Origin of the sequence: Haladaptatus sp. ZSTT2 (assembly GCF_037081775.1) — an archaeon.
GTDB lineage: Archaea > Halobacteriota > Halobacteria > Halobacteriales > Halococcaceae > QDMS2.
In genome coordinates this window covers 220,978-331,410 of record NZ_JBAMHQ010000001.1, presented here as the reverse complement: position 1 = coordinate 331,410, position 110,433 = coordinate 220,978, and the positions used below count along the sequence as shown (strand labels likewise).

At 60.0% G+C, this 110,433-nt stretch carries 118 protein-coding genes (2 of these 118 cut by a window edge); 49 read left to right on the top strand and 69 right to left on the bottom strand.

Going from position 1 to position 110,433, the window contains the following annotated elements; genetic code table 11:
* Together V5N13_RS01720 and V5N13_RS01715 are read left to right on the top strand one after the other, a co-directional pair.
* Nucleotides 1–348: the 3' portion of a hypothetical protein gene (locus V5N13_RS01720; protein ID WP_336359369.1), read on the top strand. 99 nt of this gene lie to the left of the window's left edge; the window shows 348 of its 447 coding nt (coding positions 100–447); its start codon lies beyond the left edge, outside the window; the stop codon is at nt 346–348.
* A 399-nt stretch (nt 349–747) separates the two neighbouring features.
* The gene (locus tag V5N13_RS01715; protein ID WP_336359368.1) at nt 748–1,353 is read left to right on the top strand and encodes a plastocyanin/azurin family copper-binding protein; all 606 of its coding nucleotides are present in this window, start codon (nt 748–750) and stop codon (nt 1,351–1,353) included.
* A gap of 244 nt (nt 1,354–1,597) precedes the next feature.
* Here V5N13_RS01715 and V5N13_RS01710 read toward each other — a convergent pair whose 3' ends face one another.
* The 11 genes from V5N13_RS01710 to V5N13_RS01660 all read right to left on the bottom strand — a co-directional run bounded on the left by V5N13_RS01710 (nt 1,598) and on the right by V5N13_RS01660 (nt 10,296).
* Entirely contained in the window at nt 1,598–2,002 is a 405-nt protein-coding gene (locus tag V5N13_RS01710; protein WP_336359367.1) for a hypothetical protein, read from the bottom strand.
* Between the two features lie 50 nt (nt 2,003–2,052).
* Nucleotides 2,053–3,180: an NAD(P)/FAD-dependent oxidoreductase gene (locus V5N13_RS01705; RefSeq protein ID WP_336359366.1), complete on the bottom strand. Its 1,128-nt coding sequence runs from the start codon at nt 3,178–3,180 to the stop codon at nt 2,053–2,055.
* 327 nt (nt 3,181–3,507) lie between these two features.
* A complete protein-coding gene (locus V5N13_RS01700; RefSeq protein ID WP_336359365.1) occupies nt 3,508–3,855 on the bottom strand; it encodes a hypothetical protein in 348 nt (115 codons plus the stop codon).
* A 198-nt stretch (nt 3,856–4,053) separates the two neighbouring features.
* Nucleotides 4,054–4,293, bottom strand: a complete 240-nt coding sequence (locus V5N13_RS01695) for a hypothetical protein (RefSeq protein ID WP_336359364.1) — start codon at nt 4,291–4,293, stop codon at nt 4,054–4,056.
* Nucleotides 4,294–4,401: 108 nt separating this feature from the next.
* Nucleotides 4,402–5,103 carry a ferritin-like domain-containing protein gene (locus V5N13_RS01690; RefSeq protein ID WP_336359363.1) on the bottom strand — a complete coding sequence of 234 codons (702 nt, stop codon included), beginning with the start codon at nt 5,101–5,103 and terminating at the stop codon, nt 4,402–4,404.
* Between the two features lie 277 nt (nt 5,104–5,380).
* On the bottom strand, nt 5,381–5,668 hold the full coding sequence (locus V5N13_RS01685) for a hypothetical protein (protein ID WP_336359362.1): 288 nt from the start codon (nt 5,666–5,668) through the stop codon (nt 5,381–5,383).
* Nucleotides 5,669–5,729: 61 nt separating this feature from the next.
* Nucleotides 5,730–6,407 (bottom strand): peroxiredoxin-like family protein, encoded by a 678-nt coding sequence (locus tag V5N13_RS01680; protein ID WP_336359361.1) that lies wholly within the window; start codon nt 6,405–6,407, stop codon nt 5,730–5,732.
* Nucleotides 6,408–6,820: 413 nt separating this feature from the next.
* A complete protein-coding gene (locus V5N13_RS01675; RefSeq protein WP_336359360.1) occupies nt 6,821–7,594 on the bottom strand; it encodes an ABC transporter permease in 774 nt (257 codons plus the stop codon).
* Nucleotides 7,591–8,562, bottom strand: a complete 972-nt coding sequence (locus V5N13_RS01670) for an ABC transporter ATP-binding protein (protein ID WP_336359359.1) — start codon at nt 8,560–8,562, stop codon at nt 7,591–7,593. Before V5N13_RS01670 ends, V5N13_RS01675 begins: the two co-directional genes overlap by 4 nt.
* Nucleotides 8,563–8,609: 47 nt before the next feature.
* A complete protein-coding gene (locus V5N13_RS01665) occupies nt 8,610–9,410 on the bottom strand; it encodes an ABC transporter permease subunit (protein ID WP_336359358.1) in 801 nt (266 codons plus the stop codon).
* Complete coding sequence (locus tag V5N13_RS01660) at nt 9,403–10,296, bottom strand: ABC transporter ATP-binding protein (protein WP_336359357.1); 894 nt, start codon at nt 10,294–10,296, stop codon at nt 9,403–9,405. Before V5N13_RS01660 ends, V5N13_RS01665 begins: the two co-directional genes overlap by 8 nt.
* A gap of 113 nt (nt 10,297–10,409) precedes the next feature.
* On the opposite strand from V5N13_RS01660, the gene V5N13_RS01655 reads away from it, so the two are divergent.
* Nucleotides 10,410–12,011, top strand: a complete 1,602-nt coding sequence (locus tag V5N13_RS01655) for a COG1361 S-layer family protein (protein ID WP_336359356.1) — start codon at nt 10,410–10,412, stop codon at nt 12,009–12,011.
* A gap of 36 nt (nt 12,012–12,047) precedes the next feature.
* On the opposite strand, the gene V5N13_RS01650 is transcribed toward V5N13_RS01655, so the two are convergent.
* Nucleotides 12,048–12,746: a mechanosensitive ion channel family protein gene (locus V5N13_RS01650; RefSeq protein ID WP_442904973.1), complete on the bottom strand. Its 699-nt coding sequence runs from the start codon at nt 12,744–12,746 to the stop codon at nt 12,048–12,050.
* A 457-nt stretch (nt 12,747–13,203) separates the two neighbouring features.
* On the opposite strand from V5N13_RS01650, the gene V5N13_RS01645 reads away from it, so the two are divergent.
* Together V5N13_RS01645 and dinB are read left to right on the top strand one after the other, a co-directional pair.
* Nucleotides 13,204–13,392, top strand: a complete 189-nt coding sequence (locus V5N13_RS01645; protein WP_332899100.1) for a DUF7563 family protein — start codon at nt 13,204–13,206, stop codon at nt 13,390–13,392.
* A gap of 135 nt (nt 13,393–13,527) precedes the next feature.
* Nucleotides 13,528–14,784: a DNA polymerase IV gene (gene dinB, locus V5N13_RS01640; RefSeq protein WP_336359354.1), complete on the top strand. Its 1,257-nt coding sequence runs from the start codon at nt 13,528–13,530 to the stop codon at nt 14,782–14,784.
* A 1-nt stretch (nt 14,785) separates the two neighbouring features.
* Here dinB and V5N13_RS01635 read toward each other — a convergent pair whose 3' ends face one another.
* The gene (locus V5N13_RS01635) at nt 14,786–15,604 is read right to left on the bottom strand and encodes an aldo/keto reductase (protein WP_336359353.1); all 819 of its coding nucleotides are present in this window, start codon (nt 15,602–15,604) and stop codon (nt 14,786–14,788) included.
* Between the two features lie 81 nt (nt 15,605–15,685).
* On the opposite strand from V5N13_RS01635, the gene V5N13_RS01630 reads away from it, so the two are divergent.
* Complete coding sequence (locus tag V5N13_RS01630) at nt 15,686–15,958, top strand: hypothetical protein (protein WP_336359352.1); 273 nt, start codon at nt 15,686–15,688, stop codon at nt 15,956–15,958.
* A 65-nt stretch (nt 15,959–16,023) separates the two neighbouring features.
* Nucleotides 16,024–17,541, top strand: coding sequence for an ATP-binding protein (locus V5N13_RS01625; protein WP_336359351.1), 1,518 nt, complete (start codon nt 16,024–16,026; stop codon nt 17,539–17,541).
* On the opposite strand, the gene tpiA is transcribed toward V5N13_RS01625, so the two are convergent.
* Genes tpiA through hisC form a run of 5 tightly spaced genes read right to left on the bottom strand, consistent with a single transcriptional unit; the run spans nt 17,538 to nt 21,006 of the window.
* Nucleotides 17,538–18,182, bottom strand: coding sequence for a triose-phosphate isomerase (gene tpiA, locus V5N13_RS01620; protein WP_336359350.1), 645 nt, complete (start codon nt 18,180–18,182; stop codon nt 17,538–17,540). The two genes, V5N13_RS01625 and tpiA, sit on opposite strands and share 4 nt — an antisense overlap.
* Nucleotides 18,183–18,234: 52 nt before the next feature.
* Nucleotides 18,235–18,765 carry a multiprotein bridging factor aMBF1 gene (locus V5N13_RS01615; protein ID WP_336359349.1) on the bottom strand — a complete coding sequence of 177 codons (531 nt, stop codon included), beginning with the start codon at nt 18,763–18,765 and terminating at the stop codon, nt 18,235–18,237.
* 59 nt (nt 18,766–18,824) lie between these two features.
* The gene (locus V5N13_RS01610; protein ID WP_336361406.1) at nt 18,825–19,430 is read right to left on the bottom strand and encodes a CDP-alcohol phosphatidyltransferase family protein; all 606 of its coding nucleotides are present in this window, start codon (nt 19,428–19,430) and stop codon (nt 18,825–18,827) included.
* The gene (locus V5N13_RS01605) at nt 19,427–19,936 is read right to left on the bottom strand and encodes an adenylate kinase family protein (protein ID WP_336359348.1); all 510 of its coding nucleotides are present in this window, start codon (nt 19,934–19,936) and stop codon (nt 19,427–19,429) included. The genes V5N13_RS01610 and V5N13_RS01605 overlap by 4 nt, the downstream gene beginning before the upstream one ends.
* Nucleotides 19,933–21,006, bottom strand: coding sequence for a histidinol-phosphate transaminase (hisC, locus tag V5N13_RS01600; RefSeq protein WP_336359347.1), 1,074 nt, complete (start codon nt 21,004–21,006; stop codon nt 19,933–19,935). The genes V5N13_RS01605 and hisC overlap by 4 nt, the downstream gene beginning before the upstream one ends.
* 163 nt (nt 21,007–21,169) lie before the next feature.
* On the opposite strand from hisC, the gene V5N13_RS01595 reads away from it, so the two are divergent.
* Nucleotides 21,170–21,757 carry a hypothetical protein gene (locus tag V5N13_RS01595; RefSeq protein ID WP_336359346.1) on the top strand — a complete coding sequence of 196 codons (588 nt, stop codon included), beginning with the start codon at nt 21,170–21,172 and terminating at the stop codon, nt 21,755–21,757.
* 211 nt (nt 21,758–21,968) lie between these two features.
* Nucleotides 21,969–22,568: a hypothetical protein gene (locus V5N13_RS01590; RefSeq protein WP_336359345.1), complete on the top strand. Its 600-nt coding sequence runs from the start codon at nt 21,969–21,971 to the stop codon at nt 22,566–22,568.
* 32 nt (nt 22,569–22,600) lie between these two features.
* Here V5N13_RS01590 and V5N13_RS01585 read toward each other — a convergent pair whose 3' ends face one another.
* Nucleotides 22,601–24,193: a GMC family oxidoreductase gene (locus tag V5N13_RS01585; protein ID WP_336359344.1), complete on the bottom strand. Its 1,593-nt coding sequence runs from the start codon at nt 24,191–24,193 to the stop codon at nt 22,601–22,603.
* The gene (locus V5N13_RS01580) at nt 24,190–24,714 is read right to left on the bottom strand and encodes a gluconate 2-dehydrogenase subunit 3 family protein (protein ID WP_336359343.1); all 525 of its coding nucleotides are present in this window, start codon (nt 24,712–24,714) and stop codon (nt 24,190–24,192) included. Before V5N13_RS01580 ends, V5N13_RS01585 begins: the two co-directional genes overlap by 4 nt.
* Nucleotides 24,715–24,807: 93 nt before the next feature.
* Here V5N13_RS01580 and V5N13_RS01575 point away from each other — a divergent pair, with 93 nt between their 5' ends.
* On the top strand, nt 24,808–25,728 hold the full coding sequence (locus V5N13_RS01575) for an alpha/beta fold hydrolase (RefSeq protein ID WP_336359342.1): 921 nt from the start codon (nt 24,808–24,810) through the stop codon (nt 25,726–25,728).
* Here the strand turns inward: V5N13_RS01575 and V5N13_RS01570 are convergent, their stop codons facing one another.
* Nucleotides 25,729–26,463 carry a fumarylacetoacetate hydrolase family protein gene (locus tag V5N13_RS01570; RefSeq protein WP_336359341.1) on the bottom strand — a complete coding sequence of 245 codons (735 nt, stop codon included), beginning with the start codon at nt 26,461–26,463 and terminating at the stop codon, nt 25,729–25,731.
* A gap of 137 nt (nt 26,464–26,600) precedes the next feature.
* On the opposite strand from V5N13_RS01570, the gene V5N13_RS01565 reads away from it, so the two are divergent.
* Nucleotides 26,601–27,173 (top strand): DoxX family protein, encoded by a 573-nt coding sequence (locus V5N13_RS01565; protein WP_336359340.1) that lies wholly within the window; start codon nt 26,601–26,603, stop codon nt 27,171–27,173.
* 23 nt (nt 27,174–27,196) lie between these two features.
* On the opposite strand, the gene V5N13_RS01560 is transcribed toward V5N13_RS01565, so the two are convergent.
* The gene (locus tag V5N13_RS01560; protein ID WP_332899084.1) at nt 27,197–27,472 is read right to left on the bottom strand and encodes a DUF7521 family protein; all 276 of its coding nucleotides are present in this window, start codon (nt 27,470–27,472) and stop codon (nt 27,197–27,199) included.
* Nucleotides 27,469–27,843 carry an ArsR/SmtB family transcription factor gene (locus V5N13_RS01555; protein WP_336359339.1) on the bottom strand — a complete coding sequence of 125 codons (375 nt, stop codon included), beginning with the start codon at nt 27,841–27,843 and terminating at the stop codon, nt 27,469–27,471. The genes V5N13_RS01560 and V5N13_RS01555 overlap by 4 nt, the downstream gene beginning before the upstream one ends.
* An 82-nt stretch (nt 27,844–27,925) precedes the next feature.
* Between V5N13_RS01555 and V5N13_RS01550 the strand changes: the two genes are divergently transcribed.
* From V5N13_RS01550 to V5N13_RS01535, 4 genes are all read left to right on the top strand, one after another.
* Nucleotides 27,926–28,120, top strand: a complete 195-nt coding sequence (locus V5N13_RS01550; protein ID WP_336359338.1) for a hypothetical protein — start codon at nt 27,926–27,928, stop codon at nt 28,118–28,120.
* A gap of 53 nt (nt 28,121–28,173) precedes the next feature.
* Nucleotides 28,174–28,896 carry a metal-dependent hydrolase gene (locus V5N13_RS01545; protein WP_336359337.1) on the top strand — a complete coding sequence of 241 codons (723 nt, stop codon included), beginning with the start codon at nt 28,174–28,176 and terminating at the stop codon, nt 28,894–28,896.
* Between the two features lie 73 nt (nt 28,897–28,969).
* Complete coding sequence (locus V5N13_RS01540; protein WP_336359336.1) at nt 28,970–29,395, top strand: OsmC family peroxiredoxin; 426 nt, start codon at nt 28,970–28,972, stop codon at nt 29,393–29,395.
* 41 nt (nt 29,396–29,436) lie between these two features.
* On the top strand, nt 29,437–29,883 hold the full coding sequence (locus V5N13_RS01535) for a DUF5799 family protein (protein ID WP_336359335.1): 447 nt from the start codon (nt 29,437–29,439) through the stop codon (nt 29,881–29,883).
* Here V5N13_RS01535 and V5N13_RS01530 read toward each other — a convergent pair.
* The 9 genes from V5N13_RS01530 to V5N13_RS01490 all read right to left on the bottom strand — a co-directional run bounded on the left by V5N13_RS01530 (nt 29,880) and on the right by V5N13_RS01490 (nt 38,310).
* Entirely contained in the window at nt 29,880–30,029 is a 150-nt protein-coding gene (locus V5N13_RS01530; protein ID WP_332899078.1) for a DUF7557 family protein, read from the bottom strand. The two genes, V5N13_RS01535 and V5N13_RS01530, sit on opposite strands and share 4 nt — an antisense overlap.
* A 41-nt stretch (nt 30,030–30,070) precedes the next feature.
* Complete coding sequence (locus V5N13_RS01525) at nt 30,071–31,051, bottom strand: isocitrate/isopropylmalate dehydrogenase family protein (RefSeq protein ID WP_336359334.1); 981 nt, start codon at nt 31,049–31,051, stop codon at nt 30,071–30,073.
* Nucleotides 31,044–31,655, bottom strand: coding sequence for a 3-isopropylmalate dehydratase small subunit (gene leuD, locus V5N13_RS01520; protein WP_336359333.1), 612 nt, complete (start codon nt 31,653–31,655; stop codon nt 31,044–31,046). The genes V5N13_RS01525 and leuD overlap by 8 nt, the downstream gene beginning before the upstream one ends.
* Nucleotides 31,652–33,073 (bottom strand): 3-isopropylmalate dehydratase large subunit, encoded by a 1,422-nt coding sequence (gene leuC / locus V5N13_RS01515; protein ID WP_336359332.1) that lies wholly within the window; start codon nt 33,071–33,073, stop codon nt 31,652–31,654. Before leuC ends, leuD begins: the two co-directional genes overlap by 4 nt.
* Nucleotides 33,066–33,296 (bottom strand): hypothetical protein, encoded by a 231-nt coding sequence (locus V5N13_RS01510; protein ID WP_332899074.1) that lies wholly within the window; start codon nt 33,294–33,296, stop codon nt 33,066–33,068. Before V5N13_RS01510 ends, leuC begins: the two co-directional genes overlap by 8 nt.
* Nucleotides 33,289–34,338, bottom strand: coding sequence for a ketol-acid reductoisomerase (gene ilvC, locus V5N13_RS01505; RefSeq protein WP_332899073.1), 1,050 nt, complete (start codon nt 34,336–34,338; stop codon nt 33,289–33,291). Before ilvC ends, V5N13_RS01510 begins: the two co-directional genes overlap by 8 nt.
* Nucleotides 34,335–34,997, bottom strand: a complete 663-nt coding sequence (ilvN, locus tag V5N13_RS01500) for an acetolactate synthase small subunit (protein WP_336359331.1) — start codon at nt 34,995–34,997, stop codon at nt 34,335–34,337. Before ilvN ends, ilvC begins: the two co-directional genes overlap by 4 nt.
* The gene (ilvB, locus tag V5N13_RS01495; protein WP_336359330.1) at nt 34,994–36,754 is read right to left on the bottom strand and encodes a biosynthetic-type acetolactate synthase large subunit; all 1,761 of its coding nucleotides are present in this window, start codon (nt 36,752–36,754) and stop codon (nt 34,994–34,996) included. Before ilvB ends, ilvN begins: the two co-directional genes overlap by 4 nt.
* Before the next feature lie 320 nt (nt 36,755–37,074).
* On the bottom strand, nt 37,075–38,310 hold the full coding sequence (locus V5N13_RS01490; protein ID WP_332900090.1) for a LeuA family protein: 1,236 nt from the start codon (nt 38,308–38,310) through the stop codon (nt 37,075–37,077).
* A 351-nt stretch (nt 38,311–38,661) separates the two neighbouring features.
* On the opposite strand from V5N13_RS01490, the gene V5N13_RS01485 reads away from it, so the two are divergent.
* Both V5N13_RS01485 and V5N13_RS01480 read left to right on the top strand, forming a co-directional pair.
* Nucleotides 38,662–39,114: a ferritin-like domain-containing protein gene (locus V5N13_RS01485; RefSeq protein ID WP_442905055.1), complete on the top strand. Its 453-nt coding sequence runs from the start codon at nt 38,662–38,664 to the stop codon at nt 39,112–39,114.
* Between the two features lie 101 nt (nt 39,115–39,215).
* Complete coding sequence (locus V5N13_RS01480) at nt 39,216–39,506, top strand: DUF5779 family protein (RefSeq protein ID WP_332899069.1); 291 nt, start codon at nt 39,216–39,218, stop codon at nt 39,504–39,506.
* 3 nt (nt 39,507–39,509) lie between these two features.
* Here V5N13_RS01480 and V5N13_RS01475 read toward each other — a convergent pair whose 3' ends face one another.
* Nucleotides 39,510–40,190: a VOC family protein gene (locus tag V5N13_RS01475; protein WP_336359328.1), complete on the bottom strand. Its 681-nt coding sequence runs from the start codon at nt 40,188–40,190 to the stop codon at nt 39,510–39,512.
* Nucleotides 40,191–40,277: 87 nt separating this feature from the next.
* Between V5N13_RS01475 and V5N13_RS01470 the strand changes: the two genes are divergently transcribed.
* Together V5N13_RS01470 and V5N13_RS01465 are read left to right on the top strand one after the other, a co-directional pair.
* Nucleotides 40,278–40,961 carry a hypothetical protein gene (locus V5N13_RS01470; RefSeq protein WP_336359327.1) on the top strand — a complete coding sequence of 228 codons (684 nt, stop codon included), beginning with the start codon at nt 40,278–40,280 and terminating at the stop codon, nt 40,959–40,961.
* A gap of 409 nt (nt 40,962–41,370) precedes the next feature.
* Nucleotides 41,371–43,212, top strand: a complete 1,842-nt coding sequence (locus V5N13_RS01465; RefSeq protein ID WP_336359326.1) for a hypothetical protein — start codon at nt 41,371–41,373, stop codon at nt 43,210–43,212.
* 50 nt (nt 43,213–43,262) lie between these two features.
* Here V5N13_RS01465 and V5N13_RS01460 read toward each other — a convergent pair whose 3' ends face one another.
* On the bottom strand, nt 43,263–43,397 hold the full coding sequence (locus V5N13_RS01460; RefSeq protein ID WP_336359325.1) for a DUF7503 family protein: 135 nt from the start codon (nt 43,395–43,397) through the stop codon (nt 43,263–43,265).
* 194 nt (nt 43,398–43,591) lie between these two features.
* Between V5N13_RS01460 and V5N13_RS01455 the strand changes: the two genes are divergently transcribed.
* A complete protein-coding gene (locus tag V5N13_RS01455) occupies nt 43,592–44,002 on the top strand; it encodes a hypothetical protein (RefSeq protein ID WP_336359324.1) in 411 nt (136 codons plus the stop codon).
* Between the two features lie 4 nt (nt 44,003–44,006).
* Here the strand turns inward: V5N13_RS01455 and V5N13_RS01450 are convergent, their stop codons facing one another.
* The 6 genes from V5N13_RS01450 to aglG all read right to left on the bottom strand — a co-directional run bounded on the left by V5N13_RS01450 (nt 44,007) and on the right by aglG (nt 49,758).
* Nucleotides 44,007–44,216, bottom strand: coding sequence for a CopG family transcriptional regulator (locus V5N13_RS01450; protein WP_276247388.1), 210 nt, complete (start codon nt 44,214–44,216; stop codon nt 44,007–44,009).
* Between the two features lie 32 nt (nt 44,217–44,248).
* Nucleotides 44,249–45,238 (bottom strand): S-layer glycoprotein N-glycosyltransferase AglJ, encoded by a 990-nt coding sequence (gene aglJ / locus V5N13_RS01445; RefSeq protein ID WP_336359323.1) that lies wholly within the window; start codon nt 45,236–45,238, stop codon nt 44,249–44,251.
* 96 nt (nt 45,239–45,334) lie between these two features.
* Nucleotides 45,335–46,867, bottom strand: a complete 1,533-nt coding sequence (locus V5N13_RS01440) for a flippase (protein WP_336359322.1) — start codon at nt 46,865–46,867, stop codon at nt 45,335–45,337.
* A gap of 70 nt (nt 46,868–46,937) precedes the next feature.
* Nucleotides 46,938–47,822 carry a glycosyltransferase gene (locus V5N13_RS01435; protein ID WP_336359321.1) on the bottom strand — a complete coding sequence of 295 codons (885 nt, stop codon included), beginning with the start codon at nt 47,820–47,822 and terminating at the stop codon, nt 46,938–46,940.
* Nucleotides 47,819–48,841 (bottom strand): glycosyltransferase, encoded by a 1,023-nt coding sequence (locus tag V5N13_RS01430; RefSeq protein ID WP_336359320.1) that lies wholly within the window; start codon nt 48,839–48,841, stop codon nt 47,819–47,821. The genes V5N13_RS01435 and V5N13_RS01430 overlap by 4 nt, the downstream gene beginning before the upstream one ends.
* The gene (aglG, locus tag V5N13_RS01425; protein WP_336359319.1) at nt 48,838–49,758 is read right to left on the bottom strand and encodes a glucosyl-dolichyl phosphate glucuronosyltransferase; all 921 of its coding nucleotides are present in this window, start codon (nt 49,756–49,758) and stop codon (nt 48,838–48,840) included. Before aglG ends, V5N13_RS01430 begins: the two co-directional genes overlap by 4 nt.
* A 108-nt stretch (nt 49,759–49,866) precedes the next feature.
* Here aglG and V5N13_RS01420 point away from each other — a divergent pair, with 108 nt between their 5' ends.
* The 3 genes from V5N13_RS01420 to V5N13_RS01410 all read left to right on the top strand — a co-directional run bounded on the left by V5N13_RS01420 (nt 49,867) and on the right by V5N13_RS01410 (nt 54,426).
* Nucleotides 49,867–52,881 carry an oligosaccharyl transferase, archaeosortase A system-associated gene (locus tag V5N13_RS01420; RefSeq protein WP_336359318.1) on the top strand — a complete coding sequence of 1,005 codons (3,015 nt, stop codon included), beginning with the start codon at nt 49,867–49,869 and terminating at the stop codon, nt 52,879–52,881.
* Nucleotides 52,881–53,834 carry a DUF368 domain-containing protein gene (locus tag V5N13_RS01415; RefSeq protein ID WP_336359317.1) on the top strand — a complete coding sequence of 318 codons (954 nt, stop codon included), beginning with the start codon at nt 52,881–52,883 and terminating at the stop codon, nt 53,832–53,834. The genes V5N13_RS01420 and V5N13_RS01415 overlap by 1 nt, the downstream gene beginning before the upstream one ends.
* 85 nt (nt 53,835–53,919) lie before the next feature.
* Entirely contained in the window at nt 53,920–54,426 is a 507-nt protein-coding gene (locus tag V5N13_RS01410; protein ID WP_336359316.1) for a DUF4330 domain-containing protein, read from the top strand.
* On the opposite strand, the gene V5N13_RS01405 is transcribed toward V5N13_RS01410, so the two are convergent.
* Nucleotides 54,423–54,800, bottom strand: a complete 378-nt coding sequence (locus tag V5N13_RS01405) for a DUF393 domain-containing protein (protein WP_442905086.1) — start codon at nt 54,798–54,800, stop codon at nt 54,423–54,425. The genes V5N13_RS01410 and V5N13_RS01405 overlap by 4 nt on opposite strands.
* Nucleotides 54,801–54,958: 158 nt before the next feature.
* Here V5N13_RS01405 and trxA point away from each other — a divergent pair, with 158 nt between their 5' ends.
* Together trxA and V5N13_RS01395 are read left to right on the top strand one after the other, a co-directional pair.
* Nucleotides 54,959–55,366 carry a thioredoxin gene (gene trxA, locus V5N13_RS01400; RefSeq protein WP_332899053.1) on the top strand — a complete coding sequence of 136 codons (408 nt, stop codon included), beginning with the start codon at nt 54,959–54,961 and terminating at the stop codon, nt 55,364–55,366.
* A 43-nt stretch (nt 55,367–55,409) separates the two neighbouring features.
* A complete protein-coding gene (locus tag V5N13_RS01395; protein ID WP_336359314.1) occupies nt 55,410–56,513 on the top strand; it encodes a CNNM domain-containing protein in 1,104 nt (367 codons plus the stop codon).
* Here the strand turns inward: V5N13_RS01395 and V5N13_RS01390 are convergent.
* The gene (locus V5N13_RS01390; protein WP_336359313.1) at nt 56,503–56,922 is read right to left on the bottom strand and encodes a universal stress protein; all 420 of its coding nucleotides are present in this window, start codon (nt 56,920–56,922) and stop codon (nt 56,503–56,505) included. The two genes, V5N13_RS01395 and V5N13_RS01390, sit on opposite strands and share 11 nt — an antisense overlap.
* Nucleotides 56,923–57,045: 123 nt before the next feature.
* Between V5N13_RS01390 and V5N13_RS01385 the strand changes: the two genes are divergently transcribed.
* Nucleotides 57,046–57,486, top strand: coding sequence for a universal stress protein (locus tag V5N13_RS01385; protein ID WP_336359312.1), 441 nt, complete (start codon nt 57,046–57,048; stop codon nt 57,484–57,486).
* Between the two features lie 6 nt (nt 57,487–57,492).
* Here the strand turns inward: V5N13_RS01385 and V5N13_RS01380 are convergent, their stop codons facing one another.
* Genes V5N13_RS01380 through V5N13_RS01370 form a run of 3 tightly spaced genes read right to left on the bottom strand, consistent with a single transcriptional unit; the run spans nt 57,493 to nt 61,165 of the window.
* Entirely contained in the window at nt 57,493–58,551 is a 1,059-nt protein-coding gene (locus V5N13_RS01380) for a phosphotransacetylase family protein (RefSeq protein ID WP_336359311.1), read from the bottom strand.
* Entirely contained in the window at nt 58,548–60,641 is a 2,094-nt protein-coding gene (locus tag V5N13_RS01375) for an acetate--CoA ligase family protein (protein ID WP_336359310.1), read from the bottom strand. Before V5N13_RS01375 ends, V5N13_RS01380 begins: the two co-directional genes overlap by 4 nt.
* Nucleotides 60,642–60,688: 47 nt before the next feature.
* Nucleotides 60,689–61,165: a YbaK/EbsC family protein gene (locus tag V5N13_RS01370; protein WP_336359309.1), complete on the bottom strand. Its 477-nt coding sequence runs from the start codon at nt 61,163–61,165 to the stop codon at nt 60,689–60,691.
* 199 nt (nt 61,166–61,364) lie between these two features.
* Between V5N13_RS01370 and V5N13_RS01365 the strand changes: the two genes are divergently transcribed.
* Both V5N13_RS01365 and V5N13_RS01360 read left to right on the top strand, forming a co-directional pair.
* Nucleotides 61,365–62,678, top strand: a complete 1,314-nt coding sequence (locus V5N13_RS01365) for an MFS transporter (protein WP_336359308.1) — start codon at nt 61,365–61,367, stop codon at nt 62,676–62,678.
* A 120-nt stretch (nt 62,679–62,798) separates the two neighbouring features.
* Complete coding sequence (locus tag V5N13_RS01360; protein ID WP_332899045.1) at nt 62,799–63,251, top strand: bifunctional nuclease family protein; 453 nt, start codon at nt 62,799–62,801, stop codon at nt 63,249–63,251.
* Between the two features lie 80 nt (nt 63,252–63,331).
* On the opposite strand, the gene V5N13_RS01355 is transcribed toward V5N13_RS01360, so the two are convergent.
* On the bottom strand, nt 63,332–64,024 hold the full coding sequence (locus V5N13_RS01355) for a DUF7504 family protein (protein WP_336359307.1): 693 nt from the start codon (nt 64,022–64,024) through the stop codon (nt 63,332–63,334).
* Nucleotides 64,025–64,129: 105 nt separating this feature from the next.
* On the opposite strand from V5N13_RS01355, the gene V5N13_RS01350 reads away from it, so the two are divergent.
* Together V5N13_RS01350 and V5N13_RS01345 are read left to right on the top strand one after the other, a co-directional pair.
* On the top strand, nt 64,130–64,780 hold the full coding sequence (locus V5N13_RS01350) for a DUF7547 family protein (protein ID WP_336359306.1): 651 nt from the start codon (nt 64,130–64,132) through the stop codon (nt 64,778–64,780).
* Between the two features lie 104 nt (nt 64,781–64,884).
* Nucleotides 64,885–65,352: an HTH domain-containing protein gene (locus V5N13_RS01345; protein WP_336359305.1), complete on the top strand. Its 468-nt coding sequence runs from the start codon at nt 64,885–64,887 to the stop codon at nt 65,350–65,352.
* A 1-nt stretch (nt 65,353) separates the two neighbouring features.
* On the opposite strand, the gene V5N13_RS01340 is transcribed toward V5N13_RS01345, so the two are convergent.
* The 6 genes from V5N13_RS01340 to V5N13_RS01315 all read right to left on the bottom strand — a co-directional run bounded on the left by V5N13_RS01340 (nt 65,354) and on the right by V5N13_RS01315 (nt 70,150).
* Nucleotides 65,354–65,758 (bottom strand): VOC family protein, encoded by a 405-nt coding sequence (locus V5N13_RS01340; protein WP_336359304.1) that lies wholly within the window; start codon nt 65,756–65,758, stop codon nt 65,354–65,356.
* A 172-nt stretch (nt 65,759–65,930) separates the two neighbouring features.
* Nucleotides 65,931–66,296 (bottom strand): Zn-ribbon domain-containing OB-fold protein, encoded by a 366-nt coding sequence (locus V5N13_RS01335; protein ID WP_332899040.1) that lies wholly within the window; start codon nt 66,294–66,296, stop codon nt 65,931–65,933.
* Entirely contained in the window at nt 66,293–67,444 is a 1,152-nt protein-coding gene (locus V5N13_RS01330; protein ID WP_336359303.1) for a thiolase family protein, read from the bottom strand. The genes V5N13_RS01335 and V5N13_RS01330 overlap by 4 nt, the downstream gene beginning before the upstream one ends.
* 46 nt (nt 67,445–67,490) lie before the next feature.
* A complete protein-coding gene (locus tag V5N13_RS01325) occupies nt 67,491–67,850 on the bottom strand; it encodes a hypothetical protein (RefSeq protein WP_336359302.1) in 360 nt (119 codons plus the stop codon).
* Nucleotides 67,847–69,403 (bottom strand): acyl-CoA carboxylase subunit beta, encoded by a 1,557-nt coding sequence (locus V5N13_RS01320; RefSeq protein ID WP_336359301.1) that lies wholly within the window; start codon nt 69,401–69,403, stop codon nt 67,847–67,849. Before V5N13_RS01320 ends, V5N13_RS01325 begins: the two co-directional genes overlap by 4 nt.
* Before the next feature lie 3 nt (nt 69,404–69,406).
* Complete coding sequence (locus V5N13_RS01315) at nt 69,407–70,150, bottom strand: beta-ketoacyl-ACP reductase (RefSeq protein ID WP_336359300.1); 744 nt, start codon at nt 70,148–70,150, stop codon at nt 69,407–69,409.
* Between the two features lie 307 nt (nt 70,151–70,457).
* Between V5N13_RS01315 and V5N13_RS01310 the strand changes: the two genes are divergently transcribed.
* The 5 genes from V5N13_RS01310 to V5N13_RS01290 are packed head-to-tail and all read left to right on the top strand — an operon-like array spanning nt 70,458 to nt 77,838.
* Nucleotides 70,458–71,627 carry an alpha-1 4-glucan-protein synthase gene (locus tag V5N13_RS01310; RefSeq protein ID WP_336359299.1) on the top strand — a complete coding sequence of 390 codons (1,170 nt, stop codon included), beginning with the start codon at nt 70,458–70,460 and terminating at the stop codon, nt 71,625–71,627.
* A gap of 49 nt (nt 71,628–71,676) precedes the next feature.
* Complete coding sequence (locus tag V5N13_RS01305) at nt 71,677–72,864, top strand: extracellular solute-binding protein (RefSeq protein WP_336359298.1); 1,188 nt, start codon at nt 71,677–71,679, stop codon at nt 72,862–72,864.
* Between the two features lie 7 nt (nt 72,865–72,871).
* A complete protein-coding gene (locus V5N13_RS01300; protein WP_336359297.1) occupies nt 72,872–74,506 on the top strand; it encodes an ABC transporter permease in 1,635 nt (544 codons plus the stop codon).
* A complete protein-coding gene (locus V5N13_RS01295; protein WP_336359296.1) occupies nt 74,496–75,653 on the top strand; it encodes an ABC transporter ATP-binding protein in 1,158 nt (385 codons plus the stop codon). Before V5N13_RS01300 ends, V5N13_RS01295 begins: the two co-directional genes overlap by 11 nt.
* On the top strand, nt 75,646–77,838 hold the full coding sequence (locus tag V5N13_RS01290) for an ArnT family glycosyltransferase (RefSeq protein ID WP_336359295.1): 2,193 nt from the start codon (nt 75,646–75,648) through the stop codon (nt 77,836–77,838). Before V5N13_RS01295 ends, V5N13_RS01290 begins: the two co-directional genes overlap by 8 nt.
* Here V5N13_RS01290 and V5N13_RS01285 read toward each other — a convergent pair whose 3' ends face one another.
* The 7 genes from V5N13_RS01285 to V5N13_RS01255 form a co-directional block, all read right to left on the bottom strand.
* Nucleotides 77,839–78,537: a dolichyl-phosphate hexose transferase gene (locus V5N13_RS01285; RefSeq protein WP_336359294.1), complete on the bottom strand. Its 699-nt coding sequence runs from the start codon at nt 78,535–78,537 to the stop codon at nt 77,839–77,841. It lies immediately after the preceding gene.
* Between the two features lie 87 nt (nt 78,538–78,624).
* Nucleotides 78,625–80,103 (bottom strand): AMP phosphorylase, encoded by a 1,479-nt coding sequence (locus V5N13_RS01280; protein ID WP_336359293.1) that lies wholly within the window; start codon nt 80,101–80,103, stop codon nt 78,625–78,627.
* Nucleotides 80,104–80,154: 51 nt separating this feature from the next.
* On the bottom strand, nt 80,155–81,126 hold the full coding sequence (locus tag V5N13_RS01275; protein ID WP_336359292.1) for a transcription initiation factor IIB: 972 nt from the start codon (nt 81,124–81,126) through the stop codon (nt 80,155–80,157).
* Nucleotides 81,127–81,257: 131 nt separating this feature from the next.
* Complete coding sequence (locus V5N13_RS01270; protein WP_336359291.1) at nt 81,258–82,256, bottom strand: TatD family hydrolase; 999 nt, start codon at nt 82,254–82,256, stop codon at nt 81,258–81,260.
* A 95-nt stretch (nt 82,257–82,351) separates the two neighbouring features.
* Complete coding sequence (locus tag V5N13_RS01265; RefSeq protein ID WP_336359290.1) at nt 82,352–82,831, bottom strand: hypothetical protein; 480 nt, start codon at nt 82,829–82,831, stop codon at nt 82,352–82,354.
* Between the two features lie 229 nt (nt 82,832–83,060).
* Complete coding sequence (locus V5N13_RS01260; protein WP_336359289.1) at nt 83,061–84,116, bottom strand: tyrosine-type recombinase/integrase; 1,056 nt, start codon at nt 84,114–84,116, stop codon at nt 83,061–83,063.
* The gene (locus V5N13_RS01255) at nt 84,103–84,504 is read right to left on the bottom strand and encodes a DUF5805 domain-containing protein (RefSeq protein WP_336359288.1); all 402 of its coding nucleotides are present in this window, start codon (nt 84,502–84,504) and stop codon (nt 84,103–84,105) included. The genes V5N13_RS01260 and V5N13_RS01255 overlap by 14 nt, the downstream gene beginning before the upstream one ends.
* Nucleotides 84,505–86,128: 1,624 nt before the next feature.
* Between V5N13_RS01255 and V5N13_RS01250 the strand changes: the two genes are divergently transcribed.
* Nucleotides 86,129–86,917: an HpcH/HpaI aldolase family protein gene (locus tag V5N13_RS01250; protein ID WP_336359287.1), complete on the top strand. Its 789-nt coding sequence runs from the start codon at nt 86,129–86,131 to the stop codon at nt 86,915–86,917.
* Here the strand turns inward: V5N13_RS01250 and V5N13_RS01245 are convergent, their stop codons facing one another.
* Both V5N13_RS01245 and V5N13_RS01240 read right to left on the bottom strand, forming a co-directional pair.
* Nucleotides 86,918–87,283, bottom strand: coding sequence for a hypothetical protein (locus V5N13_RS01245; protein WP_336359286.1), 366 nt, complete (start codon nt 87,281–87,283; stop codon nt 86,918–86,920). It lies immediately after the preceding gene.
* A 40-nt stretch (nt 87,284–87,323) separates the two neighbouring features.
* Nucleotides 87,324–88,994, bottom strand: coding sequence for an aldehyde ferredoxin oxidoreductase family protein (locus tag V5N13_RS01240; RefSeq protein WP_336359285.1), 1,671 nt, complete (start codon nt 88,992–88,994; stop codon nt 87,324–87,326).
* A 113-nt stretch (nt 88,995–89,107) separates the two neighbouring features.
* On the opposite strand from V5N13_RS01240, the gene V5N13_RS01235 reads away from it, so the two are divergent.
* Nucleotides 89,108–89,773 (top strand): hypothetical protein, encoded by a 666-nt coding sequence (locus V5N13_RS01235; protein WP_336359284.1) that lies wholly within the window; start codon nt 89,108–89,110, stop codon nt 89,771–89,773.
* Between the two features lie 165 nt (nt 89,774–89,938).
* Here the strand turns inward: V5N13_RS01235 and V5N13_RS01230 are convergent, their stop codons facing one another.
* Together V5N13_RS01230 and V5N13_RS01225 are read right to left on the bottom strand one after the other, a co-directional pair.
* Nucleotides 89,939–91,165: a CaiB/BaiF CoA transferase family protein gene (locus tag V5N13_RS01230; RefSeq protein WP_336359283.1), complete on the bottom strand. Its 1,227-nt coding sequence runs from the start codon at nt 91,163–91,165 to the stop codon at nt 89,939–89,941.
* Between the two features lie 6 nt (nt 91,166–91,171).
* Nucleotides 91,172–92,335, bottom strand: a complete 1,164-nt coding sequence (locus V5N13_RS01225) for an acyl-CoA dehydrogenase family protein (RefSeq protein WP_336359282.1) — start codon at nt 92,333–92,335, stop codon at nt 91,172–91,174.
* A gap of 191 nt (nt 92,336–92,526) precedes the next feature.
* On the opposite strand from V5N13_RS01225, the gene V5N13_RS01220 reads away from it, so the two are divergent.
* From V5N13_RS01220 to V5N13_RS01195, 6 genes are all read left to right on the top strand, one after another.
* Nucleotides 92,527–93,318 carry an SDR family oxidoreductase gene (locus V5N13_RS01220; RefSeq protein WP_336359281.1) on the top strand — a complete coding sequence of 264 codons (792 nt, stop codon included), beginning with the start codon at nt 92,527–92,529 and terminating at the stop codon, nt 93,316–93,318.
* A gap of 81 nt (nt 93,319–93,399) precedes the next feature.
* The gene (locus V5N13_RS01215) at nt 93,400–93,747 is read left to right on the top strand and encodes a cupin domain-containing protein (protein WP_332899017.1); all 348 of its coding nucleotides are present in this window, start codon (nt 93,400–93,402) and stop codon (nt 93,745–93,747) included.
* Nucleotides 93,748–94,566, top strand: coding sequence for a fumarylacetoacetate hydrolase family protein (locus tag V5N13_RS01210; protein ID WP_336359280.1), 819 nt, complete (start codon nt 93,748–93,750; stop codon nt 94,564–94,566).
* A gap of 268 nt (nt 94,567–94,834) precedes the next feature.
* Nucleotides 94,835–95,845: a TAXI family TRAP transporter solute-binding subunit gene (locus V5N13_RS01205; protein ID WP_336359279.1), complete on the top strand. Its 1,011-nt coding sequence runs from the start codon at nt 94,835–94,837 to the stop codon at nt 95,843–95,845.
* A gap of 79 nt (nt 95,846–95,924) precedes the next feature.
* Nucleotides 95,925–96,350: a DUF1850 domain-containing protein gene (locus tag V5N13_RS01200; protein ID WP_336359278.1), complete on the top strand. Its 426-nt coding sequence runs from the start codon at nt 95,925–95,927 to the stop codon at nt 96,348–96,350.
* Nucleotides 96,347–98,341, top strand: a complete 1,995-nt coding sequence (locus V5N13_RS01195; RefSeq protein ID WP_336359277.1) for a TRAP transporter permease — start codon at nt 96,347–96,349, stop codon at nt 98,339–98,341. Before V5N13_RS01200 ends, V5N13_RS01195 begins: the two co-directional genes overlap by 4 nt.
* Nucleotides 98,342–98,388: 47 nt before the next feature.
* On the opposite strand, the gene V5N13_RS01190 is transcribed toward V5N13_RS01195, so the two are convergent.
* A complete protein-coding gene (locus V5N13_RS01190) occupies nt 98,389–98,814 on the bottom strand; it encodes a hypothetical protein (RefSeq protein ID WP_336359276.1) in 426 nt (141 codons plus the stop codon).
* A gap of 108 nt (nt 98,815–98,922) precedes the next feature.
* Entirely contained in the window at nt 98,923–100,125 is a 1,203-nt protein-coding gene (gene lhgO, locus V5N13_RS01185; RefSeq protein WP_336359275.1) for an L-2-hydroxyglutarate oxidase, read from the bottom strand.
* A 163-nt stretch (nt 100,126–100,288) separates the two neighbouring features.
* On the opposite strand from lhgO, the gene V5N13_RS01180 reads away from it, so the two are divergent.
* The 3 genes from V5N13_RS01180 to V5N13_RS01170 all read left to right on the top strand — a co-directional run bounded on the left by V5N13_RS01180 (nt 100,289) and on the right by V5N13_RS01170 (nt 104,153).
* Nucleotides 100,289–102,175 (top strand): ABC transporter ATP-binding protein, encoded by a 1,887-nt coding sequence (locus tag V5N13_RS01180; RefSeq protein WP_336361405.1) that lies wholly within the window; start codon nt 100,289–100,291, stop codon nt 102,173–102,175.
* A gap of 38 nt (nt 102,176–102,213) precedes the next feature.
* Nucleotides 102,214–102,594, top strand: coding sequence for a hypothetical protein (locus tag V5N13_RS01175; RefSeq protein ID WP_336359274.1), 381 nt, complete (start codon nt 102,214–102,216; stop codon nt 102,592–102,594).
* 197 nt (nt 102,595–102,791) lie between these two features.
* Nucleotides 102,792–104,153: a GntP family permease gene (locus tag V5N13_RS01170; protein ID WP_336359273.1), complete on the top strand. Its 1,362-nt coding sequence runs from the start codon at nt 102,792–102,794 to the stop codon at nt 104,151–104,153.
* Here V5N13_RS01170 and V5N13_RS01165 read toward each other — a convergent pair.
* On the bottom strand, nt 104,150–105,475 hold the full coding sequence (locus tag V5N13_RS01165; protein ID WP_336359272.1) for a glycerate kinase type-2 family protein: 1,326 nt from the start codon (nt 105,473–105,475) through the stop codon (nt 104,150–104,152). The genes V5N13_RS01170 and V5N13_RS01165 overlap by 4 nt on opposite strands.
* Before the next feature lie 125 nt (nt 105,476–105,600).
* Here V5N13_RS01165 and V5N13_RS01160 point away from each other — a divergent pair, with 125 nt between their 5' ends.
* Nucleotides 105,601–106,992 (top strand): lamin tail domain-containing protein, encoded by a 1,392-nt coding sequence (locus V5N13_RS01160; protein WP_336359271.1) that lies wholly within the window; start codon nt 105,601–105,603, stop codon nt 106,990–106,992.
* Nucleotides 106,992–107,276 carry a DUF3006 domain-containing protein gene (locus V5N13_RS01155; protein ID WP_336359270.1) on the top strand — a complete coding sequence of 95 codons (285 nt, stop codon included), beginning with the start codon at nt 106,992–106,994 and terminating at the stop codon, nt 107,274–107,276. Before V5N13_RS01160 ends, V5N13_RS01155 begins: the two co-directional genes overlap by 1 nt.
* A gap of 2 nt (nt 107,277–107,278) precedes the next feature.
* On the opposite strand, the gene V5N13_RS01150 is transcribed toward V5N13_RS01155, so the two are convergent.
* The 3 genes from V5N13_RS01150 to V5N13_RS01140 are packed head-to-tail and all read right to left on the bottom strand — an operon-like array spanning nt 107,279 to nt 109,290.
* The gene (locus tag V5N13_RS01150) at nt 107,279–107,650 is read right to left on the bottom strand and encodes a VOC family protein (RefSeq protein WP_336359269.1); all 372 of its coding nucleotides are present in this window, start codon (nt 107,648–107,650) and stop codon (nt 107,279–107,281) included.
* Nucleotides 107,651–107,693: 43 nt separating this feature from the next.
* The gene (locus V5N13_RS01145; RefSeq protein WP_336359268.1) at nt 107,694–108,176 is read right to left on the bottom strand and encodes a DUF4112 domain-containing protein; all 483 of its coding nucleotides are present in this window, start codon (nt 108,174–108,176) and stop codon (nt 107,694–107,696) included.
* A gap of 40 nt (nt 108,177–108,216) precedes the next feature.
* Nucleotides 108,217–109,290: an NADH:flavin oxidoreductase/NADH oxidase gene (locus V5N13_RS01140; RefSeq protein WP_336359267.1), complete on the bottom strand. Its 1,074-nt coding sequence runs from the start codon at nt 109,288–109,290 to the stop codon at nt 108,217–108,219.
* A 181-nt stretch (nt 109,291–109,471) separates the two neighbouring features.
* Here V5N13_RS01140 and V5N13_RS01135 point away from each other — a divergent pair, with 181 nt between their 5' ends.
* On the top strand, nt 109,472–110,433 hold the 5' portion of the coding sequence (locus V5N13_RS01135; RefSeq protein ID WP_442905085.1) for an MFS transporter. The gene runs 169 nt beyond the window's last position; the window shows 962 of its 1,131 coding nt (coding positions 1–962); it begins with the start codon at nt 109,472–109,474; its stop codon lies beyond the right edge, outside the window.

The window sequence follows — 110,433 nt, the reverse complement described above, 5'->3', positions numbered from 1 at the left end:
ACGCTCGAAGTCATCCGGGTGGTGAACGAGCGCGAGGAATCACACACAGTTCACCTGATTGTCGAACACAACGGCGAGATCGCGTACTGGTCATCGCTCGATTTAGCCCCTGCAACGACCAGAGAAGATGGTGTAAGCGAATCAACCGGGGTCGCTATCGAGAACGAGTGGCCCGCTACGCCCGAACAACTCACTGTTTACGCAAGACTTGACAACCAGTCTGGCTGGAACACCCTCGCACTTCACGAACAAGGCAACAGATGCCATATGGTACGGGCACACGTCGAACTCTCCGACCAACCACCAACTGCTGTCTCGCTTCTCACTTCGAACGACTGTCGAAACTAGCTACGCGTGTAGTTTCCGGGGAGCTTCCATCAATTGTTTGTGCGCGATACACCCTCTGGATCTCGCACGGCACTTCTGACAGGGACTGGCGAGGTTTCTACGACCGTGCTGCATAGAGCGCTTGAGTCGGTCACGAAGGATGAGTGGGAGTGTCCCGACGAGCCGTTCGATACAGAAAATGTAGCACAAATCTGGTCACAGGTCTCTGTCTACGTTTTCAACAAGATCGCGTGATTACGAATTTAAGCGGCCAATATTCGACAGATTGAGTCTATAACTATGCCTATCCCCGAGAACCAAGAGGTGTCAAAAAGGACTGAGACGGACCTTTGGCATCTCCACCGAGGCGTTAGAACGTTGGTTATCGAACGGTGGTTACAAGACTCACGCAATAAATATATGAACAACGTAGCGCGGACAACTCGACGGAAGGTATTGAAAGTACTCGGGGCAGGTGCCGTAGGGAGTGTTCTCTTGAGCGGCTCTGCGAGTGCTGAGAAATCGTTCGGTAATGGAAACGGTATCGGAGCGTTCCTCAACGACAAAGCCGAATTAAAAAAGCCCCCAATCTGGGATGACGGCATCTCTGACCAGAGGGGTGAAGGAACAGTCGAGGTAGAGGTCGGGACGTTGACGTCGATGGTTCCTCCGTTTGAAGAGGGGCCCTTTGCATTTGCCCCTCGTGTGGTCAAGGTCTCGCCCGGGACGACTGTTAAGTGGGTCTGGACTGGTAACCCGTGGGAATCTGCTCCCCCGGGAATCCCGGTTCCCCCTGGTGCTCCATGGCCGCACGATGTCGCATCCCTCGAAAAAATAGGAGGTACCTACAAGTTCGCCAGCGATATGTTCCTGGCAGGAAATGACAAATCTTTTGAATATACGTTCGAAGAGGTGGGGACGAACCTCTACTTCTGCCACCCACATGGCTACCCGTTCCACGACAATAGCGGGTTCGACTACAACCTCGTGGGAATGCGCGGAGCGGTGCTGGTGAGAGACGACTGAACTCCGGTTCAGTTTCTCTGAGAAACATACTGGACCGAAGCTACCTCTCGCTCTGAAACAGACTTCTCTAACCGACTCGCAATACAACGGCGGGTAGTTCACCCAAGTCAAGGTGAAACCAACCAGCACCTGGTGCTGCATACACGCTCTGTAGGTTGCACGCCGTACGCATCAAATTCTGAGGATTTCGACAGTGCCAACTTTTCGGATTTCGGATAATGAATACCGTAGGTGTGCCATGGTGTTACTCTCGTTCGGGATTCTTATTCTGAGTGAATTTCTTCACTGTATCACTAATTCGGTGATACGTATTCATGTAAGGGTATAGAATGGAATGTGGATTCGATAATCCCACCCGACTGAATACAACTGGCAAACCAAACGTCAGGAGGGAAATTGCAAGAACACAAAGAGCAATTTGGTTAAGAATCTGACCAATATCTGGAATCAACAAGGCAATTATCAGAGTAAAACCTGCAAAAAGAAGATATCCAAATGTTAGTCTAATTGCATGGTAATTTGCCGCAATGCCATCGTCCATTTGAGACAGGTCATGTCTGGAAGAGGGAATTTCCAGATATATGGCGACAGCAGGTAATACCAATGCAACTAATTCTAAAAGCGCGAATGTTGTTTGTTCATCAGCCATATCATCCTTTCAATCTGTCAATATAAAACCTAAATGAAGGTGGTTGAGGTTCACAATCCCTCTGAACCCATTTTTTCCACCCGACCCGGACGCAGATACTCCTCAATTTCCGAATTAACCGAGCCACTGCCAACCATCTCCGCAAGCACCTCTCCAATCGCTGGAGCAAGTGTAACTCCAAGCCCATTCATGCCACAGGCGACGTAGAAACCTGTAACTGCAGTTTCACCGACGAACGGGACGCCATCCGGTGTCAGCGTGCGCATCCCGACCCACTCGTTTACGAGTTCAACCCCTGAGAGTCGGGGAATCGCGTCCTCGATTCGGGCGTCGATGTCAAGATAGAAGTCGTGGGCAACGGAGCGTGCCTCGTCCGGCTGTAACTCGTCTGCTTCATCGTAGCTCGCGCCGAACTGGCCGGCGAACGCCTGCCGGTCGCCTTCGCCCCGGACGTACAGGCCGTCTTCGAATTCGATGAACGGGAGCGTGAACGGCGCGTCTTTCTGGAGGACTACGACCGGGCCGAGGTTGTGCCGAAGCGGGAGCGAGATGCCCACCATTCGGTTGACCGCCGGCGCCCACGGGCCAGCGGCGTTTATCACCGCGTGGGCTGGCTGAAACCCGGCTTCCGTTTCGACGCCGGTTACGCCATCGGCGTCGATCCGAATTGCGGTGACGGCCGTCTTCGTCTCGACAGTGACGTCCTGTGAACTGGCTTCCTTGAGGAAGTGTTGGATAATCTCCGAGGGGTCGAGATAGCCGTCGTCGGGCGTGTAAAGCGCGCCTGCGACGGCTGCTGGTTCGAGTCCGTGTGCGGCCAGCGATTCGGGTTCCAGAAATGACGCGGAAACGCCGAACGAGTCGAGCGTCGCGGCGACTTCTTTGCGCATCGTTGCGCCTTCGGCTCCGAATGCGACGTCGAGCGTGCCAATCTGCTCGAAGCTGAGCGTCCCGTCGCGGATGAGCGGTTCGTAGGTGTCCCACGCTCGTGCTCTGAGTCGGTGGCTCAGCGGGTCGGGCGTCGATTGGTGCCAGACGAAGACTGCAACCGAGTCGCCGGACGTTCCAGAGCCGACGGTGTCCTGTTCGTAGACCACCACCGGGCGCTCGTCGTCTTTGAGGTGAGAGGCAATGCTGGCTCCAATGATGCCTCCACCGACGATGACTATCGGCTCCATCGTCATCATTCACGCGTATTTCGACTTAAAATCTTGTCCCGCGGTATCGCTGTAAACCCGAACTGCTCTCGATTCCCCATGATTTCTCCGTGCCTGACGGCGACGATTGTGGACATTCATTGACGTGACTCAAACGTAGATAAGGGGGTTGCTTCTTTGAGTCACAGCATCACCACTCGTGGGTTGTGAGAAGTATCGGTGGAGAAATCCACCATACTTAGCGAATCTGCGTATCATTGCAGACTGCAATTCTTCGGTGATGAAGCCGAAGCATCTGTTCTACCCGTCGTGTCGGGATAAGGGTTCGCAATCGGCCGTTCACTCCTCTCACCTTCTGAGAGACGCAAGCAACTGCGTTCCACCCCGCCACAGGTAGGGCGATGCAACCAGCCCTACCCCACCGAGTGCGGTCGAAATCCCCATATACATGAGCACGAGTCCCTCGGCTTCGCAATCATGAGCGGTGAGCCCGCTTGTCTCGTATCGCCCACCTTGGTAGGTGACGACTTTCCGCTCAATGCCGGTGAGTGCAGAGACATTCTGATACACTGGCGGCTCGTCGGCAGCCACAAGCTCCTCGAAGACACGCTGGTCTGCACCAGATAAATTCTTGAAGTCAACCTCTTGCTTGGTGAATCGGGGCTCTTCGTTCGGTCCCAACTGCGTGATTCGCACTTGATACCCAGATTCACACTGGTTCTTTTAATGTTGGTCGTAGCTCAAAACTGCACCCACGCCACCGCTGAGAATGAGAATAACGCCAAGTACTGTTAGAAAACGTGAGAGCGCGGCCATTGGCGTTCCCACTCAGAAAATTGGCATAAGCCTTCTGCGAACAGCCGCTATTCATCTGACTGGAGAACTGTCGGTCGGCTATTCTGGCGGAACCCCATACGGTACGCGCCGTCTCGGCTTTCGCTTCTGGAAATAGAACACGAGAACGACGACCGCGCCGATAAGCGGCGGGATGAAGAATCCGACGAAGAAGCCAACGGCCCACATGTCGGCGGTGTCCATCCCACGCTTCTTTCCGTCTCGGTAGATCAGGATGGCTCCGATGAGCGCAATAGCGAGCGCAAACGGCCCCGAGATGTGGATACTGAATCCGGCCATGGGGGTAGTTTTGGAACTATCTGGAAATAATTTTTCATTCAGCTAACAGTATCGGTCCGGTAAATCGCACGACACAGCCGAAATATGGAACGGAGGGTGAACGCCGCGTTATTCCTGAACGATGAAGCCACCGGCGGCTTCGAGAATTGCCTCTTGGGATTTCGCCTCGTCGAAGGCGGCAGGGAAGGGGTCTGCCCCGTTGAGGAGGTTCAGGTACGAAGCGTGGCGGGCTTCCACGGTTGCGATGGTTGCGCCAGCGGTGACCAGTTCTTTGTTCTCGATGCGGTTTATTGCGCCGTCGTAGGCGGATACGCCGGTGTTTTCGAGGACTTGGGCGATACCGAGGAACTCGGCTGGCGTCTCAAAGCCGAATTCGTAGTCGAGTTCGGGAACTGGGTCGCCACCGAGGTCGGTGATGACCTGGGTGAGGACATCGGTGTGCGTCGATTCGTGGTCGCCGATGTCCACGATGTTGTCGTACACGTCGCCGCGGACGCGTGCACTGAAGCCGTTCAGCGTTTTGCAGCTGTTGAAGTCCTTGCTGCAGAACGTCTCGATGCCCTCGCGGTAGAAGGCGTCCTCTAAGTGTTCGAGCGTGAGTGCGTAGTTGAGCACGTCCACGTCGGTTGGTTCGTCGTCTTCTTGGGCACCGGCTGCGCTGACTGCGCCCCCACCCATGCCGAGTAAGACCACACCGGCTGCGGTCCCCTTTGTGATGAAGTCACGCCGGGAGGCAAAGCGGTCGTTCACCGCGGAGATTGCTTGTTGCAGCGCGGACACGGAGTCGTTTTCGGGCGATTTGGTAGTCATTGTCTCTAACTCCACTCGAAGCGTTGGCGAATTGCTTGAAAGGGATTTGCCAGACTCTCACCCAAATTCCACACAAATGTCGCAAAGTGTTCCGATATAGTGTGCAAAAGAAGCCAAATTGCCATAAAATTATGGTAAATTCTACTGGGTGTTTTGTCGCTGCCAGCACAGGCACCTCTCTGTGCGAACTCAGCACTCATCTTGAAAAACTCCTCAAAGTCTCGAAAATCGGCCTCATAGAATCCGCGCTGGGAAATTGCGCAAAATCGGTACTCGGTTACGCGGCCGGAATCGGCTCGCGTTTTTGCTTCTCTGCGGTTCGTTCCGGCTTCGCGTGGATGACGACTTTCGCGTCGGTACCGTTTCGCTCCGCCGGGTGCACCGAAATCGGCTCTGGAATCAGTTTTTCGAGTTCCTCGATAGAATCGACGGTGATGACCCAGATATTTCGGTACACGGTTGTCACGAGATGCGAGCGACACGACATAGTCGCGCCGGGCACGAGTGGTTCGTCACCGGCAACCGGTGAGCGCGTCGCGTCGTCTCGTTCGAGTTCTACGTACATGGCTGGCTTCGCTGGTGGCGCGTGCGCCACCGGAATAATGGAAGATAGGCGCGCGGAGGGCTTAGACTTCGCTCTCCGTGTTGGTGAGCGAGTGAAGCGTCGTCTCGAGGATGCGCGGGTCGGGGAAGTCCTCGCAGTACTGATAGCGGTAGGCCAGTTGAATGATGCCAGCTTCGTCGACGATGAACTCCCCGGGCAGTTGCCACGGGTTGTCCACGAACGGGCGACCCTCGCGTCTCCGTTCTGCAACGAGTGTGTCTGTGGCCGCCGGGTCGCGGTTGCGAACCTGTTCGTCTAAGCCGTAGAGAATTTGCGATGGGAGGCCTTCGAGCAGGCCATATTCGCTGTACGCGCGCATCGAGGTATCACAGAGAATCGGACAGACGATGTCGTGGTCACGGGCGTAGGCGGCGGCTCGCTCGGGGTCGCCTTGCCCCACGATGACGACGGTTCCGCCCGCCTCATCATAACTCGCCAGTTCGTCTTTCAGGCGGGCGGCCCGAGCCATGCTACACCGACAGCCAAAGTGCCGGAAAAAGAGGATAAGTGCGGGGCCACCGGTCCAAAACTCGCTCAGCGTGCGCTCGTTTCCCTGGTGGTCAGAGAGGGTGAAATCGGGGGCCAGGTCGCCAATCTGAACCGGAAGGATGGTCCATCTGGTTCGGGTTGGCCCCTGGTCGAAGCTGGCTCGCCACTCGTGTTCTGCGTCGTCTACGATTCGTTGATACTCACTGTTCATTTGCCTCACTGTCGGGGTGCAACGGACTCTAGAACGCGCGCTGAGCGGAAAATGATGCCTCTACTGGTTGAAAACTGAGACTGTTCAGAACTACTGGTAGCTGCTTAGTCGCTTGGCTCTGGTTCCGGCTTCCGTCCTCGATTCCACACGTTCGTCACGGACTCGCCTGCTGGCGGTGTGTGGTCAACATCTTTCATTGTCGGTCGTCGGCTTCGTTTTGACATGGTGTTACTCAGTAACATAGGTCCGTTACTTAACCATTTCGTTGGTGTGGTAATAACACTTATTAGCATATGCATGACCTTATATATGGTGAAATCGAGGGTTTCGAGTTGTCTCGCTGCAGAATTGTCGATGTGGAGGCAAGAGTGCGTGGACGAGTTGCCGCACTTTGGCGTGAAAATCAGACAATCTCAGTAGTGGCCTAAAACGCCCCTCTCGCGCGCTTTCTTGCTAATGTACTGGAAAATCGCGTAGCCAAGCACGACGTAGCCCACGGCGTTGGCGGTGAGCAACAGCAGGTCGCCGGTCGGCAGGTCCCACAGGCGCACGTCTCCGGCCATCGCCGCGCCGAGCAGGTCGCCACCAAGCGCGAGCGGCAGGAATTTCAAGAACGGGTAGGTGTCGACGGGGGCCGCGAGCAGGCCAATGAACGTAAACTGGATGATGGCAAACAGATTCTCGATGCGCTTGTACAAGAGCGCGAGTCCGCCGGTGACGAAGCCAACCCCCACAGCAGACGCGAGTGTGAGGATGAGTAGTGGGACGATGGTCACGAGATCGAGGGCGAGCGTTTCCCCGGTCGTGAGCAACATGAGCGCGAGCATCGCGCCGCCCCACAGGAAGCTGATGAGGACGTTCACGCAGACTTTGACGGTCGTTACCCGTCCGAAGCCAAACGGCGACATATAGAGCTGTTCGAGCGTTCCCCACTGCGCCTCGCGAATGATGTCCCACGACACAGAGGAGTAGGCACCGACCGCAATCGTGAACACGAAAAAGCCGACGATGATGCCTTCGAGCGAGTCGGTGAACGCCGTCCCGATGAACGCCTGCCCGCCGAAGAAGATGAGCGCGAAAAACAGGTAGATTGTGACGAGTTCGCTCACCGTGTTGAACGCATACCGAGTCAGGAGGATAATCGATTTCAGGAAGATGCCCCGAAAAAGGACGAGCGTTGGCCTCATTGCATCCCCCCGTTTTCGGTGACGGTGAGGAACACGTCTTCTAAATCCGGCTCGATTGCTGTGACCGAGTCGAGGCGTACCCCTCCTTCCCGGAGCGTGTCCATCAGGTCGTAAAATCGGTCGCCGTCTCTGAGCACCACGTCGAACTCGATGCGACCGTCACGCACTGCCCAGTTGGTCACTTCGAACTCGTGGAGATGGGTTCTGAGCGCGGCTTCGTCGTGGGACACTGCGATGCGGTAGGTCTGTGAGCGAAACAGGGCAATCAGGTCGTCGATGCGCTCGTCTGCGACGACGCGCCCCTCGTTCATGATGATGACGCGGTCGCACACGTCTTGGACCACGTCCATGTCGTGACTGGAGATGAGGATGGTCTTTCCGTCGTGTTCGGCCAAGCGCCTGAGTTCGCGCCGCAAGTCGAGTGAGGTTTCGACATCGAGGCCGAGCGTCGGTTCGTCGAGAAACAGCACGTCCGTGTCCCGCGCAATCGCACAGGCGAGGGCCGTCTTCTGTTTCATCCCGCGCGAGAGGTTCGTGACTGGGTCGTCCACCTTGTCCGTAAGGCCGAGCCAGTCGAACACCTCGTCGTGGTCCTCCCGGACGGTTTTCGGGTGAATCCCCTGTAAACTGGTGAAAAATTCGACGTTCTGTCGTGGCGAGAGTCGCCAGTAGATGTTGCGCGAGCCTTCGAGGACGGCGCTCACGTTTCGGTACACCCCCCGTGGGTTGGTTTGTACGTCAACGCCACCCACCTGAATGTTCCCGGCAGTCGGCGTCAAGAGGCCAAGGATGGCTTTGATGGTGGTCGTTTTGCCCGCGCCGTTCGGCCCGAGCAGCCCGACGACACTCCCGCGCTCGACAGAAAACGATACGTCATCGACGGCCGTGACGGGTGGGTTCCCCCGCCGTCCGAACACCTTCGAGAGTCCTGACACGGTAACTGCAGGCCCCTCGTCGTGTGTCGCCATTTCCTGTAAGTAGTCTCGGCGCAGATGTAATTGTTCCGAGGAGTGGGTCAGCCGTTGATGTCCTTTCGCTCGAACAGCTCTGCGGCGAGTATCACGAGACCGATGGTGACTGCGAGGAGAATCGCCGTGCCGAGCCAGTCGATTTCCCCGAGGGAGAGCACGTCTGCAGGATCGAGATATCGGGCAAACGAGAACTGGCCCGCCCACTCGTAATCCGTCCCGCGGGTGAGCGAGTCGAGGAAGTAGGTCGCAAACAGCAGGCCAATGCCGACGCCCTGTGCCCTGCGCACGTCGTCGAATATCACGGAAGCGACGAGACCGAGACCCGAACACGCCGCGAGGTAGATGACGAACAGCGCGTGGAGTGCAATGAGGTCTGCGAGCGGTAGCGACTCACCCACGAACTGGACGCCGAAGTAAACGGTAACGAGCGCGATTCCGTTGACCGCGATGTTCACCGGGAGGAGCGCCAGGAATTTTTCGACAATGAATCTGGTCCGCGAGATGGGATTGACGAGCAGCAAGTCGATAGAGCGGTGTTCGATTTCCGCGGAGACGAGCGACGCGGAAGCGTAGGCGAAGTAGATGCCGAGGATGAGCAACCACACGAGCACGTACAACTGCGAGACGAGGTAGCCGTCGATGGTGGTGAGCGAGGTAACGCTGCCGACGAAGCTTTGGCGGAGTTCCGGCGAGAGGGTGTCTAAGTACGCGTCTAAATCGACGCCCGTGTCGGAAATCGAGGGGTACAGCCCAATCGTGAGCGCGATGAGCGCGAGGATGAGAATCGTCAGCGCCGCGGCGCTCCGTGTTCGTCGCCTTGCTTCGAAACGCGCAATCTCAAGCATCCACATCACCGTCGTAAAAGTGCATGAACACGTCCTCGATGGAGGTTTCGCGTATGTCCACATCTTGGACGGTGTACGCTGCGAGTGCGTCGATGAGCCCATCGAAATTTTCGGTGACGATGAGTCGCAGGTAGCCGTCGTCGTCTCTCTCGGTGCGGGCGATGCCGGGCATTTTGAACGTCTCCGGGGCAACGTCCTCTGCGAGCGAGACGCGGACGACCTTCCCACTTTTTTCGAGCAGCGTGTCGATGTCTTCGAGCGCGACGAGTTTGCCGTCGCGGATGATGGCCACGCGCTCACAGATTTTGCGCACCTCGCTCAGGATGTGCGTCGAAAAGAACGTCGTGACGCCCTGGTCCTGTTCTGCGAGCAGAAAGTCGTAGAACGTTTCTTGGACGAGTGGGTCGAGGCCGGACGTTGGCTCGTCCATGATGACAAGTCGCGGGTTGTGCATGAACGCCTGGACGATGGCGAGTTTTTGGCGATTCCCCCGCGAGTAGGCTTTCACCTTGCGGTCTTCGGGCACGGGAAACAGTTCGAGCAGTTCTTCGCGGCGCTCGTCGCCACGGAGTCGGGCGAAGTAATCGAGCACCTTCTCGCCGGTCGTGTTTCGATAAAAGTGGAAGTCGCCGGGGATGTGGCCGATTTCCTGTTTGGCCTCCGTGAGCGCGGTCGTGTCGGTCACGTCGCAGCCAAGGAGACGCGCCTCCCCGCCCGTCGGGTGCAAGAGGCCAAGGAGCGTCCTGATGGTCGTGCTCTTTCCGGCCCCGTTCGGCCCGAGAAAGCCGAATATCGCCCCTTCTTCTACGGAGAAGGTCAAATCCTCGATGCCCCGGACCTCGCCGTAGAACTTGGTGAGCCCATCGGTTTCGATAAGCGCAGTCACATATGACGGTAAGCTATCCGAACATATAGCATCGCTGGGGAGTTCTCACGACGCGACGATTCGAGCTGAGAATAGTAAAAGCAGTTATCTATATTCTTAACTTACATGTAGATATGGACGTTTTGCGGGTTATCGGTGTTTTTTGCTTGCTCCTTGCCTGTAGTGTTGGCCCCGTTGCGGGGCTCCAAGAGGATACGAGCGTCGCCGGCCGCCCTGATTTTACGGCGTTTATCCCAGAAAACACCCTCGCGCCGGGAATGACCGGAACCGTGTCGCTGTACCTCGTCAACAACGGGAAGGTGCAGATAACTGGTGACGACGAGTTCGAACAGCTAGTACAGACGGCACGCCAGACCACGGTGTCTGTCTCCGCGCCGGAGGACAGCCCTATCACCGTGAAAACTGCGACCACACCGGTCGGCATGCTTCCCGAGGGCGTCGCGGGGCCGTATCCGATTCGACTCACCGTGGCTGAGGATGCCGCGCCGGGAACCTACCGCCTCGCGGTTGATGTGGAATACGAGTACACTTCGAAGGTTATCACCCGTGCAGACGGGTCACATCGGTTCGTAGAGCGCAGCCGTACGCAGGAACTCATGGTGACTGTGGTCATCGAAAACCAGTCACGCTTCACCGTTCTCGACGTGGAATCAGATGTCGCGGTCGGTGAAACGGGCATGGTCACGCTCACCCTCAGAAACGACGGCACTGCCACCGCGAGAGACGCCACCCTGCTCGTGAAGTCTTCGGACAGCGAACTCAACTTCGGAAGCGGTGCACAGAGTGCAGAAAGCTTCATCGGGACGTGGCAACCGGGGGAGACAAAGCGGGTGACCACCCGCGTCGGCATCACTTCCGATGCGCTCGTGCGTGACTACGCCGCAGAAGTGGAAGTGGCGTATAAAGATAAAGACGGGCTGAGCAGGCTCTCCAGCCCGCTTTCGATTGGGGTTCGCCCGCAGACGGGCCAGCAGTTCACCATCGACAACGTGTCGAGCACGCTCAGCGTCGGCGACCTTGGGACGGTTACGGGGACGGTGACGAACACCGGCCTGACGACGGCAAACGACGTGGTGGTCGTCCTCCAACCCGTCTCGCCGCCGTTTATCGCCCACTCCCTTGCGGTGCCGGTCGGTTCGCTCGAACCCGGCGAAAGCACCCAGTTCGAGTTCCCGATTACGGTGACGGGGAACGCCACGACTGGGATGAGACGACTTTCGGCGACGGTCGAATATGAGTTGCTTACTGGGAGACAAACCTCCGACCCGTTCTCGCTTTCGGTCGCGGTGGCCGAGAAACAAGACCGCTTCAACATCGAACCCGTGAACGCGACGTTCGAAGTCGATTCAGACGGCATCCTCGTGGTCCGCCTCACGAACGACGGGATGGAGGCGGTCACGAACGTCAACGTTAGACTGCTCGCAGAAGAACCCGTTTCGAGTGCCGACGCTTCGACATTCGTCTCCCGCCTCAACGCCGGTGAATCGACCACCATGTCGTTCGACCTCGAGGTGTCAGACGACGCGATTCCGAAAACCAAGGCGGTGACGCTCGCTATCGACTACGAACAAGCAGACGGCACGATGCGCACCGAAACCCAGCAGGTTCCGGTGGAAGTTGTCGAAGGTGCTCCACAGCAGATTCCGATGGAGGCGATTGGCCTCGCAGTGGTCGTCGTCGCGGCGGCAGCCGTGTGGTGGTATCGCCGTCGCTAGTCGGTAGTTTTCTAAAAACGCGAAAATTGTTCGTACTTAGTCGTCGTCAGCCGGGGTTTCGCCACCGGTCATTGGGCCGTCAGAGCGGGGCGTGATGCCACCGCGTGCGGCGCTCATCCAGCTTGCGATGTTCTGAGCGACGTAGTCTTTGCCACCCCAGCCAACCGCGATACCAACACCGAGGGCGAGCGCGATTGCCACCCCGCCGGCGAAGGCGGTTGCGAGGATGTAGAGCAGTTCTACGTCGACGCCCATCGTGTCGAGTCCGATGACGACGACGGTGAAGTAGAGGAACAGGCGAACGCCCGTCGCAAACCAGCTCGTGTACATCGTCTCGGTCGCCGCGCGGGTGCGCTGGATGGCGTCGCCGATGAAGTCAGCGACGACGAAGCCGAGGACGATGATGAGCAAGCCGGCGATCAGCGACGGCAGGTAGGACACGGCCTCTGAAATCCACAGCGACAGGAGTGGAATGGCGAGTGCCTCTGCGGCCGCGAGGACGGCGAGCGCGAAAACGAATGCGTAGGCGAGTAGCCCAAACGAATGGGAGACTGCTTTCTCTGTCCCACCAAGGATGTCGCCAAGCGGCGTGGCGAGGACGACGCGGTCGAGTTCGATGCGGTCTGAGACGTACTCGACCAACCGCATTGCCCCTCGGGCGACGAGCCAACCGATGAGCAAGATGAGAATTGCGCCGACCAAGTTCGGCACGAACGCAATCATCTCGTTTAGCATGTTTGTCAGCGTATCCCCGATGGTTCCCACTTGAAGGATGAACAAGTCACTCACAGTTTTACACCAACGAGTATAATGTTTCTATCACCGCATATTTGTTTCGTAAGTTAGGAACAGCTTACCGGACTACAGCATAGCGATTATTGGTCACGTTTTTGATTTGCTTCTCCAAAATTGTAAAAATAAATAAATAATTCTCCACTCCGCGAGTGTCAAGCAATCTACTGTCAGTCAAAGCATACTGTCGGTATTTTTGATTGATAATCGACGGACGACCCCACGGGGGTGGGAAAACGGAATTCTACAAAGAGAAGAATGGCTGAACGTCATGGATTTGGGCCAAAAAATAACGTTTCATACATTTCTATCGAGTAGTCGCCCAATAACGAAAGTAAACGATAGATACACTTAATAGTCAGTCCAACCATCAGTTCAAAGTTGTAAGGGGGAAGTTAACATGAAACAATGTTCAAACTGTGGGGGATTCGTTACGCCAGACTTTGTCAGAGTGTTCGGGACCAACAATGATGAAGTGTTTGCGTGCTTGAACTGTACGACGATTACCGACTTAGAGAAGTACGCGGGGACGACGTACGGCCACACCGAACACGCGAGCAGCGTCCGGTGGAAAGACGTCGGCCTGTAATCGAGAACACCTTTTGAAACTGGCTCAAGCGGCTCGCCCGTCGGTCTGGGTGAACCGCTGAGTCAACCACCAATTCCACAGAGCGTCTGCGCTCGCTTCAGGAACCTTAACACGCCTCCACTGAGTACTGTTCGTATGGCCAATCGAGATGGTGCCCGGCTGCCGGGGGTTCCCGACGAAGACGGCCCTGCGCGCATCATCTTGCACGTCGATATGGACTGTTTTTATGCCGCCTGTGAGCGCCTGCGCGAGCCCGAGCTGGTCGGCAAGCCCGTCATCGTCGGCATGGGCTACGAACCCGGTGAGACGATTGGCGCGGTGGCGACGGCGAGCTACGAGGCGCGCGCGTTCGGCATCGAGAGCGCCCAAGCCATCTCGAAAGCCCTCGACACGCTCCCGCGCATCGAAGCCGTAGCCGACGGCGAGGCAGGCGGCTACTACCGGTCTGTCGACCTCGACTTCTACAAGTCCGTGAGCGCGGAGGTCAAAGCCATCCTCCGCGACTGCGCGGACACCCTCCGGGAGGTGAGCATCGACGAAGCCTATCTCGACGTGACCGAGCGCACCGCGTGGGACAAAACCGCAGATGGGAGCCGGACGCTCGCAGAAGGCTACGCCCGCTACATCAAACAGCGCATCGAACGCGAGGTGGGCGTGACCGCGAGCATCGGCGTCGCGCCGAACATGAGCGCGGCGAAGGTCGCAAGCGATTTCGACAAACCCGACGGGCTGACCGTGGTTGAGCCGGGAACTGTCCGCGAATTTTTCGCGCCACTCTCCATCGAGGCCGTCCACGGAATCGGCCCGGTCACGGCCCGTTCGCTGCGCGACCTCGGTATCGAAACTGCGGGCGACCTCGCTGCCGCAGACCGCGACGACCTCGTAGACCAGTTTGGCGAACGCGGCCGCGAACTCTACGAGCGAGCGAACGGCAGGGACACGCGGGTCGTAGAGCCGGTTGGCAAGCCAAAGAGTTTCTCACGGGAATCGGCCTTTCCCCCGACGGCAGACGTAAGCGAGCACCAAACCACGGTTTCGCGGCTTGCGGAAGCAGTCGCCGCGCGCGCAGACCGCGAAGGCGCGCTCTACCAGACCATTGGCATCAAGGTGGTGACCCCGCCGTTCGACGTCCACACGCGTGCCCGGTCGCTGCCCGGCCCCGTTCAAGACCCGGCCCTCGTCGAGTCGGTGGCGCTCTCGTTGCTCACCGAGTTCGAGGGCGAAACGGCGCGCAAACTCGGCGTTCGCGTCTCCAAACTCTCGTTCGCCGCAGAAGACCAGGCCAGCCTCGATAGCTGGAGTGGGGCGACGTCAAGCGAACCACGAGAAAAATCGAGCCAGCCCGTGAGTGAACAATCTCGGGAAGGCCAACAGTCGCTGACTGATTTCTAACTCACCACGGCGCGAACGCCGGGTTGCCAAGCCGCTTTTCCTCTGAGATTCCGTCGATGTGCGCGATGTCCTCGTCGTCCAACGCCAAAAACTGACTCTCCCAATTGGCTCGGATGTGGGCGCGACTCGTCGCTTTCGGGATGGGAACCACGCCTTTGTCGAGGAGCCACGCGAGCGTGACCTGTTCGGGCGTCGTCTCGTGTTTTTCTGTCACCTCGCACACTTCGCGCACGTCGCCTACGTTGCCGTGCATGAGTGGCGAGTAGGCGACGAGCGCGATATCGTGGCGCTCTGCGTAGGCGCGCAACTCGTCTTGTTGGAGCAAGGGGTGCATCTCGACTTGATTCGCTTTGATGGGGGCGTCACACTGTTCGCGTGCTTCGGTGAGCAGTTCCGGGGTGAAGTTGCTCACGCCGATATTGTCGATTAGACCGTCCCGTTTGAGGTCGCTGAAGGCTGTGAGCGTGGCTTCCGGGTCGTAGCTTTCGGCTGGCCAGTGGACGTACAGCATGTCGAGTGAGTCGACGCCCAACCGGTCAAGACTCTCTCGCGCCGTCCGAACCACGTCGTCGTAGGCGAGGTCATCGAACCACACTTTCGACGCGAGGAAGACCGCTTCCCGCGAAACGGGAGACGTCCTGATACCCTCGCCAACCGCGGCCTCGTTCTCGTAGTACTGGGCGGTGTCGATGTGGCGAAACCCAATATCGAGGGCGTTTCTGACGCTTGCCACGCACGAACCGAAGTTGGTGTTTTTGTACGTTCCAAGTCCGAGCGCGGGAATCCCGTTGACTGGCGAACGGTTCACAGCGTCATCCATGCACGCAACAATATATCCGAACAAAATAATGTTTGTGGAACTGAGAGTGGTGATTTATCTGCGCGCACACGAACTCTCGGCATGAACAAGCTCGCGGGCGCAGGAGACGGGCGCTGGGAACTCGCACCGCACGCGTACATCATCGTCTACGAGTCACCAGCCGGTGACGAACTGCTCACCATTTACGACTGTGGCGCAGCGCAGAAACCACCGTCTGCCCAGTTAATCGGGCACCTCGTGCGGGTGGACGCAGACTGCAACGTGAGCCAGACCCAGACGGGCTACATTGTCAGAATGCTGGAGTCTGCGACGCTCGAAGACCAAGGGAATAGTCACTTCGTTATCCGCGCCTGAATTTTCGCAGGAATCGACAGCCAACAGTATATAGGGCAGGCCTGCGACCAGTGTGATACGCGCACATGGCAGACGTAGAAACTATCACAGTCGCGGACGTGAGCGAGGGTCCGGGGGGCGAGGGTACCGTTGGGGAGGAAGTCTCTCTGCCCGTCGTCGAGGTGCTCACCGGTCGTGGCTTCATCACGGGTAAATCAGGGTCGGGAAAATCGAATACGGCGAGCGTCGTCGCAGAGAAACTGCTCTCGAATAACTTTCCCATCCTCATCGTCGATACCGACGGCGAGTACTACGGGCTAAAGGAGAAATTCGAGCTGCTCCACGTCGGCGCAGACGAGGAGTGTGACATCATGGTCGGCCCGGAGCACGCAGAGAAAATCGCGTCGCTCGCCCTCGAAGGCAACGTCCCCATCATTCTCGACGTGTCTGGCTATCTCGATGAGGACGAAGCCAAAGACCTCCTGACCGCGGTCACGAAACAACTGTTCGCCAAGGAAAAGAAGCTGAAAAAGCCCTTCTTGATGCTCGTAGAGGAAGTCCACGAGTATCTCCCCGAAGGCCCCGGCCTCGACGAGTGTGGGCGCATGCTCATCAAAATCGGAAAACGCGGGCGGAAACACGGCCTCGGTATCACCGGCATCAGCCAGCGCCCGGCTGACGTGAAAAAGGACTTCATCACCCAGTGTGACTGGCTCGTCTGGCATCGCCTGACGTGGGGCAACGACACCAAAGTCGTCCAGCGCGTCATCGGCACGGAGTACGCGAACGCCATCGAGAACATGGGCGACGGCGAGGCGTTCTTGATGACCGACTGGGCAGAGAGCATTCGTCGCGTCCAGTTCCAGCGAAAAACGACGTTCGACGCGGGCGCAACCCCCGGCTTGGACGACTTCGAGCGTCCCGACCTCAAATCGGTGAGCGACTCGCTCGTCTCCGAGTTGAAACAAATTACCGACAAGCGCGCCCAACACGACGACGAGGTCGAACGCCTCACGGCCCAACTGGAAAAAAAGGACGAACACATCGCCCAGCTCGAAGCCGAACTCGCAGACGCCCGCGACATGAGCCGCATGGCAGACCAGTTCGCCCAGGCGATGCTCGACACCACCCAACCCTCGCGGATGCGCGAGGCAGAACAGTCCGGGCTCGATAACTACGAGCGCGACGCGCCGGAGCCGGAATCTGAGCCTGAACCGGAACCCGAAACCCCGCTCTCGGAACCAGACTTCGACGAACTCCAGATTGGCGGGAATCGCCCGCTCGTCAAACAGCTCTGTCGCTCGATAGCCGGCCTCGACACTATCGAACGCGGGATGCTCGCCTACTACTGCGAGCACGGTCCGGCAGAGCCGATGGACGCCTACGTCGCCGCGGGTGGAGATGCAGACCGAACGATTGCGTACAACTGCAACGCGACGCTCAAAGAGGTGGGCGTCGTCACCCACCTCGGGCGAGGTCACTACGACTACAGCGTTCCGCAGTTCATCGAAGCCGCCCACGACGGCCGGCTCAGCGACGCAGAGTTCGAAGAAATTATTGACGTCATCGAATCGCAGTTCCTCCCTGACCTCCAGCGCGCTTAAAGTCCGGAGACGAGGTCTTTGAGGGCGGCGCGCGGGTCGTCTGCTTTTGCCACGCCACTTGCGAGGAGGACGCCCTCCGCGCCGAGTTTTTGCGAGGCAACGACGTCTTCGCCCGTCGAGATGCCCGCGCCACAGAGGACGGAGACCGACTCGTCAACCGCAGCCGCGGCTTCGACTGCACCTGTCACGATGTCGGGGTCGGCTTTGCTCACGGGCGTTCCCGTCCCGATGAGTTCCGGTGGTTCGACGGCCACGGAATCGGGGCCGAGGGCGGCCGCGGCACCGACCTGTGCGGGGTTGTTCGCACAGACGATGGTTTCTAACCCAGCGCGCTCTGCGGCACGGACGCTCGCGTCGATGTCCGCAAGTTTGAGGCGTTTTTCTGAGTGGTTGATGAGCGTCCCTTGCGCACCGGCCTCTGCGACAGCTTCTGCGAGCGTGCTGCCGGTGGCGCTGCCGTATTCGACGGGACTCACGTGCTGTGCCCACGTCTCGACGCCGGTTTCTGCGACCGCAGAGAGGTGTGCGGCCTGCGGTGCAACGGCGATACGGGCGTCTGTGTCTGTGGCAACGGCTGCTGCGGCCTCTGCGACGGCGACCGGGTCACAGGGGTAGGCTTTCAGGTTTACGAGAACGAACATACCGGGAGGCGATTCCCCGGCGACAAATAGATTGCGAGACGAAGTAGTCGCGTTACTTGTCTTTGCGTTTTACCACGTCACCGAGCGTGGTGGTCGTGGAGGCGCTTCCTTCCCACTCTGAGTCCGTATCGGCGCTCTCAGAGAGGCTGATGTTGAGCGCGCGTTCGAGTTTCTTCTGGACGGAGTCGTTTGGCAGGATGTCGCCGCGTTCGAGTTTGCGGATTAAACTCGCCTTCTCGTTGAGACTCTTTGCGAGTTCTTCCTGACTCAATCCCTTGTCCTCGCGCGCCTCGCGGATGCGGTCGTCGTAATCAGATGCCACCTCGTCCATGTCGTCGAACATGTCCCGACGACGGCGCGTCGAGGAGCCGCTACTCGACGAGCTCGACGTGCTGCTACTCGAAGACGACTTCCCAGAGGAGCTGCTGGTCGAGTACTTGGTGGACGAACTGGAAGAAGATTTTTGCGTCCGAACCTCCGTCCCGAACTGCGAACAGCTGTCGCAAAGCTGGAGTTCAGCTCCCTCGACCTTGACGGTCTTGAGCGAACCAGACTCGGCTCCGCACATCTCACATTGAGCCATAGCCCCACTTAGCAAGGGGCGTGTATAAATGGCACGCCGGATGGCCGCCCGCAGGCGGTTTAGGCGAGCGCCCGCATTGAGTAGTAAAAGCGTTGGAGCGCCGTCACGTGGCCGATGATCGCGAAGAACACGAGGAGCGCGACGACCAGCGACACGCCACCGACCTGCTGGACGAACGTTGCCACGACGGTTGTGAGACCGATAAGCGCGAGGCGGTCTGCCCGCCCGACGAGACCGCCGTACACGCGGTCTAAGCCGACTGCTTGGGCTTGCGTTCCGAGATACGAGGTCATGAGCACGCCCGTGATGGCGGCAAAGCCAATGGCGTATTCGCCAATCCCTGCCATCAACCCGGCAATCACGACGATGTCGGCGTAGCGGTCGAGGACGTGGTCGAGGAGGTCACCGGAGCGTGAGGCCACGTTCAACTCGCGGGCGAGCGCCCCGTCGACGAGGTCGAACCAGCCGTTCAAGAAGACAAGTATCGCGCCAACGAGATAGTAGCTGGGCGTCTGCCCGGCGAGGTAGTACACGCCACCGGCGGCGACCGCAAGCACGAACGCCACGACGCTCACGCTGTCGGGGGTGAGATTGAGTCGGGCGGCGAGGGTGACGAAGGGGGCGAGCAGCCGGTCTGCGACGGGTCTGAATTTGTCGAGCATTATAGATAGTCGATGAAGGACACTTCGCCCGCAGACGGTGCGCGGTCACCAACGATGGCGGCTTCGATGGCCGCGGCAACCGCCTCGGGGGTTCGGTCAGTCGTGTCGATTTCGTAGACGGCTTCGAGACCGTGTTCGTTGACGGCTTCCGAGAGGATTACGTCAAGCGCCTCGCTCTCTGCATTTTCGCGCGCTTTTTGGGCGGTTTCGCCGCGCTCAAGCAGGCGCTGTTCGAGCTGGTCTGGGTGACAGCGAAGCACGATGACTTTGTCCGCCGTCAGGTGATGAGCGAGGTGGGAATCGACGAGCACGTCGTCGCGGTCACCGAGCCACTCGCGGACGGCATCCAAGTCGGCAACGAGGCTGTCGCGCTCCTCGTCAACTTCGCTATAGAGGCCGTCTTCGTCTCGAATCACGTGGTTCAGGTGAATCACGTCGAGGTCGGTATCGATGAGGGTTGTGGCCGTCGTCTTGCCCGTTCCGGGCGTGCCGGTGACGACGACTCTCACGACGTGAGCACCTCGTTCAACACGGACACCGCGCGCTTCGTCGTCTCCTCAGTGCCACAGGTGATGCGGATGGACTCGGGCAGCCCAAAGCTCGAACAGTCGCGGACGATGATGCCTTCGCGCTGGGCGGCTTTCGTGACCGCAGAGCCGTCACCGACGTCCGCGAGAACGAAGTTTCCGGCGCTCTCCCACGTCTTTGCCTCGAGATTCTCGGAGATGTACTCGCGCGCCCACGCGGCGGTTGCGACGGATTTCTCGACGTGCTCGTCGTCAGAGAGCGCGGCGAGTCCGGCCCGACAGGCCAGTTCGCTCGCGGCGAAGGGCGTGTTCACTCGGGCGTAGGCGTCGGCCCACACTTCGGGGACAACGGCGTATCCGAGTCGAAGCCCTGCGATGCCGTAGGCCTTCGAGAACGTGCGGAGAACGGCGATATCGTCGCGGTCAGAGAGCAGTGAGATTGCGCTGTCCATCTCCGCGAACTCGCCGTAAGCCTCATCGACGACGACGAGGGTTTCCTCGGCTGTTTCGTCTGCTACCGTCACGACCTCGTCGAGTGCCATGACTGACCCCGTCGGGTTGTGCGGGCTCGTGAGGAAGATGATGCGCTCGCCGTCGTAGTGGTCGAGCACGCCCGCTGCGGTTTGGGCGAAGTCGTCTGCTTTCTGCAGCGGATACTCGTTCACCTCTCCGTGGTGGTAGCGGGCGCTCATCGCGTAGTAGGCGAAGCCGGGTTTCGTGACGAGCACTTCGTCGCCGGGTTCGAGCATCGCTCGACAGAGGTAGTCGAGTGCACCGTCGCCGCCGTTTGCGAGCCAGATTTGTTCGCCGGTGACGCTCCACTTTGTTGCGAGGGCGTCAGTCAGGTCCGCGGCCGACGTTTTCGGGTAGGTATGGATGGTCGGCGCGGCGGCTTCGACGGCCGCTGCGGCCTTCGGACTCGGCCCGTGTGGGTTCTCGTTAGAAGAGAGTTTTACCAGATTCGCTGGGTCGAGGCCCAATTCGCGTGCGACCTCCTCGATGCCACGCCCCGCTCGGTAGGCGGTGTGCGAGGAGAGGTCCCGTGGTTGCATATCTGTCTGCTATCGGCGTGCGCCCTTAAACGCACCCACCTCGGGCGAGTGGTGAGTTGGTTTAAGCCCACCATTCCGGTTTCCGGTAAAATGAGCTTTCACAAAGATTGTTTGTTGATAACAATATCCCCAACCCTCATCTTTCCCTTCGGGGAAACCCATTATGACAGAAATGCAAACATCACGGCGCACATTACTCAAGCGCGGTGCGCTCATCGCGGGGGCGGCGGCAATTGGTATTCCGGGAACCGTTTCCGCAGCAGGCTGTGGAACGGTTGTGTGTGCTCGCTCGCCAGGCTACTGGAAGAACCACCCCGAAGCCTGGCCAGTCGAGACCGTCAAGATTGGTGGCCTCGAGATGGACAAAGACTACTGGATCGAAAATCTCCTGAAACAACCCGTCGAAGGCGATAAAAACCGTATCCTTGCGAAATCGCTGCTCGCGGCCAAACTCAACCAGTACGCGGGTGCAGAGGACTCGTGTATCCGGTATCGCGGCACCGCAGACAAGTGTATCGGCGGCGGTCGCTGCTACTTCGGCGTGACCGGCGTAGCGGACAAGTGGCTCATCACCTCTGGCTTCCCAGAATTCGCAAACGGCTACACGCCACAGACCACCTGGAAGCTCCCCGTGATGCTCCACAACGAGTGCACTGGCGAGCGCGACACCGTTAAGGTGAACGCCGAATGTCTGTACGACATCTTAGACGCCTACAACAACGGCATGCTCTGTGCGTGCAAGGCCGACTAAGCTCACGTTTTCTTTTCTGCCCACGAGATTCACGACAGGCTAACCACTGTTCCACGAATAACGCCTTTCTCGGCTCACGGTTTGCTCTGGTTGCTAAGTTGAACGTTCACGCTGAAATGGCCTCCATACCGACTGGTAGTTCAACCAAAACTGAGGTAACAGACTTGTAACAAAGTCAATTGATAGAGATTTTTCGTACGAGTGAGAACTCATGACTGACATACGTACTTCACGACGAACACTCCTTAAACGCGGTGCGCTCATCGCGGGAGCGGCGTCACTCGGCATTCCCGGCACAGCCGCGGCCCGAGGTGACAGAGACCGACGGAAAGTCTGTGCGCGGTCGCCGGGCTACTGGAAGAACCATCCCGAAGCGTGGCCGGTTGACGTGCTGCAAATCGCCAACAAGCGTGCCCGCAAGGAGTTCTGGATTCACTACCTCCTGAAACAACCCGTCCGCGGTGACAAAAACCGCATCCTCGCAAAGGCGCTCGTCGCGGCCAAACTCAACCAGTACGCGGGTGCAGAGGACTCGTGTATCCGGTATCGCGGCACCGCAGACAAGTGTATCGGCGGCGGTCGCTGTTACTACGGTGTACCGGGCGTAGCCGTGCGCTGGCTCTACGCCGCTGGCTTCGCTGACTTCGGGACGGCGAAGTACACACCCATGCGAACTTGGGATGCCGAGATAACGCTTCCAAACAGATGCACAGGTGAGTGGGACAAACTCGAAGCAAACGGTGAATGTCTCTACAACATCCTAGACGCCTACAACAACGGTGAGATGTGTGCATGCGGCAAAGACGACTGAGACGAGGATTGGTCGCTAACCTAGCCTTCCCCTTACGTTTGTTTTAGCGATTCAGAGACGAAGTCAGCTGCGCGAAGTGTCAACGCTGCGATGGTGAGCGTCGGGTTCATCGCCCCCGCCGTGACGAACACGCTGCTTGACGCAATCGTGAGATTCGCCACGTCGTGCGTGCGCATGCGCGCATCGACGACGCTCGTTTCGGGGTTCGTTCCCATTCGCGTGGTTCCCATGTGATGATACGTCGGCCCGGTGTTTTCCGGCCCGACCGTCCACCGGATGTCCACGCCAAGTTCGTCCATGACGGCGCGTTGAATCTCGTTTGCGCGGGCGAGAGTTCGTCGTTCTCTCTCGCCAACCCGCCAGTGAACGTCCGGGACGGGTTTGCCGTGGTCGTCGGTTTTCGCCGTGTCGAGGCCGATATAGTTCTCTTTGCGCGGCGCTTGGCCAACGAGCGCCCCGATTCCGAGTTCGTGGCCGTACGAGTCCTGGAGCGTTTCGAGCAGTTCGTCGCCGTACTCGGCTGCATCCATCGCCATCTCGACGGGCGAGGGCCCGGCATAGTTTAAAAATTCGAGTTTGATAGGGGCGATATCGGGGTCGTCGGTGTCGTAAAACTGGTGACTTTCGGTCGTGTTGAACCCGATGTGGTTCTGCCGTGTCTCGCGGCGGGGAAGTACGCCACCCATGCCCGCAAATAGGTGTTCCATGAAGTAGCGACCGACTACGCCACTCGAATTTGCGAGGCCGTCCGGGTGGTCGTCCGAAGCGGACAGCAAGAGCAGTCGCGGGATTTCAACGCCGCCAGCCGCGAGGATGAACTGACGGGCTTCCTGTCGGTACGTCCGCCCGTTTTTCGCGTACACAGCCGCTTCGACCCGCTCACCGGATGCGGTGGTTTCGAGGCGTTGGACGGGGGCTTCAGCAATGACGCGAACGCCCTTTGCCTCTGCTTTCTCGATGGTGGTGTCGGCTGAGTACTTCGCGCCCGACGGACACACGGGATTGCACGTCCCGTAGCCTACGCATTGAGAGCGCCCGTCGTACGCCTCTGAGTTGCGTGCGTTCCCCACCGAATGGGTGGTGATTTCGAGTGCCTCACACGCCTCTGCGAAAATCGAATCCGAGTGCGAGGGCGCGAACGCAGGCATCGGATACGGCTCGTCTCGTGGCGGGGCGAACGGGTTGTCGACCGAGCCAGCGACTCCCAACTCCTTCTCTGCGCTCGCGTAGTAGGGTCGCAACTCGTCGTAATCGATGGGCCACTCGCCGCCGTCCGGGCCGGTGGCGGCGAAGTCTGACTCGTGGAGGCGCATTACCATCCCCTGCCAGTGGAGCGTACTCCCGCCAACGCCTTTCACGCGAGCGTGATTGAGCGGGTAGAAGTTCTCGCCAGAAGACGTGTACGCGTCGCGTGGACCACCCATCTCCCACACGCCGTGGTCGCTGTCGCCCGGTCGAATCGAGCGTTCCATCTGCGCGATGCGGTCTTCAGGGTCGAATCGCGGCCCGGCTTCGAGCACCACCACGTCGTGGCCAGCCGCTGCAAGCGTGTCTGCGAGCAAGGCTCCGGCAGGCCCCGCGCCGACGATGCACACGTCAGTGCGGGAGGCGGTGGTGTGGGTCATGGCTGGTCTGTGTAGCTCAAGCCGCCGGGATGGCCCTGTGGATTCTCGATGCCCACGAGACGCCCGCCCGTTGGCGACGCGTAGAGCGCGTACTGGAGATCGTTCCAGATGTAGTAGCGAAGTCGCCGCGCCGTCGTCGCGTCCGGGTCGGAACTTGGGTCGGCTTCGGGAAGCCCCATCTCTTTGAGGAGTTGTTCTCGGACTTCGACCGGCAACGCCGAAACCGGGGCGTCGTACCACTCGACTGCCGTCTCGTTCAGTTCGGCCACCGCACGTCCGAGGTGGCTTCTGTACGCCGGTCGGGCGGCTGCTTTCTCCGTCAAATACGTCTCAACAAATGCGTGAATCCCACTCACGTCCGTTGGATAGATAACTTCTGCAACGGCAGCCATCGTTTCGACAAGCTGCGTCCGTGACACGTCGGTGCCGTCGGTGTCACTCGCGAGGAACGCCGCACCCCCACCGACGACGATTCCCACGCTCGCAAGCGATGCAAGCGCGTCTCGTCGCGTCAGCTTCATCTTGGCGCAGAATTAGGCCACCCTAAATTTATGCGTTGTCATCCACATCACTTGTGTCGGAAACGTTATATGTAATTGCTCCTACAACCGACTATGACTGTCGAGACTCATGTGGTCACACTGCCGAGCGGCGATCAACTCGCCTATCGTGAGCGCATGGGCGAGACAGACCCTGTGGTGTTCATCCATACGAACTGCTCGTCTTCGATTCACTGGGAGCTCGTTTTTGATGAACTGGATCCGCGTTATCACCTCATCGCGGTCGACCTCAGAGGCTGTGGCGGCTCGTCGTACCTCGAACCAGTCGATTCGATTGCGGATTTTGCGAACGATGTTGCGGCGTTTCTCGCGGCGTTGGACGTCGGCCCCGTCCACGTCGTCGGGTGGTCAAGCGGTGCGGCGATTGGCTTACAGGTAGAACTCAAAGCGCCGTCGCTCGTGCGCTCACAAACCCTCATCTCTCCGGTGAGCGCGCGCGGATACCCCATCCTGAAAAAAGACAACGCGGGCAACGTCATCTCACAACAACCGCTCGCCACTCGTGCCGAACTCGCCGCAGACACCCTCCAGATTGCACCTGTCCTCGAAGCCATCGAGACGAACGACGCCGAGTTCCTCACAGCCTACCTGCAAACGCTCGTGTTCAACGAGCAACTCCCGGACGCCCTCGACTTAGCCGACCACGTTGCAGAGATGCTCACCCAAGAGGGGTTTCTCGACTTCGTCTACGCGACAGCCCATTTCAACATCTCGTCGGTCGATAACGGTGTCGAACAAGGCACCGGCGAGGGGATGCACCTCCGTGCGCCAATGCTCGTCCTGTACGGTACCGAAGACAGCGTCATTCTCCGGCAAATGATAGACCACACCCTTTCTGACGTCGGTTCGGACGCCGCACTCGTCGTCCTAGAAGGGGTGGGACATGCGCCCGCAATCGAAGCCCCGGCACGCGTTGCCACTGAACTCGAAGCGTTTTTCGGAAAATTCGATGCGGTCAGCAATTCCGTATCGTAACTATTCGGGAATCCGGACGGCGTGTTCGAGCACGCCAACGCCCTCGACTTCGACTTCGACCACGTCGCCGTCTGCGAGCGGCGAGACGCCCGCTGGCGTCCCCGTCGAGATGATGTCGCCCTCTTCGAGCGTTAGGTAGGACGTAATCTCCTCGATGAGTTCGGGAATCGAGAAGATAAACTCAGCCCGAGACGACTCTTGGCGCAGTTCGCCGTTGACCCAGAGTTTGACCGACGCGTCGTCCGGTACTTCGTCGGGCGTTGCCACGACCGGGCCGACTGGCGCGGCGTTGTCGAACGCCTTGCCACGAATCCAGTTCTGTTCTTTGCGCTGGTCGTCGCGGTTCGAGAGGTCGTCTACGCACGTAAAGCCCGCCACGTAGTCCATCGCGTCTGCTGCGGCGACGTTTTTCGCCTGCGTGCCGATCACCACGCCGAGTTCGGCTTCGTGGTCAATGCGCTCTTTGCCCGCCGGAAGCGTCACTTCGTCGCCGTGGCCAGCGAGCGTGTTCGGGGGTTTGAGAAACAACAGTGGACGGTCTGGAATCTCAGAGTTCTGTTCTGCGGCGTGGTCTGCGTAGTTGAGCCCGACACAGACGATCTTCGACGGTTCACACGGTGGGAGTACGTCCACCTCGTCGGTGTCGTAGGTTCTGCCCGCGAAAACGATGCCCTCGTCGGTCCACTCACCAGTTCGTACCGACCCTGCCGGGTCGCGGAATCGAACATGTCGCATACGTCCGCTCGTGTCTGTGGTTGGTTAAGCGTTTGTGCTGTGGCAAACGCTCACAGTGGGACGATTCTCATGGATTGAGACTCAGCTTTGGTTTATATTCTCTCTGTTCGCGTAGCAGTACTTGTAAGGTGATAAAAATGGCAACTACTCAACCAACCCTCGAAGGCGTAAATACGTTCGAAAGCCAACTCGGTGGCATCACGGTTCGCGGTGAAGCACACAGCCTGAGCGCGTGGTTCGTCCTCGCACTCCGACTCATGATGGGGGTTGCGTTCTTGAACGCAGGCCTCGACAAGGTGCTCGCAGCTGGCTGGGGCGCACAGGGCTACCTGCTTAACGTCGCGGCAACCAATGGCAACCCACTGCAAGGGATGTTCCTCTGGATGGGACAGACGCAGTGGTTCGTTGACTTCCTCGCGATCGCCGTCCCGTGGGGTGAACTCCTCATCGGTCTCGGACTCATCGTCGGCGCACTGACCCGCCTCGCGGCGTTCTTCGGCGCGTTCATGATGCTCATGTTCTACTTCGGTAACTGGAGCATCGAACACGGCGTCATCAACGGCGACTTCGCGTACATGCTGGTCTTCCTCGCCGTGGCCGCCTTCGGTGCAGGCCGCATCCTCGGCCTCGACACCTACTTAGAACGCATCGAGTTCCGTGGCGAACCGCTCATCGAGCGCTACCCACGCCTGCAGTACATCTTCGGCTGAACACACGACTTTTTCTGCGACACTCACTCGACGTAGAGTGCGTACATTAACACCGCAAATCCAACCGCCGTCAGCCCACTCTCGATGACGGCGACAAGACTCGCATCGACGCCGAGTATCTGGTCTGCGATACCAGCGAGTAACGACCCCGCTGTAACGATTCCAAAGCCAATAGTGAGTGCTCTCAGTGCGGGGGCATTCGTCCGACGGTAGGCTTTGTACGCGAAATAGGTGATGAGCCCGCCAAGGACGAGTGTGATTGTTTTGAGTGCAACGACGACGGTGAACAGTTCGGTCATGTTTCTTTCCTCAATTCGTTCCAGAGCGACGCCAACCGGTCTTCTGGGGCGTCTGGTGGGCGCGTGATGGCGACCGTCAACTCGCGGTTCGCATCGAGACTGAACGTCACGTCTTCGAAATCGAGGCGGTAACGCGTGGTGTGGTGGCCGTCGGTTCGCACCTCGACGAATGCCTCTACGAGCGATGCCGCTTCAAGCTGATTGATTTTCCGATACGCGGTCGAACGCGGAACGTCTGCTACTTCTGCGAGTTCCTGTACCGTCTTTTCGGACGTGAGTTCTTTGAGCAGCGACTGACAGACGGTGTCGTCTAACGTATCGAGAACCGTCTGTACGTCTGGGTGGGTCTGCTGCCAGCCGTCTCGCGCCATTCAGTTTGGACATGTCTCTCACATGTGATAACTGCATCGTCGCGGCAGAACATTTAGGTCGCGTCCCAGAGAGCAGTCGGCTATGCGAATCGCGTCGCTAGTGGGACGGAGCCTGCTCGTAAGCGCGGCTGCACTCACGACCGTCTCCCCGGATGTCGTGGCGGCCACGACCGAGGCGACCCACGTCGCAACTGACGCCCCTTTCAGCGGCTTCACGCTCGGTGCGGGCCTCGTCGCCGCGCTTGCCGCCGGCTACTATCTGCGCTATTTCCGGTGAGTCGTGCGCCCTCCTCAGTCGTTAAGTGGCTCTGCTCACTACTCACACGTGGCATGAAACTTACTTGGTACGGACACTCGACGTGGCACGTGGACGTAGGCGACACGAGCCTCCTCATCGACCCGTTTTTCGACAATCCAAAGACTGAGAAATCGCCCGAAGACGTTCCAGATCCGGACTATCTGCTGCTTACTCACGGACACGCAGACCACATCGCAGACGCTGGGGCATTCACCGACGCGACCGTCGTCGCCACGCCAGAACTCGCCTCGTACGTCGCAGACGAGTTCGGCCACGAGGACACGATTGGAATGAACATCGGCGGCACCGTCGAGTGCGGCGACGCCTTCGTCACGATGCACCGCGCAGACCACACCAACGGCCTCATGTCCGAGTACGCAGACTCTGGCGGGATGCCCGGTGGGTTCATCATCAGCGATACAAAGCCAACGCAGGTGGCAGACGAAGACAGCTACACGTTCTACCACGCGGGTGACACCGGCCTGATGACCGAGATGCGCGACGTGATTGGCCCGTACCTCGAACCCGACGCCGTGGCGCTCCCGATTGGCGACCACTTCACGATGGGGCCGTGGCAGGCGGCCATCGCCGCAGACTGGCTCGACGCGGACTACGCCTTCCCGATGCACTACGACACGTTCCCGCCAATCGAACAAGACCCGAAAGACTTCAAGAAAGAAGTGACCGCGACCGGAAGCGGCACGGAAGTCGTCGTTTTGGATGGCGACGAGACGTTCGACCTCGCCGCCCAGTAATCTCGTCTCCCCCTTTTCTGCGATTCGTTCACACACAGTTATTGTGTCGTGTCACCAATGCAACTGACGTACCATGCCAGTACGTTCATCCGAGGCCGTGTGGGAGGGAACGCTCCGCGAGGGGTCAGGAACAGTCAAAACCGGCAGTGGCGTCATCGAAGCGCCCTATACGTTCATGTCTCGCTTCGAAGACGGCAGCGAATCGAACCCCGAGGAGATGCTCGGGTCTGCCCACGCCGCCTGTCTTGCGATGCAGGTCGCAGCAGACCTCCAGCGTGCGGGCTACGACCCGGAGAAAGTGACGGCGACGGCGAACGTTCACCTAGAAAAAGTCGATGGAACCCAATCGATTACGAAAATCGTCGTCGACGTAGAAGGCTCTGCCCCCGACGTGGACGAAGCCGAGTTCCTCGAAATCGCGACAGGCGCGAAAGAAAACTGCATCATCTCGCGGGCGCTCGGTGCCATCGACATCGAGATGAACGCCGTACTCGTCTGAGCGGGGAAACCCTGATACGTTCGCTTATTTTAGGGGTGTGTATGTCAGAGCGCCCTTGGACAGACCGCATCGTCGGCGCACGCATGACGGTCGACAATCTGTTCACAGACCGCATCGCCGAATCACAACTCACCCGCCAAGAATGGGGGCTCATCATGATGGCCGTCGATTTGGAGATAGAGCATCCGGACGACCCAGAGCGCGCACGACTCGTCGCAAACACCGAGAAGGTGCCCGAAATCGTCCCCGAACTCGACAACATCCGCCAGCAGATGCAAGGCGGCCCATCGAAGCAAAAACAGTCCGGGGGAATGATGGACTCGGTGAAAAATGCGCTCGGACTCGGCAGTTCCGACCCGGCGGTAGACGAAGAAGAGATTCGTGCCGCAGAGCGACTCGCAAACGAGTACGCAGAAACCCTCCAGCGCCACTTAGAAGAGAACGGTCGCTGGGAGGAAATTCGCCGCGTGGCCGCGCAGCAGGCTTAGAGTTCTTCGCCGCTGTAGTGGAGCGTCAACTCTTCTGCTTGGTAGATGTTGATGAGTTCAGTGATGATTTCGTCGTAGGATTCGTCTTCCTGACGAAGGCCATCTAAGCGTTCGAGCGTCTTCTCGTCTAAATGCACGCGGGGCATACCAGCAAATAGCACGCCACAGGGGATAAAATCAGGGGGCGTTACAGGCGTTCTACGATTGCCGCCGTTACGTCCTCCGTGCTCGCTTCGCCGCCTAAGTCAGGCGTGTGCGGGCCGGATTCGAGCACCGATTCGACGGCACTGCGAACCCGTCCGGCTTCTTCGCCGTGGTCGAGGTGGTCGAGCAACATCGCGCCAGAGAGAATCGTCGCCGTCGGGTTGGCGATTCCTTGGCCTGCGATGTCCGGGGCGCTCCCGTGAACCGGCTCGAACAGCGCGTTGTCGTGACCGACGTTGGCGCTCGGCAAGAGGCCGAGGCCGCCCACGAGTCCGGCAGACAGGTCAGAAAGCATATCCCCTGCGAGGTTCGGGCAGATGACGACGCCATACTCCTCCGGCCGGAGGATGAGGTGCATCGCCAGCGCGTCCATGAGCGCCGTGTCGTAGTCCACGCCGCGTTCGTCGCCGACCTGTTGTGCCGTTTCTAAAAACAGGCCGTCGGTCGTGCGCATCACGTTCGCCTTGTGGGCGATGGTGACCGTGTCGTAGCCGTTCTGTGCTGCGTAGTCGAAGCCGAACTCTGCGATGTTGCGCGAGGCCTCTTCGGTGATGACGCGGGTGAGCGTCGTCACGCCGGGGGCAATCTCCGATTCGATGCCCTTGTAGACGCCCTCCGTGTTCTCGCGGATGAACACGAGGTCGGTGTCCGGTTTGAGCGCATCGACGCCGGGGTAGGCCGTCGCCGGGCGGACGTTTGCGAATGACTCCACCTGTTTGCGAAGCGGGAGAATCACGTCCGCGGCCGTCTCACCCGCCGCACCGAACAGTGTCGCGTCCGAGGCTGAGACGAGATCGCGCGTGGCTTGTGGCAGCGCCTCGCCAGTTTCTTCTTTGACTGCGTCACCAGCGTCGCCGGAGACGAACTCAAAGCCGAGGTCAAGCGCGGCGAGTACCTCTACGGCAGCGGGTGTGACTTCCTGGCCGATTCCGTCGCCCGGAATCACGGCAATCTGTTCAGTCATCGCTTTCCATGTACGGCAGGGCGTTTGCGGTTTCTGCGACGGCTTTGGCGTTCGACTTGAGCAGCGCCGTGGTGTCCCACTCGCCTTCGACGAGCGCCCGACGCTGGGCATCGTCTACGGTGACGGAGACGGTCTTGCCGCCGTAGGTCACGGTTTCTGCGGCCACGTCAACGTCGAGTTCCTCGTCTGGGTTCGCTTCGACCCAGTCTTGGATTTCGGAGACGGTGTCGTGGTCTGCGGTCAGCGTCGGGATGCCGAGTGCGAGGCAGTTGCCCGCGAAAATCTCTGCGAAGGATTCGCCGATGATGGCGTCGATGCCCCAGCGCATGAGCGCCTGTGGGGCGTGTTCGCGCGAGGAGCCACAGCCGAAGTTGCTGTTCACGACGAGAATTGAGGCATCCTGATACTGCGCTTCGTTGAACGGGTGGTCTTTCTCGTTGTCGTCTTCGTCAAAGCGCTTATCGAAAAAGGCGAACTCGCCAAGCCCTTCGAAGGTGACGACCTTCATGAATCGCGCCGGAATGATCTGGTCTGTGTCGATATCGTTTCCGCGGATGGGAATGCCCGTCCCGGAAGCGTTGGTGACGCTCGGTACGTCGGTCATACGTGGGCCACCTCCTTCAGTTCGCGAACGTCAGTGACCTCGCCGGTCACCGCCGCTGCCACGACCATCTCGGGGCTCATCAGGACGGTGCGCCCGTCTTTGCTCCCCTGTCGGCCGATAAAGTTGCGGTTCGACGAGGAGGCAGAGGCTTCGTCGCCCTGCAGCTGGTCGTCGTTCATGCCAAGACACATCGAACAGCCAGCCTGTCGCCATTCGAAACCAGCCTCGGTGAAGATTTTGTCGAGGCCTTCTGCTTCGGCCGCGGCTTTCACGCGCTGGCTACCGGGGACGACCATTGCGCGAACGTCCTGGTGAACTTGCCGCCCTTTGGCGATGGCCGCCGCCGCACGCAGGTCTGGCAGTCGGGCGTTGGTACAGCTACCGAGGAAGGCCACGTCGATTTTGTAGCCCTCCATCGTCTTGCCGGGTTCGACGCGCATGTGTTCTTGCGACATGCGTGCTGTGTCCTGCTTGTCGGCAGGCAGGTCGTCGGGGGCGGGCACCGGCTGTTTGATGCCAATGCCTTGTCCGGGTGTGGTTCCCCACGTCACGGTCGGCTCGATTTCGGAGCCGTCGATGGTCACCACGTCGTCGTACTCGGCGTCGTCGTCGGACGTGATGGACTCCCAGTACGTCTTCATCCGCTCGAATTTCTCTGGGTCGTCCGCGAAGGCGTCCGTCTCGCGCAGGTACTCGTAGGTAGTTTCGTCCGGGTTCACGTAGCCCGCACGCGCACCGCCCTCGATGGACATGTTGCAGATGCTCATCCGCCCTTCCATGTCGAGGCTCTCGATGGCCTCACCCGCGTACTCGTAGACGTAGCCGACGCCGCCATCGGTGCCGAGTTTGCTGATGATGGTCAGGATGACGTCTTTGGCCGTGACGCTGTTACCGAGTTCGCCGGTGACCTCGATTTTCCGCACCTTCTTTTTCTCCATCGCCACGGTCTGGGTGGCGAGCACGTCGCGGATTTGCGAGGTGCCAATCCCAAAGGCGAGTGCGCCGAATGCACCGTGTGTCGAGGTGTGACTGTCGCCACACACAATGGTCATACCGGGTTGGGTGATGCCCTGCTCTGGTCCGATAACGTGGACAATTCCCTGATTGCCCGTGGACGTGTCTGCGAACTGGATACCGGCCTCGCGGACGTTCTCCTCAAGTTCGCTCATCATCTCCTCTGCGGCGTCGTCGGCGTAGGGCCGCGACTGGTCTGCAGTCGGAATGATGTGGTCAACTGTCGCGTAGGTACGTTCCGGATAGGCGACTTCGAGGTCGCGCTCGCGGAGCATCCCGAACGCCTGCGGACTCGTCACCTCGTGGATGAGGTGGAGGCCCACGAACAGCTGGTCTTGGCCGTTCGGGAGCGTCGTGACTTTGTGCCGGTCCCACACCTTGTCGTACAGCGTTCCGTTACTCATCGTCTTCTACGTCTGGGCCGCGCTCGAAGACGGGGTTTGCCCCGTCGCCGTTCGGTGGCTCGTGGTCTACGTCTTCCATCGTATCTGCCTCGCCTTCCCGTTCAGGATCGTGGCCGCCGTCGGTGATGACGACGCCGCGTCGATACACGACGCTGTCACCAAAGGCCTCACCCGTGTAGGGGTTCGTGTGGCTCACGTCTTTCATCGTGCCCTTTTCAGGCATCGGTTTTCACCCGTTTCTTCTCGCTTGTGTCCTCTTGCTCTTCGCCGCTCCACGCGAACAGGTCGCGCAGGCGTGCGCCAACGTGCTCGATTTCGTGGTTCTTCTCTGCGTCACGCAGTTGGTTGTAGCTCGGGCGACCAGCCTGATTCTCGACAATCCATTCGCGGGCGAAGGTACCGTTCTGGACGCGCTCTAAAACGTCTTCCATGCGCTCGCGGGCGTGTTCGTCAACGATTTCGTCGCCGCGGGTGAGTCCGCCGAACTCTGCGGTGTCGGAGACCGAATCCCACATGCCGCCGAGGCCGTCTTCGTACATCAGATCGACGATGAGCTTGAGTTCGTTCAAGCACTCGAAGTAGGCCATCTCCGGGCTGTAGCCCGCGTCAACGAGCGTTTCGTAGCCCTGCTTGACGAGGCTCGTGACGCCGCCACAGAGGACCGCCTGCTCGCCGAACAGGTCGGTTTCTGTCTCCTCGCGGAAGGTGGTCTCAATGACCCCGGCGCGCGTACAGCCGATTGCCTTGGCGTAGGCGAGTGCCTCTTCTTTTGCCTCGCCCGTGCTGTCCTGGTGGACAGCGACGAGTCCCGGCGTGCCCTGTCCGGCCTCGTAGTTGCGGCGGACGAGGTGGCCCGGACTCTTCGGCGCGACGAGCGTCACATCGATGCCTTCGCTTGGCTCGATTTGGCTGTAGTGGATGTTGAACCCGTGGGCGAACTGGAGCGTGTTACCCGGTTCGAGTTCGTCTTTGATTTGTTCGTAGACGGCTGGCTGGACGGTGTCCGGGACGAGCACGGAGACGATGTCTGCCTCTTTTGCGGCCTGCACTGGATTTCGCACGCGCAGTCCATCTGCCTCTGCGGCCTGTCGAGATGCGGACTCCTCGCGGAGGCCAACGACCACGTCAACGCCGCTGTCTGCGAGGTTCTGTGCGTGGGCGTGGCCCTGACTGCCGTAGCCGAGGACGGCTACCGTCTTGTTTGCGAGCTGTGCGTCGTCTGCGTCGTCGTCGTAATATACGGTTGTGGTAAATTCGTCTGTCATTGCTGTGTATTGGAACTGTTTTGCGTTTCTGAAGCGGTACTCTCTGCTGACGCAGCGGGTGATTCACCCGGCGTCGTCGGCGTGTCGCCGCGCGCGAGTGCGGTCTGGCCCGTCCGGGCGATTTCGATGATGCCGAACTGGCGGAACGCATCGACGGCGTCGTCGATTTTCCGCTGGTCACCCGTGATTTGCACCGTGATGGTTCGCGGCCCGGCGTCGAGCGTCTGCCCCTCGTACATCTGCGTGATGGCGTGAACCTTGTCCGGCTCGTGGCCCTGCACCTTGAGCAAGACCAGTTCCGCGCGAACGGCGTCCGTGCCGAGTTCGCCAACCGCGATGGAGGGTTTCAACTTCGCCAGCTGTTTTTTGATTTGGTCGATACCCGCGTCAGTTTCCTCGACAACCAGCGTGATGCGCGCGTGGCCGTCAACCGTCGTCGGCCCAACGGTCAAACTCTCAATGTTGAACTGGCGGCGGCTGAACAGCCCGGAAACGAGCGACAGCACGCCCGGTTCGTGTTTGACGAGCGCTGAAACGGTGGCCTGTCGGGTCTCCTGTTTTGCTTCTTGAACCGGGTCGATACGTTCGCCCTGTGCGTTGCGTCGTCCCTCTGGGTGGGGACGCTCCTCTGGGCGGGGGCCTTGCAGTCCTTGCGTCATAGTTGGTCCTCCGAGAGCGCGAACCGGCCGTTTGCTGCGCCGCTTGCGACCATCGGATAGACGTTCGCAGCGGGGTCGATGTGGAAGTCGATGACCGACGGGCCGTCGTAGGCCAGCGCGGCCTCGATGGTGTCTGCGACCTCGTCGTACTCATCGACGCGGAAGCCCTTCGCGCCGAAGGCTTCTGCGAGCTTGTCGAACTCGGGGCACCAGCCGTACTCGGACGCCGAGTGGCGGCCTTCGAAGAAGGCGTCCTGCCACTGGCGAACCATGCCGATGTACTTGTTGTTGAGGACGGCGACGGTGATGTCCATGTGGTCACGGACGGCCACCGACAGCTCCTGGAGGGTCATCAGGAACGACCCGTCTCCTTCGAAGCTGATGATGGTCTGGTCGTCGCGGGCGGCCAGTCGCGCGCCGATGGCGGCGGGCAGGCCGTAGCCCATCGTTCCGAGACCGTGGGAAGACACCCACGTCCGTGGCTGTTTGAACGTCCAGTACTGGACGGCCCACATCTGGTGTTGGCCAACGCCCGTGGTGATGATGGTGTCGTCGTCAGTCACGGCGTCGAACGCCTCGACGACGAACTGCGGTTTGAGCGGTTCGTCTTCGGGCGTCTGGTAGTCCATCGGGTATTCGTCTTTCCACGTCTGGCACTGTTCGCGCCAGTCGTCTGCATCCGGCTCGTTCGCCATCGCGTCGTACAGGCGCGTGAGCGCCGTTCCCGCATCCCCGATGACCGGATAGTCGGCGTAGATGTTCTTCGAAACCTCTGCCGGGTCGATGTCGATGTGGATGATTTCGGCTTCCGGGGCGAACGTGTCGATACCACCGGTCAGCCGGTCGTCAAATCGCGTGCCAACGGCCAGCATCACGTCACAGTGCGTGATGGCCATGTTCGCGTAGCCCGTCCCGTGCATGCCAGCCATCTCCATCGAGAGTGGGTGGTCTTCGGGGAACGCGCCAACGGCAGGCATCGTCGTGACGACGGGGATTTCGTGTTCGATTGCGAACTCGCTCAGTTGCTCGGTCGCGTTTGCCTTGATGACGCCGCCACCGGCGAGGATGACGGGCTTTTTCGCGCCCGCGAGTGCGCTCGCGGCCGCAGACACCTCTTCGGGGTCGGGATCTGTCCGCGGGTTGTAGGTCGATGGCGTGCGCCCCGGCCCCGGCTCGCGGTCGGTCGGCGCATTGGTGATGTCCTTTGGCAGGTCGACGAGCGTCGGCCCTTGTCGGCCACTCGCGGCCATGGCGAACGCTTCGCCCACCACGTCGCCGACGGTGTCCGTGTCAGAGGCGAAGTAGTTCGCCTTGGTGATTGGTGCGGTAACGCCCGTGGTGTCGGTTTCTTGGAACGCATCAGAACCGACCATGTCCGACGGAACCTGTCCCGTCAGCGCAATCATGGGATCTGAGTCCATGTTCGCGTCTGCGATGCCGGTCACGAGGTTCGTCGCGCCCGGTCCAGAAGTGGCGAGACACACACCCGGTGAACCAGACACGATGCCGTAGGCGTCTGCGGCGTGGGATGCAGACTGCTCGTGGGCCATCGTGACGTGCGTCATCTCTGAATCGTAGAGCGCGTCGTAGACGGGCATGATTGCCCCGCCTTGGACGCCGAACAGGTGTTTGACGCCCGCGTTTTCGAGCGCGCGAACGACGGACTGTGCGCCGTTGGTCACGGGGCGGCGTGTGGGTTTCTCGTCGGTCGATTCCTCGGTCGAATCTGGGTAGGTGGAGGTCGCCCGTTCGCTCATGTTCGGGCCTCCGTTGGTGTGGGTCGGTTGGTCATCGGTTTGGTCGTGGTCGCAGGGTGTGCTTGCGCAAGTGCTGTGGCTTTGAGGTCAGTGCAAAAATCGGTGGAGATGGGGGTAGGTAGGGGAGCTAGACCCCTACAATAATGAGCTGAGCCGCAGCACCGCTCGTCGCCTGCGACTGCGTGTGAGCGGCGAGTGTCTGCATTAGTAGACGGGTATGTGACGCGCCCATTATAACTGTTGTGCGTCGTGCAAACCTTGCTCATTCGAGCATCGTTCACGCAAGGCTCGTCACGAGCAAAAACGCCGGAAGTCATAATTCAGGCTTTGACCTCCGACTTCTCTTTGACGCCGACCTCTTTGGCAAAGCGCGCGAGCACGTCGTCGGTGACCTGCTGTTTGTCCGCGCCGAAGTCCTTTACCTTCCGCGTCACTGCGCGCACCTGCTCTTCGGTTGGGTCGAACCCTTCGTCCTGCAGGCGCTTTCTCACGGAGTGAGTGCCCGTGTGCTTGCCCATGACCAGTTCACGGGTTGCACCGACCATCTCTGGCGTCATGACGCCCGGCTCGAACGTGGAGGCGTTCTCGATGACGCCCGCGGCGTGAATTCCGCTCTCGTGGGCGAAGGCGTTCTTGCCCACGACGGGTTTGTTCGCCGGAATCGGCACGTCGCTGCACTCCTCGACGATTTTCGCGATTTTCATTATCTGCGTGGTGTCGATGCCGGTATCGACGCCGAACAGACTCTCTGCGGCCATCACGACCTCTTCGTAAGCGGCGTTCCCGGCGCGTTCGCCGATGCCGTTTACTGACACCTGTGCCTGGTGAGCCCCGGCTTCGAACCCGGCGATGGCGTTCGCCGTCGCCAGCCCGAAGTCGTCGTGGGCGTGGACGTCCACGTAGGCGTCCGTGTGTGCGACCACGTCGGAGACCAGTTTGGCCATCCGCGTGGGCGTCGCCACCCCGCAGGTGTCGGGGATGTTAATCCAGTCGGTTCCCGCGTCGCTCACGGCTTCCACGACATCGATGAGGAAGTCGTGGTTCGTTCGCGTCGCGTCCATCGGTGAGTACATCACCGTGACGCCTGCCTCCTTTGCGCGCCTGACTGCTTCGACGGAGCGCTGTTTTGCCTCCGCGCGAGTGGCGTGCATGGAGTCTTCGAGCTGAATGTCACTGGTGCTCGCGAAGACGTGAATCATCTCCACGCCCGCGTCCAGTGCAGCCTCGATATCTTTGTCGACGACCCTCGCCAGTCCACACGTCGTGGTGTGCGTGCTCTCTGCGATGTCGCGGACGGCCTCGAACTCGGCGTCCGAGTTGACCGGGAAGCCAGCCTCGATGACGTGGGTTCCCATGTCGTCCAACGCCGCCGCTATCTCGCGTTTGTCTTCATACGAGAACGACGTGCGTGGTGTCTGCTCCCCATCGCGGAGCGTGGTGTCGAAAATCCGTACCGTGTCAATCTCGGGGGCAGTGGTGTTAGTTAGCGTGCCCTCGAAGAACTCGACCCGCCGTCTGAGACGACGTTTCCTCGGTATGTCGGTGAGACATTGTATCGCAACCAACTATCTAACGCATATATAACAGTGTCGCTCGAACCGGTCATCCTTTCACGCTGACAGCTCCGAGAAAAACCGGCGAAATTTGAAAACCGCACGACTGCGACACCTCAATATGCTCAAAACATCCTTATACACTGTGGTATGCTATCGCGTCAACGCCCCCGCTAAATAATCATGAAAAAGTAACTTTTCCATTCTAATTCGCGGAATAAATGGTGCGCGCGCTCTGGGCGGGTGCCGACTGGACGGATGGTCGGTCACAGAGTGGGTGTATGCCCACGGTAGAATGAGCAATTTCCCATGTGGCCCGAGAGAATATGAGGCACGCGCACGTTGTCTCAGGTGATGTCTGAAGAAGTAACTCGCCTCCTCCGTCGCGCATATTCCGATGAGATTGAAACGGTCATGAACTACCTCACGAACGCCATCATCCTCGATGGGGTTCGCGCCGCAGAAATCAAAGAAAGTCTCGACGTAGACATAGAAGAGGAACTCTCCCACGCGCGCCTGCTCGGAGAGCGCTTGAAGCAACTCGACGAGCGACCGCCGAGTTCCTACGAGTTCGAAGCGCGCCAGCAGAACCTCCAGCCACCCGAAGACTCGACGGACGTGCTCTCGGTCATCGAGGGTGTGCTCGAAGCAGAAAACGACGCTATCGACACCTACCGAGAGCTCATCACGGCCGCAAATGAAGCGGACGACCCGGTGACCGAAGACCTCGCCGTCACTATCCTCGCGGACGAAGAGGCCCACCGCACGGAGTTCCGCGGCTACCGCAAAGAGTACCGCAACGACTAAACAGCGACCGTCGGGAGGACATTTTTTGCGCGTCGTCGTGTGCGACCAGCCTCGCAGCCAACCGACAGTATATTTTTCTCGCCCGCCTTCGAGCCTACAATATGGGCGATTTCGACCTCGATTTACGAGCCGCAGAGAGTGAACTCGAAGAAGAAGGGCAGGGAAGCGGCGAGATTGTACTCGGCGTGTTAAACGGGCAGACGCCACCGGACGAGTGGGTAGATGCTGTCAAAGAGGGCAAAACGCTGTTTCTCGCCATCGAAGGCGACCTGAACAGCCTCGCTGCCGGGTTCGCCCGCGACATCCGGGATTTAGAGGGCGAACTCATGCACTTTCGAGAGTTCCTCGTCGTCACGCCACCCGGTGTTGGTATCAACACCGAACGGCTCTGAGGCTCACTCAATCGTCAGGTAGTGGCCGTCCGGGTCGCGGATGCGATAGCCGGTGTCTGTTTCTTCTACCGAGAGCGCTTTTTCTGTGATGGAGTCTACCTTTGTCGTCGCAGCTGTGGCCGTCACGCCGATGTCTACATGGACGCCGCCGCGGGCGTCTGCAAGCCCAAGTTGTGGTTCCCAGAGTTCGATGTCGAAAGGGCCTGCGTCGAGGCGTACCCGTCGTCGGTTGTCGCCGCGGTCGCGAACGGAGAGGCCGAGGTCGGTGTAAAACGACACTGCCCGATCTAAGTCTTCGACTTCGAGGACGATTTCGAAAATTCCCGTGATTCCCGTGCCTTCGTCGGTTGATTGGCCAATCTCGACGCAGTTGCCTTCGAGGTCGTAGAAGTAGAGCGACTTTGCCGAGCCAAACTTGAACTCAGTGAGGTCGAACTGTTGGGAGAGGGTGTTCCACCAGTCGTCGTACTCGCCTGCTGGCGTCGAGAACGCGTAGTGCGTGTGCAGGCCGCCGCGGGGCACGGAACTCGGCGCTCGGAGAATAAGGTCTGTCTTTCCGACGGCGAGAGCCGCTTCTGACTCGCGTTCACGCCTCACTGAGAGGTCGAGGTGCTCGCGGTAAAACGACAGCGCCGGGTCGAGATATTTCACTTCGAGCGCCAGCCATCGGAGCGACGAGAACATACCTGCCTCTACGACGGGGCTGTCCTTAAGCGGTTCCCGAACCGGGTAGGCCCGTCGTTTATCCGGCTTGCGCGCGTGAGTTGTGGTATGACGATGAAAGCCTCCGGCACGGCGGGCGAACCGGAACTAATCGACGAGTGGGATGGTGGCTTCGGCTGGATTGCCCATCCAGAAGAGGGGATGCAACGGGCGAGCCACGCGCTCGTCTCGGCCGGCCGCGTCTGGCTCGTCGACCCCGTTGACTTCGGGGGGTTAGACGACCACATCGCGGAATACGGCCCCGTCGGTGGCGTGGTACTGTTGCTCGACCGACACAAACGCGACGCGGCGGCGATTGCGCGCCGACACGACGTCTCTGTCTACCTCCCTCGATGGATGGCGGGCATCTCAGACGACCTCGATGCCCCGACGACGCTGTTCGAAGGTGCGCTTGCCGACACCAAGTACACCCTGTTGAAAGTGTATGATAACCTCTTCTGGAATGAAGGCGCGCTCTACGACGCCGACTCCGGCACGCTCGTCGTCCCGGAGGCGTTTGGAACCGTCTCCTATTACTGTACGAGCAACGAACGGTTGGGCGTCCACCCGGCGATGCGTCTGACCCCACCACGCCGCCCGTTTCGTGGACTTTCGCCGGAGCGAATCCTCGTTGGCCACGGCCCGGGAATCTCAACGGACGCAGCGGGGGCGCTCCGCGATGCACTCGCGGGGTCTATAAAGCGCACGCCAAAGCTCTACATGCAAACTCTCAAGAGTTTTCTCCCGTTTTAGCCGAGGCGTCGAAATCCCACGCAAGAAGACAGACATCGGTCAAAATGCGCCCGCTCTCGGCCGGGCGCGACCCTCGTCCCTGTAAACACGTATTTCCGACGATACTTTTTTGGTAAATCGTTCTGTAAGAAGGGTATATGTATGCCGTCCACGGGTGCCGGCATTCAATGTGGGAGGGCTGTCTCTGATGTACGTCACGATTGAGGCGTGCACGGGTACTCACGGCTTGCAGATCGCAGACCCCATTGAACGCAGACAGTGTGCCCTCCGTACTGACCGTTCGGTAGCGCCGAGTCCCGTGGATACAGACCGGTTTCGATTTCCAGTAGACACTGCGGTTTCTATCACTACTTCTGAACTCGTTCTTTCGCAAGTGGTAGCCACCTACGTTCGCACCAACCGAGGCAACATGGTCCTGCAAGCAGAGCACTTTGCGTTTCACGACCTCCCTGAAAAAACGTACAGTATCGAACTCAACGGCCCCATCAAGCTCTATTTGCAGGTCACCGCACCGCTGACGGTCACCGCTGGTGCGACAGAGATGGCGTTCGAGTTTGGCGACGACACCGAGGTGCTCGTTGGCGCACGGTCGTATCACGACAGTCCCGCGACGACCATCACGACGACCGAAGACCCACACGACATGATGGCGGCGATTTCAGCCCTCAGTTCTTCGCTGAAGACGGCTTCCTGTGAACGGTCGTACCCGACGCTCAGGGGCCATCCGCCCACGATTGAACTCGGCGATGAACTCGACATCCCCGACGGTCTTTCCGCACCCGAGACCGGTGTGACACTTCAAGTACCTCCAAAACTCGAGGCGCTCTACGTGGTTGCGCCACTTGCATACTACCTCGGTGCGGAAATCGAGCCGGGAGAGACGGCACAGCTCATCACCGAGACGGGGTCCGTCCATCCACTCGGGACAGGCGAGGCCTTCGAGCGGACAGTCGAACGGCTGCTCAAACAAACGTTCTTCTTGGACTGCCTGACCCGCACCGAAGGCTACTATCAGGTGTCGCTTCACGAACGCAGTGCCGTCGAAGAGCACATTCCGTTCTCGCTCAAAGAACGGTACAGCCAATCGGTTGGCGAGCAACTCGAAGCCGACCTCGAAGTGCCGTACGACCGTATCAAACCCCACCTGCCCGAGTGGAAGCTGACGACGCACATCCCACCAGCGCCAGAAAACGTCGAAATTCTGCCGTTTCTCGTAAACGACCTCGCCATCGTCCGGACACCAACCGCGAGTACGGTGACCCAACCGGAAGCTCAGACGGCGGCCGTTGACGAGTTCATGCGCGACACGTTCACGCGGGCGACGACGGACGGCGAGCAGTCGTCGATTTCCGTCGTCCAACCCGAATCCATGAACTCCCTCGAACAGGCGTGGGTTGGCGAGAATGCCCCGCTCGGGGCGACGAAGGCCACGGTGTCCGCGTTCCGCAACCGACTCCACCGGACAGTGACGAACCAAGACATCGACATCACCGTTGTCTGCAACGACGAGGCAATGCTCGATGAGCAGCATGCGGCGGCAGACGTGTACGGGTCGCGCGAGGAACTCCCGTTTAACGTCACACTCACCTCGAATCTCACCGTTTCAGAACTCGGGCAGGTTCTCGAATCGGACGTGGACTTCCTCCACTACATCGGCCACATTGACGACGACGGCTTCCAGTGTACCGACGGAAAACTCAACGTTCGAACCCTTGAGAGCGTGGGTGTAGACGCCTTCATGCTCAACGCCTGCCGGTCGTACACCCAAGGAATGCGACTCATCGAGGGCGGGAGCGTCGGTGGCGTCGTGACCCTGGATGAGGTTATCGACAGTGGTGCGTTCAGAATCGGGAGTACGATGGCACGGCTGTTGAATCTCGGATTCCCGCTCCGCGCGGCGCTCACCATCGCCGCAGACCAGAGCATCATCGGGAGTCAGTATCTCGTCGTTGGTGACGGTAACGTCGATATTGCCCACGCAGAGAGCCTCACGCCACATATCTGTGACGTGCGCACTCGCGACGATGGGTTCGATGTGAGTATCAGAACTTACCCGACGAGGAATATGGGGATTGGAACGCTGTTCTGTCCGCATATCGGGGATAACCAAGACCAGTTCCTGAGTTCAGGCCACATCAAGACGTTCACCGTTGGTCGTGAGGAACTCTACGAGTTCCTTTCGCTCGAAGAGACGCCAGTAATCTTCGACGGAGAGTTCACGTGGAGTACGGACATCGTCGCCGAGTCGTAGCCCCTGCGTCCGGATACTGGTTGTCGTGTCAAAAAGGAGTGTTAAACAGATTAGGGCCCCGGCGTGCTAGTCCCGTGACCTGCAATCATGTTCCCAGCTTTCGAGAGGACGATGGTCATCGTGAACAGAGCGCCCATCATGTGTGGGTTCTTTGCAAGGAATTCCTTTACTGATTTTTTGACCATATCAGCAAATACAAAAGAACGCGCCATATTTATAATTTTTTATACATAAATGATATAAATATTTGTAGAGAAGTTTGGATATATGTCTGATGAGGCTTTGCTTCGGGGTGTTTTCGGTGAAAGCAAGGAACTGACAGGAGCATAACCGCAATTCCGCCGAACTGTTTAACCACGGTGGCAACGTGTCATCCGACATGGTTTATGCGACACGTGGCCTTCTCACCATCCTCCTCGAATACGCCCGCACGGAAGCGCCAGAGCCGGTAGTATTCACGCTCTCTACGACTCCTGCGGGGTCGTTCACGGAGCCACTCTCGGTCCCCGAAGAGACGCCCGTGTTTTCGCATTTTTATCTCGCCGGGGATACATCAGTTTCCGCCGTTTTTGGCGTTGACCTGAACAATCCAGCGAAGAAGTCACACGGGCGATTCGTCTCGTACCCGGATGGCTTTGACGATTCTCCAGCCAGTGGTAAGGTAGGCTCTACAGTGTTCATCGCAACACCCCCGTGGGACGACGACTCTGTCCGCGTCTATGACGCGACAGGGACAGAGCAGCCACTCACCATTGTCGATGCAGAACCGCCAGAAGACGCGTTGCCCTGAAACCTTATTTGAGATACCCGAGTTCGCGCAACTGTCGCGTGACCTCTTCGAACTCCGCTTCAGTCAACTCACCTTTTCGTTGGTGTTGCACGACGATGCTCCGCAGCAAAAAACGGACGAGGTCGCCCGTACTCGAAAAGCTCGTCCCTTCGATTGTCTCTTCGACCTTATCAGCGAGTTCTTTCGAGATAGAGACCGAGGTGTACTTCGTCATGTGTGGCGCGAGGGGTTCACGAAAAATAGGTATTACGCCCGTTCGTCCGGGCCGGGCGACGCCGACTCGACGCGCCGTGACTCCCCATGCTCAGCAGGGTTACGACGCTGTCTGGCAATTTCTTCGAGTCGCCGCGTCTGTTCGCGGTTGAGCGTCACAATCAAGTCTGAAAGCACGCCGAACATCAACAGTTGCATCCCAAAGAGGATGAAAAAGGCCGACACAACCGCCATCGCCTCGTGAGAGACCCCGATGGTGACGTATTCGACGCCCACGTACAGCCCAATGATGACGCCGATCACGGTGCTCACCCCCGCCACACTCCCGAAGTAAAAGAGCGGATTGTTGGTTTTCGCGAGTTTGTACAGCGTCATCAAAATGATGCCACCGTCACGAAGCGGGTGAAGGTTCGTATCAGACGCCGCCGGACGCGAGCCGTAGTGAATATCCACGACGGTCGTCGTCACGCCGTGTTTGACGCACTCGACGGCGAGCTCTGTCTCGATACCAAATCCGTCTGCGTAGAGGCCAAGCGCCTCGACCGACTCGCGAGTGAACGCGCGGTACCCACTCAGGATGTCTCTGAGGTTGCGCCCGTGAATGAGCGAAAACGCCCGGTTGATGACGCGATTTCCCACCGAATTCACCCGCGACATCGCATCCGCCTCCATGTGCGCAAACCGGTCACCGATGACGTGCTGTGCATCGCCCCACAGCAGTGGTTCGAGCATGGCTTCTGCATCTTCCGGGCGGTAGGTGCCGTCGCCGTCAACCATCAGAATATACGGCACCGAAATCTTCCGAATTGCCTCGCGGACGGCCTGTCCCTTCCCGCTGCCCGACTGGGTGATGACCCGTGCGCCGTGGTCGGCCGCAATCTCTCTCGTCCCATCTGAGGAGTGGCCGTCCACGACGAGGACGTTCGTCAATCCCTGCTCGTGGAAGCCATCTACGACCGACCCGATGGTCGCGGCTTCGTTGAGCGTCGGGATGAGAACACAAACGTCGTCGCGGGATTCCATTGTTTTTTGGTCGTTTCCGGGCCTGCAAAAGCCTTCTCCTACAGGGCTCACTGAAAATCGATACGGGGTTTCGTGCACGAACGCACGGGGCAGAAACTACGATCTACTGACGCGTACCACGAGGGATTTCAGTCGCCCCAGATCAATATCGAATCGGTCTTCTACGCTTTCGAGCAACACGAGTTCTTCCGACCCAATTCCGAATCGAAGTACTGCAACAGTGTACCCAATCACTGCTACCGCTGCAACGAGCACTAGTAGAGGAACCGATGTGATCCACTGGTTGGTTACAGGCAAGTACACCAACGCACTCAACCCAACCGCAACCAGAGACAAGCGCACGAGCGAGCCAGTAATCGGCTGAATACCGGTTACTCGGTACAGTTGGTACGAGTAGAGTAAGTTGAGTAGGACGTACGCTACGGCGGTGGCAACTGCCGCGCCGAGCACCGAATAGGGAGGGATCAACACGACGTTCAACACGAAGTTGACTCCGGCAACGAGCGTGTTGTCGAACATTATCAATCTCGTATGACCAAGCGAAGTCAACGTATCACTGTTTGGTCCGGCGATTGCATGGCTGAAAAAGGCAATCGAAAGGATACTCAGCGCGGCTGCACCCGAGACGTACTGTTCACCAAACGTCAGTCGAATACTCGCCGTTGGGAAGAGCGCGACGACGACGAACAGGGGAACCGTAACGACGAACACCCACTTCGTGACGACGTGATAGAGCTGGCGCATACTCTCTGTGTCGCCAGTAGCGTGAAGCTCAGCGATAACCGGCATAAAGAGGAACCCAAATGAACTCAACATCATCGTGAGCAAGAGCGCAATTGGGTAGATCGTGTTGTAGATACCAACGTCCGCCGTTGAAGAAAAATAACCAAGCATGAACGTGTCCATGTCCGCAAACACGAACGTCATCACCGTTGAGATGACAAGCGGTGCAGAGAACCACAGCAGGTCTCTGTGCATGGGTTGATACGGGGTTTTCCGAGCGAAAAGTGACGTCCGTGTATATAACACATAGACGCCAAGTGCCGCCGCTCCGAGATACGAGCCTACGTACGCCCACGCGACACCGGTCGCGCCAACACCGACCGACAGAGCAACGATAATCCCTGCGAATCGGAGCGTTGGAAGCGAGATGTTCTGGATATACACTTTCGGAAGCGACAGCTTTAGCCCCTGTATGCTCCCGACGGCAAGTTTCATCACCGCTGCGAGCGGGATACAGAGCGCAAAGATTCGGAGTACGGCTTCGGTCGCCGGATCGGTAAACACAACGCGTGCAATCGTTGGAGCGAACACGACAATGAGCAAACTTGCAAGAATCGAGAGCGGGATACCGATTTGAAACGCAGAGACTAGCACGCCACGTCTACGCGTCTTGTCGCTGAACATTGGAAGATACCGGCCAATGCCCGTGTTCAACCCAAGCAGAACCACAGTCGAGACGATGGTCGCAGTCGTGATCCCGAGTGACACCGCCCCGTAGTTCACAGGGCCGAGAACCCGTGCGATGACGAGTTTTGCGACGAACGAGATTCCGAGTTCAAGAAACAGCCCTAAAAAGAGAATTCCACCTCCTTTAAACAGCGTCCGGAGGGCAGAATTAGTAGACACCTTCACACAAACCTGTTGGCTTCTTTTGTAGTAGGGTTTATGGATTCTTCACTTGGCTCGTCTCGCCCCATTATGACTGGTCACGGCGAGGAGTGCTATTGGGTGGTGTTTCGTCTGAAATCGCATACTGAGACAGTTCCGGTGGAACAGCCACGTACACGTCTGCATAGGTCGGTCGCGCGCTCATTTCGAAAATCTCTCGCCAGCGTTTTTTCCGGGCGGTGTAGACGCGGCCCTCAATGGCTCCTGCGACAATGCCACCAATCGACAAGGGCAATCCAATCAATGAGAGCGGAAATGGGTGGTTTGCAAACAGAAAGTGGAATATCTGTGCGGGTGAAAACCCAATCTGATACAGTCCTTTTGCGGAGCGAAACCACCGCGTTGCTCTGCGGCGTACGGTTGGCTTCGAACTATCGATATTTTCGGTGTTTTTCACGGGCAAATAGCGCAAGACACCACGGTCTTCGAGCCGGTCGGTCAACTCGTGGTCTTCACCACGCATCAGGGGACTGTACCCACCGACATCACGTAACAGGGTTCGTGGAGCAATGAACAGATTGCCAGCCGTTCGAAGCGCAATCGGGCCATCTCGTTCAAGAAGGTCGTGATACACGTTCAACACCCCTTCGAGCAGCGTGCCGTACGTCTGATCGAGGTCGTAGTTTGCAATGATGTGCTCCCCCGTTGCTTCTTCGAGCGCCCGTTGTCTCCCCTCGCCGCGGTTACAGCCTGGTTCGATGAAAAGTCGAAGTGCCTCGTGGTCTGCGGCGAACGATTTGAGAATAGCGAGGCTCCCATCGTCGCTTCCGGCATCAACGATGACGATTTCACAGTTGTCCGGGCGCTCGTTGAGGATGCTTTTGAGGCTCGACTTGAGCGTCGCTCCTTGATTGTAGTGCGTGATGCAAATTGAGTACGTCCACGACTGCTCATTGAGCCTCGAATCGGTCATTGGTGGTCGTTTACAGTACTTCGTAACGCTGACTCATAGACTTGTCCTATCGAACGCCAATCATACTGTTTGCTCGTCTCTTTGAGTGCGTTTGTATCGGTAGTCTCGGGTGCCGACCGAATCGCCGTGGCAATCGCCTGCGGTTCGAGAGTGCAGAACGATGCCAACCCAGCAAATCGACCTTCTGCACGGCCCCGAAGCTGAACCACTGGGAGGCCAGCCGAGCCATATTCGAGCACTTTCAGCGTATGGGCGTCGTCTACAAGCGAGACACCAACATCCGCGGCGTGGAGATACCCGGGGACATCTTCGTGCGGAACCGTCCCCAGATAGATCACGTTCTCACGTTCTGCAGCTTTGGACGCGACTAACTCTTCGAGACTTCCCGTTCCGAGGATGACAAGCGACCAGTCGGGAAGGTAGTCCATACTGTCGAGCAGTTCTCGAATGTGGTAAATCGGCTCTAACCCACCGACGTAGATGACGACGTGTTCGTTCACGCCACTGCGTTTCAATCGAGTTTCGGCACGTTCGATGACCGACTGTGGAGGATTGGCGAACGTGTCGTAGGGGACGCCCAACTCCGTCTTCGTTGCGACTGATGCGTATTTTCTCACCCGCGCTGCTTCCTCATCGTAAACATAGATGACATGGTCTGCGAGAGCAAACGAGGCGTTTTCTAACACCCTGACTACCACAGAAAGCAGCCGAGGGTGCGTTTCTGCAAACTGCCTGATTGGGTCGATATGGTCAACGAGCAAGGGTTTCGAACCAAGCACCGAAAGTAACGTTCCGGCGATTGCTCCAGCACGGGTCGTGCCAACGATTACGTCGAACTCACGTCGTTCGCGCAGCGACTGGCGAACAGTTTGAAGCGTCGTTCCGCGAAGCACAACCTCAATTCCCTGTGTTTGGAGATAGTCTGCAATTCGCTTTCTGCCAACGCTGATGTTCGCTGGTTTATCCGGAGTTAGCCATAGAACTCTGAGCGACTCGCTTTCGATAGGCGTCTCAGTCATTGATGCTTGATGAATCCGTACACGTACCCAAGCCCAACCACACCCGTCAACACGACCAGCATCACCAACTGCAACAGCCCGGAACGCGAGGGGTGAAACAGGAGTCGTTTCGCCCGCTGTGGCGCAAATTCTGTTAGCAACTGACCCAAGAATTCAGACTCCTCGCCGCTCGATTCGGGTACCAACACCTCCATCGCGCGCTTCGAGTAGCCCTGCCAGAAGGCCCGGCGAAGCAACCACTCAGGGTCGGTGCGGTAGGCGAACACCTTGTGGGCCACGCGCGCGTCGGGGGTGTAGTAGACGCCTGCATCGTACTGCTGGCGCAGGCGCGCACAGAGTTCGGTCTCGCCGCCCTGGAGGTTTTTTTCGCCTTTGCGGCCGCCGATGGCGGTGTCGAAGCCGCCGAGGTCGGTGAACACGTCGCGTTTGAACGAGAGATTCGAGCCGAAGGTGTTTCGCACCTCGCCGGGGCCGTCTGCGAAGCCGCGGTGGGTGACGCCGATGAGCCAGTAGAACTCGGCGGGGAGAAAGGCTGGTTTGCCAGCGACCCACTCGGGGGTCATGCGCCCGCCCGCGGCGAGCGCGTCGTGGGAGTCGTACACCGAGACGAGTTCTGCAAGCCACTCTGGGTCTGCGACCGCGTCGTCGTCGATGAACGCGACGATGTCACCGTCTGCGAGTTCTGCGCCCGTGTTTCGGCTTGCGAGCAGGCCGCGATTCTCGCTGTTCAGGTGGATGCGTACGTCCTCACGCGCGCCGAAGTCTTCGATGACGCGTTCTGCCACCTCGGGGGTTCCGTCGACCACCACGATGAGTTCACGGTTCGGATACGTCTGGGCGAGGATGCTTTCTGCTGCTTGCTCGAAAGCATCGTAGAGGTCGAGTGAATACGTACAGAGGACGACGGAGACCCGCATTTTTCAGAGAAAGGTGACGTTTGTCCAAAGGCGTTTCCTTTCAATTCCTTGCTGGTGTTGACGCGTAGATAACAAGGTTTATGCGCGTTTTCCTAGTCAGGAAAGACAATGAGCAAACGCAATAAACAGCCGTCGGCACAGACCCGTCGTTCCGGGTCGGTGGCCGACCTCATCGAGGAGTGGTATCACGTTCCGCTCCTCGTGGCCCTCCTCGGCGTGATGCTGTACACCCGAGTTCAGGGCTGGAAAAATTTCGTCAGTGGCGGCGACGTCTTCTTCTCTGGAAACGACGCATGGTACCACTTCCGGCAAGTGAGTTACACGGTTCAACACTGGCCCTCGACCATGCCGTTCGACCCGTGGACGCACTTCCCCGTCGGGACGAGCGTTGGCCAGTTCGGGACGCTGTACGACCAAATCGTCGCCACCGTCGCGCTCATCGTCGGCCTCGGCAGTCCAGACCAGCACACGATTGGTCTGACGCTCCTGTTCGCGCCTGCGGTGTTCGGGACGCTCGTGGCGATTCCAGCCTACCTCATTGGCAAGCGCCTCGGTGGCCGCTTTGGCGGCATCGTCGCGGTGCTCATCCTCGCGCTCGCGCCGAGTGAGTTCCTCCGGCGCAGCCTCGTTGGCTTCTCAGACCACCACGTCGCAGAGGCGCTGTTCCAGTCGATTGCCGTCCTCGCCGTGATGGTCGCCCTGTCGGTCGCAGAGCGCGAAAAACCGGTGTACGAACAGTTCCAAGAGCGCGATTGGGATAACCTCAGAAGCCCCGTCGGGTGGGCTGCGCTCGCTGGCGTCGCTGTCTCGCTCTACATCTGGACGTGGCCACCGGGCGTCTTCCTCGTCGGTATCCTTGGCGTCTTCTTCGCGCTCGCACTGAGCATCGTCTACGTGCGCGGCGAGAGTCCAGAACACCTCGCCATCACGGGCGCGGTGATGATGGGTGTTGTCACGGTCCTCACGCTCGTGTCGTTCGACAGCTTCGCCCTCAGTCCGACTCAGTTCACGCTCATCCAGCCGCTCCTCGCCGCCGCCGTCGCCGGTGGCTGTGTGTTCCTCGCGTTCCTCGCGCGGAAACTCGACACGACCGACTACCCACGCCTCGCGTTCCCGGGCGTCATCGTCGGCTCTATCGCCGTTGTTTCGCTGCTGTTGATGGTCGTCGTCCCGGACGTGTTCAATTTCTTCGTCTCGCAGTTCTCTCGGGTGGCTGGCTTCGGGTCGAGCGCCACCGCCCAGACCGTCGGTGAGGCCCAGCCTCTGCAGCTCTCACAAGCACAGAACTACCTCTCCTTCTCCTACGGCCTGACGTTCTACACCGCCGTCGTCGGTGCGGGCGTCATGCTCGTCCAGTACTTCTACGCGGGCAAGTCGCGCGCAGAGTACCTCTTCGTCCTGACGTGGGCCGTGTTCATGACGGCCGCCGCGTTCACGCAGGTGCGCTTTAACTACTACCTCATCCTCGCTATCGTCGCGCTCAACGCCTTCCTTGCGGGCGGAATCTTCCGCTTCGTCAGCCCCGAGAAGGCGATTCGCTCGGTACGCGACATCGAACTCTATCAGGTACTCACTGTCGTCGCCATCTTGCTCGTCGTCACCGGCCCGCTCGCGCTGCGGGGGACGAACGCCATCTCCTACGCCGGGCAGGTGTCCCAGCCGGGCGAAGTCACTCAGTGGGACGACAGCCTCGACTGGCTCGCAAACGAGACGCCGAAAGAAGGTACCTACGGCGGCGCACAGAACCAGATGGACCTCTACGGCACCTACGCCCAGACGGACGACTTCGACTATCCAGACGGCTCGTATGGGGTGATGTCGTGGTGGGACTACGGCCACTTCATCACCGTCAAAGGCGAGCGCATCCCTGACGCCAACCCGTTCCAGCAGAGCGCCACCGAAGCGGCGAACTTCCTGCTGTCGACCAACGAGACGGCGGCGAACGAACAGCTCGTGAGCCCAGAGGGCGAGGAGACGCGCTACGTCATGATCGACTGGAAGCTTGCAGACCCGAGTTCCAACAAGTTCTCCGCGCCGACGGTGTTCTACAACCGCGAGAACCTGACCTCGCGGGACATTATCAAACCCGTGTTCAACCAACAGGGGACGCAACTCGTCTACACCGTGCAGTCCCAGCGCTACTACGAGAGCATGCGGACGCGCCTCTACTACCACCACGGCAGCTCCATCGAAGTCGAGCCGGTCGTCTCCGACTGGGGGACGAGTTCGGTGCAAACCAACCGGGGGACGGTGACGTTCCCAGCACTGCCAAGCGGACCGAACGCGACGGCAATCAAGCGGTTCGAGACGATGGACGAAGCCCGTGAGTACGTCGACAACGACGCCACCTCGCAAATCGGTGGCATCGGCAAGTACCCAAGCGAGCGCGTTCCCGCACTCCAACACTACCGCCTCGTGAAGATTTCGAACACGTCTGCACTGTCTTCACCGACGTTCCAGCAGGCGTTCTTCACGCGCGCTCAGTTGCTCGGACAAGGCGGCCTCTCAACGAACGCGCTGTTCAACACGCCGCCAGCGTGGGTCAAGACGTTCGAGAAGGTGCCGGGTGCCACCGTGGAAGGCACCGGTCCGGCGAACACGACCATCACAGCCGCAGTCGAGATGCGAATGCCAACGTCGAACTCGACGTTCACCTACACGCAGCAGGCCCAGACTGACGAGAACGGCGAGTTCACGATGACGCTGCCGTACTCGACGACGGGATACGAAGAATACGGTCTCTCGGAAGGCTACACCAACGTGAGTGTTCGCGCGACCGGCCCGTACACGTTCACCTCGCCGCTCGAACGCGACGACAACCTGACCGGCACGCAGTGGCAGGGGTCTGCGGACGTGACCGAAGGCCAAGTCATCGGTGAGGATTCGAACGCCGTCACAGTCTCGCTCTCTGAGGAGACCGTCGACATCCCCGAAGGCGCACAGGACGACGGCAACGCGACCAACACCACTGACGGAAGCGCCACGGACGCGCCGAACGGGACGAACACCACGAACGACTCCAACACCTCGGCTTCGCTGACACCGCCCGCCACGCTCTCGTGGCAGGCGGCTGACGCCCCGGCCGTAGCCAATATACCCTCGGCTCTCCCACGAGTTGCCTAATGAGTGACTCTCGGATTCCCGGCGGGGAGCTGTTTTCGATCTACTTGAAAGGCTTTTTCATGGGCGCTGCGGACACGGTGCCCGGCGTTTCGGGCGGCACGATTGCGCTCATCACTGGGATTTACGAACGGCTCATCAGCGCCATCACGGAACTCGACGCTGCGGCGATTGCGAACGTGTTTCGCCTCCACACCGCAGATGGCCGCGCGGCGTTCCGCGACGACCTGCTCCGCATGGACGTGTTCTTCCTCGTCGCGCTCGGCGCGGGCATTCTGACGGCACTCATCACGCTCTCGCGCATCGTTGAAACCGCGCTCGTGGAGTATCCGACGTTCACGTTCGCGTTCTTCTTCGGGCTGATTGCCGCCTCGGCCATCGTCCTCTACAACCACGTCAACGTGAACACGCCCGCGCGCCTCGCCGTCGCCGTCGTCGGCTTTGCGTTCGCGTTTCTCGTCTCGGGCGCATCGAGCAGCGGCGGCCTACCGAACACGCTCCCGTTCGCGTTCGTCGCCGGTGCCGTCGCCATCACCGCCATGATTCTGCCCGGCATTTCGGGGTCGTTCTTGCTGTTGCTCATGGGCCAGTACGAGTTCATGCTCGGCACGCTTCGCCGGTTCGTTGACGGCCTCATCGGCATCGCTCGCGGTGGTGCCCTCGACCTGGTCATCGAACCCGCCACGACCGTCGTCGTGTTCGGCGTGGGCGCAGTCGTGGGGCTCTTTTCTATCGCCCACGTCATCCGATGGGCGCTCTCGAACTACCGCGCGGCGACGCTTACGTTCCTCGTGAGTTTGATGGTCGGCGCGCTTCGCCTGCCAGCAGCGGAGGTCCTCGCAAACGGCACGTTCGAGTCGGCGCTCTCGATTGGTGCGGTCGTGTTTATCGCCATCGTCGGTGGGGCGGCCGTGCTGGCGCTCGACTGGTACACCGACGACCTCGAATACGCCTGACTGCCCCGTCTCCATCGCTGTTTTTCTGTCACAGAAAGCGGAGAAACCGACATGTTTGTAACCGGGGTTGCCAATGGTTTGAGTAATGCCACTTCTCGATTCGGACGGGAATCTCTTCGGGCTCGTGAATATTATCGACGCGTTCGTCATCCTCCTCGTGATTGCGGTGGTCGGCGCGGGTGGCGCGCTCGTGCTGGGCGACGACGCGGCAGACCCCGCCACGAACAACACCACCGCCACACCGACGCCAACGCCGACAGCAACGCCGCAGAATCAAACGAATAACACGACTGCGCCGCCACCGACCGAGAACGTGAGCGTCGTCTACCGGCTCGAAAGCGTCCCAAAATACCTGCTCGAACCGATAGAAGAAGGGCCAGTCAACGCCACCGATTCGCTCGTCGAAGTCGAAGCTATCGAGGTTATTTCAGAGACGAACGAGACGGTCACGGCTGAGCTGACGGTCGAAACCACGCTCACGATGAAAGACGAGTTGCGCTACTACAACGGCGAGCGCATCTATGTCGGCAAGCGGGTCACCCTCGACTTCGGCGATGTCGTGGTGAAACCAACGGTCATTCGCTTTGCCTAAGCGGTCACGTCTGCGGGACGCTCGGTGGCGGCCGCGGCAAGCGCGGTAAACAGGTTGCTCGCTTTTGCAGTCAGGTCGTACTGTTCGTGATAGTCGTCCGGGTCGCGTCCCCGACCGCTCGCGAGGCCAACGAGGTCGGCTATCGTTTCGTAGTTGTCGCGCACGAGATTCCCGGCGAGTTTCGGCATTCCCGCCCGCGAGGCAAGTTCTTTTGCTGCGGCTTTGCCCGCATACACCTGTCTCGCTTGTTGGTCTACGAGCACCATCGCAAACGGTGTCGTGCCGAACTGTGCGTCGAGGAACTGTTGGGCGGCGTCGTCGTACCACGAGATGGCGACGACGGTGTCGAGTCGCTTCAGCGCAATCGCGGCCATCGAGCAGTACGGACACTCGCCGTCATAGATGAGCACGGCGTCGGGAGAGGTCACACCTATCCTACGTGCTCGCGCGCAAAATACTGTCCGCCATCGGTTGTGTACCGTGTCGGCACACGGGCAATGTGATTAAAGCCATCCACGTAATAGGGTGGGACATGAGCGATTCCTCAAGTACCGACGACATCGACGCCATTCGCCAGAAGAAAGCAGAAGAACTGCAGGCAAACGCACAGGCCGCTGAGTCTCCGTCAGAACCAATCCACATCGAGAGCACCGAACACCTACAGGAGATTGTAGACAGCCACGACGTCGTGCTCGTTGACTTCTACGCCGACTGGTGTGGTCCGTGTAAAATGCTCGAACCGACGATGGAAGAACTCGCCGCAGAAGGCGCGGCGACCATCGTGAAGGTGGACGTCGATGAACACCAGAACCTCGCCCAGTCGAACGGCGTCCAGGGGATTCCAACCCTCCTGCTCTACGCCCACGGCGAACAGGCAAAGCGACTCGTCGGCGTCCAAGACAAGGCAACGCTCTCCTCGCTCATCGAGGAAGTCGCCTAACGGCCCGTAGGCTTACGGGCTCCTAGTTCTTACCACCGGTCAGATGAGCGAGGTCACAACGGCCCTTCGACTGGTCGGTGGAGTGGCATTGTTGCTGGCGAACGCCTTTTTCGTGACGACTGAGTTCGCCATGACGCGGGTTCGTCAGTTCTCCCGTGAAGAGTTCTCCGGCCCCGGCCTCGACAAGGCGTGGGAGATGACCGACAAGCTGGAGATTTATCTCTCGGGCTGTCAAGTCGGCATCACCATTTCGAGCGTCGGCCTCGGCGTCGTCGCAGAACCAGCCGTCGCCGCCGTGTTCTCTGGCGCCTTTGGGCTCCTTGGTATCACTAGCGGCGGCCACACAGCGCTGTCGGTGGTGTTTGCCCTCGGGATGATTAACATCGCCCACATCGTCATCGGCGAGCAAGCGCCGACGTATCTCGGCGTCGAACGCACGAAGTTCGTCGCCCGCTACTGTGCGCCCATGCTCTACTGGTGGACGAAGGTGATGGCTCCCGTCATCATCCTCTCTGATAAGATTGCCAAAGGCATCCTTCGCCTGTTCGGCGTCGAAATCGACCGGTCATGGACGGACGAAGAAGACGGCGACGGCCCGAGTACGCGCCGCGAACTCAGGAGTCGCGTTGGCGACATGCTGTCTGAAGGCGACCTGACCGACGAGCGGCGCAGAGAGGTGATGAACGCCCTCGAAATCGGCAAAACCCCAGTTCACGAGGTGATGGTTCCCCGCGAGTCGATCGTGACGCTTTCGACCACCAATTCGCTCGCGGAGAATCTCGACATCATTGCAGAGAACCCACACGGGCGATTCCCACTCGTTGGCGACTCGCTCGAAGACTTCGAGGGCATCGTCTACGTTCCTGCCCTCCTCCAAGACATCGAAGCCGTGACCGACGGCTCGATCACCCTCGAATCGATTGCGTCAGAGCCGCTCTCTATCGATGGCCGCACCGCTGTGAGTGAGGTCATCGACACGTTCCAAGCAGAAAATCAGGAGCTCGCATTCGTCACTGAGGTGCCGGACGCCGCCGCGGACGCAGACGACGTGACTGGCTCCGTCGTTGGGCTGGTCACAGCTACGGACGCCTTCGAGGCGATTACGGGCGATTTAGAAGACCCTCTAGACAAGGACGCTACGTCGTAAGCACCGGACGGTCTGCGGTGCGGACGACCCGCTCTGCGACGCTCCCAATCGGTATGCGATTTGCACGCTTTTTGCCGTGTGCGCCGAGCACAATGATGTCCGCATTGATCTCCGTGGCGTAGGCGACGATTTCTTCGTCGGGGACGCCGTGGCAGACGCGTGAGACGACAGCCAGTCCGCGGTCGGTGGCGCGCTGTTCAATGTCGGTGACGAGGTCGGTTCCGACATCTTCCATCTCCTCTACGATGAGTTCGGTGCTGCTGAGCGTCGGGTCACCGTAGCGTCGGGTATCGACGACGAACATCGTGTGAAGCGTCGCGTCGTACTGTTCTGCGAGTTTCATGCCGTGTTCTACGGCACGGGCTGCCTGCTCACTGCCATCGGTTGGAACGAGTATTGTGTTGTACATGAATCTCCCCTCACTTCTCGTGTGTAAAAAGGGCGGTTTTGGGCTTAAGGCACGCGCCAGTTCCCATCTCCTGGGACCGTTTCACCGTCGTATCTTTTAGTTCTCTCCCTCGTACACTACGGTATGTATGACGTGATTCTCGTGCCGACTGACGGAAGCGACGCCGCCCGAAGAGCGGGCACGTACGCCATCGACCTCGCAACCGAAACCGGTGCGAGCCTCCACGTCGTGTACGTCGTAGACGAAAGCGCAGCCACACTGTTGTTCAGTTCACAGAAACTCAGCGACATGCTCAAAGCGTTCACCGAAGCGGGCGAGCAAGCCGTCGGAGAAATCGCTGACGCGGCTCAGGAGGCGGGCGTCGAGGCGACCACAGAAATCGTCCGCGGCATTCACATCAACGAGGCCATCGTCTCTGCGGCAGAGCGTGCCGACGTGGACCTCATCGTCATGGGAACCTACGGCGCACGAGGCATCGAACAACTGCTCGGCAGTACGACGACGCGCGTGCTCTCACACTCACAGATTCCGGTGTTGGCGGTTCCGGCGGGCGAAACCGAATAGCTCTCCTCACCGAAGCATTGCGTCTACGTCTGCGTGTGTCGAGAGTAGGTGGCGCATCGACGCGACGGTTTCCTCGTCGCGGGTGCGCCCGGAGCGAATCACGTCTTCTGCGCGCTCGATGGTCGTCATCGTGTCCGTCTGCATGAGCAAGATTGGTACCCCACGTTCTGCGGCCTTGCCAACGACCGCCCCCGGTGGCTGGAAGCCACCGGTCAACAACAGACACATGATGCCCGGCGCTTCGAGCGCCGCCGTCTGGATGTCGGTGCGGTCGCCGCCGGTAATCATCGCCGCCGCTTTCGTCCGCCGGAACTGGCTCAGCGCGGCTTCCGCGCCCATCGCACCGACGGCGAACCGCTCGATGTAGCCGTCGGTCGGCACGTCTGGCGTCACGACCTGTGCGCCGAGTTCCTTGGCGAGGTCGGCCACGGTGAGCCCGGCGAGTTCACGCTTTCGCGGGAGGACGCCGTAGACGGGAATCCCACGGCCTTCGAGAAACGGCACCACGTCCGTCGAGACGCGGTCGTAATCTGCGTCCTTGACGGCGTTGAACAGGACGCCGCCGAGTCGGTCACCAAAGCTCTCGGCTGCAGCGAGTACGTCGTCTACGTCGCCCGGTTCGCTGTAGGTTGCAAGCAACAGCACGTTCGCGTCGAGGAGGTCCGCCACGTCGGCGTCGGTCAGTTCGATGATACCGCCGGTCGTGTAGCTTCCCCCGCCTTCGACGACCATCAGGTCGCGGTCTGTGGCAAGGTGGGCGAAGTTCTCTGCGACGCGGTCTCTGAGTGCGCTCGGGTCTTCTCGCCCACGGATGGCGTTCTCGATGAACGTCGGTGAATAGACGATTGGTTCCATCTCCGCTACGTCGTCCGCGGAATCGAGCAGGTCGCGGGCGAGCATCGGGTCTTCGTCGAGAATCTTCCCGACGTTCGACTGGAGGCGCGTGCCTTTGGGTTTCATGTAGCCAACGGCCGTGCCCTGTGCGGACGCGAGCGTCGCGAGCGCGAGGGCGATGGCCGTCTTGCCGGTGCTTTCTTCGGTTGACGTGATGAGCAGTGTGTTCATTGGTCGATAGTGAGTCTGAGGTCGAGTGCCGTTGCCCCCTCGGGCGTGGCGAGCAGCGGGTTGATGTCGAGTTCGAGAATCTCGGGGAAGTCGGTCACGAGCTGTGAGAGCCGCTGGATGGTCTCTGCGAGCGCCTGCTGGTCTACGGGTTTGCGACCGCGGGCCCCACGCAGGAGCGGTGCAGTCTTGATTTCATCGAGCATCGACGTCGCGTCGCGCTCGCTCACGGGGGCGACACGGAAAGTGGCGTCTTCTAAGACTTCCACGAAGATACCGCCAAGCCCGAACATGACGAGCGGGCCGAACTGCGGGTCGCGGTTCATCCCGACGATGGTTTCGGTCGCCTCCGCACGGGCCACCAGCTCTTGGACTTGGACCCCAAGAATCGTCGCGTCGGGTTGATACTCCCGTGCGCGAGTGATGAGGTCTTCGTAGGCGTCGTACACGTCTTCGAGCGGGACGCCGACTTTCACGCCGCCGATGTCGGATTTGTGTGGGATGTCCGGGCTGACGATTTTCATGACGACTTCCGGGTCACCGATGTCCTGTGCGGCGGAGACGGCGTCTGCGGGCGAGTCTACGACTGTCCCCGTCGGCGTCTGAATCCCGTAGGCTGAGAGCAGGTCTAAGGCTTCGACGCCGAGTTGTGGCTGGCCGCGTTCGGCCGCTGCATCGAGGAGTTCGCGGGCGCGCTCGCGGTCTACATCGAACGATTTCGGTGGCACGTACTCGCGCTCTCGAATCTGTTTGTACGACCAGAGCACGTCGAGACTGCGAACGGCGCGCGCCGGGTCGAAGTAGGTCGGAATTCCCGCGCTGTTCAGCCGCGTGGCGGCTTCGCGCGTCGAATCGCCGCCCATGAGACACACAGCCATCGGCGTCTCGTGTTCTGCTTGCAGGGCGACGACGCGCTCTGCGAACGCGTCGAAATCGAGGACGGCCGTTGGGCACGTCAAGAGCACTGCACAGCCGACACGGTCGTCTGCGAGCGCGTGGTCGATAGCCGTCTCGAAGCGCTCGATATCGGCGTCGCCAATCACGTCGATTGGGTTGTGGATGTTCGCTTCTTCGGGCATCGTCTCTGTGAGCGCAGCGAGCGTCTCCTGTGAGAACGAGGCAAGCGAGAGCGAGGAGTCCCCCACCGCGTCGGTCGTCATCACGCCGGGGCCGCCAGCATTCGTGACAATCGCTACGTCTCCGCGTTCGGGGAGCGGTTGACCATTCAATATCCCCGCAAAGTCGAACAGGTCTTGAACCGTCTCGACGCGGAGGACGCCAGCCTGTTCGAGGCCGGTTTTGTAGGCTCGCTCGCTGCCGGCGATTGCGCCGGTGTGCGAGGAGGCCGCGCGCGCCCCCGCCTCGGTACGCCCCGATTTCACGAGGACGATTGGCGTGTCTTTGGTCACCTCGCGGGCCGCCTCGATGAACCCCTCGCCGTCTTCGATGGCTTCTAAGTAGCCCATGATGACCTCCGTCCCCTCGTCGTCGCCCCACTCGCGGATGAAATCCGCCTCCGAGAGGACGGCTTTGTTGCCGAGTGAAACCACGTCGCGAAAGCCGATGTCGCGGTCGTTCGCCCAGTCGAGAACGGCCGTGATGAACGCCCCCGATTGACTCATAAACGAGATAGAGCCGGGAAGCGCGTTATCCGGACCGAAGGTGGCGTTCATCCCCACACCGGTCGAGATGATACCGAGGCTGTTCGGGCCAACGAGGTTGAGGTCGAACTCGTCCGCGACGGCCGTGAGTTCTTGCTCGCGCGCCGCACCCTCGCCGCCGGTCTCAGAGAAGCCCGCCGTGATGACGACGACGTTCTCGACACCCGCCGTCGCCGCCTCTCTCACCACCTCGACGGCGATGGTCGGCGGCACGACGACGACGGCGAGGTCGATTATTCCGGGGACGGTTGCGATGCTCTCGTAACTTTCCACGCCGCAGACGGTGTCGGCGCGCGGGTTGACCGGGATGGTCTCGCCGCTAAAGTCTGCGAGCAAGTTTTCGGTGATGGCACGGCCGACTGACCCGGTGCGCTCGGTCGCACCAACCACCGCGATTCGCTCGGGTGCAAACAGTGTCGATAGCGTTCCCATCTAGTGGTTGGGAATTTGACGCCCGGACAGATAAGCGCAGGTGGTGACTACGTTCGAACGTCCGCGACTGTGGCCTCAGAAAACGACGTCAGCGTGTCCGGGTCGATTGGAAACACCGTCTGTGGCGTCCCCGCCGCTGCCCACACCTGGTCGTGGCTGAGCAACGTCTCATCGAGATACACCGGAACGCGCGTCGAATGGCAAAACGGCGGCACGCCACCGATAGACCAGCCAAGCGTCTCCTTTATCTCGTCTGCATTTGCCATCCTGACTGTCCCTTCTGGAACTTCCTGTAAGTCAGCGACTTTTTCGAAATCAACCCGGTTTGCGCCGGACGTGACGACGACGATGAGGTCGCCGTCTGCGATGACGGCGATACTGCTTGCAATCTGGGCAACGGCACAGCCAATGGCGTCTGCGGCATCTGCTGCGGTTTTCGTCCCCTCAGGGAACTCGTGAACATCAACCTCGAACCCGTACTCTTCTGCGGCGCGAGCCGCGAACTGGGAGGCGCGTTCGTGCATATCGACCGACTTTCGATTGAATCACCATATGTGCTGGTGTGTCGGCAGTGACTACCCGAACGACTCAGGGACAGTCGGCTGACGTAACCTCCGCGATTCTGGGTTCGTATTTTGCGAGACCGTTCAGCGCGCGCTGCGTCCAGTTCCAGCGTATGGTCACTTCAGTAAAGCAAAGTGGACTGTCTGTGTCAATACCACTATGACCGACGACCGTTGGCTCTACGCGTGGGGGCTGGGCTACGCCGCAGTCGGAGCCGCATCACTGTTGATTCCGCTGTACGCGCTCGCACTCGGGAGCAACGCACTCCTCGTCGGCTTGATGGCCTCAACCGCCGCGTTTGCCGGCGTCCCGGGGGCCCTGCTCTGGGGACGACTCGCCACCCGAACCGGGCGGCGGCGGCCGTTCGTTCTCGTCGCGCTCGCCGCCACGGCCCTCGTCCTCGCCGTCGTGCCACTCATCACCGAACCGTGGCTGCTGCTGGTCGCGAACGCTGCCCTCTGGTTCGTTGTCGCCGCGGCGGCCCCGGTACTCAACCTCATTGTCGTAGACGGCGTCCCCGACATCGAATGGGACGACCGCATCGCCCGGTTAAACGAAGTACAGGGCTTCGGCTGGCTCCTCGGACTCGTCACCGGAGCCGGCTGGATGGCGCTCGCCGGCAGCCGACTTTCACAGGTCGAAGCCCAGCAACTGTTTTTCTCGGTCATCGCGGCCACGACGTTCGTCGCGTTTCTGCTCGCTCGTCACTGGTACCCAGAACCCTCGATGGTGAGCCGTGACCGGTTTCTTCGCGTCTATCGAACCCTCGGACGCGGCGGGTGGGGGGCCGGTCGGTACGTTCGTGCAATTCCTTATGGCCCCTCTCGCATCTACTGGGGGTTGGCGTCGTTCAACGCACGCCGCTTTTCTAACCGAGGGACCTCCGCGCTCGGGACGTACCTGTTCGCCGCCGTCGTTTTCTTCATTGGCTTTTCCGTGTACTTCGGGCCGCTCCCGGCGTACCTCACCGGCCTTCACTACTCGACCGACCAAATTTTCATCCTGTTCGTCGTGAACAGCGCCGGGTCTGCAGTGTTCTACGGCCGGGTAGGGAAACTCGCCACCAAGTGGGAGTCCCATCGGCTGCAGACGAGCGCCCTCGGCGCGCGCACCCTCCTCTTTCCCGGCGTGGCGCTCGTCGGCGGTATCGGTGCGCTGGCCGGTTTCTCGGGGCTGCTCGCGCTGTTCGCCATCATCGGCGTCACGTGGGCGATAATCGCCGTCACCGCGACCAGTATCGTCACGCGACTCGCCCCGCCAGCGGTACGGGGAGAGGCACTCGGCGCGTACACCGCCCTGTCGAGTGTCGGCGGCGGCATCGGGAGCGCCCTCGGAGGCGCGCTCGCGGATTCAATGGGGTACACCGTCACCTTCGGCGTGGCCGCGGGGCTCGTTCTCGTTGGTGCTGGACTCGTCGCCGCTGGACAGGCAGGCGTGATTGGCACGGAAAACGTGTTCAGCGACAGCGTGTAACGATTCCGACGGCTATCGGCGCACCAGATTCCAACCGGCTTCAACGGTCTTCGTGCCGAGAGCGGGCGTCAGTTACTGGCACCACTATCGCTTTTGACGGTGGGCGTCGTATCACGAGATATGACTCATCGAGCCGTCGTTCGGGGCGTCGGGGTCAGTGTGGGGAACGAAGGTTCCGGCGCACCTGCGGTGGTCCTCGAAGTGAGAGGCGAACTGCTCCCGATTTACGTGAGTGCAGACCAAGCGCAGTCGATGCAACTCGCCATGCGCGGGCGGCAGTTCGAGCGCCCGCTTACCCACGACCTCCTCGTGGACATGGTCGCAGAGTTCGGCGGTGCAATCGACCAGGTCCGCATCGACGACCTCGCGGATGGCACCTTTTTTGCGAAAATCGACGCAGAACAGTACGTCGGCGGCGAGGGTCGCGAACTCGTCTTCGACGCCCGCCCGAGTGACGCCATCGCCATCGCACTGCGCGCAGACTGCCCGATTTTCGTCTCCGACGCCGTCGTAGACCGGGCAGGTTACCAACCAGAAGAGTTCTCGCTGCAAGGCTTCGACGAGTTCGACTGAGTGCACTGGCGTGTTGGAGGTACCGACACAGAGCGCGTTCGCTCAACGCGATAGTGAGTTGGAGAACGGAACCGGAGTGATTACAGCGCGAGCCAGTCGGTCGTGAGGCTGCCGTCTTCTAAGTGCCAGCGCTGGTATTCGTCGTCGCCTTCACAGCGCGTCTCGATGACGGCGTCGAACAGCGGTTCGATGAGTTGGACGGCTTCAGAGTCGTAGGCGAGTGGCAGGTGGAAGTGGCCCATGCCGCTCACGCGGTGGAGTTCGCCTTCGAGCGCGTGGAGAAACGAGAAGACGGATTCGTCGTCGTGGTCCGCGAGCAGCGGGACGAGCGAGTCGACACACAGGCGAAGTTCGGCCGGGTCGAGGCCATCGGAGAGCAGCTCGAACGTTTCGATGTCCGCAGAGATGGCGCGACCGAGGCCAGCTAGGTCGCGCTCGTCAACCGTCGTCGTCGGAACGGACGTGGCGGTGTTCGCGGTCGCCGCGCTGGCACTCCGGGTGAGCACCGCGGAATTGATCACCTTGAGCGAATCTGGTCCCCAGTTTCCACTTGGGAGGCGGCGGTCTACATCAATCGGGCTGTCTGTGAATACGAACAGTCTGCGACGGGATGCTGTGGGATCGTCACCCAGCAAGCGCTGACACGCGTGGTGGTGGGCGCTGTCACACCCAGAACCGACGAGCAAAATGCTGCTCCCTCTGCGCTTTAGCGCGGCAAGTGCCTGCGTGATGGCCGTCGTCTCCGTCAGACCAGTTCCTCCCTCTCCCGGCATCTTTCATATTAAGTGGAATTAGTTGCTAATAAAGATTGTGGGAGCGTTTCAGGAGCGATTCTCCGAGTTGTCACCTTTTTCCATGTGCACACCATATGTGAGGGTATGTCACACGACGCGCGCGATGAGGTCTCCCCGTTGATCGACGACCTCGAAGCGACGCTTGCAGAACTCAGAACCGCGCTCGAACCGACCACGCGCCGTGGGCTGCCCCGTCCCCCATCACCGCGCCGACTCCTCTCGTTTACCGATGAGTATGCGATTCCAACCGCGATTGCCGTCCTCGAAGCGAACATCCGGGCGCTCGAACTCGTCCAAGAGGTCATCCACGTCACGAACCGCAGCCTCGACGCATCCGAATCGACACGAAACGCCTCGACTCGCGCCCGCGACGTGAGCCAAGATGCGATTGACCGACTCGAACGTGCGCTAACCGAGATTCAAGTCTCTCTCGAAGAGGGTGCCCTCCCCGAGAATCCAGAAGCCCGTAAGCTGCTCACCGAAGCTCGCACGCTCAGAGACGAAATCGACGAGCGATTGGCCGAGACGCGAGGCGACTCAGCCTCTCGCCAGTCGCCACGCAGCCCGACTGGCGACCAGCCCATCGTCATCCCGGTCGAGCCGGATGAAGACACAAAGCTGGACGACTCGGTACGCGACCTAGAGGATGCTCTCGCAGACGAGGAAATCGAGTCAGAACTGGAGACGATACGCGAGGAGTTAGACGCCGTCGATGACGAAGACGACGAAAGCTGATAGCAGAACGGATAGACTGCTGGAGGAGAAAAATCTTCATATTCGTGCGGTGTGTTACCATTTGCAAACCAACGTCGAAGAACCACCGGTTTCAGGAGCGCAGTATGAAGAACCTACCCACCCGACGACTCGAACTGTTTTACAGAGCACCAGCCCCGGACGAAGCGCGCCGCTCACAGGAGCGTATCTTTGAGCGGCTCCACGAACTCGAACGGGAGAACGGTACACACATAGAGACCCACAAGTGGCCCATGCGCGTCGTGTTAGAGCGCGATACCGACGAGCGGGCAGCACGCGCCCTTGCCTCCTACACGGAGTTCGACAACTGGGCACACTCCCATCACATGAGCCTCCGCCCGTACTTCACCGAACACGAATCACACTGGTTCACCGGCGAAGACACGAACGAACTCATCCTCCCCATGGTGTGTCTCGCCGTGTACGACGGCGACGAGTTGGTCGATGTGTTCCCGCGGACGGAGGGGAATCACGCTGTCTCCATCAACCAGTTCCTCGACCGGCTCGAATCGGAACTCGGCCACTACGAACTGACACACCAGCCCGCACGCTGAGCTAGTCGATGTCGAAAAACGGGTTCCACGCAACCTCCCAGAGGTGCCCGTCCGGGTCGGCAAAGTAGCCCGAATAGCCGCCCCAGAACACCTCTTGGCCGGGTTTGACGAGCGTTGCGCCCGCCTCGATTGCTTCTTCGAGTTGCGCATCGACCGCTTGCGCAGACCGCACGTTGTGTGCGAGCGTAATTCCGGAAAACCCTTCGCCGTCGGGCGACACCGTCACGTCCTCTGCGAGCAGTTCGCGCGGGTACAGCGAAAGTTTCGTCGCCCCGAGTGTGAAAAACGCCACGTCGCTGTCTGGGTCACGAGTTTCGAGAGGCAGCCCAAGCCCGTCGCGGTAAAATTCGATTGCGCGGTCGAGGTGGGAAACGCCGAGCGTGACGAGGCTGAGTCGAGGTTCCATGACCTAGAGACGGCCGGAGACGGCAAAAAAGAGCGGTCAGGTCGGGTGCGAGACGGTTACAGGGCAGTTACGGAACCTCCGGCTTGAACCTGTCTTCCGCGGTACAAGCGTTGGTTACAGGACAGGTTCAGAACCTCCGATTTGAGCCTGTCTTCCGCGGTACAAGAACCGCTTACAGGACAGGTTCAAACCGGTACCCATCCCACTCCTGACTCTCAGGCTCTCGAATGCCCGCACCGGGTTCACGGAGTTGGTCTGCGTACACGGGTCGCACTTCGTCACCGATTTCGATTTCGTCGGTCGTCGCCTGTCCGATGGCGCGGACCGTTTCACCGTCAACGTCGAACTCCACGATGGCAATCGTGTTCGGGGCCTCCACGCCGGGTGGCGTCGCCATGCTCGTCGTCCACGTGACGACGGTCGCTGTCTCCTCGGTAAGGTCGACGGTTTCGGTCTGTTTCTCACCACACTCCGGACAGAGCGGGTGGCTTGGGTATGTGAGGTGGCCGTTCGCACAGCCGTAGGCGTCGAAGCTCATTGGTGGGCCTCCATGATAGTGGTAATAACACAGTTTCCAAAGCCACCGACGTTACAACAGAGGCCAACGTCGGCCTCGACTTGGCGCTTTCCGGCCTCGCCCATGAGCTGTTTGTAAATTTCGTAGCCCTGCGCAACACCCGACGCACCGAGCGGGTGCCCTTTCGATTTGAGGCCACCGGAGGTGTTAACCGGGAGGTCGCCGTCGCGTTCGGTCACGCCCTCTTCTACGGCTTTCCAGCCTTCACCGGGTTCGAAGAAGCCGAGCCCCTCGCTCTGGAGGAATTCGAGGATGGTGAACATGTCGTGGAGTTCGGCCACGTCGATGTCCTCGGGGCGGTAACCGGACATTTCGTACGCGATTTTTCCGCTTTCGACGACACCGCCCATGACAGTCGGGTCGTCGCGTTCGTGGACGACGTGTGTGTCCGTCGCGCCGCCAACGCCGGAGACGACGACGTACTCGTCGGTGTACTCCTTGGCGACTTCCTCGGGGCAGAACATGAGCGCGGCACTGCCGTCGGTGATGGGACAGAAGTCATAAAGTCGGAGCGGGTCAGCCACGATCGGCGACTCCATGACCGTCTCCAAATCAACTTCCTTTCGGAACTGGGCGTGGGGGTTGTCCACGCCGTTTTTGTGGTTCTTGACCGCGACTTTCGCCAGACTCTCGCGGGGTGCGTCGTACTTGTCGAGGTACAGTCGGGCGGTGAGTCCCGCGAAACTCGGGAGCGTCAGGCCGTGTTTGTACTCGACGGGATGCGTAATCGAGGCGATGATGTCCGTCGATTCCGGCGTCGAACGATGGGTCATCTTCTCGCCGCCGACGAGCATCGTCATCTCGCTCGCGCCGGAGGCGACCGACTGCCAGGCGTGGTAGATGCCAGCGCCGCCAGAGGAGCTGGTCTGGTCGATGCGCGCGGTGTAGGCGGGCATTGCGCCGAGGTCGTGGGCGAGCATGTTCGGCACGCCAGTCATGCCTTCGAACTCCCCGCTCGCCATGTTCGATACGTACAGATGGTCTAAGTCAGTGGGGTCGACACCCGCGTCGGTGAGACACGCTTCGCCGGCTTCCGCGAGCAAGTCGCGAATCCAGCCCTCGCGCTTTCCGAACTGGGTCATCGACGCGCCAATAATTGCGACGTCCATGTATTGAATGAATCAGTGAACTGCTGTGTGTGTTTCGGTGACGTGGTCAGTGCAAACGGCCTGCGAGTCTCCACGCGCTCCCGGTCTCCGTCCGTGGCAACCGCCGCGCTTCGCGGCCCATTTTGAGTCGCCGAGCAACCGTCCAGTTGCTCTCTCGCGTCGGCTGTTCTGCTTCGACGCGAACAGCATCCTCTGCCGAGAGGTGTGCGCTCACCGCCGCGGCTATCGCCGCCGCTTCGGCCTCGGTGGCGGTGTCCGGAAGCGAAATTGTCCGTCCATCTTCAAGTTCGATGGGTGGCAGTTCCGGTTCTGGTGGTGTCTGTTCGACTGGTGATGGTTCAGGACGCGGTTTCTCGCGTCCGTGGAGTTCGAGTTCCGCTGGGTGTTGGAGTATTTGCGTGGTCATAGTGGGATGTTTCCGTGTGCTTTGTCTGGTTGGTCGACGCGTTTTCGGGAGAGCAGTTCGAGGTCAGCGATAAGCCGCGCTCGCGTCTCGCGCGGGTGCAACACGTCGTCTACGTAGCCGCGTTTCGCGGCGGCGTACGGGTTCGCAAACTCCTCGCGGAAATCCTCCATGAGCTGTTCGCGTTCTGCTTCGGGGTCGTCTGCGGCCGCAATCTGTTTTCTGAAAAGGATGTTTACGGCACCCTGTGGTCCCATCACAGCCATCTCGGCTTCCGGCCAGGCGTAGTTCACGTCCGCGCCGAGGAACTTAGAGGCCATCACGATGTACGCCCCGCCGTAGGCTTTGCGCGTGATGACGGTCAAGAGCGGCACCGTTGCCTCCGCGTAGGCGTAGATGAGTTTTGCACCGTGGCGGATGATGCCGTTGTGCTCCTGTTCGGTGCCGGGCATGAAGCCGGGCACGTCCACGAGCGAGATGATGGGGAAGTTGAAGGCGTCACAAAAGCGCACGAACCTGGCCGCTTTCTCGCTCGATTCGATGTCCAGCGTCCCGGCGTTGACTTTCGGCTGGTTCGCGACGATGCCGACCGGCTTGCCGTCCATCCGGGCAAAGCCAGTGACGACCGTGCGCGCGAACGCGGGCTGGACTTCGAGGAACGATTCTTCGTCGACGACGCGGTCGATGACGTCGCGCACGTCGTAGGGCTTTTTCGGGTCTTCGGGAACGATGTCGAGGATGTCGTCGAGTTCGCGCTCCGGGTCGTCCCACGATTCGACGACTGGTGGGTCTTCTAAGTGATTCGACGGGAGGTACGACAGCAGCGCGCGGATGTGGTCGAGCGCCTCCTTGTCGTCGTCGCAAACGAAGTGGGCAACGCCACTCCTCGTCGAATGAGCCTGTGCCCCGCCGAGTTCTTCCATCGTGATGTCCTCGCCCGTGACGGTCTTGATGACCTCGGGGCCGGTAATCATCATGTGGCTCGTGTCCTGCACCATGACGGTGAAGTCGGTGAGCGCAGGCGAGTAGGTCGCCCCACCCGCACACGGCCCCATAACCGATGAAATCTGTGGGATGACGCCCGAGGCTTTCGTGTTCAGCTTAAACAGTTTCGCAAAGCCAACGAGTGCATCGAGGCCTTCTTGGATGCGGGCTCCACCCGAATCGTTCAGCCCGATGATGGGCACGCCGTTGTTGATGGCGTGTTCCATCGCCTTGGCGATTTTCTGGCCAACGACCTCGCTCACGGAGCCACCGAAGACGGTGAAGTCGTGGGCGAAGACGAGCACCTTCCGGCCGTCTACGTCGCCGTAGCCTGTGACGACGGCGTCTCCGGCCTGCGTCTTCTCGTCCATGCCGAAGCTCGTACACCGGTGTTCGACGAACTGGTCGAACTCGTGGAACGTTCCGTCGTCTAGGAAGTAGTCGATACGCTCGCGTGCGGTGAGCTTGCCCTTCTCGTGTTGGGCTTCGATTCGCTCTTTACCGCCGCCGCGCGCTGCTTTTTCGCGCCGTTTCTGAAGCTCCCCGGCTCCAGAACCCTCGTCCCCACTCATTGCCTACCACTCCATGCCGCCGTTGACGCCAAGAATCTGGCCCGTCATGTACGAGGATTTCGGACTCGCAAGGAACGAGACCATCCCGGCGATGTCGTCCACTTCGGCAAACCGACCGAGTGGGATGCGCTGGATGATTTTCTCTTGGACACGGTCTGGAACCGTTTCGAGCATGTCGGTCTTGACGAAGCCAGGTGCGACGCAGTTCGCGGTGGCTCGCGAGCGAGACATTTCGAGGGCAATCGTCCGGGTGAATCCGAACAGGCCACTCTTGGTCGTCGCGTAGTTCGCTTGCCCGTAGTTCCCCTGCTGGCCAACGACGCTCGAGATGTTGATGAGCCGGCCGTCTTTGGCGTCGGTGATGTCGTCGAAGAAGACGCTCGTGCAGTTGAAAATCCCGCCTAAGTTCACGTCCATGACGCGGTCCCAGTCTTCACGGGTCATGTTGGTGAACTTCTTGTCCACCGTGATGCCCGCGTTGTTCACGAGCACCGTCGCCGGACCGAAGGCGTTGGTGACCTTCTCGCGCATGGCTTCGACTTCGTCGATGTTCGCGACGTCCGCTTGGACGGCGATGGCCGACCCACCGGCTTCTTCGATTTCTTCGACGACGTCGTAGGCCTCGCCCTCTGAGGAGCGGTAGTTTACGACGACGTTTGCACCTTCACTGGCTAATTCGACAGCAATCCCACGGCCGATACCCCGAGAGGCACCGGTTACAACGCATGTTTGGTGTTCCAGGTCCATATTGTAATCTCCAAGTTGCAACGGGTGGCTACTCGCCCACACCAGAACAATCTATTTATCATTGTTCCTCACCCCCGTTGCCCTTATTCAAAGCGACCCGTGATAGAGGGATAAGCATTGTCCTTATATGGGATTAAATATGGTGTGTGAGTCAGAATAGTATGGTTTTGTTCACCAAGTGTCGGTCTAGCATATGAAAAATCGTTGTTTTTCACATTTTATTTTCCATGTTAAGTTATGTCATACCACGGCGGTGGCGAACGACAGATACTTTAGGCCAACCTAAAAAAGTAAAATCAGCTGACCAATGACCACAGACATTTGTGTCATCATCCCAACTATCCGCGAGTACGGGTGCGTTCGTGCGTACCTCGACAACGCGCGCGAACACGAGTTCGATACAGACAGACTTCACTTCTTGCTCGTCACCGAGGAGTTCTGTGACACCGACGCGATGGAAGCGATGCTCGATGATGAAGGCGTTTCAGGTGACGTGTTCGACGGCGCTCGGCGCGAAGCGTGGTACGATGCCCACGACATCAGCGAGTATTCACACATCATTCCGGCTGCAAGCCATGCAGAGACCAGCTTTGGCCTGCTCTACATGTGGGCAAACCCACAGTACGACCTCGGCTTTTTCATCGATGACGACACCCTCCCACACCCAGACGAGGACTTCTTCGGCCGCCATCTGGCCAACCTCGACTACGAAGGCGACATAGAGCGCGTCCAATCAGACACCCAGTGGGTGAACGTGCTCTACCAGAACGCAGCCGACCACGGCCTCTACCCGCGTGGCTACCCCTACGCCGCGATGAACGAGACAGTCGAGACCGACACCACCGAAATCTCGAACGTCGTCGCCTCACAGGGCCTCTGGACGAACGTCCCCGACCTCGATGCCGTGCGCATCCTCATGGACGGCGACTTAGAAGGGCAAGCCCAGACGCGGACTGGCGCAGCAGATTTCACGAACGATTTCGTGGCCGCCCGCGACAACTACCTCACCGTCTGTTCGATGAATCTCGCCTTCCGGCGCGAGGTCATTCCCGCGTTCTACCAGCTCCCGATGGACGACAACGAGTGGAACGTCGGGCGCTTCGACGACATCTGGAGTGGCGTGTTCCTCAAGCGCGCGTGTGACATCATGGGAACCGAGATTTACAACGGCTCTCCGCTCTGTGAGCACAACAAAGCACCGCGTTCGACGTTCGACGACCTGAACAACGAGGTTCCCGCGCTCGAACTCAACGAACACGTCTGGGAACTCGTAGACGAGATCGGTGACGATGCAGACTCCTACGCTGAAGCGTTCGAGGCGATGGCAAACGCCCTCGCAGATGGCGAGTTCGACCAGTGGAACAATGGTGGCTTTCTCAACTTCGTCGGTGAGTACATGCACGACTGGCTCGCGTGTCTCGCAGAACTTGACGGAGCGGCCCCGAGCCAGCCCGTCGAAGTACTCGCAGACGATTAACCCCGAATCGGCAGGTTAAAGTGATTTAGGCTGCCCTAAACTACTACTAATGGATTCGAGAGACACGTCCGACGCCAGCCCCGCTGGCAGTCGGAACCGTCGGGCATCGGGGACGTCCCGACGCCGGTTCCTCCAGTCCGCTGGCACCCTCGCTGGCGTCGCATCGCTCGCCGGATGTACCCAATTCATGTCCGGTGAAGAGACGAACACCACCGAAACTCCCGAGTTCGGCCAAATTGGCTCCGGACGCCTCGGTGACCAGATTCAGGGTGGCACCTCGATGAAGGACATGCCGGACCTCTCCGGTGAGATTACCATCTACTCCGGACGCGGCGAGGCGCTCGTCGGCGAACTCATCGCCTACATCGAAAGCCTCTATCCCGAGTTGGACATCCAGCCGCGCTACGAAGGGTCGAGTCAACTCGTTCAGAAGATTCTGAACGAAGGCCAGAACAGTCCCGCAGACGTGTTCTTCTCGGTCAACGCCGGGTCGCTTGGCTTCCTCGCAGACGAGAATCGAACAGAACCACTCCCAAGCGAGATTACGGACATGGTACGCACCGAGTTCCACGACCCCGACGGCAACTGGGTCGGCACCTCCGGGCGCGCACGGACGATTCCGTACAACACAGACTCGCTCAGCGAATCGGATCTCCCGACCGACATCATGGCGTTTCCGGACCAAGAGCAACTGCGCGACAGCATGGGCTGGGCACCGTCCTACGGCTCGTTCCAGGCGTTCGTCACGGCCATGCGTATCTTGAACGGCGAGGAAGCCACGAAACAGTGGCTCGAAGGTATGCTTGACCTCGGCGTCGAAGAGTACACAGACGAGTTCGCCATCGCCCTCGCCGTCGCGGACGGCGAAATCGACGCTGGATTCACGAACCACTACTACATCCAGCGGGTGCTCGCAGACCGCGAGGACGCGCCGCTCGCAACCGCATTCACCGAAGGTGACGCCGGAGCCATCTTCAACGTCGCTGGCGCGTGCGTCGTGGACACTGCAGCCGACCCGGAGATGGCCGCGAACTTCGTGCGCCACCTGCTCTCTGCTGAGGCACAGGCGTACTTCGCCACCACGACGTACGAGTATCCGCTCATCCCCGACGTCGAACCGGTGGGCAACCTGCCGACCATCGACGAACTCAACCCGCCCGCAAACCTCGACCTCACACAACTGTCCGACATTCGCCCAACGCTCGACCTGATGCGCGAAGTCGGCATCAGCGTCTAACCCGCCTATGGCTCCAGAGACAGATTCGTTGTTCCCCAGTTCGCAGGGTGGTGAGTCGTCACTGCCGCTCGGCCTCACGCTGCTCTCTGGAGCCATTGCGGCCGCCGTCGTGTTCCCGCTCGTCTGGATTCTCGCAAACGCCCTCGAAGTCGGCGGAACGACCGCCTTTAATCTCCTCACCCGCGAGACCACCGTTCGGGTGTTCGTGAACAGTACGCTGCTGGTCGCGGTCGTCACGGCGGCCACTATCGCCTTTGCCGTCCCGCTCGCCTATCTCACCGTTCGTACTGACCTCCCGTTCAAACGCTTCTGGACCGTCGCGCTCTCGATGCCGCTCGTCGTCCCGAGTTACATCGGTGCGTTCGCCTTCGTCTCCGCGTTCGGGCCGCGGGGTGAACTCCAGTCGTTGCTCGCGCCACTCGGCATCGAGCAGCTCCCTGAAATCTATGGATTCACCGGCGCGGCGCTCGTGATGACGCTGTACACCTACCCCTACGTGTTTATCTCCACGCGGGCGTCACTGAAGACGATGGACGCCCGTCTCGTGGACGCCGCGCGCACCCTCAAACACTCGCGGTGGGAGGCGTTTCGCCGGGTGACGATTCCACAGATTCGCCCGGCGGTCACCGCCGGGGCGCTGCTCGTCGCCCTCTACACGCTCTCTGATTTCGGCACGCCCGCAATCATGCGCTTTGACGTGTTCACGAAGGTCATCTACGCAGAGCAGAACTCGCTTTCGACGTTCGGGCAAGACCTCGCCGCGCTCCTCTCGCTCCAACTCGTCATCGTGACGTTCGTCATCCTCGCAATTGAATCGCGCGTGCGCGGGAGCGACACCATTTCGACGCAGGGCACCTCGACTCGCGGCGCAGAGGTTCGACTCGGCGCGTGGAAGTGGCCCGCACTCGCGCTCTGTCTTGGCGTTGCAGGCCTCGCGCTCATCGTCCCCGTCGGGATTCTCACGGCGTGGCTGATTCGCGGTGGCTCAGAATCGGCGGCCGCGTCGCTCGCCTTCCAGTGGGAGTATGCGTTTAACTCCGTGGGCGTTTCGGCGGTGGCTGCACTCGTCGCAGGCCTTGCCGGGCTGCCGATTGCCTACCTCGCCGTGCGCCACCGCTCGCGGGCGTCGTGGCTCATCGAACGCGCCTCCTACGTCGGCTACGCCGTCCCGGGGGTCGTGATGGGCCTCGCGCTCGTCTACTTCGGCGCGCGCTACGGCGGGCGACTCTACCAGCAAGAACTCATCTTGTTCCCGCTGCTCATCTTCGCCTACGTCGTGCGCTTCTTGCCACAGGCCGTCGGTTCGACGCGCGCTGGCTTCTTGCAGGTCAGCCCGACGCTTTCTGACGCCGCACGCACACTCGGGCGCTCGCCGGTGGCCGCGTTCCGTGAGGTGACGCTGCCACTGGTCGCCCCCGGTTTGCTCGGCGGCGCGTTGCTCGTCTTCTTGACGACGATGAAGGAACTGCCCGCGACGCTGCTCTTGCGGCCAACAGGATTCAAGACGCTCGTCACGCACATCTGGTCGGCACAGGCTTCAGGCCACTTCGGGCACGCGGCCATCCCCGCGCTCGTGCTCGTGGTCGTCTCGGCGCTGTCGATGCTCGTGATGCTCGCAATGGAGGGATACGATGTCAAATAGCGACTTTGCACCAAGAAATATCTCAGTCGATGAACCGCTCGATGAACCGTCAGACCGGGCCGTGCTCACGCTCACAGACGTGGGCAAGTCCTTCGGCAGCGAGCGCGTCTTAGACCATCTGTCGTTTGCCGTCCGTGAAGGCGAAATCCTCACCCTGCTTGGCCCGTCTGGGTGTGGGAAGACGACGACGCTCCGCCTGATTGCCGGGCTTGCCCGCCCGAACGACGGGACGATTCGCTTAAACGACACCGTCGTCGCCGGAAACGGCGCGTTCCTCGAACCCGAAGAGCGCGGCATCGGCGTCGTGTTCCAAGAGTTCGCCCTCTTTCCCCACCTCACCGCCGCAGAGAACATCGCCTTCGGCCTCAAGGACATGCCGAACGCTGAGCGCGAGCAGCGCGTCGAAGAACTCCTCCGCCTCGTTGGCCTCACCGACCACCAAGAGAGCACGCCAGACCAGCTTTCGGGCGGCCAACAACAGCGTGTCGCCCTCGCCCGGTCGCTCGCCCCCGAGCCGGAAATCCTCCTCTTAGACGAGCCGTTCTCGAACCTCGACGTTGACCTCCGCGTCGAGATGCGCGAAGAAGTGCGTCGCATCATCAAGGAAGCGGGCGTCACCGCGATTTCGGTCACCCACGACCAGGAAGAGGCGTTCTCCATCTCAGACCGCGTCGCCGTCATGAACGACGGCAAACTCGAACAGATTGGCAGTCCAGAGCAGGTGTTCCAGCATCCAGAGTCGCGTTTCGTCGCAGGTTTCCTCGGACACGCGAGTTTCCTCTCTGGAACCGTCTCCGGCGACAGCGTCGAGACGGGTATCGGGACGATTCCCCGCGAACAAATCCACGGCCTCGTCACCGAGTATGACGAGACGGAAATCGACGTGCTCGTGCGCCCGGACGACCTCGTCGCCCGGCCAGCGAGCGAAGCGCAGGCGGGCGGCCACGTCGTCTACCGTCGCTACCTCGGGCCAACAGTGCTATATCGGGTGGAACTCGAATCGGGAGACGTACTTGAGTGTATGCATAACCACGATGCCCGCGTCTCTCTCGGGATGCCGGTAACCGTCTCGCTCGCGGCTGACCACGACCTCGCGTGGTTCCCACCTGACAGCCGCTGGAGGGTCGATAGTCCGGCGGATGACTAACCGGGAGCCCCGAACCCAGTCCCCCCACGATACGACAACCACCGACGATTCCCCCTCCGATACGCCCCCCGGGAAGTACGCAGATGCGTCCGAACTCAAACGGGCCATCCTCACGTCCCTCGCACTCGCCCTCCTCAGTGCGCTCGTCGGCGTCGTCATCTACGCCATCGCCACAGACCTGTTTCCGTACCACTCGTCGAACCACGACGAAGGCGTGTATCTTCAGCAGGCACAGCTCTTGCTCTCCGGGGAGTTCTGGTTTGCAACCCCACTGCCTGACGCCTTCCACCCGTGGTTTTTCGTCCAAGACGGCTTTCGGCTGTACCCAAAATACGCCCCCGTCCCCGCCGCAATGTTCGCCGTCGGCATGGCGCTTGGCGAACCTCGCATCAGTCTCGCACTGATTGCCGTTGGCTCTGCGACGCTCGTTGGCCTGCTCGCAAAGGAGGCATTTGATACCCGAACGAGCCTCGTGGCCATCGTCGTCCTCCTCGCAAGTCCGCTGTTTCTCATCTCCTCGTCGGTGTTCTTGCCGTACGCGCCGACGTTCTTCTTGAACCTCCTGTTCGCCCTCGGCTACGTTCGCGCAATTCGACGGCGAAGCTACGCCTACGCGGCTCTCGCAGGCGTCGCCATCGGTCTCGCCTTCTTCTCGCGACCCTTTACGGCCGTATTGTTCGCCGCACCCTTCGTTTTCCACGCAATCTCGACCATCGGCGTCTCGCTGCCTGCGGGTGAACCCCTGCTCACCGTCACGTTCAGAAACGCTGTCATCGGCGTACTCGGCGGCGCGGGCGTGGCGCTCGCACTCGCCTACAACGCACACGTCACCGGGTCACCCTTCATCTTCCCGTTCGAGGCGTTCGCGCCGCTCGACGGCATCGGCTTTGGCCGCCGGGAACTGCTCGGCTACGAACGCATCTATAGCCCCTCGCTCGCCATCGAAGCCAACGCCCACGTCCTTTGGGAGTTCACCACGCGCTGGCTCCCTGCGGGCATCGTCGGCGCGGCGCTCGTCGCCCTCGGCGTCGGGTCGAGCGTCGGCCGCGACGACATCTCGGTGAATCCGTGGAGCCTCTCTGATGGCACGCTTCGCTGGATGCTCGCCGCGCTGTTCGTGAGCATTCCGGCGGGCAACGTCTTTTTCTGGGGCAACCTGAACATCCTCGCGCGCATGGACACACCCACGGACGGCCTCATCGCCCAGTTCGGGCCGTTCTACCACTTTGGCGTGCTCCTCCCGATTGCTATCTTCGGGGCGGCGGGCGCGCTGTTCATCGCAGACATCGCCCGCGAAACGGTCGTCGCGCAGTTCGACGCTAAAACCGCACGCGTCGTCCTCCTCGCCGCGCTCGTAATCTGTGTCCCCGTCGTCGCCTCAGCCGAAATGGCCGTCCTCGCAGATCCCGTCTCCGAGAATCGCGGCTACACCGAACGTTACGAATCGGCCTACGCACCATTCGAAAACCAGCAGTTCGACAACGCGGTCGTGTTCGTCGCCACACCGTACGGCGACTGGCTCAACCACCCGTTCCAATCTCTGCGAAATCAGCCACACCTCGACGGAGATGCGGTGTACGCCATCGACGGCGATTCGGGCGACGATTTCGCGGTCATCAGGCGGTACACAGACCGCAACCTCTTTCGCTACACGTTCCGCGGGGACTGGACGGCCGACCCGGAACCGGTGACTCCGGCGATTCAGCCTCTCGCCGTGCGAAACGGCTCTGTCCATAATCTCGAAACCGAAGTTGGCGTCGTGACCGCCGGGGAGACGGCAACCGTGCGCCTCGAATCCGACGAGGAGGTCATCCAATACGCCTACGAAGGCGACCTGAATGGGACGCTCGCGCTCAACTGGACGATAACGCCGGCAAACGCAAGCATCCAAAACGACCACCTCAAGCGCCTCGGTGTGGGCGAAAACAACACAGTCGCACTCACCGACACCGACGAAGTCGTGCTCTCGGTGACGTTCGTCCAACCCGGTGGTTCGACCGTGACCTACCGGCAGGCGGTGTCGGTCGATGCAGACCCGAAAAAGAACTCGATCAAACTCATCTGGCCGCCAGAAAAGCGCGTCTGTCGCCTACAGGCAAACTGTGGCTATGAGGGCACGTACCTCCCGGGTGCGGATGACTACGTTTCGGGCGTCTCCTTCGAGACGAACGTGACGAGCGCGTGATTACCGCAGGTGTTCTTCGGCCGCGACTTTCACGATTGATTTTGCAATCGCTGCGCCCCCTGAAAGTGGGTCTAACTTCGTCTCGCCTGCGCGTTCGTGGTACTCGATTGGTAGCTCGTAGATGCGATAGTCACGCATCAGCGGGCGCATCAGGAGTTCTGCGGAGAGGCCGGTGTTTTCGGTCCACTCGATTTGCTGAATCACGTCGCGGCGGTAGGCGCGCATCCCCGTCGTCGTGTCGTGGACGCGCTTGCCCATGAGCGTGCTCGCAAGCAGCGCGAACGCCTCGTTGCCAAAGCGGTTGAACGCGGGCATCGCGTCTGCGCCGTAGTAGAGCCGGTCGCCGCTGACAACGTCGTAGCCCTCGTTGATTTTCTCGAGGAAGTCGGGAAGTCTGGCCATCGGGTAGGTGTCGTCGCAGTCGGTCGTGACGACGACGGGGCGCTCGGGCGTTTCGACCGCTTCTTTCACCGCGATGCCGTAGCCCTGTGGCTCCTGTTCGACAACGGTTGCACCGTGTTCGCGGGCGATTTCGGGCGTGCGGTCAGACGAGCCATCGACGCAGACGATTTCCGCCTTCCCGTCAGTGACATCGTTGATGTCTCGACAGACTGCCGCAATCGCGTCTTCTTCGTTGTACGACCCCATGACAACGGCGAGGTCGTCGAAGGTGAACGCCTCGGCTTCGTGGGAACTCATTGGCTAGCCGGAATCGCTTCCTCGACTTGAAGTTTAGGTTTGCCAAAAAGGGTGCCAAACCGCCGACAAAACGCCCAAGTTGGCCGATTAAATTCGTTCGACCAACGCCTCTTCTCGACTCCGGACGCGGACTGGCTCACTGCGAGCGAGCAGTCGCTCTGCGTCTGCCAGTTTCTCGGCGCGTTCTGCGTAGATGGTGAACAACGGCTGGCCTTTCGTAATATCCTCGCCGACGGCACACGCAAGGAGAATGCCCGCGCCGACGTCTTTTGGCGCACCTGCTCGCCGGGCGAGGTCGCTCACCAGTGCGTTGTCGATGTGGGTCACGACACCGGACCGGTCTGCCCGCACCTCGACCGTTTCTTTGCCGGGGATGAGAGCCTCAATTTCGACCGCAGGATCGCCACCCTGTGCAGCAATAATCTCACGGAACTTTTCGAGGGCGGCACCGGAGTCCAGCAATTCGCTCGCGCTCTCGTCGCACGCACAGCACCCAAGGAGGATTTCTGCGAGTCTGAGGCTCTTGAGTTTGAGTTCTTCGGGGCCGTTTCCCTCCAAAACCGAGAGCACATCTCGGGCTTCGAGGACGGGCCCGATTCCCCGCCCGATGGGCGCAGACCCGGCGGTGATGGTACACTCAATGGTCAGTCCCACGTGCTCGCCCACGCGCTTGAAGTCCTCTGCGAGTTCGCGGGCGTCGGGGAGGTCGCGCACCTTCGCCCCCTCACCGTAGGGAATGTCGATGATGACGTGCGTTGAGCCAGCACTCTTCTTTTTCGAGAGGACGGAGGCGATAATCTGGCCCGGCGGGTCGATGGCGAGGGGCGTCTCGACGCGGATGATTTTGTCGTCCACGGGCGAGAGGTTCACCGCCCCGCCCCAGACGAGACAGCCATTCGTCTGCTCGACGATGTCTTGAATCTCTGTGAGCGAAAATTCGACCGGGCAGAACACCTCCATCGTGTCCGCCGTGCCCGCAGGCGAGGTGATCGCCCGCGAGGAGGTTTTGGGTATTTTCACGCCTGCGGCCGCCACAATCGAGACGACGATGGGTGTGATTCGATTGCCCGCAACGCCGCCAATCGAGTGTTTATCCGCGATAATCGGGTCGTCCCACACGAGCGATTCACCCACGGCTGTCATGTGTTCAGTGAGCGAGAGGGTTTCTGCGAGTGAGAGCCCGTTCGTGTACGTTGCCGTCACGTACGCCGCGAGCTCCACGTCGTTCAGCCGGTCTGCGTCGATATCTTCGATGATCGTCCTGAGTTCGTGATGTTCGAGTTCGATATCGTCTAGCTTCTTGCGGATGAACGAGACCGAATCGGGCCGTGGCGCGAGCGTCACGTCAACAGTTCCTGAAATATAGCCGAGTCGGCGCGTGACACCGAGTGTCCCACGGGCGACGAGGCCGTCGGTCACTTCGACGATGCCAATCGAGGTGCGGTCTGCGTGGCGAAGCTGTACCCTATCGAGCGCTCGGACGCCCATCTCCGCAGCATCCGCTCGATTGAGGAGGACGGTGGGAGAACGCGTCCCGATATCCACCGCCATAGCCGAGAGTTCCATTCCTGTATCTACGACAGAATGTGGTAAAAAGAGGTGGCAGGATTCACTCGCTTAGGCGGTCTTCCCCGCCGCTTCGAGAAGTTCCTGATAGCGCACCCGGATGGTCACCGTACTCACGTCTGCGACCGCGCTCACCTCGTCTTGGGTGAGCTTTTCGTTCGTCAGGAGGGCGGCGGCGTACACCGCAGCAGCCGCAAGTCCGGTTGGGCTCTTGCCGACGTGGAGGTTTTTCGTCTCACCGATTCGCAGGAGTTCACGTGCCTGTGCGACGGTTTCCTCAGAAAGCGAGAGTGCCGAGGCGAACCGGCCGACGTAGTCGTCGGGGGTTGCGAGCGTCACGCCCAGATTCAGTTCGCGGATGAGATACCGATAGGTGCGCTTGAACTCCATCTCGTCGATGCGGCTCACGACCGCCACTTCGGGGATGCTCCGTGGGCTTCCCTCGATGCGTGCTGCGGCGTAGAGTGCGGCGGTCGCCATCCCCTCGATTGAACGCCCGGGGAGCAGTTTGGCTTCGAGCGCCCGCCGGTAGATAGCGGCGGCTGTCTCGCGTACCTCTTTTCCGAGGCCGAGCGCGGAGGCCATCCGGTCGATTTCCCCGAGTGCCTGCATCAGGTTACGCTCGCCGTGATTGCGCGTTCGGAAGCGTTCGTCCCACGTGCGAAGGCGGTTCATTCGCTTTCGCTGACGCGAGGAGAGCGTCTGGCCGTAGCCATCAACGTTCTGCCAGCTAATCTTGGTCGAGAGCCCCTTGTCGTGGAGCAGGTTCGTTGCGGGTGCGCCGACGCGGCTTGCGTCGGTTTGCTCACCGTCGCTGAGGTTGCGCCACTCCGGGCCGGGGTCGATTTTTCTCTCTGCAACGACCAGTCCGCATTCCGTGCAGACCGTCTCGCCGTGTTCTGCGTCGGCTACGAGTCGGCCACCGCATTCGGGGCAGGCAAGTAGTTCGACGGTGCGTTTCTTCACTTTTGTCGAGACAGGTGTCTCGTCGCTCGAATACGAACGAATTGCTACGTCACTCATGGGTAGGTCGTGTGCGCGCTCGTCGGGAGAAAACAGTAGGACGACCGCAAAAACACTTGTAACTAATTGGAAGTTGAACGTAAAAAGGCTGTCGCGGAAATGCGCACGTACAGCCACCTACTCGCGGAAATTCACGAAATGAGCGAGTTTGGATTCTCGTAGGCAACTTGCCTGATAGTTTCTTCTGAGAGCCCGTGGCGGTAGAGTTCGAACAGCGTCCGTTTGAACGAGAACACGTCCCCCCGCAGGATTCCGGCGCTATCCGTCTCGATGAGGACGCGTTCGGGGCCGTACTCGTCGATGACCGCCGCAACGTCTGCTGCCGTAACCCCGAGGAGCCACGGGTAGCTCACGGTGAAACTCAGGTAGCAATCCGTCGTTTCGAGCACGGTCGGCGCAATCTGCTGGTCGCCATGAGAGATCACCATCTGCTCATCCGGCAGACCTGCCTCGTCTTTGAGGGCAATGTCGATTTCGGTGGCTTGCTGTTTCACGTTCTCTCCAGTAAGCACGGGTTCTCGTTGCATCGAGAGGTCTAATTCGTACCCCGGCAAGCCGCCGCGCACGCGGTCTGGGATGTCTACGCCATCGAGGTCTGCGGGCGTGTGAACGATTGCGGGAAGGTCTGCGTCGCGGGCAATCTCGAACTGGCGGCGCATCATTTCTTTTTGCTCGCCGAGGCTCCAGCCTTCGACGTGCTGAGAGGCAGTTATCCCGATTTCACCCACCGCAGCGACTTCGCCGAGCGCGCAGTAGTCGGGCATCAGGTCGAGCAGTTCTGAGACATCGGAAACGCGCGTGCCCGTGTGAATGCCAATGCCGAGTTTCGCGTCGAACAAGTGCGACTGGCGAATCTGCGCGAGGCGATTCAGCGCGTCGTCCCAGAGAAATCGCACGTCGTCGGGGGCGACGGGTTTGTACGGTAGCCAGTAGTACGCCGCCGCCATCATCACCATTTTTTCACACCCACTCAGGGCGAATTTCTCTCGGTCGCCCCACGAGAGCGTGTGCGCGTGGTTATGGATGTCTATCCACGGCATCGAGAGCAGTTCGGTGGGCGGCTCGAACGCAGAGTCACTTTCGACCACCGCCGCGTCAATCGGTCGTTTCGTTGGGTATCGCCCGGCCATTGTATGACCAACAGTGACACGGTGCAAATAGGTTGCTCAGAATCGGTCGCTCAGAAAGAATGCTGCTGAGAGATCTCTACAAAATCAGTGCCATGTCACACTGCAAAAACGGAGATAGACAAGTCATCAGCAGTTACTTTGATGTACAACTGATGGCGCCACGGGTCTTCTACGCGCTTGGTGACGGTCGTGTTCCCGTGAGTAACTGTGACTGTGTATTCAGCCCCTCGCGGACCGGTGTAATTGAGATTCTGTCTAATACCGGCGTTTGAATCAATGTTGAAGTGGCGTTGGAGTACGGTTCCGTTCGATTCAGTGGCAATCGTGAGCGTGACGTTCGCCGTTTTATTGAGCTCGCTCTTGATTCTGAGATTGTGTTCGGGCGGACTGGTGTAATCGGCCTTTCTCGTTGTAGTACTCGTCGTTTCGGTCGGCTCCCCTGTCGAGATGGCCTGCGTCGTCGTCGACACTGTCGTCGTGGTCGTCGTTGTAGACTGGCCGCTTGGAGTCCCAACACAGCCTGCAAGACCAATACTGCAGACCAAAACCAGCGTCAGGGCAGTGTGGAGGCGCATTGACAAAATGTGGAATAGTTGATGGTGAATACTTTCTCCCGTCCAATCACGCAAATTAGCCCACTACGACACTCCAAATAATTCTACGACGTCCACCCGAACCAAACGGGTTGGGTCGTGAGTCGAATTTGTGGATTTTCCTCCAACTGAGGGTGGCTCGAACACGCAGTTTCGATATAGCAACATGCACTTTACAAGTCGCACAACCGACGGTTGAGTTATGTTGCTTCTACAGCAACGAATAGATATTTTCCTCGTACACCTCGCGCACGCGGTCGCCCCAGTTGTGGGTGTAGGTGTCGATGATGTCCTCCGCCACATCGCCGCGGAGGTACTTCACGACGCCTCTCTCGCCCGTTGCATCCCGAAGATGGGTGGTGAAAAAGTGCCGGAAGTAGTGCGGCGTGACGTTCTCTTCTGCCCCGCCGCCAGAGCGATACCAACCCGCCTCCCGTGCGTGGGTTTTGACCATCCCGCGCACCATTTCGGGAGTCAATCGTTTACCCCAGTCGTCGCCGGTGCTCACGAACAGCGGGTCGGCCGGAGATGCCGCATCCGGCCGAATTGCGAGCCAGCGTTTCAGGACGCGACGCAGTTCTGCGTCGATTGGTATCACCGTATCTCGTTTGCGCTTGTTCGAGGCCGTGCGTTTTTCGCCGTTTACGACCAGCCCACGAGACGGCTCGCTCGCGACAAAAAGCGAGTCAGGTCGCGCCTCGATAGCCACTCGTATCGTATCCTCGTATGTCGATTTCACCCACTCGTCTTCGAGGTGAATGTCCCTGCAATCGACGTTACAGAGTTCCCCAACACGCATCCCTGTCTTGAGGAGCGTGACGACAACGGCCTGTTCGAGGGGATGGCCGAGCCCTCGGACGAATTCGCGCATCGCGGGAAGCGCGATTTCGCGACGCGTCGGGTCTTTGTTGATGCGTTCGTCCATCTCCTCGCGGACGAGCGTCATGGGGTTCGAGTCGAACGCCCCGACCTGGGTCATATAGGCGTAAAACCGGTGGAGGTAGGAGGCGTAGGTCGCAACCGTACTCTCTGCGAGCTGTCCGCGCATGGTGTGTACCCACGCCATACAGTCGCGTTGGCCGGCCTCGGCAGGGGTGATTGCCGTCCCGCGTGGATTGCGCGTCTCGTCGGCTAAAAACGCCTCAAACTCCCGAAGAACGCGTTCGTAGGCATTCCTCGTCCGTTCGCTTTTGCCGTGGTACACCATGTCCTGGAGGAAGTAGCCAACCGGGTCTTCTGCCGCGTCGGTCTGGTTACTGACGCCCATCCGTACCCCCGGAAACGGTGTACCCGCCGTGGCGTCCAGAGTACTGGATTTGATTGGCTTGCTGGAGCGAATCGAGCGCCGATTCGAGCCGGTCTTCAAACGAATTTGATAGTTCTTCGACGAGCGCATCCCACGACAAATATTTCCCGTTTTCGAGGAGTGCGAGGATGCGTGTTTCGAGGCCATCACCCCCGGGGTTCGCGGGTGCAGAACGGCCTTCCGAACGGTCGGCTTCGAACCCCTTTCTTCCGGCCTGTACCATGGCCCGGACGTACTCGCTTTGGCTCATGTCCAGCTCGGCTGCGTGTTCCTGCCAAATTTCTTTCTGGTAGGCCGGAAGATACGTTTTGACCACCGTTCGCTCGGTATCGACCTCGACGTCAGTCATTGAATGTGAACACTCACGCCACCCACATCAGTGTATCCCCACATGACTGGATAAAGTATCTTATCACGAGTTGCAGGACTCAAATGGCGGTCAAGATATAGGCTAATCCATAAATATGGTGCTGCTTTTTCGACCTAATAGCCCTATATTTATTGCTAAAAAATAGACCATTGCGTTGGTCTAGAGACAACAAATTTTGCTGGTTGAGAATATTTCTGGTTTACGACCGAACGGAGCAGTCAAATCATCGCAATCATCACAGAAATTCTACTGTGTCAAATTTTATAGAGATTGGTTAAATGTGCGGGGCAAATTGATCGAAAATCAGCGGGTGAAACTCGGCCCGATGCCCGACTGGGATACCCGTCATTTTTCGCCAATGGGTCTGCCTATTCGGAGGGAAGAACACGCGAGTTTTCCCGACCAACAATCGAGGAAATTGCGACGATAATCTCGCCTCGTGTACGCTCTTGAGAAAACGCAACATCCACCCTATTTATCTGAATATTTTCATTTAAATTGTCCTCGAATTCCAGTGGCGTAGAACCAAGAAAATATCGTGAATTAGCGGCGTGAGTGCGCAAAATTCGGCGGTTTTCGCGGAGGTGCATTCTCACTATGTGTACCCCCGGAGTTACGTGCCGAGAACGTGCTTCTAGATTTTCTGGTTTTAGGGTGACGAATCGAATTACGTGAAAATTCCGGCCGGTCAAACGTGGGTGTTTGACCAACCGATTTGTGTTTGTTCATTCGACGATGGTTGTGGGCCGGGTTGCTCTGCTATATGTTAGCAATAGGTGTGAACGTACATCGCAGTCCTCGCTCACTCTCAAACTTGAATGGCTGCTCACTGACTATCTCCTTTCTGTTGAATAGCGCCCTGTCGCGAGCGATACACCGAGCTCATTGCCGAAACACGCGGGGGCAGATACAGTGGTGGTACACCGCTCGATAGCGCCCCAGCGTGGACTCAGTGCCCGTTCAGTGCACCAGCCAACAAGCGCGCAGCAGCCGCCTGTGGCGCCCGTGTGAGTTTGTGAGGCCTGACCGCTGGCTTGCACCGGGGATCACAGCCACGACACGCTACACCGCTGCTGTAGTCTCCCAAAGGCCGTAGCCACGAGAAGAAGATCTGGCTCACAGCGCGTCCAGTGCACTCTCGCAGGTGAGAATCTGGGGCAATATGCAGACACCTTGGGAATGCGCACAGAACGCCTGTCAGAGCCGGAGACTGGATTGCGGTCACTTTGGCGGGCTCACCTCCGTGGTATGACTTCGAGTGATCTCATCGAGACACGACTGGCAGCCCAGTTCACTCGATTCGCCCAATTGTTCACCCAAAGTGGCCGAGTGTGGCGAAAATAGTCGAAACGGCATGTCCGACCGCACACATATAAACTGTATGTTGCTATATAGAATTGGTGCGTTCGCGGTACCATCTGCACTTCGAATCACGTGAGTTTCAGAACGTACTTCCCTCGCAAGTGCAAACGGTCGCTTGGTTGCTGACGTAGGATACCAGCAGCCCGCTTGGGCGACCTTACGCCCAAGCACTCAACTGGTGGTGAGCCGCTGGTATCCGCCAACGACGCAGAGTTATCTCCCCTGTCAGCGAGTAGGGTGTATGGAGCGCATTCGACAGAACTCACTGCGAAAAACGCTGGAATCGGGTGGGGTCGCCCTCGGTATTCTGGATAACACCTACAGCCCAACACTGGTCGAGTACTACGGCGAACTCGGTCTCGATTTCGTGTGGATTGACTTTGAGCATGGCGGGCCGAGTCCGTGGGACGGCGAGCGCTTGACCGGACTGCTCCGCGCAGCAGAACTCGTCGACACCGAATTGCTCGTTCGGTTGCCTTCAACCGAACCCGGCCTCATCAGGAAAGCGCTCGACGTGGGCACGCGGAACCTGTTTCTCTCGCGCGTACATTCGCCGGGAGAAGTCGAAGACGCAGTCAGTGCGACACAGTTTCGCTACCAAGATGCCGCAGGCGAGCGTGGGCTTGCAAATCCGCGCGCCGCGCGGTGGGGGCTCGCAGAAGATTATGTGAAGAGTGAAGACACAGAGACGGTGATTGGCGTGACCATCGAAACTCGCGAAGCCGTCGAGTCCATCGACGACATTCTTTCGGTACCGGAATTGGGCTTCGTCTTCGCCGGGCCGCTCGACCTCTCGGTCGCCTACGGCCACCCCGGCGAACTCGACCACGCGGACGTGACAGAAGCCGTCGAAACCATCCGTGCGGCGGCCGTCGACGCTGGCGTGCCACTCGGTGGCCTCGGCTTCGGAATGGACGATGTAAACGAGAAGGCGAAAAACGGCTATCAACTCCTCAACATCGGGAGTACAACGGGCGCGCTCAAAGGCGCGGTCGAAGGACTGCTCGACGACTTTGAGCGTCCGGTGTAGTTACTGGTCTTCCGGCGGCGACCAGAACGTCGGCGTCGTTTCGTAGTGGTTCGAATCGAGGTCGTCCGGCGCGAATTCGTAGAGCGCGTCATGTGCGTGACGATAGAGGATTTCGTCCGATTCGATTTCTTCGGGGTCTTCGTCTGCCGAATCGTACACGACTTGCCATCCGGCGTTGTCGTCAAAATGAAGCGCGAGCAAGCCTCGGTCGACGATGTTTACGAGCAACTGGTAGGCGAGTTCTTCGCCCTCGAAGTTCCCGCGCACGGCCACGCACTGCTCGATGCCGTCTAAGGCTTCTAAGTCGTCTGCGAGGCTCGCCGGGACGGGGTTGTTCGGAAGCGTATCGGCAAATGATTCAGGCATGGGTCATGCTCTGGGCGAGCGGCTACAAAAACGCACGCTTCTACGCGACGAATTCGGTCACTGCGTCGTCGGGCACGACGCCGTTTTCTGCCCAGCCACGGAGTTCGTAGTACTCAGAGAGTGCCGAATCGAAGCCGTCTAACTCGTAGGGGAGCACGTCGTCTTCGCGCGAGAAGCCGCGTTGGTTGTTGAAGTGCCGTTCGAGTTCGACCACCCGACTGCCCACTGCGAGCAGGTCGTCGTAACTCGCATCGAAGAGTTTCTCGTAGCGTTCTGGCGTCATCGACCCGCGCGAGAACTTACAGACGATGCCGCTGTCGTTCAGCGCCATCACGTTCTCTTTTTCGATGAGTGCGGCAGGCTTGCCCTCGAAGCCTTCAGGAGGCAGGGCATCGTCGTGGGCCACGAGCGGGTATTCGAGCGCGTAGAAGGTGGCGTACATGTGGTCTGCACCGCGGTTTGCGGTGGCGAACGAAAGTCCCTGCCCGTTCAGCGTACGCCCGTCGTGGGCGGGGAACTCCATGCCTTTGACCGTCCAGTTCTCGACGCCTAACTCCTCGTGGAAGCGGTCGATTCCCTCCGCGAGGAGGTCGCCGTCGCCCTCTCGGTAGGCGATTTTCTCGACCAACTCGTGGATGAGCGAGACGTTGCCGAATTCGTCGTTTGCGGCGAGATACGCGGAGACCACGTCACCGGCGCTGATGGTATCGACGCCGAACTCGTCGCAGAGTTCGTTCGATTTCATCACGTCCACGATGTCGTCTACGAGCGCGTTCGAGCCAAAGGCCATCACCGTCTCGAACTCGGGACCTTCGGTTTCGACGCCGCGCTCTTCGTCTTTGGTCGGGAGTTTGCACGCGAACGCACACGACGAGCAGGTACCTTTCTTGTACTTTTTCGACTCGACTGCGTCGCCGTTGATGCCACTTGCTCCCTCGAAAGACGTTTCTGCGAAGTACTTGGTTGGGAACGCGCCCACCTCGTTTGCGAGGTCGGTGACGCTCGTCGTCCCCTGTCGCTTCATGATGTGATCTGAGGTGGCGGCCTCGCGATGGATGTCCATCTGCGTCGCAGAAATCTCGATATCAGGGGTAGAATCGCCGTCGAAACTGATTGCTTTGATGCCTTTTGCGCCCATGACCGCGCCGAGCCCGCCGCGGCCGAACGCCCGCGACTCTGAGGTCATGATGGAGGCAAAGCGGACGCGATTTTCGCCCGCCGGGCCGATGACACAGAGCTGGTCTTCACCGAGGTCGTGGTGGTCTGCCATGTACTCGTCCGTCTCGCTGACGGTCGCTTCTTCAAGCTCGGGGACTTCCTCGAAGGTGACGCCCTTATCAGTGACGTGGATGGCGAGTAACTCGTCGCTTTCCCCGACGAATTCGACGGCGCTGTAACCCGTCGCACCGAAGTTGCGCGAGACGAAGCCGCCGGCATTCGACGAGAGAATTCCGTTCGTGAGCGGTGAGATAGCCGTCGCGTTCATTCGCCCCGTGAAACTCATATTCGAGGTTTGCATCGGCCCGGTCGTGAAAAAGAGACGATTTTCTGGGCCGAATGGATCTGCGTCGAACGGCGTGCGCTCGTGGGAAAGCCGTGTTGCAAGTCCGCGCCCGCCGATGAACTGGGCGAGTACGTCGTCGATGTTCACTTCCTCGGTCGTTTTCGCTCCCACATCGACAGAGAGCAGTGGCCCGCGTGCGTGAAGCATACTCAATCCAATCGCTCGTACCGCAAAAACAGTACTGGTCACGGCGACCCATGTGACAAACAGGTGTTTGAGACTACACGACAGTTAATGCCCGAACTGTCCTCTCATACAGCATGTCCCCAACACGACGCTCGCTGCTCCGCTTCAGTGGACTTGCAGCCACCGGCTTGCTCGCTGGCTGTGTCTCGAACGGTGCCTCTCCGAACACAACCGACACGACCACCACTGACGGCGGCCTGCCGGGGTCGAACAACACGACTGGCAACGGCGCTGGTGGAACGCGGCCCACCGGAACGGGCGGCCCCGGCCTCTCGCTTCACTCGACCGACGAGCAGCCGAATCTCCCGCTCGAACTGGCCGTGAAAGTCACCCACGACGTTGCGACCGACGACGCCCCACCGCAACTCAAAGTCACGCTCACGAACACGAGCGACGAACAACTCACGGTTGGCGAAGGCCGCGCCATCTTCTTCCAGTACAAAACGGACGATGACCGTCAGTTGATGCTCCTCCCCGCCGCTGAGGAGTACGACGCAGAACCCGGTTGCTGGCGACTCAACGAGCCGATTGCCGTCACCGAGGAGTACCGAATGCGCACCGTAGACCCCGGTACATCCATCTCTGAGAAGATTGACCTCTACGGAGCGCCCGAGGGTGACGGCTGTCTCCCCGTCGGCAACTTCCACTTCACCACCACCTACAACGTCGTGCCAACCGAGTCGATGGAAACAGCCGAGCAAAAATCCGATGCGTGGGGGTTCACGGTAACGCTTGAATGAACGTGTAAATCGGACGCAGCCAGTCGGAAACCTTTGGCAGTGCTAGTAGGCAGTGTTACTGGGCAGTAATACCAAACACTGCGATTTCTATCATAATATCAAACACTGCGGTTTCTATCATAATATGTTACTTTGCGCGCGCGAAGAAAGTGGGCTGAGCCGACGTTAGATGATGCCGTCGGTTTCGAGCCGTTCTATGTCCGCGTCGGTATAGCCGTACTCTTCTAAGATTTCTGCGGTCTGCTCGCCGAGCAACGGCGGGTGCTGGCGAATGCTCGTGGGCGTTTTCGAGAGGTGCATCGGACTGCCAGCCATCTCGACGTCGCCTGCGGTTGGGTGGGAGACTGATTGGTGCATCCCGCGGGCTTCGACCTGCGGGTTCTCGAAGACGTCTTCCATGTCCTTTACATCGCTCGCAGGGACGCCAAAGTCGTCCATCGTGTCAAGGATTTCTTGGGTCGTGAACTGCGCGAACTCCTCGTCGAGCAGGGCGTCAAGCACATCGCGATTTTCGACGCGCGAAGCGTTGTCCGAAAAGCGGTCGTCGTCTACGAGGTCCTCGCGGTCGATGGCCGCACAAAACTTCGGCCACAGATTCGGAGAGGGAACCGCGATGACGACGTAGCCGTCTTTCGTCGGGAACGCTTGGTACGGTGCAATCGTCGGATGCTTGCTCCCCATGCGTCCCGGCGGAGTCCCGGTGGCGAAGTAATTAGAGGCCATGTAGCTCATCCACGCAACTTGGCCGTCGAGCAGCGAGACATCGATTTTCTGGCCCGTTCCGTCACCGAGTTCGCGTTCTAAGAGCGCGGCGAGGATGGCTTGGGTGGCGTACATGCCCGCCCCAATGTCCGCGATGGCGACGCCGACCCGGACGGGTGCGCCGTCTTCCTCACCAGTGATGCTCATGAGGCCGCCTTCTGCCTGCATGATGAGGTCGTAGGCAGGGCGGTCCTTGTCGGGACCCCACTCGCCGTACCCCGAGAGCGCACAGTAGACGAGCCCCGGATTCTCTTCACGGAGTGTTTTATAGTCGAGGCCCCAGTCCTCCATCTTGCCGACGCGGAAGTTCGAGACCACGATGTCCGCCTCGCTTGCGAGGTCGCGGAACAATTCGCGGCCGTCTTCGCTCGCGAGATTTAGCGTCATCGAGCGCTTGTTGCGGTTGACGCTCAGGTAGTAGGCACTCTCTTCTGAGTCGCCGTACGTCGGCGGGTGCCAACCGCGCGTCTGGTCGCCGCCGTCTGGACGCTCGATTTTGATGACATCTGCGCCGAGGTCGCCCAACTGCATCGTACAGAACGGTCCGACGAGCACGCGCGAGGCGTCTAAGACGGTAACGCCGTCTAACGGCCCGGTGTTCGTCTCTGGATTCTTTGCTTCACCAACCATGTGTGCTCACTCGTAGGCGGGGATACCCGTTAAGTCATGGCCGAGGATGAGGGTGTGGATGTCGTGGGTTCCTTCGTAGGTGTAAACGGTCTCCATGTTCGCCATGTGGCGCATCGGCGAGTAATCGGCCGTGATGCCGTTGCCACCGAGGATTTCACGAGCGATGCGCGACTGATCGCGCGCCATCCGAACGTTGTTGCGCTTTGCCATTGAGACGTGCTGGGGACGCATGTCACCGCGCTCTTTGAGTTCAGCAAGCCGGAACGCAAGGAGTTGAGAAGTCGTAATTTGGGTGGCCATCTCCGCGAGTTTCTGCTGTTGGAGTTGGAAGCGCGCGATTGGCCCCCCGAACTGGTCGCGGTCGATAGCGTACTGACGCGCCGTCTCGAACGAGTCGCGGGCCGCACCGATTGCGCCCCAGGCGATGCCGTAGCGCGCCTGGGTGAGACACGAAAGCGGTCCCTTCATGCCGGAGACGCCCGGCAGGACGTTGTCTTCGGGGATGCGCACGTCGCTCAGTCCGATTTCGCCCGTGATCGACGCACGAAGCGAGAGCTTTTCGTCGATTTTGTTCGTCGTCACGCCGTCGCGGTCAGTCTCGACGAGGAAGCCGCGGACAGGTGTGTCTTCAGCAGACCGGTCGCGTGCCCAGACAATTGCCACGTCTGCGATGGGCGAATTCGTAATCCACGTCTTTGCGCCGTTCAAGACGTATTCGTCGCCGTCTTTTTCGGCGTACGTCTCCATCGCCGTCGGATTCGACCCGTGGTTTGGCTCGGTCAAGCCGAAACACCCAATCGCTTCACCGCGACCCATGTCGGGGAGCCACTGCTCTTTCTGTTCCTCGCTGCCGTAGGCGTGGATGGGATACATGACGAGCGCCCCCTGCACACTGGCCATCGACCGAAGGCCGGAGTCGCCCGCTTCGAGTTCCTGCATCAACAAGCCGTAGGCGGTTTCGCTGATGCCCGGCAGCCCGTACCCCTCAAGATTTGGTGCGAAAAAGCCGAGTTCTCCGAGTTGTGAGATGAGTTCCGTCGGGAACGTCCCCTCTATGTAGTGCTCTGCGATGTCTGGTTTGACCTCTTGTTCGACGAATTCGCGGGCGGTCTCCATGACCATCCGCTCTTCGGCTGAAAGGTCAGATTCTAGTGAGACGAAATCTAACATAGTCTACTAGGGCATTTGGAAAAACCGGGTTAAACTATTTCGATGGGGTTTTTCTCGGCAAATTCCACCGTCTCTGCGGAGCGATTTTTAGTCCCAATCGCGCACGCGCACGGCGGCCGTGCCGGCGACGTGTTCGTTCGACGAATACCGCCAACAGTAACCCTAAGTATGGGGCTCAATTGCTGTCACACATGGACCTGCAACTTTCGGGCAACACCGCGCTCGTGACCGCATCGAGCAGTGGTCTTGGCAAAGCATCCGCGAAGGCGCTCGCCCGCGAAGGCGCGAACGTCGTCGTAAACGGTCGCTCACAGGACTCACTCGACGCCGCCATCGAAGAAGTCTGTGAGGTCGCAACCGGCGAGGTCATCGGCGTCAGGGCAGACCTCACCGAAGCCGACGACATCGAAAACCTCGTCCAGACGACGGTCGACGAGTTCGGTGGTCTCGACCACCTCGTCACCTCCGCGGGCGGCCCACCGTCCGGGCCGTTCCTCGAAACGACCGACGAAGACTGGTACGACGCCTTCGACCTGCTCGTCATGAGTGTCGTTCGCCTCGTCCGCGAATCGGCAGACCACCTCGCCGCGGGCGACGGCGGCACCGTCGTCAACATCACCTCCCGCAGCGTCAAAGAAGCCATCCCGTCGCTCGTGCTCTCTAACTCGGTGCGCATGAGCGTCATCGGCTTAGAAAAGACGCTCTCTACGGAACTCGCACCTGACGTGCGCGTGAACGCGGTCCTCCCCGGCCCCCACGAGACCCGACGTATCCGCGACCTCATCGAACAGGGCGTCGAGCGCGGCGACTACGCCTCCTACGAAGACGGCCTCGCGGCCCGCGGAGAGTCCAACCCGCTCACCCGGATTGGCAAGCCAATGGAGCTCGGTGACACCGTTGCCTACCTCTCATCGCCGCTTTCGGGCTACATCAACGGCACGGCACTGCCAATCGACGGCGGCCTCGGCAACTCCAACCTGTAACTGGCTTCTCCGCTCGTCTTTTTTGCAGTATGTGACAGGGTATCGCTAGACTAATAGCACCGCCCCAATTAGCAAGCGGGCATGAAGGAAGTCGATTTTGACGCGGCAGAAACGTACGAACCGGACGAGGGGTGGCGGCGGGTTTCGCTCGCTGGCAGTGACAAGTTCACGTTCGAGTGGTTCGAGAAGCCACCGGGTCACTCCTCGCCGATGCACGACCACGAAAACGAGCAGGTCTGTCTCGTGCTCAAGGGCGAACTCACCATCTACACCGAAGACGACGACGTCACGCTCGGGCAGTACGACTCCGTCTGGCTGGACGCGTGGGAGTCCCACCGCGTCGAGAACACGGGCGACGAACTCGCAATCGGCCTCGACGTGTTCGCACCGGGGCGGAGCTTCGACTTCTGGACCGACCGGGAGGAATAGATGCGGTATCTCGCACGCAGTGCAGACGGCACGCCACTGCTCGGAGACGACGAGGGATTCGTGCCACTTGCGGCGGCCGGCCCGTCGTTAGAGACCATCCAAGACGCGCTCAAACAGGCTCCCGACGGCCTTCCTGCGCCGGGTGACGCACGCGCACAGCGCATTCCCGCAGACGAGATTTCGTTCGGCCTACCGCTTTCGCCGGTCAAGAAGCTCTGGGGAATCGGCCTTAACTACGCAGACCACGCCGCAGACTTAGACGAGGTTCGCCCAGAGGAACCGGCGAGCTTCGTCAAACCGCCGAGCACGGCCACCGGGCCGGGCGGCCCGATTCGACTCCCCGACGAGGAGGTTACGAATCGCGTGACTGCAGAGGCAGAACTCGGTGTCGTGATGGGGCAGACGTTCTCGCACGTCGAAGAAGACGAGTTCGACGACGTAGTCGCTGGCTTCGTCCCCATCATCGACATGACCTCCGAAGACATCCTTGAGAAGAATCCACGATTTCTCACACGCGCCAAAAGTTTTGACACGTTCCTCGTTGCCGGGCCGTGGATTGCCATCCCCGACTCGCCTGCTGCCTTCCTCGATGATGTGTCCGTGCAAACGGTCGTAAACGACGAAATTGTCGCAGAGAACACCCTCGAAGGAATGCTGTTCAAGCCGCCGGAGCTCGTGGCGTTTCACTCACAGGTCATGACGTTTGAGCCGGGCGACGTGATTAGCACCGGGACGCCCGGAGCTGGTGTCATCAAGCCGGGAGACGCGGTCAAAGCCGTCGTGAAGCCGGTTGGCGTCCTCGAAAGTGACGTGAAGTAACCTCCCGACTGGGGACGCCCATTTCACCCTATTGTATTTGTTGTTTGTGGAATTTCGACGGCTCGGCTACACGGGTTGAGCAGGAACACCGTGATAGAATATAAAGTACCGCTATTCGCACAGTTAATATTGTTAATATGAACCTGACCAATATTGGAAAAATTCGAACTCAATCGACCGTCTCTTACCGGTTTTCTAACTAATAGCAATAATGATGAAGAAATAGTCTATTCGTCACTTTTATTACTATCTATCAGGGTTTTCGGGTATGGTTCGTGGCAATTCAGAAAACGGTATCGACCGCCGTAGCTTTTTAAAATCAAGTGCAGGAGTGGCCGCAGCGGCCGCAATCGCCGGTTGTTCCGGCGGCCCTGGTGGCTCTGGTGGCTCTGGTGGCGACGGTGAAGACGGAAGCCCGCAGTTCGTCACCATCGGCACCGGTGGTACAGGCGGTGTCTACTTCCCACTCGGCGGTGGGATGGCAGACATCCTCAACAACAACATGGAGAACGTCGAAGCAACCGCAGAGTCCACGGGGGCCTCTGTCGAGAACTGCCGTCTCGTTGCAGGCGGCGAGATGACGATGGCGCTCGCACTCGGGAACGCCGTCCTCCTCGCCGTAAACGGAGAAGGCGACTTCGACGAAGCACTCGACCTCAAGGCTGCGTTCGGTGCCTACCAGAACAGCACGCAGGTCATCACGACGAAGGATTCGGGCATCGAGACCATCCCGGACATGGAAGGCAAGACCATCTCAGTCGGTGCGCCCGGCTCCGGGACGGAAGTCATCGCAAAGGAACTGCTCAACTGGTACGACCTCACCTACGACGACATCGACGCCCAGCGTCTCTCCTTCTCTGAGACCGCAACGGCGATTCAGGACGGACAGGTCGACGCCGGTTTCTGGTCGGTTGCCTACCCGGCATCGTCGATTCAGAACCTCGCAAGCCAGCGCGACATCGCGTTCGTGCAGTTCCCCGACGAAGACTTAGACCAGATCACCTCCGAGTACGACTACTACGCAAAAGGTACCATCCCAGCAGGCACCTACGACGGCGTCGACGAAGACGTGAACGTCCCCGGTGTCACCAACACGATGATCGTCCAGAGCGACATGAGCGAAGACCTCGCCTACAACCTGACGAAGACCATCTTCGAGCACCTCGACAAGCTCGCTGAAGTCCACCCAGCGGCCAACCAGTTCGAAGGGACGGCCCGCGCCGCACCAATCGAACTCCATCCCGGTTCCAAGAAATACTTCGACGAAGCCGGACTCTAATCACGACACCATGCGCACCCGTCTAGCCGCCATCCTCGTCGCGTGTTGTTTACTCGTGGGTGCTGGCGCAACAACGGGTGTGACTGTTCTTCACATTCAAGACGCCCAGACTGGGGAAACGGTCGGCGTAGAGCAACTAGATCCCGGCCAAGAGTTCGCAATCCACTACATCCACTCGTTCGATAAAACGCCCATCCACGAAGTGTTCGTCAGCAGAGATGGGAAGCTCGTCCAGATACGCGAGGAGTTTCAGTACTTTGCAATCGGCCTCGAATACACGGAACGAGACCAAGAGCGGGTCGGGAACTTCACCGTCCTCCACATGAACCGGTCGTTCGATTCGTTCGCCCTCCGGGTTGCGACGTACACCAACCAGTCGCTCGTCGTCGGGGACGAAGAGACACCGCTCACAGCGTATGCGGACCGGTGGGACACCCTTAAGTTCTCTACAGAGCGCGTTTCGTATCTCGAATATGCCTATCTGAAAGCCAAAGCAAAGCTATGACCGATACACCTGACGCAGACACCGAAGAAAAGACCGAAGCGGAAACAAAAAAGACGAGACGCATCGCCGGATTCGCTCGCTACCTCGCGATGGCCGTGGCCGTCATCGCTGGCACGTATCACGTGTACACCGCCGGGTTCGGGACGCCCGGCGCGTTCATCAACCGGCCCCTGCACCTCGCGTTCGTCACCATCCTCGCGTTCCTGCTCTTTCCCGCGCGTGAGAAGGACGACGAGGGCGTGCCGTGGTACGACTGGTTGCTCCTGATAATCTCGGTTCCGAGCATCCTCTACATCGCCTACACAATCGAGTTCGGGACGCTCGCAGAACGCTCTGGTGATCCCGTGATGGCCGACCTCGTATTCGGCGCAATCACCATTCTCGTCGTCCTCGAAATCACGCGTCGGGCAACGGGCCGCGCCCTGCCTATCATCGCCGGGTCGTTCCTCGCCTACGCCTACTGGGGGCGACTGATGCCACAGCCGATTATCCACCGTGGCTACTCAATCGAGCGCATCATCTCTCACACCTACCTCACGACCGAGGGCATCTTCGGGATTCCACTCGGTGTCTCCGCGACGTTCGTCGTCGTGTTCATCATCCTCGGGGCGTTCCTCGAAGTGACCGGCATCGGAGACTGGTTCATCGACCTCGCCTACGGCGCGACGGGCAAGACGACCGGCGGCCCCGCAAAAACCTCCGTGATGGCAAGTGGCTTCCTCGCCAGCCTGAACGGCAGTGCCGTCGCAAACACCGCGACCACCGGCGCGTTCACCATCCCGCTGATGAAGCGCACCGGCTTCAAATCGCGCTACGCCGCCGCCGTCGAATCTGCGGCTTCCTCGGGCGGCCAGATTATGCCACCCGTGATGGGCGCAGGCGCGTTCATCATGTCCTCGTGGACGGGCATCTCCTACGTGACCATCATCGCCGCTGCGTCGATTCCGGCGTTGCTCTACTTCCTCTCGATTGGCGCGGCCGTCCACTTCCGCGCGAAAAAGCAGGGCTTAGAGGGCGTCGATTCAGAAGACCTGCCCGACCCATGGCACCTGCTCAAGACGGGCGCACACTTCCTGATTCCGCTCGTCTTGCTCGTCTACATGCTCGTCCAGGGTAACTCCGCGATGAAGGCTGCGTTCTACGCCATCATGCTGACGCTCGTCGTTGCGATTCCGCTCTCGACGGCCAAAGAGTTCGTCGGCGCGCTCACGAACGGCGATACGAGTACGGTAACGCGCCTCGGGCGCAACGCCGTCGAGATGGGCATCGCTGCGATGGAACGCGGGATGCGCATGACCATCGTCGTGGCCGCAGCCTGTGCCACCGCCGGTCTCGTCGTCGGCATGGTCACGCTCACCGGCCTCGGGCTGAAGTTCAGCACGCTCATCACGAGCGCGTCGGGTGGCGTGCTCATCATCGCACTCATCCTAACGATGTTCACCTCGGTTATCCTCGGGATGGGGCTGCCAACGACGGCCGCCTACGTCGTGCTCGCTGCACTCGGCGCACCCGCCCTCACCGCGATGGGCGTGGAACTCCTGGCGGCGCACCTGTTCATCTTCTACTTCGGCATCATCAGTGCGATTACGCCGCCAATCATGCTCGCCGTCTTCACCGCGAGTGGGATTGCGGAATCTGACCCGTGGAAAACCGGGTTTACCGCGCTGAACCTCGCCGCTGCTGGCTTCCTCGTACCCTACATGTTCGTGTATGGGCCACAGCTCCTGCTCATCGGGAGTACGACAGAAATCGTCATCGGGGCAACGAGCGCCATCATCGGCGTCCTCGCCCTCTCTGCAGGGACGCAAGGGTTCTTCTACACGGCGGCTAGCTATCTCGAACGCGCAGCACTCGTCACTGGTGCCGTGGTGCTCATCGCACCCGGCCTGATGACAGACCTGGTTGGCTTTGGCATCATCGCAGCTGTGTTCCTCAAACAGTACACGCTGAACAAAGGGCCGGGGGCGACGCCAACGGCTGGCGCAGACTAGCGGTTTCTCTCTGCTTTCTTGGTTCTTCTCGAAAAATAGCGACGGCGTTAGACGACGTTGCAGTTCCCGTCAACCCGCGGGTTGAAGTCGGTCGTCAGCCCGTCGGGGTTCCGCAGGAACAGCCACGAGTGAATCGCGTACGTTCCCGGGATCACGTCGAATGGGTGGGCGTGCTTACCGTAGAGTCTGAACTCTTCAGTTGCGATGTACTCGACGGCGACGAGCGTGAGTTCACCGTCTTTGTAAGCGTACACGAGTACCTCTGGCGAGGCCGTATTCACGTCACCGTCTATCTCAGCGAATTTTCCGTAGTGATACCCCATGCCCGGTACACACGGAGAAATCTGGACGTAGCCGTCCGCTTCCGCTCGATTGATGTCTTTGTAGATTCCGAGTCCGGGATGCGCGACAGCGACACCTGATAGGGAAAAGAGCAATACGAAGGTAACAGCGATAACTAGCGTACGGTTCATCTGAAAACCTCAGTACTGGATTACTGGCAGGCGGTAAAGTAATAAATTGAAAAACGAGCAGTCGGTGTGGTGTGCTCGCCGTTAAGCATCAATTGCAGAGACTGTCGTTCACTCCTTCGCTTCGAGCTTTTTCGCAATCTCCTCACCGAACGGCAGTGAGGACGTTAAGCCGGGAGAAACGGCGTTTAAGATGTGGACGGCATCCTCGGTTTCGATGAACAGTGGGTCTTTAACCAGTTCGCCGTCGTCGGTGACGAGCTGGGCGCGAATGCCCGCATAGCTCTTGTTCAGGTCTGCTTCTCGTACCTCGGGAACCAGTTTTTGGGAGGCTTCTGCGAACTTCTCCTTGCGGTAGGATTTGTTGAGCTCTTCCCACGCCACCTTGAGCATCATCGGCGAGGCGATGAGTTTCAAGAATCCCTCGTAGGTCAGTGTCTCTTTGAATTCCGCAAGGTCGAACTGGGTGTTCTTGTAGGCTTCGCGGCCAAAGGCGAGGACGGCGTTCGGACCGACGATGACCTTCCCGTCTGCCCGGCGGGTGTAGTGAACCCCAAGAAACGGCAACTCCGGGTCGGGCGTCGGATAAATCATCGTCTGACAGAGGTGGGACTTCTCGGGGGTGAGTTCGTAGTACTCGCCGCGGAAGGGGACGACCTGATACTCCTCGCCGACGCCAACTTGCTTTGCGAGGGTGTCCGCGTGGAGGCCCGCTGCGTTCACGAGATAGTCGGCGTCGATGGTGCTGTTCGACGTGGTGAGTCGGTAGCCAGCTTTCGTGTGGCGAATCTGCGAGACAGCGTGGCCGAGATAGAGCGAGACACCCGCCTTTTGCACCTCGCGGGCGAGCGTGTAGACGTACTGTTGAGAATCGACGGAGGCGGCTTCCGGGGCGTAGAGGGCGGCTTGGCCGACGGCGTGGGGTTCGTGCTCGCGGATTTCTGCTTGCGATTCGAAGAGTTCCCACTCGACGCCGTTTGCTTCGGCTTGGTCTGCGAGGTCGTGGAGGCGGCGTTCCTCTTCGTCAGTAGTTGCGACGACGAGCACGCCGAGTTCGTCACACGGGATGTCGTGTTCTGCACAGTAGGCCTTCATCCGGTGGGTGCCTTCGGTGGCGAATCGGGCTTTTTTGGACTCTGGAGGGTAGTTAAAGCCGGGGTGGAGGACGCCCGAGTTGCGACCGCTCTGGTGGGCAGCGAGGTGATGCTCTTTTTCGAGGACGGCGACGTCGAGGTCGGTACGCGCGACGAGGTGCTTTGCGACCGATAACCCGACGCAGCCACCGCCGATGACGGCGACATCGTGGCTGGTCATAGGTGCTTGCTACCACACTCTGTGGGCTGCCGGTTTGTGTGTGGCGCTTTCCCGGCGGCAAGGGGATAACGATTCCGCGCCTCTCTAGAAGGAAGTGACTGAGCCGCACACACCCGACACGACACGCGCCGCCCGGCTGCGCACGCAGGTGCAGACGAACCCCATGTGGCGGCTGTACGCAGAGTACGGCAGGGCACAGGTTCCACAGGCCATCCTCGGCGTCTTCGGCACGCTCACCTCGCGCAGCGTCGGCCTCATCTCGCCGTTCGTCCTCGGGCTCGCCATCGACGCCGTGTTCCTGAGCCAGCGCGAGTATACGCTTCCGTTCCTCCCACAGGCGTGGGTTCCATCGACGCCCACAGGCCTGCTCTGGCTCTCGATTGCCGTCATCGCCGGCGCAACCGTCGTCGGCGCGGTCTTCCAGTGGCTCGCAAACTGGGGCTGGAACAGCTTCGCCCAGCACGTCCAACACGCCCTGCGCGTGGACACCTACGACACGATGCAACTGCTCGACATGGGCTTTTTCGACGAGAAGCAGACCGGCGAGATGCTCTCGATTCTCAACAACGACGTGAACCAACTGGAGACGTTCTTGAACGAGGGCATCAGCTCTGCGCTGCGCATTGGCGTGATGGTGCTCGGCATCGGCGTCATCATGTTCGCCATCAACTGGCCGCTCGCGCTCGTTGCGTTGCTTCCCGTGCCCGTCCTCGCCGTATTCACCTACTTGTTCGTCAAGAAGATTCAGCCGAAGTACGCCGCCGTCCGCGCGAGCGTCGGGGCGTTAAACAGCCGCCTCGAAAACAACATCGGCGGAATTCAGGTCATCAAAACAGAGAACGCAGAGTCCTACGAAGTCGAACGCGTCGAAGGGGCCTCACAGCACTACTTCGACACCAACTGGGACGCCATCACGACGCGCATCGTCTTCTTCCCCGGTCTCGGCGTGATTACCGGCCTTGGCTTCGCCATCACCTTCGCAGTTGGTGGCTTCTGGGTGTTGAACGGCGCACCTGCGGGGCTGCCGGGAACCCTGACTGCGGGACAGTTCGTGACGTTCATGGTGTACACCCAGCAGTTCATCTGGCCGATGGCACAGTTCGGGCAAATCATCAACATGTACCAGCGCGCAAAGGCGAGCAGCGCGCGCATCTTCGGGCTGATGGGCGAGACGGCAAAGCACATGGAATCGTCGGACGCTCCTGACCTCACCGTCACAGAGGGCACGGTCGAATACGACGACGTATCCTTTGGCTACGCGAAAGCAGACGAACCGGTGTTGCACAACGTCTCGCTCACCGCCACGCGCGGGCAATTGCTCGGCGTCGTCGGCCCGACAGGTGCGGGCAAATCGACGCTCCTCAAACTCCTCGTCCGGATGTACGACACGGACGAGGGGACCATCCGCATCGACGGCACGGACATCCGCGAGGTGAACACGCAAAGTCTCCGGCGGGCAATTGGCTACGTCAGCCAAGACCCGTTCTTGTTTTACGGGACAGTCAAGGAGAACATCGCCTACGGCACCTTCGACGCCACAGACGAGGAAATCGTGGACGCCGCAAAACGCGCCGAAGCTCACGAGTTCATCATGAACCTCCCCGATGGTTACGACACGATGGTGGGCGAACGCGGCGTGAAACTGTCGGGTGGCCAGCGCCAGCGCATCTCCATAGCGCGAACGATTCTCAAAAACCCACCACTGCTCATCTTAGATGAGGCGACGAGCCACGTCGATACTGAGACGGAGGCCCTCATCCAGCGCAGTCTGAACCGCCTCGCCGCAGAGAAGACGACGTTTGCGATTGCCCACCGCCTCTCGACGATTCGGCACGCAGACGAAATCATCGTCTTAGACGACGGCCGCGTGGTCGAACGCGGCACCCACCGCGATCTCATCGATAACGACGACCTCTACGCCAATCTCTGGCGGGTGCAGGCGGGTGAAATCGACGACTTACCGCCGGAGTTCATCGAACGGGCGATTCGTCGGCGCGCCGAAGTTGCCGAGACTGAGTTTGCCGAAGCGGACGCTGGTTGGGAAAATTGAGGCAGCGCGCTTTTTTGCCTGCATCTCCCTCACTACTCATGGACGAATTTCTGCGACGTGTCTCTGCCATTGAACCCGGCGACGTAGAACACCTCACAGTCGTGCTCACCGACCGCATCGAACACTTAGCAAGCGTGCTTGACGAACTCGAGGCGATTCGAACCGAGCAAGATTCGACGCTCGACGAACTCGGCCAGCGCCTCGAAGAAACAGACACGCTCAACCCCGAAGACGTCGCAGACGACTCGCTCTCGGTCGCCGCCCACTTAGAAGAGATGGCGCGGTACAACGAGCAAGTGAGCGACGAACTCGTGCTCCACCGCGAGATTCTCGACGGACTCGTCGGGGGGACGTACACGGTCGAAACAGCGAAATCGCGCATCGTCGAGTTCGCTGCGAATCACGAGCACACGTTCTAACTGTCGGCAACAGACATGTTTAAATTCTTATAAAATCTGTTATCTGAGACGACGACGTCACTGAATTCATCGTCGAAAACCTCACCATGGAGTGATCGACAGACGACACATTCACGTTTGTCAACAAATTTGCGCAATATTTTCGCCATATTCCTCATTATTAAATTTTATACCGACGGTTACTGAGGCTTTGGTGTATGCTAGAAGGACTCCCTTTGGTACTGTTGCTCCTTGGTGCAGTCGCCTTCATCATTTTGGCGACGGCCAAGTTGAACCTCCACGCATTTCTCGCGTTGCTAATCGCTGCCTACGGGACGGGACTGCTCGCCGGACTTGACCCGACCGAGGTTGCCTCACTCGTCACCGACGGCTTCGGCGGTGTGCTCGCGTATATTGGCATAGTCATCCTCGCGGGGACGATTATTGGCATCATCTTAGAACGGACGGGTGCCGCAATCGTCATCGCAGAGAGCATCTTGGACCTCATCGGCGAGGAACACACGACGACGGTGATGGCCATCACGGGCAGCGTCGTCAGTATCCCCGTGTTCTGTGACTCCGGGTTCATCATCCTCTCCGGGCTGAACCGGTCGCTCGCAGAGCGTTCCAGTCTCTCCCTTGCGACGCTCGGCGTGGCGCTCGCAGGTGGCCTCTACGCCACGCACGTCTTCGTGCCGCCAACGCCCGGCCCAATCGCCGCCGCCGGGATTCTCGGCGCGGACATCGGACTCGTCATGCTCGCCGGAATCGTCGTCTCGGTTCCCGTGACGCTCGTCGCCGCGAAGTGGGCGTCAACGGTCGCTTCGAAGTACCACATCGACCCGAACCCGGACATGACCATCGAGGACATCAAGGCCGAATACGGTCAGCTTCCCTCGAAGGCTGCCTCGTTCGCGCCGCTGCTCGTCCCGATCGTGCTCATCACGCTCGGGAGCATCGCGGCATACCCTGAAGCGTCGGATCCTGCGTTCGTCACGGGAACCGCACAGACCGCGCTTCTGTTCATCGGTGACCCGGCCGTTGCGCTCCTCATCGGTGCGTTCGTCGGGTTCGCCGTCGTCCCCGACTACTCAGAAGACGTGACGAGCGAGTGGGTTGGCGACGGCATCAAGAACGCTGCCATCATCCTCGCCGTGACCGGCGCGGGCGGTGCGTTCGGCTCGGTACTCAGCGCCCTCCCACTCAAGGGCTTCATCGGCGACACCTTCGGCGGTCTCGGCATCGGCCTCGTCGCCGCATTCATCATCGCCGCTGCGCTCAAGTCGGCGCTTGGCTCTTCGACCGTCTCTATCGTCACGACGGCGGGCCTCATCGCGCCACTGCTTCCTGAACTCGGTCTCGCCTCGACGTGGGGACGCGTGTTCGCCGTCCTCGCAATCGGCGCAGGGAGCATGACCGTGAGCCACGCAAACGACTCCTACTTCTGGATTATCAAGGAGTTCACCGACATGAAGACGGCCACGGCGTATCAGGCGTGGACGCTCGCAACGCTCGTGCTCGGGGTGACCAGTATTCTCTGGATTCTCGTGCTCAGAAATATCGTCGCCGTGGCGCTCTAAGCGTCGACGACGACGATTCGCAGGTCGTTTACGTTCGTCCCCGTCGCACCGGAGTGCAGGTGCGCACCTGCCTCGGCAAGCAGGGGATACACGTCATTTTCACGCAGCGCTTGCGCGCCAGCGGTGTGGTCGGTTATCGTGTCTGTATCGACAATCGCCCCGGCAACGTCGGTTGCGCCGTCGATGCCGTCTGAGTCCACCGCGGCGACCGTGATGCGTTCGTCATCGAGTTCGAGCGCCGCGCTCACGCAGAACTCTTGGCTCGGGCCGCCCTCGCCGTCGCCGCGAACCGTCACGGTACACTCGCCGCCTGCGAGAAGCACGGCGGGCGCAGAAAGTGGGTTGCCGGTGGCGAACACTTCTTCGGCTACGGCGACGTGCGATTTGGCGGCTTCGCGCGCCTCGCCACGAACGCTCGAAGAGAGAATGAGCGGCGTGAAACCGTGCGATTCGGCCACGTCGCTTGCGGCTGAGAGCGCAGTGAAGTTGTCCGCGAGGATGTGGTTCGAGACGCGCTCGAAAATCGAGTCGCCCGCACGCGGGGTTTCCGCGAGGTCGCCGTTCGCGCCGCGTTCGAGATGCGTTTTGACAGCATCAGGAACCGTCACGTCGTACGCGGAGAGGACAGCGAGCGCGTCTGCGTAGGTGGACTCATCGGGAACCGTCGGGCCGCTGCCGATGACCGAGAGGTCGTTGCCGACCACGTCCGAGAAGATGAGCGAGACGACGGTCGCCGGCGCAGCGATGCGCCCGAGTTGCCCGCCTTTCAGGGCTGAAAGATGTTTTCTGACGGCGTTAATTTCGTGGATGGTCGCGCCCGATTCGAGCAGCGCGTTCGTGGTCGCTTGCAGGTCGTCGAGCGAAATATCGGCTGTGGGTGCGGGGAGCAAGGCGCTCGCGCCGCCGGTGATGACCGCGAGGACGAGCGTCGATTCGGAAGCTGCTTCGGCCGCTTCACGGACAGCCGTCGCACCATCGACGCCCCGCTGGCTCGGGACGGGGTGGTCGCCGCGGTGGACGGTCACGCGGTCGGTTTCCGTTGGGTCGTCGGTGACGACGACGCCCTCCACGAGTCGGTCGCCGACGATGGGTTCGAGCGCCGCGGCGACGTGGGCGGCGGCGTTGCCCCCGCCGAGCACCACGAGTTCGTCAATGTCGGTGAGGTCGTAGCTCTCTCCGGCAATCGTGAGCACGTCGCCATCCAGTGAGACCGATTCGCGGATGACCCGGCGCGGGTGGGCGGCTTCGATGCCCGCTTCGAGGCTGTCGAGTGCGACGGTTCGCGCCGGTGTCGTGGCGTGTGCCGACCGATTATCGAACACGAGTGCCCCCATTCCGTAGCATGATTGTGTGCCTTTTTTCGTGGAGTTGTATGTGCGTTTCTGTGTCCCCGCGAGGGAGCCACCACGCGGGAAGGATAATGAGGCCCCGACACCTACAAAAATTGATGAAACGCGCGCAGGTTGCGACCGGACTGGTCGTGCTTCTCGTCGTTCTCGCCGGTTGTCTCGGCGGGCTTGGTGGGGGAGACGAGACTTCCACACCCACTACAGCGGAGACGACCACGGTTCAGACGGCGAGCGGCACGCTCGCGATTCACTATCTCAACGTCGGCCAAGGCGATAGCACGCTTATCGTCGGCCCAGAGGGCGAAACCGTACTCGTCGATACGGGCGATTTCAAAGACGACGGGGAGCACGTCATCGCCTACCTCAAAGCCCAAGGAATCACCCGCCTCGACGCACTCGTCTCGACGCACGCGGACGCAGACCACATCGGTGGCAACGCCGCGGTCATCGAATACTTCGAAACCGAAGGCGAGGGCGTCGGCGCGGTGTACGACTCCGGCATCGTCGCTTCGACGGCCACCTATGAGCGCTACTTAGACGCCGTAGAGGAGTACGAAGTTCCCCTGTATCAGACGCAGGCTGGTGACACGATTCCGATGGCTGGAGTCGATATTTCGGTTCTCAGCCCGCCTGCGGGCTACCTCGCGGATGAAGACCGGAACGAGAACAGTCTCGTTCTCAAGGTCACCCACGGCGCGAACAGCGTCCTTCTCTCGGGCGACGCAGAGCGCGAAGCCGAGGACTATCTCGTCGAAACGTACAATCTCGACGTGACGGTGTGGAAAGCAGGCCACCACGGCAGTTCGACGAGCAACAGCCCGGAGCTACTGGATGCGGCGACGCCCGCCGTGTCGGTGATTTCGAGCGATTACGATTCGCGCTACGGACACCCACATCAGGAAATCATCGACCGATTTGCCGCCCACGACATCACGACGTTCTGGACGGCGACCCACGGCAACGTCGTCATGGAGAGCAACGGCACGGCGTTCACCGTGAAAACACAGCGCGCTGCGCCGACGGACGCTGCCGACCTGCGAAAAGCGTCGCCCGTCTCACCCGGACTGGACGCGCCTGTCGAAACCCGCCTCGTGGTTCGTGATGGGACCACGACTGGAGTGGGCGAAACGCCGACGACCACCGAGGTCACGCCCGACGGTGGCGTCTCGTTCGTCGTGAAACAGGTACACGCGGACGCCGCAGGCCGCGATGTCGAGAATCTGAACGACGAATATCTCGTCTTCGAGAACACGGGCAGTGACTCGATTTCGCTGGCCGGGTGGACGGTGCGCGACGAAGCCGGCAAGACGTACACGTTCTCCGAGCTGACGCTCGACCCCGGCGCGACGGTGACGCTTCACACTGGTTCGGGGACGGATTCCCCAACTGAGCGCTACTGGGGCGCTTCGGGACCGGTGTGGAACAACGACGGCGATACGGTTACTGTCACGGACGACGAAGGTACCCTCGTAGTGGAGGTAACTTACTGATGGTCACAGACGGCACGTACACTGCGGTTATCGACCGCATCGAAGACGGTCAGGCGGTATTACTTATCGAAGAAGCGGGGCGGGACGTGGACGAACTCGTACTCCACGAGTCGAAACTCCCGTTCGAGATGCGTGAGGCGAATCTCGTCGTGCACATCGTTCTCGAAGGAGGCACGGTAACATCAGTGAAGGCAGACCGCGAGGCGACCGACGAACGCATGCAGGACGCCCAGAGCCGCTTCGACCGGCTTGCACAGCGACCACCCGAGTCAAAAGAGCCCTGACGCTAGCGCGCCGAGTGCAGCCCAACGGCGTTGCCTTCCGAGTCGCGTAACACGCCGTAAAAGCCCTCGTGGCCGAGTGAGGTCTTTGGTGTGAGTACGCGACCGCCTGCGTGTTCGACCTTCGAGAGTGCGTCGTTGATGTCGCCCTCGACGTGCAGATAGATGCGAGTGCCGTTTTCTGCGGGTTTTACGTCTCTGCGCTGGGTGAGCGCGCCGCTTACGCCCTCCGAATCGGGGAACAGCGCGTGGGGAACCCCACGCAGGGTGGTCACCTGGAGGTCGATGGCGAGAACGGTCGTATAGAACGTCACGGCTCGGTGTATGTCCCGAACCGGAATTTCGAACCAGGTGATTGTACTCCCGGTTTGTGTCATCACACTCTGTAGGTGCGAACTCAGAATAACCCTCTCGCAGACGTTACAGGAGACCGAACTGATTTGCGAGCACGAAGACGAGCGACACCACCGCGAGCGCGAGGACGACGAGCACGAACAGGAGTCCAGCGCTTGCGAGCAACAGATAGCGTTCGTCTGCGACCGCGCCGGTGGCGTCGCCTCGCCGGGCTTCGAGCAGGGCGACGTTGCGCGCGTTCGCCTTCCACACCGCGTCGAACACGTCACCGACCACGGGAATCGACCCGAACACCGCGTCTACGACGAGATTAACGACCATCCGCCAGAGCGTCGCCCGTGGGACGCCGATAGAGGCGGCTTCGAAGACGATGTAGACGGACAGCGCTGTCGTTGGGAGGTCGCCTGCGACCGGGAGCATGCCGACGATTGGGTCGAGGCCGATACGGTAGTTCGTCCCCGGGACGCGAATCGAGTTGTCGAGCAGCGTGCTCAGCGAGCGAAGCGTGTCGAGCCGTTCTTCGGTGCGCTCCTCTGGCGTTTGTCTCACAGTCGGGAAAACACGGGCCGGGGCTTTCTGTGTTGTGTGCTCAGACGGCCCGGCGGTACTGTTTCGGCCAGTCGGCTTCCTCACCGAGTGCTTCTGCGGCGTGGAGTGCGAAGTAGGGGTCGCGGAGGTGTTCACGGCCGATGATGGCGAGGGCTGCCCGCCCGTTTCTGATGAGCGCGTCCGCCTGTTTTGCATCCGTAATGCCGCCGACTGCGCCGATGAGTGCGTCGGTGACCTCGCCAACGCGCTCTGCGAACGGCACTTGGTAGTTCGGGCCGGTATGGGGAATCTGTTGGTCGGGGTGAAGGCCGCCTGCGCTCACGTCGATGAGGTCTGCGCCGTCTGCTGCGAGCAGCGGTGCGAGGCGCACCGAGTCTTCGAGTGTCCACGAGTCGCGGTCAGGGAGCCAGTCGGTCGCGGAGATGCGCACGAACAGTGGCTTGTCGTCGGGCCACACCTCGCGGACGGCGCGGGTTACCTCGCGGGTGAGGCGAACCCGATTCTCGAAACTCCTGCCGTACTCGTCGTCGCGCTCGTTGCTCGCAGGCGAGAGGAACTCGTGGAGCAGATAGCCGTGGGCGGAGTGAACCTCTGCGATGTCGAATCCGGCGTCGAGGGCGAGTTGTGCGGATTCGACGAACTGCGCCTTCACCTCCTCGATGTCGTCGGCCGACATCTCGCGGGCGAGCGGTGCGTCGTCGCGCGGATACGGGCCACTCGGTGCGAGCGTCTCCCACCCACCGTCGTCGGGTTGGAGGCCCTGACCGCCCTCGAACGGCGGCGCGTGGCTTCCTTTGCGCCCGGCGTGGGCGAGTTGGATGGCGGGCACTGCGCCCTGCGACCGGATAAACTGGGTGACGGGCGCGAGGGCGTCTGCGTGGGCGTCGCTCCACAGGCCGAGGTCGTTCGGTGAGATGCGTCCCTCGGGGGAGACGGCAGTTGCTTCGGTCATGACGATGCCCGCTCCGCCGGTCGCACGGCTGCCGAGGTGAACCATGTGCCAGTCGGTTGCGAGGCCGTCTTCTTCGGACGAATACTGGCACATCGGTGAGACCATGATGCGGTTTCGTGCCGTGGTTTCACGAAGCGTGAGTGGCGCAAAGAGGTGTGACATACCCGGAGGTAGGGTAGATTGCCTTATAGGGGCGCGTTTGGTGGAGGGACTTGCCGACTCGGGCAATGAGCAGGCGTTCCTGTCCGGTATCACAACCCACTGGTAAGTCGGGGAGAGAAATGGTAGCGTGCCACGAACATCGGCATCCGACGAACACCTCTTTCGCGGGTATGCTGGTCGGATGCTCCTCACCGTCTCGCTTGGCTGGGCGTTACTCCAGCTTGGTCGAACCCTCCTCTCGCCGCTTTTACCCGCGATTCTCATCGATCTCAACATGTCAGAGGCGACGGCAGGCATCGCCCTCGCGCTGTTTCAAGGCGTGTACGGCGTCGCCCAGTTTCCGAGCGGGGCGTACTCGGACACGTGGAGTCGCACCGCGCTCATCCTTCCCGGACTCGGCCTCCTCGTCGTCGGCTTCACGGTGTTCGGTCTCGCGGGCGGACTGGCGGCGTTTTTCGCCGCATCAATTCTCATCGGGTTCGGAAAGGGGCTGTTCGCAACCCCCTCGCGCGCGCTCGTCTCTGACCTGTTCGTCGCAAATCGCGGGCGGGCGCTCGGGGTGTATGCGGCGGGCACCGACCTCGGGGGCTTGCTCGCTTCCGGAATCGCCATCCTCGCGCTGACGTATGCGACGTGGCGCGCGCCGTTTTTCCCCATCGCCATCGGGCTTGCGATGCTCGGGCTACTGTACTGGTCGTGGACGACAGAGGAGTACAACGTTGGGGAGACACGCCTCAACGTTACCGCGACCTTCTCTGGCTTGGTGGCAAGTTCCCACCAGCGCGTCACGCTCGTTGCCTTCTCGCTGTTTTACTTCATGGTCGGCGGCTTCATCAGCTTCTTTCCGACGTACCTCACCAACGCAAAGGACTTTCCCGTCTCGCTCGCGAGCGCGACGTTCGCCATCGTCTTCCTCGTCGGTATCGGAATCAAACCAATCGCGGGCGGTCTCAGCGACCGGTTTCCACGCCGAGTAATCTCGATGGTCGGACTCACACTCGCGGCTGGAGCGATGACGCTGCTCGTCGTCGCAAACTCGCTGCCGGTCATCGCCGGAAGCGTCGCGTTGTTGGCGCTTGGCTACAAGACACAGTTCCCGCTCGCAGACGCGATCATCATGGACGGAGCGCGAGAGGGCGAACT

Bases quoted from the DNA above. Each gene is read 5' to 3' on its own strand.
- V5N13_RS01715 (WP_336359368.1), top strand. From the start codon at position 748: ATGAACAACGTAGCGCGGACAACTCGACGGAAGGTATTGAAAGTACTC.
- V5N13_RS01710 (WP_336359367.1), bottom strand. From the start codon at position 2,002: ATGGCTGATGAACAAACAACATTCGCGCTTTTAGAATTAGTTGCATTG.
- V5N13_RS01705 (WP_336359366.1), bottom strand. From the start codon at position 3,180: ATGGAGCCGATAGTCATCGTCGGTGGAGGCATCATTGGAGCCAGCATT.
- V5N13_RS01695 (WP_336359364.1), bottom strand. From the start codon at position 4,293: ATGGCCGGATTCAGTATCCACATCTCGGGGCCGTTTGCGCTCGCTATT.
- V5N13_RS01690 (WP_336359363.1), bottom strand. From the start codon at position 5,103: ATGACTACCAAATCGCCCGAAAACGACTCCGTGTCCGCGCTGCAACAA.
- V5N13_RS01685 (WP_336359362.1), bottom strand. From the start codon at position 5,668: ATGTACGTAGAACTCGAACGAGACGACGCGACGCGCTCACCGGTTGCC.
- V5N13_RS01680 (WP_336359361.1), bottom strand. From the start codon at position 6,407: ATGAACAGTGAGTATCAACGAATCGTAGACGACGCAGAACACGAGTGG.
- V5N13_RS01675 (WP_336359360.1), bottom strand. From the start codon at position 7,594: ATGAGGCCAACGCTCGTCCTTTTTCGGGGCATCTTCCTGAAATCGATT.
- V5N13_RS01670 (WP_336359359.1), bottom strand. From the start codon at position 8,562: ATGGCGACACACGACGAGGGGCCTGCAGTTACCGTGTCAGGACTCTCG.
- V5N13_RS01665 (WP_336359358.1), bottom strand. From the start codon at position 9,410: ATGCTTGAGATTGCGCGTTTCGAAGCAAGGCGACGAACACGGAGCGCC.
- V5N13_RS01655 (WP_336359356.1), top strand. From the start codon at position 10,410: ATGGACGTTTTGCGGGTTATCGGTGTTTTTTGCTTGCTCCTTGCCTGT.
- V5N13_RS01650 (WP_442904973.1), bottom strand. From the start codon at position 12,746: ATGCTAAACGAGATGATTGCGTTCGTGCCGAACTTGGTCGGCGCAATT.
- V5N13_RS01645 (WP_332899100.1), top strand. From the start codon at position 13,204: ATGAAACAATGTTCAAACTGTGGGGGATTCGTTACGCCAGACTTTGTC.
- dinB (WP_336359354.1), top strand. From the start codon at position 13,528: ATGGCCAATCGAGATGGTGCCCGGCTGCCGGGGGTTCCCGACGAAGAC.
- V5N13_RS01635 (WP_336359353.1), bottom strand. From the start codon at position 15,604: ATGGATGACGCTGTGAACCGTTCGCCAGTCAACGGGATTCCCGCGCTC.
- V5N13_RS01630 (WP_336359352.1), top strand. From the start codon at position 15,686: ATGAACAAGCTCGCGGGCGCAGGAGACGGGCGCTGGGAACTCGCACCG.
- V5N13_RS01625 (WP_336359351.1), top strand. From the start codon at position 16,024: ATGGCAGACGTAGAAACTATCACAGTCGCGGACGTGAGCGAGGGTCCG.
- tpiA (WP_336359350.1), bottom strand. From the start codon at position 18,182: ATGTTCGTTCTCGTAAACCTGAAAGCCTACCCCTGTGACCCGGTCGCC.
- V5N13_RS01615 (WP_336359349.1), bottom strand. From the start codon at position 18,765: ATGGCTCAATGTGAGATGTGCGGAGCCGAGTCTGGTTCGCTCAAGACC.
- hisC (WP_336359347.1), bottom strand. From the start codon at position 21,006: ATGCAACCACGGGACCTCTCCTCGCACACCGCCTACCGAGCGGGGCGT.
- V5N13_RS01595 (WP_336359346.1), top strand. From the start codon at position 21,170: ATGACAGAAATGCAAACATCACGGCGCACATTACTCAAGCGCGGTGCG.
- V5N13_RS01590 (WP_336359345.1), top strand. From the start codon at position 21,969: ATGACTGACATACGTACTTCACGACGAACACTCCTTAAACGCGGTGCG.
- V5N13_RS01585 (WP_336359344.1), bottom strand. From the start codon at position 24,193: ATGACCCACACCACCGCCTCCCGCACTGACGTGTGCATCGTCGGCGCG.
- V5N13_RS01580 (WP_336359343.1), bottom strand. From the start codon at position 24,714: ATGAAGCTGACGCGACGAGACGCGCTTGCATCGCTTGCGAGCGTGGGA.
- V5N13_RS01575 (WP_336359342.1), top strand. From the start codon at position 24,808: ATGACTGTCGAGACTCATGTGGTCACACTGCCGAGCGGCGATCAACTC.
- V5N13_RS01570 (WP_336359341.1), bottom strand. From the start codon at position 26,463: ATGCGACATGTTCGATTCCGCGACCCGGCAGGGTCGGTACGAACTGGT.
- V5N13_RS01565 (WP_336359340.1), top strand. From the start codon at position 26,601: ATGGCAACTACTCAACCAACCCTCGAAGGCGTAAATACGTTCGAAAGC.
- V5N13_RS01560 (WP_332899084.1), bottom strand. From the start codon at position 27,472: ATGACCGAACTGTTCACCGTCGTCGTTGCACTCAAAACAATCACACTC.
- V5N13_RS01555 (WP_336359339.1), bottom strand. From the start codon at position 27,843: ATGGCGCGAGACGGCTGGCAGCAGACCCACCCAGACGTACAGACGGTT.
- V5N13_RS01550 (WP_336359338.1), top strand. From the start codon at position 27,926: ATGCGAATCGCGTCGCTAGTGGGACGGAGCCTGCTCGTAAGCGCGGCT.
- V5N13_RS01545 (WP_336359337.1), top strand. From the start codon at position 28,174: ATGAAACTTACTTGGTACGGACACTCGACGTGGCACGTGGACGTAGGC.
- V5N13_RS01540 (WP_336359336.1), top strand. From the start codon at position 28,970: ATGCCAGTACGTTCATCCGAGGCCGTGTGGGAGGGAACGCTCCGCGAG.
- V5N13_RS01535 (WP_336359335.1), top strand. From the start codon at position 29,437: ATGTCAGAGCGCCCTTGGACAGACCGCATCGTCGGCGCACGCATGACG.
- V5N13_RS01530 (WP_332899078.1), bottom strand. From the start codon at position 30,029: ATGCCCCGCGTGCATTTAGACGAGAAGACGCTCGAACGCTTAGATGGC.
- V5N13_RS01525 (WP_336359334.1), bottom strand. From the start codon at position 31,051: ATGACTGAACAGATTGCCGTGATTCCGGGCGACGGAATCGGCCAGGAA.
- leuD (WP_336359333.1), bottom strand. From the start codon at position 31,655: ATGACCGACGTACCGAGCGTCACCAACGCTTCCGGGACGGGCATTCCC.
- leuC (WP_336359332.1), bottom strand. From the start codon at position 33,073: ATGAGTAACGGAACGCTGTACGACAAGGTGTGGGACCGGCACAAAGTC.
- V5N13_RS01510 (WP_332899074.1), bottom strand. From the start codon at position 33,296: ATGCCTGAAAAGGGCACGATGAAAGACGTGAGCCACACGAACCCCTAC.
- ilvC (WP_332899073.1), bottom strand. From the start codon at position 34,338: ATGACAGACGAATTTACCACAACCGTATATTACGACGACGACGCAGAC.
- ilvN (WP_336359331.1), bottom strand. From the start codon at position 34,997: ATGACGCAAGGACTGCAAGGCCCCCGCCCAGAGGAGCGTCCCCACCCA.
- ilvB (WP_336359330.1), bottom strand. From the start codon at position 36,754: ATGAGCGAACGGGCGACCTCCACCTACCCAGATTCGACCGAGGAATCG.
- V5N13_RS01485 (WP_442905055.1), top strand. From the start codon at position 38,662: ATGTCTGAAGAAGTAACTCGCCTCCTCCGTCGCGCATATTCCGATGAG.
- V5N13_RS01480 (WP_332899069.1), top strand. From the start codon at position 39,216: ATGGGCGATTTCGACCTCGATTTACGAGCCGCAGAGAGTGAACTCGAA.
- V5N13_RS01475 (WP_336359328.1), bottom strand. From the start codon at position 40,190: ATGTTCTCGTCGCTCCGATGGCTGGCGCTCGAAGTGAAATATCTCGAC.
- V5N13_RS01470 (WP_336359327.1), top strand. From the start codon at position 40,278: ATGACGATGAAAGCCTCCGGCACGGCGGGCGAACCGGAACTAATCGAC.
- V5N13_RS01465 (WP_336359326.1), top strand. From the start codon at position 41,371: ATGGTCCTGCAAGCAGAGCACTTTGCGTTTCACGACCTCCCTGAAAAA.
- V5N13_RS01460 (WP_336359325.1), bottom strand. From the start codon at position 43,397: ATGGTCAAAAAATCAGTAAAGGAATTCCTTGCAAAGAACCCACACATG.
- V5N13_RS01455 (WP_336359324.1), top strand. From the start codon at position 43,592: ATGGTTTATGCGACACGTGGCCTTCTCACCATCCTCCTCGAATACGCC.
- V5N13_RS01450 (WP_276247388.1), bottom strand. From the start codon at position 44,216: ATGACGAAGTACACCTCGGTCTCTATCTCGAAAGAACTCGCTGATAAG.
- aglJ (WP_336359323.1), bottom strand. From the start codon at position 45,238: ATGGAATCCCGCGACGACGTTTGTGTTCTCATCCCGACGCTCAACGAA.
- V5N13_RS01435 (WP_336359321.1), bottom strand. From the start codon at position 47,822: ATGACCGATTCGAGGCTCAATGAGCAGTCGTGGACGTACTCAATTTGC.
- V5N13_RS01430 (WP_336359320.1), bottom strand. From the start codon at position 48,841: ATGACTGAGACGCCTATCGAAAGCGAGTCGCTCAGAGTTCTATGGCTA.
- aglG (WP_336359319.1), bottom strand. From the start codon at position 49,758: ATGCGGGTCTCCGTCGTCCTCTGTACGTATTCACTCGACCTCTACGAT.
- V5N13_RS01420 (WP_336359318.1), top strand. From the start codon at position 49,867: ATGAGCAAACGCAATAAACAGCCGTCGGCACAGACCCGTCGTTCCGGG.
- V5N13_RS01415 (WP_336359317.1), top strand. From the start codon at position 52,881: ATGAGTGACTCTCGGATTCCCGGCGGGGAGCTGTTTTCGATCTACTTG.
- V5N13_RS01410 (WP_336359316.1), top strand. From the start codon at position 53,920: ATGCCACTTCTCGATTCGGACGGGAATCTCTTCGGGCTCGTGAATATT.
- V5N13_RS01405 (WP_442905086.1), bottom strand. From the start codon at position 54,800: ATGGCCGCGATTGCGCTGAAGCGACTCGACACCGTCGTCGCCATCTCG.
- trxA (WP_332899053.1), top strand. From the start codon at position 54,959: ATGAGCGATTCCTCAAGTACCGACGACATCGACGCCATTCGCCAGAAG.
- V5N13_RS01395 (WP_336359314.1), top strand. From the start codon at position 55,410: ATGAGCGAGGTCACAACGGCCCTTCGACTGGTCGGTGGAGTGGCATTG.
- V5N13_RS01390 (WP_336359313.1), bottom strand. From the start codon at position 56,922: ATGTACAACACAATACTCGTTCCAACCGATGGCAGTGAGCAGGCAGCC.
- V5N13_RS01385 (WP_336359312.1), top strand. From the start codon at position 57,046: ATGTATGACGTGATTCTCGTGCCGACTGACGGAAGCGACGCCGCCCGA.
- V5N13_RS01380 (WP_336359311.1), bottom strand. From the start codon at position 58,551: ATGAACACACTGCTCATCACGTCAACCGAAGAAAGCACCGGCAAGACG.
- V5N13_RS01375 (WP_336359310.1), bottom strand. From the start codon at position 60,641: ATGGGAACGCTATCGACACTGTTTGCACCCGAGCGAATCGCGGTGGTT.
- V5N13_RS01370 (WP_336359309.1), bottom strand. From the start codon at position 61,165: ATGCACGAACGCGCCTCCCAGTTCGCGGCTCGCGCCGCAGAAGAGTAC.
- V5N13_RS01365 (WP_336359308.1), top strand. From the start codon at position 61,365: ATGACCGACGACCGTTGGCTCTACGCGTGGGGGCTGGGCTACGCCGCA.
- V5N13_RS01360 (WP_332899045.1), top strand. From the start codon at position 62,799: ATGACTCATCGAGCCGTCGTTCGGGGCGTCGGGGTCAGTGTGGGGAAC.
- V5N13_RS01355 (WP_336359307.1), bottom strand. From the start codon at position 64,024: ATGCCGGGAGAGGGAGGAACTGGTCTGACGGAGACGACGGCCATCACG.
- V5N13_RS01350 (WP_336359306.1), top strand. From the start codon at position 64,130: ATGTCACACGACGCGCGCGATGAGGTCTCCCCGTTGATCGACGACCTC.
- V5N13_RS01345 (WP_336359305.1), top strand. From the start codon at position 64,885: ATGAAGAACCTACCCACCCGACGACTCGAACTGTTTTACAGAGCACCA.
- V5N13_RS01340 (WP_336359304.1), bottom strand. From the start codon at position 65,758: ATGGAACCTCGACTCAGCCTCGTCACGCTCGGCGTTTCCCACCTCGAC.
- V5N13_RS01335 (WP_332899040.1), bottom strand. From the start codon at position 66,296: ATGAGCTTCGACGCCTACGGCTGTGCGAACGGCCACCTCACATACCCA.
- V5N13_RS01330 (WP_336359303.1), bottom strand. From the start codon at position 67,444: ATGGACGTCGCAATTATTGGCGCGTCGATGACCCAGTTCGGAAAGCGC.
- V5N13_RS01325 (WP_336359302.1), bottom strand. From the start codon at position 67,850: ATGACCACGCAAATACTCCAACACCCAGCGGAACTCGAACTCCACGGA.
- V5N13_RS01320 (WP_336359301.1), bottom strand. From the start codon at position 69,403: ATGAGTGGGGACGAGGGTTCTGGAGCCGGGGAGCTTCAGAAACGGCGC.
- V5N13_RS01315 (WP_336359300.1), bottom strand. From the start codon at position 70,150: ATGGACCTGGAACACCAAACATGCGTTGTAACCGGTGCCTCTCGGGGT.
- V5N13_RS01310 (WP_336359299.1), top strand. From the start codon at position 70,458: ATGACCACAGACATTTGTGTCATCATCCCAACTATCCGCGAGTACGGG.
- V5N13_RS01305 (WP_336359298.1), top strand. From the start codon at position 71,677: ATGGATTCGAGAGACACGTCCGACGCCAGCCCCGCTGGCAGTCGGAAC.
- V5N13_RS01300 (WP_336359297.1), top strand. From the start codon at position 72,872: ATGGCTCCAGAGACAGATTCGTTGTTCCCCAGTTCGCAGGGTGGTGAG.
- V5N13_RS01295 (WP_336359296.1), top strand. From the start codon at position 74,496: ATGTCAAATAGCGACTTTGCACCAAGAAATATCTCAGTCGATGAACCG.
- V5N13_RS01290 (WP_336359295.1), top strand. From the start codon at position 75,646: ATGACTAACCGGGAGCCCCGAACCCAGTCCCCCCACGATACGACAACC.
- V5N13_RS01285 (WP_336359294.1), bottom strand. From the start codon at position 78,537: ATGAGTTCCCACGAAGCCGAGGCGTTCACCTTCGACGACCTCGCCGTT.
- V5N13_RS01280 (WP_336359293.1), bottom strand. From the start codon at position 80,103: ATGGAACTCTCGGCTATGGCGGTGGATATCGGGACGCGTTCTCCCACC.
- V5N13_RS01275 (WP_336359292.1), bottom strand. From the start codon at position 81,126: ATGAGTGACGTAGCAATTCGTTCGTATTCGAGCGACGAGACACCTGTC.
- V5N13_RS01270 (WP_336359291.1), bottom strand. From the start codon at position 82,256: ATGGCCGGGCGATACCCAACGAAACGACCGATTGACGCGGCGGTGGTC.
- V5N13_RS01265 (WP_336359290.1), bottom strand. From the start codon at position 82,831: ATGCGCCTCCACACTGCCCTGACGCTGGTTTTGGTCTGCAGTATTGGT.
- V5N13_RS01260 (WP_336359289.1), bottom strand. From the start codon at position 84,116: ATGGGCGTCAGTAACCAGACCGACGCGGCAGAAGACCCGGTTGGCTAC.
- V5N13_RS01255 (WP_336359288.1), bottom strand. From the start codon at position 84,504: ATGACTGACGTCGAGGTCGATACCGAGCGAACGGTGGTCAAAACGTAT.
- V5N13_RS01250 (WP_336359287.1), top strand. From the start codon at position 86,129: ATGGAGCGCATTCGACAGAACTCACTGCGAAAAACGCTGGAATCGGGT.
- V5N13_RS01245 (WP_336359286.1), bottom strand. From the start codon at position 87,283: ATGCCTGAATCATTTGCCGATACGCTTCCGAACAACCCCGTCCCGGCG.
- V5N13_RS01240 (WP_336359285.1), bottom strand. From the start codon at position 88,994: ATGCTTCACGCACGCGGGCCACTGCTCTCTGTCGATGTGGGAGCGAAA.
- V5N13_RS01235 (WP_336359284.1), top strand. From the start codon at position 89,108: ATGTCCCCAACACGACGCTCGCTGCTCCGCTTCAGTGGACTTGCAGCC.
- V5N13_RS01230 (WP_336359283.1), bottom strand. From the start codon at position 91,165: ATGGTTGGTGAAGCAAAGAATCCAGAGACGAACACCGGGCCGTTAGAC.
- V5N13_RS01225 (WP_336359282.1), bottom strand. From the start codon at position 92,335: ATGTTAGATTTCGTCTCACTAGAATCTGACCTTTCAGCCGAAGAGCGG.
- V5N13_RS01220 (WP_336359281.1), top strand. From the start codon at position 92,527: ATGGACCTGCAACTTTCGGGCAACACCGCGCTCGTGACCGCATCGAGC.
- V5N13_RS01215 (WP_332899017.1), top strand. From the start codon at position 93,400: ATGAAGGAAGTCGATTTTGACGCGGCAGAAACGTACGAACCGGACGAG.
- V5N13_RS01210 (WP_336359280.1), top strand. From the start codon at position 93,748: ATGCGGTATCTCGCACGCAGTGCAGACGGCACGCCACTGCTCGGAGAC.
- V5N13_RS01205 (WP_336359279.1), top strand. From the start codon at position 94,835: ATGGTTCGTGGCAATTCAGAAAACGGTATCGACCGCCGTAGCTTTTTA.
- V5N13_RS01195 (WP_336359277.1), top strand. From the start codon at position 96,347: ATGACCGATACACCTGACGCAGACACCGAAGAAAAGACCGAAGCGGAA.
- V5N13_RS01190 (WP_336359276.1), bottom strand. From the start codon at position 98,814: ATGAACCGTACGCTAGTTATCGCTGTTACCTTCGTATTGCTCTTTTCC.
- lhgO (WP_336359275.1), bottom strand. From the start codon at position 100,125: ATGACCAGCCACGATGTCGCCGTCATCGGCGGTGGCTGCGTCGGGTTA.
- V5N13_RS01180 (WP_336361405.1), top strand. From the start codon at position 100,289: ATGTGGCGGCTGTACGCAGAGTACGGCAGGGCACAGGTTCCACAGGCC.
- V5N13_RS01175 (WP_336359274.1), top strand. From the start codon at position 102,214: ATGGACGAATTTCTGCGACGTGTCTCTGCCATTGAACCCGGCGACGTA.
- V5N13_RS01170 (WP_336359273.1), top strand. From the start codon at position 102,792: ATGCTAGAAGGACTCCCTTTGGTACTGTTGCTCCTTGGTGCAGTCGCC.
- V5N13_RS01160 (WP_336359271.1), top strand. From the start codon at position 105,601: ATGAAACGCGCGCAGGTTGCGACCGGACTGGTCGTGCTTCTCGTCGTT.
- V5N13_RS01155 (WP_336359270.1), top strand. From the start codon at position 106,992: ATGGTCACAGACGGCACGTACACTGCGGTTATCGACCGCATCGAAGAC.
- V5N13_RS01150 (WP_336359269.1), bottom strand. From the start codon at position 107,650: ATGACACAAACCGGGAGTACAATCACCTGGTTCGAAATTCCGGTTCGG.
- V5N13_RS01140 (WP_336359267.1), bottom strand. From the start codon at position 109,290: ATGTCACACCTCTTTGCGCCACTCACGCTTCGTGAAACCACGGCACGA.